At 66.4% G+C, this 112822-nt stretch carries 107 protein-coding genes and 3 riboswitches (1 of these 110 cut by a window edge); of the genes, 45 read left to right on the top strand and 62 right to left on the bottom strand.

Going from position 1 to position 112822, the window contains the following annotated elements; genetic code table 11:
• The 5 genes from G6N77_RS05055 to gcvP all read right to left on the bottom strand — a co-directional run.
• Nucleotides 1-109: serine dehydratase beta chain (locus tag G6N77_RS05055; protein ID WP_165180937.1), on the bottom strand; the 109-nt coding region annotated here is incomplete at its 3' end.
• 136 nt (nucleotides 110-245) lie between these two features.
• Nucleotides 246-1559, bottom strand: coding sequence for a serine hydroxymethyltransferase (gene glyA, locus G6N77_RS05060; RefSeq protein WP_306987120.1), 1314 nt, complete (start codon nucleotides 1557-1559; stop codon nucleotides 246-248).
• On the bottom strand, nucleotides 1556-1939 hold the full coding sequence (gene gcvH / locus G6N77_RS05065; RefSeq protein ID WP_165180938.1) for a glycine cleavage system protein GcvH: 384 nt from the start codon (nucleotides 1937-1939) through the stop codon (nucleotides 1556-1558). The genes glyA and gcvH overlap by 4 nt, the downstream gene beginning before the upstream one ends.
• A gap of 41 nt (nucleotides 1940-1980) precedes the next feature.
• Nucleotides 1981-3114: a glycine cleavage system aminomethyltransferase GcvT gene (gene gcvT / locus G6N77_RS05070; protein ID WP_165180939.1), complete on the bottom strand. Its 1134-nt coding sequence runs from the start codon at nucleotides 3112-3114 to the stop codon at nucleotides 1981-1983.
• Between the two features lie 18 nt (nucleotides 3115-3132).
• Nucleotides 3133-6012: an aminomethyl-transferring glycine dehydrogenase gene (gene gcvP, locus G6N77_RS05075; RefSeq protein WP_165180940.1), complete on the bottom strand. Its 2880-nt coding sequence runs from the start codon at nucleotides 6010-6012 to the stop codon at nucleotides 3133-3135.
• Nucleotides 6013-6160: 148 nt separating this feature from the next.
• Nucleotides 6161-6257, bottom strand: a riboswitch (glycine riboswitch).
• 188 nt (nucleotides 6258-6445) lie between these two features.
• Nucleotides 6446-6543: riboswitch (glycine riboswitch) on the top strand.
• 1 nt (nucleotide 6544) lies between these two features.
• Nucleotides 6545-6647, top strand: a riboswitch (glycine riboswitch).
• Between the two features lie 47 nt (nucleotides 6648-6694).
• Between gcvP and G6N77_RS05080 the strand changes: the two genes are divergently transcribed.
• Nucleotides 6695-8158 carry an amino acid permease gene (locus G6N77_RS05080; RefSeq protein ID WP_240901699.1) on the top strand — a complete coding sequence of 488 codons (1464 nt, stop codon included), beginning with the start codon at nucleotides 6695-6697 and terminating at the stop codon, nucleotides 8156-8158.
• On the opposite strand, the gene rox is transcribed toward G6N77_RS05080, so the two are convergent.
• Nucleotides 8142-9614: a rifampin monooxygenase gene (gene rox / locus G6N77_RS05085; RefSeq protein ID WP_165180942.1), complete on the bottom strand. Its 1473-nt coding sequence runs from the start codon at nucleotides 9612-9614 to the stop codon at nucleotides 8142-8144. The two genes, G6N77_RS05080 and rox, sit on opposite strands and share 17 nt — an antisense overlap.
• Before the next feature lie 181 nt (nucleotides 9615-9795).
• On the opposite strand from rox, the gene G6N77_RS05090 reads away from it, so the two are divergent.
• Entirely contained in the window at nucleotides 9796-10149 is a 354-nt protein-coding gene (locus G6N77_RS05090; protein ID WP_165180943.1) for an iron chaperone, read from the top strand.
• Here the strand turns inward: G6N77_RS05090 and G6N77_RS05095 are convergent.
• Entirely contained in the window at nucleotides 10146-10595 is a 450-nt protein-coding gene (locus G6N77_RS05095) for an iron chaperone (RefSeq protein ID WP_165180944.1), read from the bottom strand. The genes G6N77_RS05090 and G6N77_RS05095 overlap by 4 nt on opposite strands.
• A 119-nt stretch (nucleotides 10596-10714) precedes the next feature.
• The gene (locus tag G6N77_RS05100) at nucleotides 10715-11419 is read right to left on the bottom strand and encodes a ferritin-like fold-containing protein (protein ID WP_165180945.1); all 705 of its coding nucleotides are present in this window, start codon (nucleotides 11417-11419) and stop codon (nucleotides 10715-10717) included.
• Between the two features lie 65 nt (nucleotides 11420-11484).
• Here G6N77_RS05100 and G6N77_RS05105 point away from each other — a divergent pair, with 65 nt between their 5' ends.
• The 3 genes from G6N77_RS05105 (at nucleotide 11485) to G6N77_RS05115 (ending at nucleotide 15942) form a co-directional block, all read left to right on the top strand.
• The gene (locus tag G6N77_RS05105) at nucleotides 11485-12981 is read left to right on the top strand and encodes an RNB domain-containing ribonuclease (protein WP_306987125.1); all 1497 of its coding nucleotides are present in this window, start codon (nucleotides 11485-11487) and stop codon (nucleotides 12979-12981) included.
• Nucleotides 12982-13356: 375 nt separating this feature from the next.
• Nucleotides 13357-14967, top strand: a complete 1611-nt coding sequence (locus G6N77_RS05110; protein ID WP_370875259.1) for a DEAD/DEAH box helicase — start codon at nucleotides 13357-13359, stop codon at nucleotides 14965-14967.
• Between the two features lie 12 nt (nucleotides 14968-14979).
• Entirely contained in the window at nucleotides 14980-15942 is a 963-nt protein-coding gene (locus G6N77_RS05115; RefSeq protein ID WP_165180947.1) for a DNA-methyltransferase, read from the top strand.
• On the opposite strand, the gene G6N77_RS05120 is transcribed toward G6N77_RS05115, so the two are convergent.
• Complete coding sequence (locus G6N77_RS05120) at nucleotides 15939-16787, bottom strand: PHP domain-containing protein (RefSeq protein ID WP_165180948.1); 849 nt, start codon at nucleotides 16785-16787, stop codon at nucleotides 15939-15941. The genes G6N77_RS05115 and G6N77_RS05120 overlap by 4 nt on opposite strands.
• Nucleotides 16788-16870: 83 nt before the next feature.
• Here G6N77_RS05120 and G6N77_RS05125 point away from each other — a divergent pair, with 83 nt between their 5' ends.
• Nucleotides 16871-18445 (top strand): aminopeptidase P family protein, encoded by a 1575-nt coding sequence (locus G6N77_RS05125; protein WP_306987127.1) that lies wholly within the window; start codon nucleotides 16871-16873, stop codon nucleotides 18443-18445.
• Between the two features lie 356 nt (nucleotides 18446-18801).
• Here G6N77_RS05125 and G6N77_RS05130 read toward each other — a convergent pair whose 3' ends face one another.
• The gene (locus G6N77_RS05130) at nucleotides 18802-19629 is read right to left on the bottom strand and encodes a YflT domain-containing protein (protein WP_165180949.1); all 828 of its coding nucleotides are present in this window, start codon (nucleotides 19627-19629) and stop codon (nucleotides 18802-18804) included.
• A gap of 109 nt (nucleotides 19630-19738) precedes the next feature.
• Here G6N77_RS05130 and G6N77_RS05135 point away from each other — a divergent pair, with 109 nt between their 5' ends.
• Genes G6N77_RS05135 through G6N77_RS05145 form a run of 3 tightly spaced genes read left to right on the top strand, consistent with a single transcriptional unit; the run spans nucleotide 19739 to nucleotide 22751 of the window.
• Nucleotides 19739-21025 carry a magnesium transporter MgtE N-terminal domain-containing protein gene (locus tag G6N77_RS05135; protein ID WP_165180950.1) on the top strand — a complete coding sequence of 429 codons (1287 nt, stop codon included), beginning with the start codon at nucleotides 19739-19741 and terminating at the stop codon, nucleotides 21023-21025.
• Nucleotides 21018-21611, top strand: a complete 594-nt coding sequence (locus G6N77_RS05140; RefSeq protein WP_370875207.1) for a DUF1003 domain-containing protein — start codon at nucleotides 21018-21020, stop codon at nucleotides 21609-21611. Before G6N77_RS05135 ends, G6N77_RS05140 begins: the two co-directional genes overlap by 8 nt.
• 12 nt (nucleotides 21612-21623) lie before the next feature.
• Nucleotides 21624-22751 (top strand): Mrp/NBP35 family ATP-binding protein, encoded by a 1128-nt coding sequence (locus G6N77_RS05145; protein WP_165180951.1) that lies wholly within the window; start codon nucleotides 21624-21626, stop codon nucleotides 22749-22751.
• A 143-nt stretch (nucleotides 22752-22894) separates the two neighbouring features.
• Here the strand turns inward: G6N77_RS05145 and G6N77_RS05150 are convergent, their stop codons facing one another.
• Both G6N77_RS05150 and sigE read right to left on the bottom strand, forming a co-directional pair.
• Nucleotides 22895-23317 carry a twin-arginine translocase TatA/TatE family subunit gene (locus G6N77_RS05150; protein ID WP_165180952.1) on the bottom strand — a complete coding sequence of 141 codons (423 nt, stop codon included), beginning with the start codon at nucleotides 23315-23317 and terminating at the stop codon, nucleotides 22895-22897.
• Nucleotides 23318-23416: 99 nt separating this feature from the next.
• On the bottom strand, nucleotides 23417-24073 hold the full coding sequence (sigE, locus tag G6N77_RS05155) for an RNA polymerase sigma factor SigE (protein ID WP_165180953.1): 657 nt from the start codon (nucleotides 24071-24073) through the stop codon (nucleotides 23417-23419).
• 191 nt (nucleotides 24074-24264) lie between these two features.
• Between sigE and G6N77_RS05160 the strand changes: the two genes are divergently transcribed.
• The gene (locus tag G6N77_RS05160; protein WP_165180954.1) at nucleotides 24265-24897 is read left to right on the top strand and encodes an O-methyltransferase; all 633 of its coding nucleotides are present in this window, start codon (nucleotides 24265-24267) and stop codon (nucleotides 24895-24897) included.
• A gap of 142 nt (nucleotides 24898-25039) precedes the next feature.
• Here the strand turns inward: G6N77_RS05160 and G6N77_RS05165 are convergent, their stop codons facing one another.
• The 5 genes from G6N77_RS05165 to G6N77_RS05185 all read right to left on the bottom strand — a co-directional run bounded on the left by G6N77_RS05165 (nucleotide 25040) and on the right by G6N77_RS05185 (nucleotide 28397).
• A complete protein-coding gene (locus G6N77_RS05165) occupies nucleotides 25040-25207 on the bottom strand; it encodes a DUF3117 domain-containing protein (RefSeq protein WP_165180955.1) in 168 nt (55 codons plus the stop codon).
• 162 nt (nucleotides 25208-25369) lie between these two features.
• The gene (locus tag G6N77_RS05170) at nucleotides 25370-26644 is read right to left on the bottom strand and encodes a hypothetical protein (protein ID WP_306987132.1); all 1275 of its coding nucleotides are present in this window, start codon (nucleotides 26642-26644) and stop codon (nucleotides 25370-25372) included.
• Nucleotides 26641-27231, bottom strand: coding sequence for a DNA-3-methyladenine glycosylase I (locus tag G6N77_RS05175; protein WP_165180956.1), 591 nt, complete (start codon nucleotides 27229-27231; stop codon nucleotides 26641-26643). The genes G6N77_RS05170 and G6N77_RS05175 overlap by 4 nt, the downstream gene beginning before the upstream one ends.
• Before the next feature lie 3 nt (nucleotides 27232-27234).
• Nucleotides 27235-27600 (bottom strand): DivIVA domain-containing protein, encoded by a 366-nt coding sequence (locus G6N77_RS05180; RefSeq protein WP_306987134.1) that lies wholly within the window; start codon nucleotides 27598-27600, stop codon nucleotides 27235-27237.
• Between the two features lie 26 nt (nucleotides 27601-27626).
• Nucleotides 27627-28397, bottom strand: a complete 771-nt coding sequence (locus tag G6N77_RS05185; RefSeq protein ID WP_165180957.1) for an LOG family protein — start codon at nucleotides 28395-28397, stop codon at nucleotides 27627-27629.
• A gap of 121 nt (nucleotides 28398-28518) precedes the next feature.
• On the opposite strand from G6N77_RS05185, the gene G6N77_RS05190 reads away from it, so the two are divergent.
• The 4 genes from G6N77_RS05190 (at nucleotide 28519) to G6N77_RS05205 (ending at nucleotide 31867) form a co-directional block, all read left to right on the top strand.
• Entirely contained in the window at nucleotides 28519-29277 is a 759-nt protein-coding gene (locus tag G6N77_RS05190; RefSeq protein WP_165180958.1) for an amino acid ABC transporter ATP-binding protein, read from the top strand.
• 106 nt (nucleotides 29278-29383) lie between these two features.
• Nucleotides 29384-30283 (top strand): glutamate ABC transporter substrate-binding protein, encoded by a 900-nt coding sequence (locus G6N77_RS05195; RefSeq protein WP_165180959.1) that lies wholly within the window; start codon nucleotides 29384-29386, stop codon nucleotides 30281-30283.
• 94 nt (nucleotides 30284-30377) lie between these two features.
• A complete protein-coding gene (locus G6N77_RS05200) occupies nucleotides 30378-31028 on the top strand; it encodes an amino acid ABC transporter permease (RefSeq protein WP_165180960.1) in 651 nt (216 codons plus the stop codon).
• Nucleotides 31025-31867: an amino acid ABC transporter permease gene (locus G6N77_RS05205; protein ID WP_165180961.1), complete on the top strand. Its 843-nt coding sequence runs from the start codon at nucleotides 31025-31027 to the stop codon at nucleotides 31865-31867. Before G6N77_RS05200 ends, G6N77_RS05205 begins: the two co-directional genes overlap by 4 nt.
• 122 nt (nucleotides 31868-31989) lie before the next feature.
• Here the strand turns inward: G6N77_RS05205 and dapE are convergent, their stop codons facing one another.
• Nucleotides 31990-33102, bottom strand: coding sequence for a succinyl-diaminopimelate desuccinylase (gene dapE / locus G6N77_RS05210; protein WP_306987138.1), 1113 nt, complete (start codon nucleotides 33100-33102; stop codon nucleotides 31990-31992).
• A gap of 88 nt (nucleotides 33103-33190) precedes the next feature.
• Between dapE and dapD the strand changes: the two genes are divergently transcribed.
• Both dapD and G6N77_RS05220 read left to right on the top strand, forming a co-directional pair.
• Nucleotides 33191-34183, top strand: a complete 993-nt coding sequence (gene dapD, locus G6N77_RS05215; RefSeq protein WP_165180962.1) for a 2,3,4,5-tetrahydropyridine-2,6-dicarboxylate N-succinyltransferase — start codon at nucleotides 33191-33193, stop codon at nucleotides 34181-34183.
• A 6-nt stretch (nucleotides 34184-34189) separates the two neighbouring features.
• Nucleotides 34190-35083 (top strand): hypothetical protein, encoded by an 894-nt coding sequence (locus G6N77_RS05220; protein ID WP_165180963.1) that lies wholly within the window; start codon nucleotides 34190-34192, stop codon nucleotides 35081-35083.
• On the opposite strand, the gene G6N77_RS05225 is transcribed toward G6N77_RS05220, so the two are convergent.
• From G6N77_RS05225 to fdxA, 6 genes are all read right to left on the bottom strand, one after another.
• Entirely contained in the window at nucleotides 35080-35691 is a 612-nt protein-coding gene (locus G6N77_RS05225; RefSeq protein WP_165180964.1) for a hypothetical protein, read from the bottom strand. The two genes, G6N77_RS05220 and G6N77_RS05225, sit on opposite strands and share 4 nt — an antisense overlap.
• A gap of 93 nt (nucleotides 35692-35784) precedes the next feature.
• Nucleotides 35785-36408, bottom strand: a complete 624-nt coding sequence (locus tag G6N77_RS05230) for a TetR/AcrR family transcriptional regulator (protein WP_165180965.1) — start codon at nucleotides 36406-36408, stop codon at nucleotides 35785-35787.
• Between the two features lie 82 nt (nucleotides 36409-36490).
• Entirely contained in the window at nucleotides 36491-36673 is a 183-nt protein-coding gene (locus tag G6N77_RS05235; protein ID WP_165180966.1) for a hypothetical protein, read from the bottom strand.
• Nucleotides 36674-36697: 24 nt separating this feature from the next.
• Complete coding sequence (locus G6N77_RS05240; protein ID WP_165180967.1) at nucleotides 36698-37981, bottom strand: citrate synthase; 1284 nt, start codon at nucleotides 37979-37981, stop codon at nucleotides 36698-36700.
• Nucleotides 37982-38217: 236 nt separating this feature from the next.
• Nucleotides 38218-39363 carry a succinyldiaminopimelate transaminase gene (gene dapC, locus G6N77_RS05245; protein ID WP_306987141.1) on the bottom strand — a complete coding sequence of 382 codons (1146 nt, stop codon included), beginning with the start codon at nucleotides 39361-39363 and terminating at the stop codon, nucleotides 38218-38220.
• Between the two features lie 8 nt (nucleotides 39364-39371).
• A complete protein-coding gene (gene fdxA / locus G6N77_RS05250) occupies nucleotides 39372-39695 on the bottom strand; it encodes a ferredoxin (protein ID WP_113718865.1) in 324 nt (107 codons plus the stop codon).
• 107 nt (nucleotides 39696-39802) lie between these two features.
• Here fdxA and G6N77_RS05255 point away from each other — a divergent pair, with 107 nt between their 5' ends.
• The gene (locus tag G6N77_RS05255) at nucleotides 39803-40039 is read left to right on the top strand and encodes a putative acetyltransferase (protein WP_165180968.1); all 237 of its coding nucleotides are present in this window, start codon (nucleotides 39803-39805) and stop codon (nucleotides 40037-40039) included.
• Nucleotides 40040-40128: 89 nt separating this feature from the next.
• Here the strand turns inward: G6N77_RS05255 and G6N77_RS05260 are convergent, their stop codons facing one another.
• The 9 genes from G6N77_RS05260 to G6N77_RS05300 form a co-directional block, all read right to left on the bottom strand.
• Nucleotides 40129-40560 (bottom strand): hypothetical protein, encoded by a 432-nt coding sequence (locus G6N77_RS05260; protein ID WP_165180969.1) that lies wholly within the window; start codon nucleotides 40558-40560, stop codon nucleotides 40129-40131.
• On the bottom strand, nucleotides 40557-41618 hold the full coding sequence (locus G6N77_RS05265; protein WP_165180970.1) for a PIG-L family deacetylase: 1062 nt from the start codon (nucleotides 41616-41618) through the stop codon (nucleotides 40557-40559). Before G6N77_RS05265 ends, G6N77_RS05260 begins: the two co-directional genes overlap by 4 nt.
• Nucleotides 41619-41734: 116 nt before the next feature.
• Nucleotides 41735-43519 carry a dipeptide ABC transporter ATP-binding protein gene (locus G6N77_RS05270; protein WP_165180971.1) on the bottom strand — a complete coding sequence of 595 codons (1785 nt, stop codon included), beginning with the start codon at nucleotides 43517-43519 and terminating at the stop codon, nucleotides 41735-41737.
• Between the two features lie 5 nt (nucleotides 43520-43524).
• Complete coding sequence (locus tag G6N77_RS05275) at nucleotides 43525-44541, bottom strand: ABC transporter permease (RefSeq protein WP_165180972.1); 1017 nt, start codon at nucleotides 44539-44541, stop codon at nucleotides 43525-43527.
• Nucleotides 44534-45460, bottom strand: coding sequence for an ABC transporter permease (locus G6N77_RS05280; RefSeq protein WP_165180973.1), 927 nt, complete (start codon nucleotides 45458-45460; stop codon nucleotides 44534-44536). The genes G6N77_RS05275 and G6N77_RS05280 overlap by 8 nt, the downstream gene beginning before the upstream one ends.
• 200 nt (nucleotides 45461-45660) lie before the next feature.
• Nucleotides 45661-47298, bottom strand: a complete 1638-nt coding sequence (locus tag G6N77_RS05285) for a peptide ABC transporter substrate-binding protein (RefSeq protein ID WP_165180974.1) — start codon at nucleotides 47296-47298, stop codon at nucleotides 45661-45663.
• Between the two features lie 244 nt (nucleotides 47299-47542).
• Nucleotides 47543-49459: a translational GTPase TypA gene (typA, locus tag G6N77_RS05290; RefSeq protein ID WP_165180975.1), complete on the bottom strand. Its 1917-nt coding sequence runs from the start codon at nucleotides 49457-49459 to the stop codon at nucleotides 47543-47545.
• Between the two features lie 281 nt (nucleotides 49460-49740).
• Nucleotides 49741-51531 carry an ABC transporter family substrate-binding protein gene (locus tag G6N77_RS05295; protein ID WP_165180976.1) on the bottom strand — a complete coding sequence of 597 codons (1791 nt, stop codon included), beginning with the start codon at nucleotides 51529-51531 and terminating at the stop codon, nucleotides 49741-49743.
• Between the two features lie 142 nt (nucleotides 51532-51673).
• Nucleotides 51674-52210, bottom strand: a complete 537-nt coding sequence (locus tag G6N77_RS05300; protein ID WP_165180977.1) for a DinB family protein — start codon at nucleotides 52208-52210, stop codon at nucleotides 51674-51676.
• Nucleotides 52211-52326: 116 nt separating this feature from the next.
• Here G6N77_RS05300 and G6N77_RS05305 point away from each other — a divergent pair, with 116 nt between their 5' ends.
• On the top strand, nucleotides 52327-52704 hold the full coding sequence (locus G6N77_RS05305) for a VOC family protein (RefSeq protein ID WP_165180978.1): 378 nt from the start codon (nucleotides 52327-52329) through the stop codon (nucleotides 52702-52704).
• 60 nt (nucleotides 52705-52764) lie between these two features.
• Nucleotides 52765-53247, top strand: coding sequence for a DUF1877 family protein (locus tag G6N77_RS05310; RefSeq protein WP_165180979.1), 483 nt, complete (start codon nucleotides 52765-52767; stop codon nucleotides 53245-53247).
• A gap of 45 nt (nucleotides 53248-53292) precedes the next feature.
• Here G6N77_RS05310 and G6N77_RS05315 read toward each other — a convergent pair whose 3' ends face one another.
• The gene (locus G6N77_RS05315; RefSeq protein WP_165180980.1) at nucleotides 53293-53808 is read right to left on the bottom strand and encodes a methyltransferase family protein; all 516 of its coding nucleotides are present in this window, start codon (nucleotides 53806-53808) and stop codon (nucleotides 53293-53295) included.
• 92 nt (nucleotides 53809-53900) lie between these two features.
• Nucleotides 53901-54377 (bottom strand): NUDIX hydrolase, encoded by a 477-nt coding sequence (locus G6N77_RS05320; protein WP_165180981.1) that lies wholly within the window; start codon nucleotides 54375-54377, stop codon nucleotides 53901-53903.
• A 99-nt stretch (nucleotides 54378-54476) separates the two neighbouring features.
• Here G6N77_RS05320 and G6N77_RS05325 point away from each other — a divergent pair, with 99 nt between their 5' ends.
• The 7 genes from G6N77_RS05325 (at nucleotide 54477) to G6N77_RS05355 (ending at nucleotide 59002) form a co-directional block, all read left to right on the top strand.
• The gene (locus tag G6N77_RS05325) at nucleotides 54477-54731 is read left to right on the top strand and encodes a hypothetical protein (protein ID WP_165180983.1); all 255 of its coding nucleotides are present in this window, start codon (nucleotides 54477-54479) and stop codon (nucleotides 54729-54731) included.
• On the top strand, nucleotides 54728-54964 hold the full coding sequence (locus G6N77_RS05330) for a DUF2249 domain-containing protein (protein ID WP_165180984.1): 237 nt from the start codon (nucleotides 54728-54730) through the stop codon (nucleotides 54962-54964). The genes G6N77_RS05325 and G6N77_RS05330 overlap by 4 nt, the downstream gene beginning before the upstream one ends.
• Nucleotides 54965-55104: 140 nt before the next feature.
• Entirely contained in the window at nucleotides 55105-55797 is a 693-nt protein-coding gene (locus G6N77_RS05335) for a histidine phosphatase family protein (RefSeq protein WP_165180985.1), read from the top strand.
• Nucleotides 55798-55821: 24 nt separating this feature from the next.
• A complete protein-coding gene (locus tag G6N77_RS05340) occupies nucleotides 55822-56370 on the top strand; it encodes a DUF3090 domain-containing protein (protein WP_165180986.1) in 549 nt (182 codons plus the stop codon).
• On the top strand, nucleotides 56370-57137 hold the full coding sequence (locus G6N77_RS05345; RefSeq protein WP_165180987.1) for an SCO1664 family protein: 768 nt from the start codon (nucleotides 56370-56372) through the stop codon (nucleotides 57135-57137). The genes G6N77_RS05340 and G6N77_RS05345 overlap by 1 nt, the downstream gene beginning before the upstream one ends.
• A 318-nt stretch (nucleotides 57138-57455) precedes the next feature.
• Nucleotides 57456-57698 (top strand): hypothetical protein, encoded by a 243-nt coding sequence (locus G6N77_RS05350; protein WP_165180988.1) that lies wholly within the window; start codon nucleotides 57456-57458, stop codon nucleotides 57696-57698.
• Between the two features lie 101 nt (nucleotides 57699-57799).
• Nucleotides 57800-59002: a Fic family protein gene (locus G6N77_RS05355; RefSeq protein WP_240901700.1), complete on the top strand. Its 1203-nt coding sequence runs from the start codon at nucleotides 57800-57802 to the stop codon at nucleotides 59000-59002.
• Nucleotides 59003-59666: 664 nt separating this feature from the next.
• On the opposite strand, the gene G6N77_RS05360 is transcribed toward G6N77_RS05355, so the two are convergent.
• Together G6N77_RS05360 and ychF are read right to left on the bottom strand one after the other, a co-directional pair.
• Nucleotides 59667-60209, bottom strand: coding sequence for a type IV toxin-antitoxin system AbiEi family antitoxin domain-containing protein (locus tag G6N77_RS05360; protein WP_165180989.1), 543 nt, complete (start codon nucleotides 60207-60209; stop codon nucleotides 59667-59669).
• 274 nt (nucleotides 60210-60483) lie between these two features.
• Nucleotides 60484-61569, bottom strand: a complete 1086-nt coding sequence (ychF, locus tag G6N77_RS05365; RefSeq protein WP_165180991.1) for a redox-regulated ATPase YchF — start codon at nucleotides 61567-61569, stop codon at nucleotides 60484-60486.
• Nucleotides 61570-61641: 72 nt separating this feature from the next.
• Here ychF and G6N77_RS05370 point away from each other — a divergent pair, with 72 nt between their 5' ends.
• Entirely contained in the window at nucleotides 61642-62823 is a 1182-nt protein-coding gene (locus G6N77_RS05370; protein WP_165180992.1) for a DNA recombination protein RmuC, read from the top strand.
• A gap of 13 nt (nucleotides 62824-62836) precedes the next feature.
• Here G6N77_RS05370 and G6N77_RS05375 read toward each other — a convergent pair whose 3' ends face one another.
• Entirely contained in the window at nucleotides 62837-63922 is a 1086-nt protein-coding gene (locus G6N77_RS05375) for a 4-hydroxy-3-methylbut-2-enyl diphosphate reductase (RefSeq protein WP_165180993.1), read from the bottom strand.
• A gap of 10 nt (nucleotides 63923-63932) precedes the next feature.
• Nucleotides 63933-64835: a hypothetical protein gene (locus G6N77_RS05380; protein ID WP_165180994.1), complete on the bottom strand. Its 903-nt coding sequence runs from the start codon at nucleotides 64833-64835 to the stop codon at nucleotides 63933-63935.
• Nucleotides 64836-64978: 143 nt separating this feature from the next.
• Between G6N77_RS05380 and xseA the strand changes: the two genes are divergently transcribed.
• Both xseA and G6N77_RS05390 read left to right on the top strand, forming a co-directional pair.
• The gene (xseA, locus tag G6N77_RS05385) at nucleotides 64979-66223 is read left to right on the top strand and encodes an exodeoxyribonuclease VII large subunit (protein WP_165180995.1); all 1245 of its coding nucleotides are present in this window, start codon (nucleotides 64979-64981) and stop codon (nucleotides 66221-66223) included.
• A gap of 10 nt (nucleotides 66224-66233) precedes the next feature.
• Nucleotides 66234-66452: an exodeoxyribonuclease VII small subunit gene (locus G6N77_RS05390; protein ID WP_165180996.1), complete on the top strand. Its 219-nt coding sequence runs from the start codon at nucleotides 66234-66236 to the stop codon at nucleotides 66450-66452.
• A 96-nt stretch (nucleotides 66453-66548) separates the two neighbouring features.
• On the opposite strand, the gene G6N77_RS05395 is transcribed toward G6N77_RS05390, so the two are convergent.
• The 4 genes from G6N77_RS05395 to G6N77_RS05410 form a co-directional block, all read right to left on the bottom strand.
• Nucleotides 66549-67403 (bottom strand): PPK2 family polyphosphate kinase, encoded by an 855-nt coding sequence (locus G6N77_RS05395; RefSeq protein WP_165180998.1) that lies wholly within the window; start codon nucleotides 67401-67403, stop codon nucleotides 66549-66551.
• Between the two features lie 14 nt (nucleotides 67404-67417).
• Nucleotides 67418-68635, bottom strand: coding sequence for a pyridoxal phosphate-dependent aminotransferase (locus G6N77_RS05400; RefSeq protein ID WP_165180999.1), 1218 nt, complete (start codon nucleotides 68633-68635; stop codon nucleotides 67418-67420).
• Between the two features lie 66 nt (nucleotides 68636-68701).
• The gene (locus G6N77_RS05405; protein WP_165181001.1) at nucleotides 68702-69670 is read right to left on the bottom strand and encodes an ABC transporter substrate-binding protein; all 969 of its coding nucleotides are present in this window, start codon (nucleotides 69668-69670) and stop codon (nucleotides 68702-68704) included.
• A 93-nt stretch (nucleotides 69671-69763) separates the two neighbouring features.
• The gene (locus G6N77_RS05410; protein WP_240901701.1) at nucleotides 69764-71662 is read right to left on the bottom strand and encodes a glycoside hydrolase family 35 protein; all 1899 of its coding nucleotides are present in this window, start codon (nucleotides 71660-71662) and stop codon (nucleotides 69764-69766) included.
• A gap of 231 nt (nucleotides 71663-71893) precedes the next feature.
• On the opposite strand from G6N77_RS05410, the gene G6N77_RS05415 reads away from it, so the two are divergent.
• A complete protein-coding gene (locus tag G6N77_RS05415; RefSeq protein ID WP_165181005.1) occupies nucleotides 71894-72910 on the top strand; it encodes a LacI family DNA-binding transcriptional regulator in 1017 nt (338 codons plus the stop codon).
• Here the strand turns inward: G6N77_RS05415 and G6N77_RS05420 are convergent.
• On the bottom strand, nucleotides 72907-73851 hold the full coding sequence (locus G6N77_RS05420; protein ID WP_306987153.1) for an N-acetylglucosamine kinase: 945 nt from the start codon (nucleotides 73849-73851) through the stop codon (nucleotides 72907-72909). The genes G6N77_RS05415 and G6N77_RS05420 overlap by 4 nt on opposite strands.
• Nucleotides 73852-73868: 17 nt before the next feature.
• On the opposite strand from G6N77_RS05420, the gene G6N77_RS05425 reads away from it, so the two are divergent.
• Nucleotides 73869-74897, top strand: coding sequence for a nitronate monooxygenase (locus G6N77_RS05425; protein ID WP_165181006.1), 1029 nt, complete (start codon nucleotides 73869-73871; stop codon nucleotides 74895-74897).
• Nucleotides 74898-74977: 80 nt separating this feature from the next.
• On the opposite strand, the gene G6N77_RS05430 is transcribed toward G6N77_RS05425, so the two are convergent.
• Complete coding sequence (locus G6N77_RS05430) at nucleotides 74978-76033, bottom strand: LysR family transcriptional regulator (RefSeq protein ID WP_165181008.1); 1056 nt, start codon at nucleotides 76031-76033, stop codon at nucleotides 74978-74980.
• A gap of 129 nt (nucleotides 76034-76162) precedes the next feature.
• On the opposite strand from G6N77_RS05430, the gene G6N77_RS05435 reads away from it, so the two are divergent.
• Nucleotides 76163-77428, top strand: coding sequence for an MFS transporter (locus G6N77_RS05435; RefSeq protein ID WP_165181063.1), 1266 nt, complete (start codon nucleotides 76163-76165; stop codon nucleotides 77426-77428).
• Between the two features lie 65 nt (nucleotides 77429-77493).
• Here G6N77_RS05435 and G6N77_RS05440 read toward each other — a convergent pair whose 3' ends face one another.
• Nucleotides 77494-78657, bottom strand: a complete 1164-nt coding sequence (locus G6N77_RS05440; RefSeq protein ID WP_165181064.1) for a trans-sulfuration enzyme family protein — start codon at nucleotides 78655-78657, stop codon at nucleotides 77494-77496.
• Between the two features lie 154 nt (nucleotides 78658-78811).
• Between G6N77_RS05440 and G6N77_RS05445 the strand changes: the two genes are divergently transcribed.
• Complete coding sequence (locus G6N77_RS05445; RefSeq protein ID WP_165181010.1) at nucleotides 78812-79327, top strand: Lrp/AsnC family transcriptional regulator; 516 nt, start codon at nucleotides 78812-78814, stop codon at nucleotides 79325-79327.
• Here G6N77_RS05445 and G6N77_RS05450 read toward each other — a convergent pair.
• Complete coding sequence (locus G6N77_RS05450; RefSeq protein ID WP_306987157.1) at nucleotides 79290-80555, bottom strand: MFS transporter; 1266 nt, start codon at nucleotides 80553-80555, stop codon at nucleotides 79290-79292. The two genes, G6N77_RS05445 and G6N77_RS05450, sit on opposite strands and share 38 nt — an antisense overlap.
• 139 nt (nucleotides 80556-80694) lie before the next feature.
• On the opposite strand from G6N77_RS05450, the gene G6N77_RS05455 reads away from it, so the two are divergent.
• Complete coding sequence (locus tag G6N77_RS05455; protein WP_205678012.1) at nucleotides 80695-81165, top strand: Lrp/AsnC family transcriptional regulator; 471 nt, start codon at nucleotides 80695-80697, stop codon at nucleotides 81163-81165.
• 62 nt (nucleotides 81166-81227) lie between these two features.
• Entirely contained in the window at nucleotides 81228-82223 is a 996-nt protein-coding gene (corA, locus tag G6N77_RS05460; RefSeq protein ID WP_165181013.1) for a magnesium/cobalt transporter CorA, read from the top strand.
• 4 nt (nucleotides 82224-82227) lie between these two features.
• Here the strand turns inward: corA and G6N77_RS05465 are convergent, their stop codons facing one another.
• A complete protein-coding gene (locus G6N77_RS05465) occupies nucleotides 82228-83529 on the bottom strand; it encodes an ATP-binding protein (protein ID WP_165181015.1) in 1302 nt (433 codons plus the stop codon).
• Between the two features lie 106 nt (nucleotides 83530-83635).
• The gene (locus tag G6N77_RS05470; RefSeq protein WP_306987161.1) at nucleotides 83636-85045 is read right to left on the bottom strand and encodes an MFS transporter; all 1410 of its coding nucleotides are present in this window, start codon (nucleotides 85043-85045) and stop codon (nucleotides 83636-83638) included.
• Between the two features lie 191 nt (nucleotides 85046-85236).
• Between G6N77_RS05470 and G6N77_RS05475 the strand changes: the two genes are divergently transcribed.
• From G6N77_RS05475 to G6N77_RS05485, 3 genes are all read left to right on the top strand, one after another.
• Nucleotides 85237-85866 carry a malonic semialdehyde reductase gene (locus G6N77_RS05475; protein ID WP_165181017.1) on the top strand — a complete coding sequence of 210 codons (630 nt, stop codon included), beginning with the start codon at nucleotides 85237-85239 and terminating at the stop codon, nucleotides 85864-85866.
• A gap of 313 nt (nucleotides 85867-86179) precedes the next feature.
• Nucleotides 86180-87628, top strand: coding sequence for a SulP family inorganic anion transporter (locus G6N77_RS05480; RefSeq protein WP_306987518.1), 1449 nt, complete (start codon nucleotides 86180-86182; stop codon nucleotides 87626-87628).
• Nucleotides 87629-87679: 51 nt separating this feature from the next.
• The gene (locus G6N77_RS05485) at nucleotides 87680-88672 is read left to right on the top strand and encodes a malate dehydrogenase (protein ID WP_165181018.1); all 993 of its coding nucleotides are present in this window, start codon (nucleotides 87680-87682) and stop codon (nucleotides 88670-88672) included.
• Nucleotides 88673-88707: 35 nt separating this feature from the next.
• Here G6N77_RS05485 and G6N77_RS05490 read toward each other — a convergent pair whose 3' ends face one another.
• Entirely contained in the window at nucleotides 88708-88926 is a 219-nt protein-coding gene (locus G6N77_RS05490; RefSeq protein ID WP_165181019.1) for a hypothetical protein, read from the bottom strand.
• 72 nt (nucleotides 88927-88998) lie between these two features.
• Nucleotides 88999-89802 carry an NUDIX hydrolase gene (locus G6N77_RS05495; RefSeq protein WP_165181020.1) on the bottom strand — a complete coding sequence of 268 codons (804 nt, stop codon included), beginning with the start codon at nucleotides 89800-89802 and terminating at the stop codon, nucleotides 88999-89001.
• Between the two features lie 111 nt (nucleotides 89803-89913).
• Between G6N77_RS05495 and G6N77_RS05500 the strand changes: the two genes are divergently transcribed.
• The 5 genes from G6N77_RS05500 to G6N77_RS05520 are packed head-to-tail and all read left to right on the top strand — an operon-like array spanning nucleotide 89914 to nucleotide 94489.
• Nucleotides 89914-90588: a TetR family transcriptional regulator gene (locus G6N77_RS05500; protein WP_205678014.1), complete on the top strand. Its 675-nt coding sequence runs from the start codon at nucleotides 89914-89916 to the stop codon at nucleotides 90586-90588.
• 9 nt (nucleotides 90589-90597) lie between these two features.
• The gene (locus G6N77_RS05505; RefSeq protein WP_165181021.1) at nucleotides 90598-91560 is read left to right on the top strand and encodes an ABC transporter ATP-binding protein; all 963 of its coding nucleotides are present in this window, start codon (nucleotides 90598-90600) and stop codon (nucleotides 91558-91560) included.
• On the top strand, nucleotides 91557-93194 hold the full coding sequence (locus tag G6N77_RS05510; protein ID WP_165181022.1) for an ABC transporter permease: 1638 nt from the start codon (nucleotides 91557-91559) through the stop codon (nucleotides 93192-93194). The genes G6N77_RS05505 and G6N77_RS05510 overlap by 4 nt, the downstream gene beginning before the upstream one ends.
• Before the next feature lie 46 nt (nucleotides 93195-93240).
• Entirely contained in the window at nucleotides 93241-93705 is a 465-nt protein-coding gene (locus G6N77_RS05515; RefSeq protein WP_165181023.1) for a hemerythrin domain-containing protein, read from the top strand.
• Between the two features lie 43 nt (nucleotides 93706-93748).
• On the top strand, nucleotides 93749-94489 hold the full coding sequence (locus tag G6N77_RS05520; RefSeq protein WP_240901702.1) for a dienelactone hydrolase family protein: 741 nt from the start codon (nucleotides 93749-93751) through the stop codon (nucleotides 94487-94489).
• 34 nt (nucleotides 94490-94523) lie between these two features.
• Here the strand turns inward: G6N77_RS05520 and G6N77_RS05525 are convergent, their stop codons facing one another.
• Together G6N77_RS05525 and G6N77_RS05530 are read right to left on the bottom strand one after the other, a co-directional pair.
• On the bottom strand, nucleotides 94524-96482 hold the full coding sequence (locus G6N77_RS05525; protein ID WP_165181024.1) for a penicillin-binding transpeptidase domain-containing protein: 1959 nt from the start codon (nucleotides 96480-96482) through the stop codon (nucleotides 94524-94526).
• A 151-nt stretch (nucleotides 96483-96633) separates the two neighbouring features.
• Nucleotides 96634-99405, bottom strand: a complete 2772-nt coding sequence (locus G6N77_RS05530; RefSeq protein ID WP_165181025.1) for a glycoside hydrolase family 84 protein — start codon at nucleotides 99403-99405, stop codon at nucleotides 96634-96636.
• A 326-nt stretch (nucleotides 99406-99731) separates the two neighbouring features.
• On the opposite strand from G6N77_RS05530, the gene G6N77_RS05535 reads away from it, so the two are divergent.
• On the top strand, nucleotides 99732-100715 hold the full coding sequence (locus G6N77_RS05535; protein WP_205678015.1) for an LssY C-terminal domain-containing protein: 984 nt from the start codon (nucleotides 99732-99734) through the stop codon (nucleotides 100713-100715).
• Here the strand turns inward: G6N77_RS05535 and G6N77_RS19615 are convergent.
• From G6N77_RS19615 to G6N77_RS05550, 3 genes are all read right to left on the bottom strand, one after another.
• The gene (locus G6N77_RS19615; protein ID WP_205678016.1) at nucleotides 100699-102774 is read right to left on the bottom strand and encodes a S53 family peptidase; all 2076 of its coding nucleotides are present in this window, start codon (nucleotides 102772-102774) and stop codon (nucleotides 100699-100701) included. The genes G6N77_RS05535 and G6N77_RS19615 overlap by 17 nt on opposite strands.
• Before the next feature lie 101 nt (nucleotides 102775-102875).
• Nucleotides 102876-104462 (bottom strand): ABC-F family ATP-binding cassette domain-containing protein, encoded by a 1587-nt coding sequence (locus G6N77_RS05545; RefSeq protein ID WP_165181026.1) that lies wholly within the window; start codon nucleotides 104460-104462, stop codon nucleotides 102876-102878.
• A gap of 146 nt (nucleotides 104463-104608) precedes the next feature.
• Complete coding sequence (locus tag G6N77_RS05550) at nucleotides 104609-104986, bottom strand: VOC family protein (protein WP_165181027.1); 378 nt, start codon at nucleotides 104984-104986, stop codon at nucleotides 104609-104611.
• A 140-nt stretch (nucleotides 104987-105126) separates the two neighbouring features.
• Here G6N77_RS05550 and G6N77_RS05555 point away from each other — a divergent pair, with 140 nt between their 5' ends.
• Nucleotides 105127-105768 carry an IclR family transcriptional regulator gene (locus G6N77_RS05555; RefSeq protein ID WP_165181028.1) on the top strand — a complete coding sequence of 214 codons (642 nt, stop codon included), beginning with the start codon at nucleotides 105127-105129 and terminating at the stop codon, nucleotides 105766-105768.
• A gap of 15 nt (nucleotides 105769-105783) precedes the next feature.
• Here G6N77_RS05555 and G6N77_RS05560 read toward each other — a convergent pair whose 3' ends face one another.
• From G6N77_RS05560 to G6N77_RS05580, 6 genes are all read right to left on the bottom strand, one after another.
• The gene (locus tag G6N77_RS05560; protein WP_306987520.1) at nucleotides 105784-106914 is read right to left on the bottom strand and encodes an MFS transporter; all 1131 of its coding nucleotides are present in this window, start codon (nucleotides 106912-106914) and stop codon (nucleotides 105784-105786) included.
• Nucleotides 106915-107021: 107 nt separating this feature from the next.
• Complete coding sequence (locus tag G6N77_RS05565) at nucleotides 107022-108074, bottom strand: aromatic amino acid lyase (RefSeq protein ID WP_205678018.1); 1053 nt, start codon at nucleotides 108072-108074, stop codon at nucleotides 107022-107024.
• A complete protein-coding gene (locus G6N77_RS20100; RefSeq protein WP_205678019.1) occupies nucleotides 107999-108457 on the bottom strand; it encodes an aromatic amino acid lyase in 459 nt (152 codons plus the stop codon). Before G6N77_RS20100 ends, G6N77_RS05565 begins: the two co-directional genes overlap by 76 nt.
• 133 nt (nucleotides 108458-108590) lie before the next feature.
• Nucleotides 108591-110054, bottom strand: coding sequence for an aminopeptidase P family protein (locus G6N77_RS05570; RefSeq protein WP_240901703.1), 1464 nt, complete (start codon nucleotides 110052-110054; stop codon nucleotides 108591-108593).
• Complete coding sequence (locus tag G6N77_RS05575; RefSeq protein WP_370875208.1) at nucleotides 110051-111352, bottom strand: alpha/beta fold hydrolase; 1302 nt, start codon at nucleotides 111350-111352, stop codon at nucleotides 110051-110053. Before G6N77_RS05575 ends, G6N77_RS05570 begins: the two co-directional genes overlap by 4 nt.
• A gap of 198 nt (nucleotides 111353-111550) precedes the next feature.
• Nucleotides 111551-112822, bottom strand: the 3' portion of a protein-coding gene (locus G6N77_RS05580; RefSeq protein WP_165181029.1) for an ABC1 kinase family protein. 441 nt of this gene lie beyond the right edge of the window; only the last 1272 of its 1713 coding nucleotides appear in the window; its start codon lies off the right edge, out of view; its stop codon occupies nucleotides 111551-111553.

The following is a 112822-nucleotide window of genomic DNA, read 5'->3' on the forward strand; positions in this document are numbered from 1 at the left end:
CAGCAGCCAGCCCGCCCGCAAACGCCGCCGCCGCCCGCATCGGCCCCACCGTATGCGAACTCGACGGACCAATACCCACCGAAAACAAATCAAAAACACCAACAGACATGGCACTAACACCTTTCGGGTTTCCGGTGATGCTGCGGCCGGGAACAACGTCGACGAAAAAAGGGGAAGAGGAAAACAAGGCCCTCCGGGCGCCCCCAGGGGACACCCGGAGGGGGACGCCCGGAGGGCCCAGGCTGTCAGGACAGCGCGGCAACCCCGGGATACAGCGGATGGGCAGCGGCCAGGGCGGCCACCCGCGAGCGCAGGCCCGAGAGGTCGTCGCCGGGTGCAGCGATGAGTGCCTCGGCAATGATGTCCGCGACCTCGGTGAACGCTTCCAGGCCGAAGCCGCGCGTGGCCAGGGCGGGCGTGCCGATGCGCAGGCCGGAGGTGACCATGGGCGGCCGGGGGTCAAACGGCACGGCGTTGCGGTTGACCGTGACGTCAATCGCTGCCAGCCGGTCCTCGGCCTGCTGCCCGTCCAGCTCGCAGTTGCGCAGGTCCACCAGGACCAGGTGGACGTCGGTGCCCCCGGAGATGACGGAGATCCCCTTGGCGGCGACGTCGGGCTGGATGAGGCGCTCGGCCAGGATCCGCGCGCCGGCCAGCACCCGTTCCTGCCGCTCCCTGAACTCGGCCGAGGCGGCGATCTTGAACGCCACGGCCTTGCCGGCAATGACGTGCTCCAGGGGTCCGCCCTGCTGTCCGGGGAACACGGCAGAGTTGATCTTCTTGGCGATCTCGGCGTCGTTGGAAAGGATGATGCCGCCGCGCGGACCGGCCAGGGTCTTGTGCGTGGTGGAAGTGGTGACGTGGGCGTGCGGCACGGGGGACGGGTGCAGCCCGGCCGCGACCAGGCCGGCGAAGTGGGCCATGTCCACCATGAGGTAGGCCCCCACCAGGTCCGCAATGCGGCGGAACTCGGCGAAGTCGAGCTGGCGGGCGTAGGCGGACCAGCCGGCCACGATCAGCGCCGGCCTGTGTTCCAGGGCCAGGCGTTCGACATCGGCCATGTCAACCTGGTGCGTGTCCTCGCGGACCTGATACGGGACCACGTTGTACAGCCGGCCGGAGAAGTTGATGCGCATGCCGTGCGTCAGGTGCCCGCCGTGGGCCAGGTTCAGCCCCATGATGGTGTCGCCGGGCTTGATGAGCGCATGCATCACCGAGGCGTTGGCCTGGGCGCCGGAGTGCGGCTGCACATTCGCATACGCCGCCCCGAACAGGGCCTTGACCCGGTCAATGGCCAGCTGCTCAATGGCGTCCACGTGCTCGCAGCCGCCGTAGTAGCGCCGGCCCGGATACCCTTCGGCGTACTTGTTGGTCAGCACGGATCCTTGGGCCGCCATGACGGCCGCCGCGGTGTGGTTCTCCGAGGCGATCATTTCCAGGCCGTTGCGCTGGCGGGCCAGCTCGGCGTCGATCTGGGCGGCCACTTCCGGATCGAGGGTGGCCAGGGGCGCATCCAGGCTGGGCGAGACCACCTGGGCATAGCCGACGGCGGCGCTCACAGCGTGCCTCCGTTGGCCGCGGCGTATTCCTCAGCTGTCAGCAGCGGGCCCTCGGCGTCAACAGCCACCTTGAACAGCCAGCCTGCCCCGTAGGGGTCGGAGTTGATCACTGCCGGGTCTTCGACGGCGGCGGCATTCACTTCCGTGACCTGGCCGGTGACGGGGGCGTACAAATCGGAGACGGACTTCGTTGACTCGATCTCCCCGCAGGTCTCGCCTGCCGTGACGGTGGCACCCACCTCGGGCAGGTCCACGTACACAATGTCGCCGAGGGCTTCGGTGGCCACGGCGGTGACGCCGACAGTGGAGGGGCCGGCGCCGTCGGAGGCGAGCCACTCATGTTCGGCGGAATACTTCAGTTCAGCAACTACCTTGCTCATCATGATCCTTGTCGTTGGACGTAAATAAACGGGAGTGGGGACTACTTTTGGCGCTTGTAGAACGGCAGGGCGACAACCTCGAAGGGCTCGGCCTTGCCGCGGAGGTCCACGTCCAGCCGGGTGCCCACCGCGGAGTGCTCGACGTCGACATAGGCCAGGGCCACCGGGTAGCCGAGGGTGGGGCTGGGCTGGCCTGAGGTGACCTCGCCAACGGCGGCACCGTCCTTGAGGACCGTGTAGTGCCCGCGGGCGGCCCGGCGGCCCATGCCCTTCAGGCCCACCAGGCGGCGGCCGGAGGTGACGCCGTCGCCGGATTCCTTGATCGCGGCGAGCGCGGCCTTGCCCACAAAGTCGCTTTCCTTGGCCAGGGAGACCACGGGCCCCAGGCCGGCGGCGTAGGCGTGGCCGTCCCGGGAGAGCTCGTTGCCGTACAGCGGCATGCCCGCTTCCAGGCGCAGGGAGTCGCGCGCGGCCAGCCCGGCCGGAATGAGCCCCCGGTCCTTGCCGTTTTCGAGCAGGGCCTGCCAGAGGGCCGGCGCCGCGGCGTTGGGCAGGTAGATCTCAAAGCCGTCCTCGCCGGTGTAGCCGGTCCGGGCCACGAGCAGCTTCCCCGTGGCGCCGTTGACGGTGATGCCCACCTCCGCGGCGGAGTAGTACTTCATCTCCGTCACGAGCTGGTGCTGGTCCTCGGGCACCAGCGACAGGAGGATGGCCTCGGCGTTGGGGCCCTGCACGGCGATCAGGGAGGTTTCGCCGGAGACGTTTTCGACGGCGGCGTCAAAGCCGGCGGACCGCTCTGCCAGGAGGGCGGCCACGGTGGCGGCGTTGCCGGCGTTGGGGACCACCAGGTACCTGTCCGCGCTGCGACGGTAGGAGATCAGGTCGTCAATGATGCCGCCGTCGTCCTTGCAGATCAGGGAGTACTTGGCCTTGCCGACCGCGACGGCGGACAGCTTGCCGGCGAGCGCATAGTCCAGGAACGCTGCGGCGTCGGGGCCGGTGACCCAGACCTCGCCCATGTGGGAGAGGTCGAAGAGGCCGGCGGCGTTGCGGACGGCGTGGTGTTCGGCCAGCTCGGAGGAGTACTTCAGCGGCATCTGCCAACCGCCGAAGTCGGTGAAGGAGGCGCCGGCTTTTTCGTGTTCGCCGTAAAGGGCTGTGTGGTTCTCAGTCATGGGAATTCCTTTGCGGTGCTAGTTGGTGAAGTCTGCTGCGAAGTCTTCGATGGGCGGGCAGGAGCAGACCAGGTTCCGGTCACCCGCTGCGCCGTCGATGCGCCCCACAGGCGGGAAGTACTTGTCCTGGCGCAGGCTGTCCACCGGGAAGGCGCCCTGTTCGCGCGGGTAGCCGCGGTCCCAGTCGGAGGTGATCAGGGAGGCGGCCGTGTGGGGGGCGTTGCGCAGCGGGCTGTCCGCGAGCGTGAACGCGCCGTCGGCCACCTGGTCGATCTCCTGGCGGATGGAGACCATGGCGGTGATGAAGCGGTTGATTTCGCCCAGGTCTTCGGATTCCGTGGGCTCCACCATGAGGGTGCCGGCCACGGGGAAGGACAGGGTGGGTGCGTGGAAGCCGTAGTCGATGAGGCGCTTGGCCACGTCTTCGGCGGTGACGCCGGTTTTGGCCGTCAGCTCGCGCAGGTCCAGGATGCACTCGTGGGCCACCAGCTCCCCGGCCCCGGTGTAGAGGACGGGGAAGTGGGCGTCCAGCTGGGCGGCAATGTAGTTGGCCGCCAGGAGTGCGGACTTCGTGGCTTCGGTCAGGCCCTGCCCGCCCATCAGCTTCACGTAGGCCCAGGAGATGGGCAGCACGCCGGCTGATCCGAAGCGGGACGCGGAAATCGGCAGCATGGAACCCGTGCCGGCCGCGGCGTTGGCGTCGCCGGGCATGAACGGCGCCAGGTGGGCCTTGGCTGCCACGGGACCCACGCCGGGGCCGCCGCCGCCGTGCGGGATGCAGAAGGTCTTGTGCAGGTTCAGGTGGCTGACGTCCCCGCCGAACTTGCCGGGCTGGGCCAGGCCCACCAGGGCGTTGAGGTTGGCGCCGTCAACGTAGACCTGCCCGCCAGCGGCGTGGACCTCCTCGCAGACCTCGCGCACGTCGGCGTCGTAGACACCATGTGTGGACGGGTAGGTGATCATGATGGCGGCCAGCTGGTCCTTGTGGGCCTCGATCTTCGCGGCGAGGTCGGCCCGGTCGATGGCGCCGTCGCCGGCCGTTCCCACCACAACCACCTTCATGCCGGCCAGGACGGCGGAGGCGGCGTTGGTGCCGTGCGCGGACTGCGGGATGAGGCAGATGGTGCGCTGCACGTCTCCCCGGGAGAGGTGGTAGCCGCGGATGGCCAGCAGGCCCGCCAGTTCGCCCTGGGAGCCGGCGTTGGGCTGGAGGGACACCTGGTCGTAGCCGGTGATCTCGCACAGGTCGGCTTCGAGCCCCGCGATGAGTTCACGCCAGCCAACGGTCTGGGAGTCCGGGGCAAAGGGGTGGATGGAGGCGAAGCCGGGCCAGGAAATGGCCTCCATCTCCGCCGTGGCATTGAGCTTCATGGTGCACGAGCCCAGCGGGATCATGGTGCGGTCCAGGGCCAGGTCGCGGTCGCTGAGGCGGCGGATGTAGCGCAGCAGCTGCGTCTCCGAGCGGTGGGTGTTGAAAATCGGGTGGCTCAGGTAGTCCGAGGTGCGCAGGGTGTCCGCGGCGAGGGCGAAGGCCGCCCCGGTGCCGTGGTCGGTGCCGTCGCCTGCGGGTGCGGCGCCAAAGGCTGCGGCCACACGGGCCACGATGTCCGCCGTCGTGGTTTCATCCAGGGAGATTCCGACATGGTCGGCGTCGATGGGGCGCAGGTTGATGCCGTCCCGCTCGGCCAGTTCGACGACGGCGCCCGCGCGCCCGGGCACCCGCACCGTGAGGGTGTCGAAGAAGGAGGTGTGGAGCACCTCGATGCCGGAGGACTGCAGCGCGGCGGCGAGGGTGAGGGCGTGGCCGTGGACGGTTTCGGCAATCGCCTTCAGGCCGGCCGGGCCGTGGTAGACGGCATACATCGAGGCGACGATGGCCAGCAGGGCCTGGGCCGTGCAGATGTTGGAGGTGGCCTTTTCGCGGCGGATGTGCTGCTCGCGGGTTTGCAGCGCCAGCCGGTAGGCCGGGAGGCCGGTGGAGTCGGCGGAGACGCCCACAATGCGCCCGGGCAGGGAGCGTTCCATGCCCTTGCGCACTGCCATGTAGGCCGCGTGGGGGCCGCCGAAGAACAGCGGGACGCCGAAGCGCTGGGCGGTTCCGACGGCGATGTCGGCACCCTGCTCGCCGGGGGCCGTGATGACGGTCAGGGCCAGCAGGTCCGCGGCCACGGTGACCAGGGCGCCGCGTTCCTTGGCTGCCGCAATGACGGGGGCGTGGTTGAAAACGCGGCCCGAAACGCCGGGCTGCTGGAGGACGATGCCGTTGATGTCGCCGTCGGGCAGGCCCAGGGCGAGGTCAGCAACCTCCACCTCGAAGCCCAGCGCCTCGGCGCGCCCGCGGACCACGGCGATGGTCTGCGGCAGCAGGTCCGCGTCCAGCACGGTCTTGGCGTCCGCGGCACCCTTGGCCTTGTTGGCACGGCGCATCAGCAGCACGGCTTCAGCCACGGCGGTTGCCTCATCGAGCAGCGAGGCGTTGGCCACGGGCAGGGCGGTGAGGTCGCTGACCATGGTTTGGAAGTTCAGGAGCGCCTCGAGCCGGCCCTGGGAAATTTCCGGCTGGTAGGGCGTGTAAGCGGTGTACCAGGCCGGGGATTCCAGGATGTTGCGGCGAATCACGGCCGGCGTGACGGTGTCGTAGTAGCCCTGGCCGATGAGCTGGACGGCCGTCTTGTTCTTGGCGGCGAGCCCGCGGAGCTCGGCCAGCACCTCAACCTCGCTGAGCGCGGGCTGGAGCGCCAGTGGCGTGGCCTGGCGGATGGAATCGGGAACGGCGGTGTCCACCAGCGAGTCAACGCTGTCGTAGCCGACGGCCTTGAGCATGTGCGCAATGTCGGCGTCGCGGCGGGCGCCAATGTGCCGGTCGGCGAACACGGTGGGCTGGGACAGAATCGTCATGAGGAACTCCAAGTTACGGCCGCACCAAGGGGCGCGGCATGGGTTGGGTTCCTCCCCGCTCTGTCGTGGACCTGAGAGATTCCGCAGAAAGTATCTTCCGCTTGCACCGTCGGTGAGCCCGGTTTCCCGGGCTGCTTTCCAGAGTTGCCTCGCCGTGGCGGTACATGGGCCTGAGAGATTCCTGGGGAGGGTTTGCTCCTACGGCGCCGCCAAAATTGCTGGGAGGACTCTCCCGCCACGATTTGTTAGGCATATGAAAATGTGGGTGATTCGCAGCACACATTACAGTATTTGTCCTGGCTGGGCAAAACCACGCCGCCCGCGGCGCACCCTGGCCAGGCCCCACTTCGTGCCGCCGGAGACCCGGGTTTGCGCAAAGCCACCCGGCTGCATTACCGTGTGACTCGCGTCACCCAGCATGTTGAAGTGCCCATGATCCGCGGCGGGAGAGTCCTGCCGGTACAGTCAGCAGGCGCCGAAGGAGCAAACCCTCCCCGGGAATCTCTCAGGCCCATGTACCGCCGTGGCAAGGCAACTCTGGAAAGCAGCCCGGGAAACCGGTCTCACCGACGGTGCAAGCGCCCCTGTTCCCTCATGGACGCGGAAACTCTCAGGTCCCAGACAGAGTGGGGAGGAACCCGAAAATACGTGACACTGTGCCACAGAAACGATGGAGTTCCTTTTGACGATTCAACGAACCAAGGCCCCGCTGGCCTCCGCACCGCACCTTGAACGGCAACTCAGCAACCGGCACATCCAGCTCATCGCCATCGGCGGGGCCATCGGAACCGGCCTCTTCATGGGCTCTGGCAAGACCATTTCCGCTGCCGGGCCCTCCGTCATCTTCGTCTACATGATCATTGGCTTCATGCTCTTCTTCGTCATGCGTGCCATGGGCGAGCTGCTGCTGAGCAACCTCAGCTACAAGTCGTTCAGCGATTTCGCGGCGGACCTCCTTGGCCCCTGGGCAGGTTTTTTCACCGGCTGGACCTACTGGTTCTGCTGGGTGATCACCGGAATCGCGGACGTCATTGCCATCGCCGGATATTCGAAGGAACTCTGGCCTGCGCTGCCGCTGTGGATCCCCGGACTTGCAACAGTTGGCATCCTGCTGGTGCTCAACCTCACCACGGTCAAGGCGTTTGGCGAGACCGAATTCTGGTTTGCGCTGATCAAGATCGTAGCCATCGCCGCCCTGATCATTGTGGGCCTGTTCATGATCTTCGGCGGCTTCCGCTCCGAGGCCGGGACGGCCAGCTTCACCAATCTGTGGAGCCACGGCGGGTTTTTCCCGCACGAATTCATGGGCTTCGTTGCCGGATTCCAGATTGCCGTCTTTGCGTTCGTGGGCATTGAATTGGTGGGCACCACAGCCGCCGAGGCAAAGGACCCTGAGAAGAACCTCCCCAAGGCCATCAACTCCATCCCGGTCCGTGTGCTGCTGTTCTATGTGGGCGCCCTGATCATCCTCATGTCGGTCATCCCGTGGACCCAGTTCGCCGCCGGACACAGCCCGTTCATTGCCATGTTCTCGCTGGCCGGCTTGGGTGCAGCCGCGACGGTAGTCAACCTGGTGGTGCTGACGTCCGCGATGTCCTCGGCCAACTCCGGAATTTACTCCACCTCCCGCATGGTCTACGGCCTGGCCCACGAAGGTGACGCCCCGGGCTTCTTTGCCAAGCTCTCCGGCCGAAAGGTGCCCCGCAACGCCCTCTTCCTCTCTTGCGTGCTGCTGCTCTCGGGCGTGGTGCTGATGTACGCCGGGCAGGATGTCGGCAAGGCCTTTGAAATGGTGACCACAGTTTCGGCCGTCTGTTTCATCTTCGTCTGGTCTGTAATCCTTGCCAGCTACCTCGCCTTCCGCCGGCGCCGTCCCGAGATGCACAAGTCATCCACCTTCAAGATGCCGGGCGGCATTCCGATGGTGTTTGCAGTCTTCGCGTTCTTTGCGTTCGTCCTCTGGGCGCTGACCACCCAGGTCGACACCCTCCTGGCCCTGCTGGTCACGCCGATTTGGTTCATCGTCCTGGCAGTGGTGTGGTCCTTCCTGCGCCGGCGCCCGGGCCACCTGCTCCGCTACAAAAAGTTCCAGGATGACATCAAGGGCGAACGCACTGCCGCCGTGGCGGTCATTCCGCAGGCGTAGCGGGCGTTACATTGCGGCCGGGACGGCCGAACCAGCGCTTTAACGCTTGGTCGAGGCCGTCCTGGCCGTTGGCCCCGCCCTGGCCGTCCCCCGCCCACACGATGTGGCCGTCGGGGCGCAGGAGCACGGCTGGCGCGCCAAGTTCCCCGATGGGTCCGGCAATCACATCCACGCGGTTCTCCCAGCCGGCAACCGCGAGCCGGCCGGACTGGTCCAGGAGCAGGCCGTTGCCGGCATGCATCCTTTCGTACAACCGGCCGTGCTCCAGCCCCATGTCCCGCAGCCGCCGCCCGAGCATCCCCTGCCCTTGGCCGACGTCGTACCTCACGGAGATCGCGGTGAGCTTTTCGATCAGGAAGCGGTTGACGTCGTCGAAGTCCATGAGCTCGGAGACCAGCCTGCGGACAGCCCGGGGGCCCGGTTCCGTGTCCAGCAGCAGCATGCTGGCCCGCGTGGTCTCCAGCACGTCGGCCGCCACGGGGTGCCGCTCGGTGTGGTAGCTGTCCAGGAGTCCGTCTGGCGCCCAGCCATTGATCGTTGCGGCCAGCTTCCAGCCCAGGTTGAACGCATCCTGGACGCCCAGGTTCAGGCCCTGGCCGCCCACGGGCGGGTGGATATGGGCGGCATCGCCCGCCAGCATCACCCGGCCCACCCTGTAGTGCTCGGCAAGCCGCGTGGCGTCACCAAAGCGGGACAGCCAGCGCGGGGAATGGACGCCAAAGTCGGTTCCGGCCACCGCCAGCAGCTGCTGCCTGACCTCCCCAAAATCCGGCGGGGTCCCCCTGTCTTCCGCCACCTGGGCGGCGGGCACCACCACCCGGTAGAGGCCGCCGCCAATGGGGCCCACTCCGAACCGCTTCTGGGTCTTGCGTATGTCACCGACGACGGCGGCGACCTCCTCGGGCGCGGCCGTCACCTCCATCTCGCCCATGAGCGTGTCGACCCGGGACGGTTCTCCGGGAAACCCCACCCCCAGCAGTTTCCGCACGGTGCTGCGGCCGCCGTCGCACCCCACCACGTAGCGGGCGGCCAGCCGGGCGCCGTCCGCCAGTTTCACGTCAACGCGGCCGTCGCCTTCGGCGAGCGCCACCACCTCGCAGCCGCGGCGGATTTCGGCGCCCAGTTCCGCGGCGTGCTCCTCCAGCAGTTGGTCGGTGAGGGGCTGGGGGATGCCCAGGACGTAGCCGTGGGCCGTGTCAAGGTTTGCCGGCGCCGGTTTGGAGATGCCGGCGAAGAAGCCGTCCAGCGGGTACTTCTGCCCGCGGGCCAGGAACTTGTCAAGCAGCCCGCGCTGGTCCATTACCTCGATGCTGCGCACGTGCAGGCCCAGCGCCCTGGCGATCCCGGTGGGCTGGGTTTCCCTTTCCAGCACCAGCGTTGAGACGCCGTGCAGCCGCAGCTCCGCCGCCAGCATGGTGCCCGTGGGGCCGGCACCGACAATGATTACGTCGAACACAAGAATCTCCAGACCTGTCAGGGGATGGCCCGCCAGGGGCGTCCCGGCGGCGGCTCCGGAGGGGCCGGCCTATCATTATGCGCCCGCGCTGGGCCCTTGCGGCAAGGCCCCCCTGGGCGGATATCCTGAAGATGGCAGGACACGCGGCCCACTGCCTTTCGGCCAGGCGTACCATCACACCATGGGAACAGTCACCACGTATCTGGCCACCATCGACGGACCCGACCGTGCCGCCTTGGAGCGCGTCTATGCCATGGCACAGGAAATGGTGCCCGAGGCCGAGGAAGGCACCAGCTACGCGATGGCGGCACTCATCTATCGGGGAAAAGGGTTGATTGCCGCCGTGCAGGCCAAGAAGTTCCTGTCGATCTACCCCTACAGTGGCGCGGTCATCGCCGCCAACCTAGAGGCAATCCCCGGTTTCGAGACCACCACCGGGAGCATCCACTTTTCGGCGGTCAAACAATTGCCGGATGACGCCCTGAGACGGATCGTCACGGCACGCCGGGCGGAGATTGACGCCAAGGCCCGCTAGGAAACAGCCGCCTTGACCAACTCTTCAACCTTCTTGGCCACCACGGGGCTCCATTCCCGGAGCGCGTAGGACACCGGCCAGATCTCGCCGTCGTCGAGCCTGGCGGCCTCCTGGAATTCAATGGTGGAGTACCGGGTGCCGAACTTGCCGGCGTTCTTGAAGCAGAAGACCACCTTGCCCTCGGCATTTGCATAGGCCGGCATTCCGTACCAGGTCTTCGGCGCAAGCCCCGGGGCGTTCTCGGCAACCGCCACATGCACCCGCTCGGCAATCAGGCGGTCTTCCGGATCCATCTTGGCGATGGCATCCAGCACCGCCTGCAGGCCATCCGCCTTCTTGGCCCCCTGTTTCCCCTCGGCACGCAACTCCGCGGCGCGCTGCTTGATGGCGGCGTGCTCCGCGGCGGAAAACCCGGTGGATTCGGTCTTGGCTGACGTGCTTGGCATTTTGTGCTCCCAATGGTGGTGGGGCCGCGCTTCCCGCCGCCCTATGGAATGAGGCTATGCCACACCGCCGTCGGGCGCTTCTTCAATCCTGCTCAAACGAAGCACACCGAAGCCGGTCCTCAGGCCGTCAGCCCCAGCTGGCTCATGCGCTTGGAGTGCCCGCGGGTGAGGGCCGTCAGGATGGCGTGCACTTCGGCCGCGGCCTCCTCCTGCGTGCCGTCGGGCCGGAGCCCCACCAGGAAGCTGTGCTTGGCGCCGATTCGCTGCACCTGCGTCAGGGCCTCGCCCACCAGGCGCCGCCCCCACAGCGCCAGCCGGGATGACAGCCTGGGGTCCTCGGCAAGCATCTTTTGCAACAATCCCACCAGCAGTGCGGACTGTTCCTCGCCGGTGCGGGCCTGGGCAATCACGGCACGTGTGTCGGCGTCGAGGTGTTCGGCAATCCTGGCGTAAAAATCCTCCGTGATGGCATCCACCACATACGCCTTCATGAGCGATTCGTGCCAGTCGGCCGGGCGGGTCCGCGCGTGGAAGGCATCCACGATGAGCTGAAACGGCAGCATGGCCAGTTCCGGGTCCATGCCCATGGCCGAAAGCCGGGCGCACACCATTTCAAAGTGGCCAAACTCCGCCACCGCCATTTTCCCCAGGACGGCCCTGTCCTGCAGGGTTGGCGAATGGCGGGCGTCAGAGGAAAGGTGCTCAAAGGCGGACAGTTCGCCATAGGCAATGCCGCCGAGCAAATCAACCACGAACTTGTCATAGCGGGCGCTTAATTCCCCGGCTGAGATGGCATCGTCGGAGCCGGGGGACGGAATACTCATAGGCCCCAGCTTAACCCGTGCCGCGCCGCCCTTGTGCCTGTGGCCGAATCGTTTACGCTGAAACCGTGCCGTACTCTCACATTGGCGTCAGACAAAGCGCCGCGCAGCAGTCCCTCGCCCAGGCCCTTGACGCCCTGTCGGCGGAGTTCAAGTTGCCGGACGGCTTTGACCCGCAGGTCATGACCGAGGTGGACAAGGTGATTGCGGGCCACCAGCTTCCCACCCCCGACCTGACGGCGCTTCCGTTCATCACCATCGATCCGCCCGCCTCGCAGGACCTCGACCAGGCCATGTTCCTGGAGCGGGAGGGCGGCGGTTACGTGGTGCACTACGCCATTGCCGACGTCCCCTCCTTCGTCCCTGCCGGCGGCCCCCTGGACACCGAGACACGCCGCCGCGGCCAGACCATCTACACGCCCGGCAACCGCATTCCGCTGCACCCAATCCCCTTGAGCGAGGGCGCGGCCAGCCTGTTTGCCAACGATTCCCGCTCCGCGTTCGTGTGGGAAATCCACCTCGCCGCCGACGGCACCCAGACCACCGCCCAGGTCCGCCGCGCCACGGTCCGCAGCGTGGCCAAGCTTGGCTACGAGCAGGCCCAGCAAATGCTCGACGCCGGGAACGCACCTGCCGCTTATGCCGAAACCTTGGCGCTGTTGGCTGAGATTGGGACGAAGCGCATTGAGCTGGAGCGCGCCCGGGGCGGGGCCAGCCTGAATGTGCCCCAGCAGGAAGTGGAATTTGTGGACGGGCACTACGTGCTGGAATTCCGCCCCGCCCTGCCCATCGAGGACTGGAACGCCCAGATTTCCCTGCTGACGGGCATGGCTGCCGCCCAGGTGATGCTGGCGGGCAAGGTGGGGATACTGCGCACCATGCCGGCGCCGGACGCCGACGCCATCGCAGCGTACCGACTGCAAACTGTTGCGCTGGGCAAGCCGTGGGCCGCCGACATCGCCTACGGGGAGTACCTGCGCACCCTTGACACGGCCGACCCAAAGCAGCTTGCCCTGATGCACGGCGCCAGCACGCTGTTTCGCGGCGCCGGCTACACCCCGTTTAACGGCAGCATCCCGGAAGCCGTGACCCAGGCTGCCGTCGCCGCGCCTTACGCGCACGCCACCGCCCCACTGCGCCGGCTGGTGGACCGCTTTGTGCTGGCCATCTGCGCCGCCCTCTGTGCCGGGGAAGAGGTGCCGGGCTGGGCCGTCGAGGCGCTGGACGCCCTCCCGGAGATCATGTCCGCCTCCAACCAGCTGGCCAGCAAGGTGGACCGCGCAGCCATTGACACCGTCGAAGCGGCGCTCCTGAGCCATCGGGTCGGCGCCGAGTTCGACGCCGTCGTGCTGGCAGGGCCGCGGACCAACGGACACAACACGAAGGCCTCTGCGGCACGCAGCTCCATCCAAATCCAGGACCCGGCCGTCACCGGCTATTGCGAGGGCATCCTGGAGCCCGGCTCCGTGGTCCGCGTCAAGCTCGTCGCGGCGGACATTGCCACCCGCACCATCTCCTTTGTTCCCGCAACCGCGCCCGCAACCGCCGTCCCAACGGGCAGTTAATGGGCATGCCGGGCGCCAACACCCCCGTTATGTGCCGGTTCGCGCAAGGGAATTGGGGGGTGAGCGGCTAGACTGATGGGGTAGACATGGTTGCCCGGTCGTTGATTGATGTTATTAGTTCAACAAACCCGCCCCTGCGCGCGTCTTTTATGCTCCTCCCGCAACCGCCACTTCCCGGCGGAGGGAGGGCACGTTTTTGTTAGCCCGCGATCGGCTTCCCAAGATTGTGCTGTGCCGCCAGGCTCCGTTGGCCCCCTGAAAGCGCCCGCGTTGAGCCCACGGTCCGGCACCTGTATAGACGAATTGAACGGTAAGCATTTGAGCATTGAGACAGACACCCTGCTGCAGGCTGAAGACAACAGCGAAAACGTTGAAATTGACGGCACCCTCAGCAGCAACGAACCTCCCCGCCAGGAAGAAAAGGCAACCTTTGCCAGCTTCGGCGTACACCCCGACATTGTCCTGTCCCTGACGGACGCCGGCATCACCCACCCCTTCCCCATCCAGGCCATGACCCTGCCCATCGCCCTGGGCGGCCACGACATCATTGGCCAGGCCAAGACAGGAACGGGCAAGACCCTCGGCTTCGGCATCCCGGCACTGCAGCGCGTGGTGGGACCCAAGGATGACGGCTATGACAAGCTCCCCGTTCCCGGCGCCCCGCAGGCCCTGGTCATTGTGCCCACCCGCGAGCTGGCCGTCCAAGTGGCCGGCGACCTGACGACGGCGTCCAAGCACCGCGGCGTGCGCATCGCCACCATCTACGGCGGCCGCGCCTACGAACCCCAGATCGAATCCCTGCAAAAGGGCGTGGAAGTGGTGGTGGGAACCCCCGGGCGCCTGATCGACCTGCTCCGCCAGCGCCACCTGAACCTGAAGAACGTCAAGATCGTCATTCTCGACGAAGCCGACGAAATGCTGGACCTGGGGTTCCTGCCGGACGTGGAAACCCTCATTGCCGGCACCCCGGCCGTGCGCCAGACCATGCTGTTCTCCGCCACCATGCCCGGCCCGGTGGTGGCCATGGCCCGCCGCTACATGACGCAGCCCACCCACATCCGCGCCGCCGACCCCAATGACGAGGGCCTGACCAAGCGCGACATCCGCCAGCTGATTTACCGCTGCCACAATTTGGACAAGATCGAGGTCCTGGCCCGGATCCTGCAGGCCAGGGGCCGCGGCCGCTCCATCATCTTCACCAAGACCAAGCGCACCGCCGCCAAAGTCTCCGAGGAACTGGTGGACCGCGGCTTCGCCGCCGCCGCCATCCACGGCGACCTGGGCCAGGGGGCCCGCGAGCAGGCCCTGCGGGCATTCCGCAACAACAAGGTGGACGTGCTGGTGGCCACCGACGTGGCTGCCCGCGGCATCGACGTGGACGACGTCACCCACGTGGTCAACTACCAGTGTGTCGAGGACGAGAAGATCTACCTGCACCGCGTGGGCCGCACGGGCCGTGCCGGCAACAAGGGCACGGCAGTGACGTTTGTGGACTGGGACGACATGCCCCGCTGGGCGCTCATCAACAAAGCGCTGGGCCTGAGCGTGCCCGAGCCCATCGAAACCTACTCCTCCTCCCCGCACCTGTTCACGGACCTGGACATTCCCGCGGGCACCAAGGGCCGCCTGCCGCGCAACATGCGCACGCATGCCGGCATTGAAGCCGAAACCCTTGAGGACCTGGGCGAGACGGGGAAGCGCCACGGGTCCGGTTCGGGCAGCCACGACGGCGGCCACGACGGCGCTCGGGGCGGCAACCGCGGTGGCAACCGCTCCGGTGCACACCATGGCGAGCGCCGCACGGGTGAGAGGAACGACGGCGGCCGCAGCCGGCGTCGTCCGTCTTCAGAAAGCCCCGCCAGCGCTGAGGCCAACGGCCCTGCGGAAACTGCCGGCGAGGCCGCTCCCCGGGCCCGCCGGACCCGCAGCCGCACCCGCCGCCGCAACGGCGAGGTCGTGGGCGCCCCGGAAACGTCCGGCGAGTAGCGTCCTCGCCCCATGACTGCAACCGCCTGGCAACCGGATGGACTGGGCCCGAACTTGGTGGTCCATGCGGACAATTCCGAGTTTCTGCCCACCCTGCCGGACGGCGCCTTCACCATGATCTACGTGGACCCGCCCTTCAACACGGGGCGGGTGCAGAGCCGCCAGCAAACCACCACGGTGCGCAATGCGGACGGTGGCGGCGACCGCGTGGGCTTTGGCGGGCGCAGTTACGACACCATCAAGGGCGCGCTGCACAGCTACGACGACGCTTTCACCGACTACTGGTCGTTTTTGGAGCCGCGGCTGGCGGAGGCGTGGCGGCTGCTGGCGGAGGACGGCACACTGTACCTGCACCTGGACTACCGCGAGGTGCACTATGCCAAGGTGATGCTGGATGCCATCTTCGGCCGCGAATGCTTCCTGAACGAGATCATTTGGGCCTACGACTACGGCGCGCGGGCCAAGAGCCGCTGGCCGGCCAAGCACGACAACATCCTGGTGTACGTGAAAAACCCGAAGAAGTACCACTTCGACAGCGCCGAGGTGGACCGCGAGCCGTACATGGCACCGGGGCTGGTGACGGCGGAAAAGCGTGAACGCGGCAAGCTGCCCACCGACGTGTGGTGGCACACCATCGTCTCCCCCACGGGCAAGGAAAAGACGGGCTACCCCACCCAAAAGCCCGAGGGGCTGCTGCGCCGGGCCGTGACGGCGTCCTCCCGCGAGGGCGACTGGGTGCTGGACTTCTTCGCCGGCTCCGGCACGCTCGGCGCGGTGGCGGCGAAGCTGGGGCGCCGTTTTGTGTGCGTGGACCAAAACCCGCAGGCCATCGACATCATGGCGACGCGCCTGGGGCATGTGGCGACGGTGGTCGGGCGCCCGGCGGCCGGGCCCGTCGAGACCCCGGTGGTCGAGCCTGTCGAGACCCCGGCGGTCGAGCTTGTCGAGACCCCGGCCCCGCTGTTCGACAGCTAGGGCAGGAACGCCTTTGCGCCTGTCGCCGTTGCGATGATCCGCTCCAGCACGTCTTGTGCCGTGGTGTTTTCGCCCAGCAGGTTCGGCTTCCCGGCGCCGTGGTAGTCCGATGACCCCGTGACCATGAGCCCTTCCTCGCGGGCCAGGGCGCGGAGCCACTCACGGCCTTCGGGAGGATTGTCCCGGTGGTCGACCTCCAAACCCAGCAGGCCGGCGTCGATCATGTCATGGAAGATGTGCGGAGCCACCACCCGGCCCCGGGAGGACGCCACGGGGTGGGCAAAAACGGGCACCCCGCCGGCCGCCCGGACCAGTTGCACGGCCAGGACGGGGTCCGGGGCGTAGTGGCTGACGAAGTAGCGCGAGTGTGAGGTGAGGATGCTGGCGAAGGCTTCATTCCTGTCGGCGGCAATGCCCGCGGCCACCAGGGCGTCGGCAATGTGGGGCCGGCCCACGGTGGCCCCGGGTGCGACGTGGGCACTGACGTCGTCCCAGTTCAGGGGGTAGTCCTCCGCCAGCCGCTCCACCATGCGTTCGGCACGGGTCAGCCGGGCGTCCTTGGACTTGGTGATTTCCTCCAGGAGCCCGGGATGGGCCGGATCGTGGAGGTAGCTGAGCAGGTGGACGCTGATGCCCTCCGGCGTCTTGCAGGAAATCTCCATGCCGGGCACCAGCCCCACGCCGAGTTCCCGGGCGGCGGAGAGCGCCTGTGCCCAGCCCGCCGTGGAATCGTGGTCAGTCAGCGCCACAATATCGAGGCGGGCAGCCGACGCCGCGGCCACCAGTGCGGCGGGCGGCTGCGTGCCGTCGGAGACGTTGGAATGCGCATGCAGGTCGATCCTCACGCACCAAGCCTACGTCCCTTCCTCCCCGGACGGCGCAGGCGGCCTGCTTTGTGCCCCCGCATGGCCGGTGAGAGACTTAAGGGGTGAACCAGACAGAGCAATCCTCCGTGCACCCCGACCCCTCCAACCAGCAGCCGCTTGAGGAGCGCGTGAACAACCGTTCGCACCGCCCCGACTCCGATGCTTTCCGGTCCTTCATGGCCGCCAACTGGGCCCCGGCCTCCACCGCGCTGCCTGCCCGGGCGGACGTCGCGGACCATGCCGCGCGCCGCCGTCGTGCCATTTCCGTGCAATTCACGGGTGAGCGCCTGGTGATCCCGGCCGGTGCCCTGAAGGTGCGCTCGAATGACTGCGACTACCGCTTCCGCCCGCACTCCGCCTTTGCCCACCTGACGGGGCTGGGCGTGGACCACGAGCCCGATGCCGTGCTGGTCCTGGAGCCGGTGGCCGACGGCGAGGGGGACGACGGCGGCAACCACCGTGCGTCGCTGTACTTCCGCCCGCTGGCCGGACGGGACACGAAGCAGTTCTACGCCGATTCGCGCAGCGGCGAGTTCTGGATCGGCCCGCGGCCCACCCTGGCCGAGTTCAAGGCCCTGCTGGGCCTGGACACAGAGGACATTTCCGAGTTGGAGGTGGCCATCACCAAGAACGTGGGCGAGCCGTCCGTGGGCGGCATTTCCGTGCGCCTGGTCCGCAAGGTGGATGAAAACATTGACGCGCTCGTGGACACGGCCCGCTACAACACGGCCAAGGACCCGGACAACATGGACTTCGGGGCACTCGACGCCCTTGACGCCAAGCTGGCCGAGGCCCTCTCCGAACTGCGCCTCCTCAAGGACCCCTGGGAAATCGAGCAGATGAAGGTGGCCGTCGCCGCCACCGCCGCCGGCTTTGAGGAAATCATCAAGGCGCTGCCCCGCGCCGTGGCCCACCGCCGCGGCGAGCGCGTGGTGGAAGGGGCGTTCTTCGCCCGGGCCCGCGAGGAAGGCAACGAGCTCGGCTACGACACCATCGCCGCCGGCGGCAACAACGCCACCATCCTGCACTGGACGCACAACACCGGCACCGTGAATGAGGGCGAAATGCTGCTGGTCGACGCCGGCGTCGAGGCCGACTCCCTCTACACGGCGGACATCACCCGCACGCTGCCCGTCAACGGCAAGTACTCCGAGGTCCAGCGCAAGATCTACCAGGCCGTGCTGGACGCCGCCGACGCCGCCTTCGCCGTGGCCGTCCCCGGACGGAAGTTCCGCGACGTGCACAACGCCGCCATGGAGGTCCTCGCGGCGCGCCTGGAGGACTGGGGGCTGCTGCCGGTCTCCGCCGCCGTCGCGCTTTCACCCGAGGGCCAGCAGCACCGGCGGTGGATGCCGCACGGCACCAGCCACCACCTGGGCCTGGACGTGCACGACTGCGCCCAGGCCCGTGCCGAACTGTACCTGGACGGCACCATCACCGAGGGCATGGTCTTTACGATCGAGCCGGGCCTGTACTTCAAGGACGAGGACCTGGCCATCCCGGCCGAGTACCGCGGCAACGGCGTGCGCATCGAGGACGACATCCTGATCACCGCCAACGGGCCCGTCAACCTCAGCGCCGCCCTCCCCCGCACCCCGGACGACGTCGAGGCCTGGATGGCCCGCCTGTCGGCCTAAGCAGCCAAGCAAGGGGCCAAGACACGAGCAAGGGGCAATGCACGGTCAAAGGGCAAGGCACGACGGCGGGAGGTCACCTTCATCAGGTGGCCTCCCGCCGTCGTCCTCCGACCCTCGGTTCCAATCGGGGCGCTTTTCCCCGACCCTCGGTCCCAATCGGGGCGTTTTTCCCCAACGCTCGGTTCCAATCGGGGCGTTTTTCCCCAACGCTCGGTCCCAATCGGGGCGTTTTTCCCCAACGCTCCCGCAGCACGTGAGGGAACGTCCCCTCAAACAACCCGAAAGATGAGGGAGGACCGGCCAAAACACCTCAAAAGGTGAGGGAGCGTCTTATTGGGCGTGGCCGGGTTGTTGGGTCAGTGCTGCCCTGGGACGTCCTTGCCGGGCTCCGTGGGCGCCTGCTGCGGCGCGTCGTCGACGCGGATGCCGTACTGCGGGCGGCCGTCGGGCAGGTCGGGGAACTGGCCGCGGCGGGGTCCGCTCAGCGGAGCCTGGCCGGGGCGCTCACTGCCTTCGGCCGCGGGGCCCTGCCCGACGGGCTGGTCAACGGGCTGGGCGGGGGCGCCGTAGGGATCGTGCCACCCCTCGGGCCGTGCGGGAGGCTGCTGTCCCGGCTGCTGCACGGGCGGCTGGGCCGGCGGACGGTAACCCTGGCCCTGGGAAGGCTTCGCCGCGGTGGAGTTCATCGGCAGGTTTGCCAGCAGGCGGCGCGCATCCATGGCCACGTCGGGGGTGACAATCACGTCGTAGCTGCTGGCCAGGACCTGGTTGGTGGAAGTGAAGTCACGCTTTCCGCGCTGGGCGGCGTAACCGATGATGGCGAACAGCATCCAAAAGGCAGCACCCATCAGCACCGCCGTCATGACATTGAGGTATGGTCCGCCGGACGCGCCGGAATTGCTGTCAAAGAAGGAAAGCATGACGCCAATGAACAGGCCGAACCAGGCACCGGTCATGGCCCCGTTCAGGGCCACCCTGGGGTAGCTGAGCTTGCCCGTAACCCGCTCCACCATCTTCAGGTCATTGCCCACAATGGATACATGCTGCACAGGGAATTTTTCGTCAGCGAGGTAGTCAACCGCCTTTTGGGCATCCAAATATGAGATGTAGGAACCGATTGTCTCGCCTGTGGGGACAATGCGGGCCTCATCCATCGGTCGGGTGCGTCCAAAGAGGTTAGCCATATCCCCATTGTTCACCATCATCCTGCAGGTTGGCTGGAGTATCGCTGGCAGTGAAACCCAAGGCCTTGAAAGTTCGGGTAATTCCGGGGCAGGGAAGTAGCCTGTAAGAGTGAGCACACAACCCACGCGCATCTTTGTTGCGCGACTCCTTGGCCTGGACGTCTTTGACCCGCTGGGCGACCGGCTGGGCAAATTGCGCGACGTCGTCGTGCTGGGCCGCGGCCCCGCCCGCACGGCCCCCCACGCCGTCGGCATCGTGGTTGAAGTGCCGGGCAAGAAACGGGTGTTTGTGCCCATGACCCGGCTGACGTCCATGGACCAGTCCCAGATCATCTGCACCGGCCTGGTCAACCTGCGCCGTTTTGAGCAGCGCGGCGCCGAGCAACTGGTGGTGGGCGGCATTTTTGACCGCAGAGTCACGCTGGTGGATGGCAGCGGCGACGCCGTCATTGAAGACATTGCCATGGACCAGCAGCGCAACGGCGACTGGCTGGTCACGAAGCTCTTTGTCCGGCGCGGCAGCAGCACCTCACGGCTGCGCGGGCTGCGCCGCGGGCACACCCTGCTGATCGACTGGGAAGAGGCGCACCCGGAGGACGCCGCCGAGCCGCAGGGCGCCCTCCAGTTTGTGGCCACCCATGAGGACTTGAAGCCCGCCGACTTCGCCGACGCCCTGCAGGAAATGAGCGACAAGCGCCGGGTTGAGGTGGCCAGCGAACTCCAGGATGAACGCCTGGCGGACATCATGTCGGAGCTGCCTGAGGAAGACCAGGTCACCCTGCTCTCCGCCCTGGACAACGAACGCGCCGCGGATGTCCTGGAGGAAATGGACCCCGACGACGCCGCCGACCTCCTGGCGGACCTGCCCCAGGCCAAGGCCGAGGAACTGCTGCTGCTCATGGAGCCCGAGGAAGCCAAGGATGTCCGCCGGCTGCTCCAATATGAGGAGGGAACAGCGGGCGCGCTCATGACCCCGGTCCCCGTCATCCTGCCGCCGGAAGCCACGGTTGCGGAGGCGCTGGCCCATGTGCGCAGCGAAGATCTCTCGCCCGCCCTGGCCTCCGCCATTTTCATCTGCCGCCCTCCCCTGGAAACCCCCACGGGACGCTTCCTGGGCCTGGTCCACATCCAGCAGCTGCTGCGCAGTGCGCCGCCCGAGCAGCTGGGCACCTTGGTGGACAAGAACCTGGAGCCCGTTTCGGACCACGACACGATCTCGGTGGTCAGCCACACCATGGCCTCGTACAACCTGAATTCGCTTCCAGTGGTCAACAAGGAAGGCCGCCTGGTGGGTGCGGTCACGGTGGATGACCTGTTGGACCACCTGCTGCCGGAAGACTGGCGGACACACGAGGACGGCGCGCCGATCCGCAAGCTAGGAGGACGCATTGGCTGAACGGCACCATTCCAAGGGCGGCGGCCTCGACACGCCCATGGAGCTCAAGTCCCGGCTCCTGCCCAACCTTGCCGGCGACCCCGACCTTTTTGGCCGCTTCGCCGAACGCTTTGCCCGCTACATGGGCACTGCCAACTTCCTGCTGTACATGACCATTTTCGTGGTGGTCTGGATTGCACTGAACGTCATCGGGCTGTTCGGGCTCAAGTGGGACCCGTACCCGTTCATCCTGCTCAACCTGTTTTTCTCCACCCAGGCGTCGTATGCAGCCCCGCTCATCCTGCTCGCCCAGAACCGCCAGGATGACAGGGACAGGGTCCAGATTGAACAGGATCGGACCCGCAATGAGCGCAACCTGGCGGACACGGAGTACCTGACCCGCGAGGTGGCGGCACTGCGCATCTCACTGCGCGAGGTTGCCACGAGGGACTTCATCCGCTCGGAACTGCGCAGCCTGCTCGAAGAGCTCTCCACCCTGTCCGACGACGACGCCCCCGAGCCCAGCGAGCGCCGCGACTCCCGGGCCCAGCACCCCGCCACCACCTCCCTGAAAACCGTTTCCCCCAAGCGCACCACCAACCCCTAAGGCAAGCTCCACATGTCCTCTCCATCACCCGAGGCCCTCCAAGCCGCCCTCGCCACGGTCATCGACCCTGAACTGCGCCGGCCCATCACGGAGCTGGGCATGGTGGAGTCCGTGGAGGCGTCCGACGGCGGCCGGGTACACGCCGTCGTCCGCCTCACCATCGCAGGCTGCCCGCTGCGCGGCACCATCACCAAGGACGCCACGGCAGCCCTGATGAAGCTCGACGGCGTCACGGACGTCTCCGTGGAACTCACCGTCATGACGGCGGAGCAGCGTGTGGAGCTCAAGGAAAGGCTGAAGGGCTCCACGCCGGAGCGCGGCATCCCGTTCAACGCCGAATCCTCCCTGACCAGGGTTTACGCGGTGGCCAGCGGCAAGGGCGGCGTCGGCAAGTCGAGCGTCACGGTGAACCTGGCGTGCGCCCTGGCGGCCAAGGGCCTGAGGGTGGGCATTGTGGATGCGGACATTTACGGTTTTTCCGTCCCAGCCCTGATGGGCATCACGCAGGCGCCCACGCGGGTGGACGAGATGATCCTGCCACCAGTGGCCCACGACGTGAAGGTCATCTCGATCGGCATGTTTGTGACCGGCAACCAGCCCGTGGCGTGGCGCGGCCCCATGCTGCACCGGGCTCTGGAGCAGTTCCTGACGGACGTGTATTTTGGCGACCTCGACGCCCTGTTCCTTGACCTGCCCCCTGGCACGGGGGACGTTGCGATTTCCGTGGCGCAGCTGCTGCCGAAGGCGGAGATCCTGGTGGTGACCACCCCCCAGGTGGCCGCGGCCGATGTGGCGGAGCGGGCCGGCGCGATTGCCGTGCAGACCGGGCAGAAGGTGGCCGGCGTCATTGAAAACATGTCCTTCCTGACGCTGCCGGACGGCAGCACCATGGAGTTGTTTGGCTCCGGCGGCGGCCAGGTCCTGGCCAAGCGGCTGAGCCAGACGGTCAACTCAAACGTGGAGCTGCTGGGACAGATTCCCCTGGATGTGGCCTTGCGGGAGGGCGGGGACATTGGCGCCCCGATTGTGCTGGCCAATCCGGAGTCGCCCGCTGCGGCGGCCCTGCTGGGCATTGCCGACAAGCTGGCCGTCCGCCCGCGCGGATTGTCCGGGCTGCACCTGGGCGTCACCCCGCGCTGACCCAGACGCAAACCCTCGCGAGCTGACACCCGACGCGAACACCGACGCTCGGTTGCAATCGGGGCACTTTTGGACAACGCTCCCGCAGCTGCTGCGGGAGCGTTTGCGAAAACACCCCCGATTGCAACCGAGCGTCGAAGGGGTTAGGTGGCCTCGACGTCGAAGGGGGCCCGCTGGCCTTCGGCGAGGCGTTCAATCTCGGGCGCCGCAGGAGTGGCTGCCTCAATGGCGTTTTCGTTGCTGTCCTTGCCCATCATTGAGGCAATGGCGGCGCCGGGGGCGGCTTTCAGGGAGTTGAGCGCCGCAACGTCGTCGTCGTCCATGAGCGCTTCGCGAATGATGCGCCGGGGATCGTATTGGCGGGGGTCCAGCTTCTTCCAGTCGATGTCATCAATATCCAGCCCGGACTCTTCCTTGATGGTTTCGCGCGCGCCGGAAGCCATCTTGCGCACCTCGCGGATGAGGTTCTTGAGCATCTCCACATAGCCGGGGAGCCGCTTGGGGCCGATCACCAGGACTGCCACAACGACAATCACGATCAGCTCAGGGGTATTGATACCAAACACGTTAGGAAGATTACCCTCTCAAGGCTAAAAGCAACGATTCCGCAGGGGCAATGGTCCAAATTCTGGCCGTTGTCGCGGTCTTGCCCGCTGAATCGAATGCTACAGGGCGGCTGATGCGCCCACAATCCGGGGCAGGGACAGCCGGGGCTTCTTGGGCCCGCGCCCGTCGCGGCTGCGGGCAGGGTTCCGGTCGGCCAGCGACTCGCGCAACATCGCACGCCCGCGGTGGATCCGGGAGCGAACGGTCCCCAGCTTGATGTCCAGCGTGTGGGCCACCTCGTCATAGGACAGGCCCTCCATGTCGCACAGGACCACGGCGGCACGGAAATCCGGCGGCAAGGCCTCCAGGGCGGCGGCAATGTCGACGTCGAGGTTGTTGAATTCAAAGGTGCGTTCCGGGCCGGGGTCCGAACCCGCAAGCCGGGACTCGGCGTCGTCCGCCAGCGGGTCAAAGCGGATCCGCTGCTTGCGGCGTGCCTGGTCAAGGAAAAGATTGGTGGTGATGCGGTGCAGCCAGCCGTCCAGGGTGCCCGGCTTGAAGTTTGCGAGGGCGCGGAAAGCCCGGACAAAAACTTCCTGGGTGAGGTCCTCGGCGTCGTATTTGTTGCCTGTCAGCCGGTAGGCCAGGCGGAAGACCTTGGCGGAATGGTTGGTGACCACCTCATCCCACGACGGCGCAACCCAGTCCTGCACGGACCGCGGGGGCATGGTGTCGGAATCCGCGGTGATGGCTGCGGAGCTGGCGGCGGAACTCATGGCGGCACCTCGTCTCTTGCGGCTCCCGGCCGGACGGCTTGTGGCCCCGGACCGGCCCGGGCATGTCATCCCCGGGTCCCAACATTGTGCCAAGGAAAGCTGACATTTTGCTGGGCAATCGGGTAAATTCAGCCCACGGCGCAGGCAGTAGGCTAGAGGAAATCATTGCGACAGTTTAGGAACCGGCACCCATGAGCGCTGACAAGTCCACCAGTTGGTCATATGCGGAAGGCCTTCCCGTGGAGGATGACGTCCTCCGCCGGGCCCGTGAGCGCTCCCACGAGTTGGGCCTGTTCCCCGTCAGCCATGGCGTTGCGGCCGCCCTGACCGTCCTGGCGGCGGCTTCGAAGGCGCAAACCGCAGTGGAGGTGGGTACCGGGGCCGGGGTCTCCGGGGTTGCCCTGCTGCGCGGTCTGGGTCCGACGGCGGTGCTGACCACCATTGATCCCGACGTGGACCACCTCCGCGCCGCCCGCGAGGCGTTCATTGAGTCCGGTTCCCGCGCCAACCGCACGCGCACCATCTCCGGGCGCGGGCAGAATGTGCTGCCTCGCCTCACGGATGCCGCCTACGACCTGGTGTTCATCGATGCCGACAAGCCCAGCTTCCCTGACTATGTGGAGCAGGGCATCAGGCTGCTGAAGTCCGGCGGGCTGCTGGTCATCAACGACGCCCTGGACAAGGACAGGGTTTCCGATCCTGCCATCCGCGAAGCCAGCACCGTGGTGCTGCGCCGGGTGGGCAAGGTGATCCGGGACAACGACTCCCTCATGTCGGCCATGCTGCCCACGGGGGACGGCCTGCTGCTCGCCGTCAAGCGCTGAGCGCAGCCCCCAAGCGCTGATCGGTTCCCCCCAAGCGCTGAACGCAGCCAAGCGCTGAGCGCGGCCCCATGCGGCTTAAACGCCAAGCGGGACAGCAGCAGCTGCCCCGCAGGTACATCAGCGGTGGAAATGGAGGTGCTTGCTACTCAGTCACGCCCACCAGGCAGTCCTTGAGACTGCTTGCCTCGTCGGCATTCATTTCCACCACAAGCCGGCCGCCGCCTTCAAGCGGGAGCCGCAAGATCAGGCTGCGCCCCTCCTTGGTCACTTCCATTGGACCGTCGCCGGTTCTGGGTTTCATGGCCGCCATCAGGACTTCCCCTTTTCATAGTACGAACCCACACGGTATGTGGGCTTTCCCCACATGAGGATTCGTGTTGTATCCCTCACAATCCATTATTCCGCACTTGGGCCACCGGGTGCTAATCGGGGGCTCCCGCCGGCACCTGAGGACACACCCCGCACGCACCCGTCACGGCGGCCACGCCTGCCCGGTACTGACGGCGGAGAACTGCCACAGCCACACCACCCATACAATCTGCAGCAGCGTAAACATGACCACCACGGCCCACCGGTAGGCCCTGTCGGCCGAAAGGAAGGCCGAGGCAAGCGCCAGCGGGAACAGCGGGAGCATCATCCGGAAGGTGCTCGACTGCGGGTCCAGCACAGCGAACAGGTACGCCATGTACAGGGCGCACCACAGGCGCAGCTCAGTGCCCATCCGCCGCACGGACTGCGAGCCAAGGTACAGTGCAGCAACAACCACCAACAGCACGGGCAGCAGCGGACCAAAGAACGGCCCTGCCAGCTGGACTCCGGCGTCGAACCAGGGCTTGAACAGGACCAGGCCGGTGCCGCGCCAGGCCGTTTCGGTGTCCGTATAGGCGGTGCGCTCCCCCGTCACAGCCCAGGCAATGCCCATCCAGGCAAACGCCATGACCCCGCTGGCAGCAAACAGCACAAGTCCCCCTGCCGCTGAGCGGCTCCCCAACGGCTCGCTCCGCCGGCTGCGCCACCGCAGGAGCAGGTGAATGCCGACGACGGCGGCAAACGGCACCCCGGCCGGCCGCGAAAGGCACATGAGCACCATGACGGGAACGGCCGCCCAGTACCGGCGCCGGACCAGCAGCAACAGGGACGCAGCCAGCAGGAAGGTGCTCAGCGACTCGGCATACCCCACCTGCAAAATGGGCGAGATGGGAAAGGTGGCAAAGAAGGCGGTGCCCCACAAGGCCGTACCCGGAGGTGCGGCGTGGGCAACCACCGCAAACAGGCGGTAGATCACCAGCGCGGCCGCCAGCCCGGCCAGCCCGGCCACCAGCGGCGCCACCTCCGCCCACGGCAGGCCCGTGACGGCGTTGAACCCGCGGGCCAGCAGTGGAAACAGCGGGTAAAACGCCCATTGGTTGGGCTGTGCCGTCCCGTTGGGGTTGCGGGGAATGGTGTCCGGGTAGCCGCCGTTGAAGATGCGTTCGTACCAGCCTGCGTCCCAGCGGTTGATGAACGTGAGGTAGTCGGGCCGGGCCCCGCTCCACGGCGATTCGCCCGCATGGTAGGCCGCCACGGCCAGGATGATGAAGGAGACCCCGCGTGCACCGAGGTACACCAAAACCACCTTGAGCCACCACGGCGCCGTCCGGAGGGCGCCGCGCACAGGAACCACAACGGGGGCCAGCCAGGACGCCAGCACCGTGCCAGCCCAGCCGGACTTTTCCACACTGGACGGGAGCCGGGCCGGCGGCCTCACACCGGGTCCGCGGCCAGGGTCTCCGCCACCCAGCAGCCGGGCTGGTGGTCGTTCGCCAGCCCCACAGCCTGCATCATGGCGTAGGCGGTGGTGGGCCCGACGAAGGCAAATCCGCGCTTCTTCAGCTCCTTTGCAAGGGCCGTGGATTCGGCTGTTTTCGCCGGCACGGGGCTCCCGGCGGGGCGCGGCGCGGGGGCGTGCCCGTGCAGCAGCGAGCCCAGCGTCACGCCGTCGGGCAGTGCCAGGATGGCCTTGGCGTTGCCGATCGTGGCGTTGATTTTCATCAGGTTCCGGACAATCCCGGCATTGGCCATCAGCCGGTCAACGTCCGCCGGGCCGAAGCGTGCCACGGCGGCGGGCTCAAAGTTGGCGAACGCCTCCCGGAACGCCTCACGTTTGCGCAGGATGGTGATCCAGCTCAGCCCGGACTGGAACGCCTCAAGGCTCAGCCGCTCAAAAAGCTCCCGCTCCCCCGCCACGGGACGGCCCCACTCCTCATCGTGGTAGCGCTGGTAGAGCAGGTCCGATTCAATCCCGGCCCAGGCGCAGCGGGGTTTTCCATCGGAACCGACGACGACGTTTTCCATGCTTTAGCCTTCCCCGTCCGGTTGGGTGCCGCTCGCGTCCGGTGACGGCGCAGCGTCGTCCGGGCCCCCGGCCGCCAGGGCGGCCTCAAGCTCTGCGATGCGGCTGTCCTTGGCGGCCAACTCGTCACGCAGGCGGTCCAGCACCTCGTCGACCTGGTCCATGCGGTAGCCGCGCAGGCCCAGGGCAAAACGGAGCCTGTCAATGTCGGCGGGCACGGCCCCTGCGGGGAGCAGCACGGGAGGGAGCCCGTCCACGGGGGCGGCCAGGCCGTCGTCGTACACGGCGCCGGCCGGCTTTTTCAGGCCAACCACATACATCGCCACCGCGGCGGCCAGCATGACGGCCAGGAAAATCAGGAAGTAGCTCACCCCACCAATGGTGCCAGATGATCGGCTCAGCCGGCGGCGACCTTGTTCCCGGCCTCGCCTGCCATGACCAGGGCCACCGCCTCCTCGGGGGTGTCGGCCAGGGCGATGATGTCCAGGTCCCCGGGAGAAACCAGCCCCTGCTCCACCATGGTGTCCTTGATCCAGGCCACCAGCGGGCTCCAGAACGCGGAGTCAACCAGGACAATGGGGAACTGCGTGACCTTGCTGGTCTGCACCAGCACCATGGCCTCAAAAAGTTCATCGAGCGTGCCGAGCCCGCCGGGGAGCACCACGAAGCCCTGTGCGTACTTGACGAACATGGTCTTGCGGGCGAAGAAGTAGCGGAAGTCCACGCCGAGTCCCACCCACTGGTTCATGCCCTGCTCAAAAGGCAGTTCAATGCCCAGGCCGATCGAGAGGCCGTCGGCCTCGAAGGCACCTTTGTTGGCGGCCTCCATGGAGCCGGGCCCGCCGCCGGTGATGACGGCCACGCCTGCTTCCACCAGCCGCCGGCCCACCTCAACGCCCATCTCATAGTGCCGGGTGCCGGGCTTGGTGCGGGCGGAGCCAAACACGCTGATGGCGGGGCCAATTTCGGCGAGGGAGTCAAAGCCCTGCACAAACTCGCTTTGGATCCGCATGACCCGCCACGGGTCCGTGTGCGTGAAGTCGCTGCTGGGCGGGGTATCCAGGAGGCGGGAGTCGGCAGTTGACCCCACGGCCGCGCCTTTCCGCCAGCTGCCGAAACGCGGCTTTTTGGAACGGAGGGGGCTGCTGGAACCGGTGGGTGCACTCATGCCTCCAAGCGTACGTGAAAGCGGCCCCAAGCATTCCAGCAGAGGTATCGAACACGCAACGATCGGTGGCGAATCGTGAAACTCATTTACCGTAAGTGGAAATGTTCGATAGATTCGCTTCATGACTATTCCCGTACAGGCAACTGCCCTCGTGGAGCTCAAGGCCGTCAACAAGCACTACGGCCCCCTCCACGTGTTGCAGGACATCAACTTGCAGGTCAAAAAGGGTGAGGTGGTGGTGGTCATCGGGCCTTCGGGCTCCGGCAAGTCCACGCTGTGCCGCACCATCAACCGCCTCGAGACCATTGATGACGGCTCCATCACCATTGAAGGTGCCGAGCTGCCCAAGGAAGGCAAGGGGCTCGCAGCGTTGCGCGCCGACGTCGGCATGGTCTTCCAGTCCTTCAACCTGTTCGCCCACAAGACCATCCTGGAAAACGTCACGCTTGGCCCCATCAAGGTCAAGGGCGCTTCCAAGGCCGACGCCGACAAGCAGGCACTTGCGCTGCTGGAACGTGTTGGCGTGGGCCACCAGGCTGCCAAGCTGCCGGCCCAGCTCTCCGGCGGGCAGCAGCAGCGCGTGGCCATTGCCCGCGCGCTGGCCATGAAGCCGAAGGTCATGCTCTTTGATGAGCCCACCAGCGCCCTGGACCCTGAAATGATCAATGAGGTCCTGGACGTCATGGTGGAACTGGCCAAGGAGGGCATGACCATGGTGGTGGTCACGCATGAGATGGGATTTGCCCGGAAGGCTGCAGACAGGGTTGTCTTCATGGCCGACGGACAGATCGTGGAGGAAGCCACCCCGGATGAATTCTTCACCAACCCGCAGAGCGACCGCGCCAAGGACTTCCTCTCGAAGATCCTGACCAACGGCTGACCAGCCGCTGGCAAGCCGAATTTTCAGTCCCATCCGTTGAGTCCCATCACGCTCAAATTTTTTCACCCGCACCGGCGGCCGCACAGGCCGTTTATGAAAGGAAACCATGAAGAACTTCTTTAGCCGAAAGAGCCTCAGTGTTGCGGCGATCGTCGCTGCCGCAGGCCTGGCACTGTCCGGTTGCGGCGGGGGTGGCACCGCAGGGGGCGGTTCCTCCGACGCGGCAGGGCCCGCCTTTGACGTCGCCAAGACCGTTGCCCTGACCGGCAGCCCCACGTACGACAAGGTCAAGTCCGCCGGCGCCATCCGCATCGGTGTCAAGGAAGACCAGCCCGGCCTGGGCTACCTCGACGCCGCTACGGGCGAGCGCACCGGCTTTGACATCGAGATTGCCACCTGGATGGCGGCTTCCCTGGGCATTGCCAAGGACAAGATCCAGTTCAAGGCCATCCCGTCCGCCAACCGTGAAACGGCCCTCGCCAACGGCGACGTGGACCTCTACGTGGGCACCTACTCCATCACGGACAAGCGCAAGAAGATCGTGGACTTCGCCGGCCCCTACTTCATCACGGGCCAGGGCCTGTTGGTGCAGAAGGCGAACACCACCATCAACAGCGAGAAGGACCTGGACGGCAAGAAGGTTTGCTCGGCCACGGGTTCCACGCCCATCCAAAACATCCGCCAAAACTTCCCGAAGGCCATTCCCGTCGAATTCGACCTCTACTCGAAATGTGTGGAGAACCTCAAGAACGGTTCTGTGGACGCGGTGACGACCGACCAGGCCATCCTGTTGGGCTTCGCTTCGTCTCAGGATGGTCTCAAGGTAGTGGGCCAGCCGTTCACTGTTGAAAAGTACGGGGTCGGCCTGGCCAAGGGCGACACCGCGCTGCGCACCTTCCTGAACAAGACCCTGACCGACGGCGGCGCCACGTGGACCAAGATCTACAAGGACACGCTGGGCAAGTCGGGCACCACGGTGGAACAGCCGAAGGTCGACCAGTACTAACAGTCCAACGCCGCAGGTGGTGTGCCGGCATTGGGGACCGGCACACCGCCTTGCGGCTTCGTCCTCTCGACATCACTGAAAGCGACACTGCACTGTGAACGTACTCATTGACAACAGCGAGCTCTTTGTCACCGGCTTCAAGAACACCGGCATCTTGTTTGTCATCTCGGCGTTCTTTGCCCTGATCCTGGGCACCATCGTGGCCGGCATGCGCGTGTCCCCGGCCCCCGCCATGCGAGCGGCCGGCACCCTGTATGTCAACGCCGTCCGCAACACCCCGTTGACGCTGATCCTGGCATTCTTTGCCCTGGGCTACCCGAAGCTGGGACTGCCGGAAATCAGCTTCATGACCGCTGCGATCGTGGGCCTCTCGCTCTACACGGCCACCTATGTTTCCGAGGCCATCCGCTCAGGCATCAACACTGTTGCCGTGGGCCAGTCCGAGGCCGCCCGGGCCATCGGCCTCCCCTTCATGCAAACCCTGACGTTGATCGTCCTGCCCCAGGCGTTCCGCTCCGTGCTGCCGCCGCTGTTCAGCGTCTTCATCGCGCTGCTGAAGAACACCACGGTTGCGGCCGGCTTCTCCGTCTTCGAGGCCGGCGCCATTCGCGCCTACCTCAGCGAACGCGGCGAACCTCTGCTGCCGGGCCTGCTGTGGGTGGCCCTGATTTTTGTGCTGCTGGTATTGGGCATCCTGACACCGCTGCAACGCTACCTTGAGAAGAAGTGGAGGGTGGCCCGATGAGCTCGGTACTCTTTGACGTTCCCGGCCCCAAGGCCCGTACCCGCAACGTTTTCCTGAACGTTTTCACTGTCCTTGTGGTGGTCGGCATCATTGCCTTCATCCTCTATAGGTTCAATGAATCGGGCCAGTTCACGGCAAAAAAGTGGGAGATCTTCACCTTCCCGCGGGTCCAGCAAATGTTCCTGACTGTCATCGGTGCCACGCTGAAGGCGTTCGCGGCGTCAGCCGTCGGCAGTTTGGTGCTGGGCATCCTCCTGGCCTTCGGCCGCCTGGCCGACTCCAAGTGGGTTCGGGTGCCCTGCTACTGGTTCACCGAATTGTTCCGCGCCATCCCGGTACTCGTGCTCATGATGATCGTGTACTACGGCCTGCCGTCCGCCGGGGTTAAGGGCATTACGCCGTTCATCGCCGTCGTCGTCGGCTTGATCCTGTACAACGGCTCGGTCCTGGCCGAGGTGTTCCGTGCCGGCATCGAGTCGCTGCCCAAGGGGCAGCGCGAGGCCGGGCTGGCCGTGGGCCTGAGCAAGGGCCAGGTGCAGCGGATCATCCTGCTGCCGCAGGCCGTCCGCTCCATGCTGCCCGTCATCATCTCGCAGCTGGTGGTCATCCTCAAGGACACCGCGCTGGGCTTCCTGATCACATACAACGAGGTCCTGTACTACGCCGACTTCCTCGGTTCCCAGGGCCAATACGGCTCCCCCGTGGTCCCGGCGCTCATGGTCACGGCCGTCATCTACGTGGGCCTGTGCCTGATCCTCTCCGGCATTGCCAAGCTGGTGGAGTCGAAGATGTCCTCCCGAGTCAAGGTCGTCAAGACCCGCGTGGGCCTGGCAGGCTAACCCCTCCAACTGTGTGTCAGAAGTTGCATCGCGAAATCGTTTTCTACGCGGTTTTCGTGCAGCTTCTGGCACACAGTTGGGGTTTAAGGGGCGACGGCGGCGCTTGGGCTTGGGCTTGGGTATCAGCCGAGCCAGCGGGTCAGGGCGGCCAGGCACTCCCGGATCGCATCCGCGTCCACGTGCTCGTTGTCGCTGTGGGCCAGGAGGGGATCGCCCGGACCGAAATTCACGGCCGGGATGCCCATCTCGCTCAGCCGTGCCACATCCGTCCAGCCGTACTTGGGCAGGGGCTCGCGGCCCACGGCCGCCACGAACGAAGCTGCCGCGGGAGCGTTGAGGCCAGGCCGGGCTCCCGCCGAAGAATCCGTGCACACCAGCTCAAAGCCGGAAAGCAGCTCCCGGACATGGGCCTCGGCCTGGGCGGGCGATTTGTCCGGGGCGAAGCGGTAGTTGATCTCCACCACGCACTGGTCCGGAATCACGTTTCCGGCCGTGCCGCCGTGGATTTTCACAGCATTGAGGGATTCGCGGTAGTCCAACCCGTCAACTGTGACAGTGGCCGGCTCATACTCTGCCAGCCGCGCCAGGATGGGCGCGGCCTTGTGGATGGCGTTCTCCCCCATCCAGGCGCGGGCCGAGTGGGCCGCCAGGCCGCTGGTGGTGGCCTCAAAGCGGATGGTGCCGTTGCAGCCCCCCTCCACCGTGCCGTTGGTGGGTTCGAGCAAAATGCCGAAGTCTGCGTCCAGCAATTCCCGGTTCTCGCGGGCCAGCCGTCCCAGCCCGCTCTTGACGGCCGCCACTTCCTCATTGTCATAGAAGATGAAGGTGATGTCCTTGCTGGGCTCGGGCACCGTGGCCGCAATGGCCAGCTGGACGGCCACGCCGCCCTTCATGTCCGTGGCCCCGCGGCCGTACAGCACCTTCCCGTCCCATGAGACAGGCACCGTCCCGCGCGAGCCGGCCACGGTGGGCAGCGGCACGGTGTCCAGGTGCCCCGCCAGAATGATCCTCTCGGCCCGGCCCAGCATGGTCCGGGCGACGACGGCGTCCCCGTTGCGGGTGACCTCCAGCCGGCCCAGCCCCCGCAAGGCGGACTCCACGGCATCGGCCAGCGCAGCCTCGTTGCCGGAGACGCTCTCGATGTCCATCACGGCAGCGGTCAAAAGTGCCACATCGGCAAACAGGTCAAGCGAGGGTGCGGGGCGGTCTGCGGGGGCGTCGTCGTCGTAAGTCACCGCCCAAGTTTACCGGGCGCGGTGTTGGCGGCGGCGCAAGGCGGCGAGAACTTTTCGATCCGGGCCGGCAAGTCGATAGACTGCATGCATGACGCAGAACCCAGCAACGCCCGCCGAACGCACCGCACACGGACACGGCCTGGCCTCCATTGCCGATGACGGCTCAGTCCTCGATGTGTGGTTCCCCAGCCCCGCGCTGGGCACCTCCGTCAACTCACTTGGCACGGTCCGCGAGGCCGGACCGGAGCTGACGGCGCTTGCCGTTGCCGGGCGTGACGACGACCGCGGCGTCACGCCCACCGTGGTCTTCGCCCAAATCGACCTTGATGAAGCTCCCGCCGACGCCGTCGACACCTACCTGCGCCTGCACCTGCTCTCCCACCGCCTGGTGGCCCCGAACACCATCAACCTGGACGGGATCTTCGGCAAGCTCAACAACGTGGTGTGGACCAATTTCGGCCCGGCCCCCGTGGAGGGCTTTGAACTCACCCGGGCCAGGCTGCGCCGCCGCGGTCCGGTCACGGTGTATGGCGTGGACAAGTTCCCGCGCATGGTGGACTACGTGGTCCCCTCCGGTGTCCGCATTGCCGACGCCGACCGCGTCCGCCTCGGCGCCCACCTGGCCGACGGCACCACAGTCATGCACGAAGGCTTCGTCAACTACAACGCCGGCACACTGGGAGCCTCCATGGTGGAAGGCCGCATTTCCGCCGGCGTGGTGGTCGGTGAAGGCACCGACGTGGGCGGCGGCGCCTCCATCATGGGCACCCTCTCCGGCGGCGGCAAGGAGCGGATCACCCTGGGCGAGCGGGTGCTCCTGGGTGCCAATTCCGGCGTCGGCATCAGCATTGGCGACGACTCCGTGGTGGAGGCCGGCCTCTATGTCACGGCGGGAACCCGGGTGCGTGTCCAGGGCCCCAAGGACGACGACGGCGAAGACACCGCCGTCATCGTCAAGGCCAGCGAGCTTTCCGGCAAGGCCAACCTGCTCTTCCGCCGCAATTCCAGCACGGGCGAGGTGGAGGTGCTCCCCCGGCACGGCTCCACCGTCTCCCTCAACGACTCGCTGCACAGCAACTAGGGCCGCTTGCGCAACACCAAGCGACGCCGGCGCGGCCGGGCATTTGCAGTACTGCTGACCGTCACCCTGGTCGCCGCCGGCCTGTTGGTGGGCGGCGGCATCTGGGTGGCAAGCTACCTGCGCGGCGCCCTGGCTCCCGGGCTCAGCGTGGGCTGCACGGCCACGGTGGGCGGCACGCCCTACACGCTGGCCGTTGACCAGACGAGCTACGCGGCGCTGATCTCCGGCATCTCCATTCAGCGCGGCATGCCGGCGCGGGCCGCCTCGATTGCACTCGCCACTGCCCTGCAGGAGTCCAAGCTGCGCAACATTGACTACGGCGACCTGGATTCCGTGGGACTGTTCCAGCAGCGGCCCTCCCAGGACTGGGGCACGGTGGCGCAAATCATGGACCCCGTCTACTCCACGAACGCGTTTTACAGCGCCCTGGACAAGGTGCCCGGCTACGTTGACATGCCCCTGAACGACGCCGCCCAAATCGTCCAGCGCTCCGCCTTTCCGCACGCCTACGCCCAACACGAGAGCCTGTCCCGCGCCTTTGCCTCCGCCTTGACGGGCCAGTCGCCGGGGGCGCTGAGCTGCACCCTTCCCCCGGCAACGGCGGCGGGCTCCCCCACCGCCGTTGAGGCTGCGCTGAAGCAGGCGCTGGGCACCCTGCCTGTCGCCACCACGCCGGGGCAGTCCGCCACCACCCTCGAGGTAGCGGCATCCGGCAACATGGGGTGGGCCGTGGCGCACTGGGCCGTTGCCAATGCTTCCCAACTTGGCCTGACCCATGTCAGCTACGGCGGCCTGGCCTGGGACCGCAACACGAACGACGCCGGCACAAACGTTGGGTGGAAGGGCACCGGGAACGCCGGGGGCAATGTGGTCATCACGATGGCCGCGGCCGGTTCCTAGACGAGCAGCTCCACGACGGGCTGGACGTAGCTAAGGAAGTTTTGCTGGTCATCGAGCAGGTGTTCGCTCATGATGAGCCTGTCCGGTTCAATGAACCAGGCCCGCTGTTCGGCCAGCGGCATCTCCACAATGGTCAGGGTGAAGTCGCGGGCGCTGCGGCCCAGTTCCATTTCCCGGTTCTGCACCAGGTCCGCCAGGATCTTGTGCCCGCCCAGCGTCTCTCGTTCAGCCGCCATGAGCGAGTATGCGCGGCTTTGTTCCCGGGACCACGTCAGGGCCGCCCCGAAGTGTGCCTGGACCACCCGTTGCAGCGCAGGCATCGCATTGAACTCGGGGAACGACGGCGGAGTCATGGCCGGCTCCGTCCCGTCCGGCTGCACCAACAGGGTGCCCCACCAGGCTTCCCACTGCCCGCGCAGCGCCTTTTCGCCGCCCACATGGGCCGTGAGCCTGCTGTGGTCGGCCGCGCGGACGTGCGGTGCCACGTGGGACAGGGAGGGGCTGCCGGCCCCCGTCAGGCCCGCCACATCCCGAATGTACAGTGCAATCAACATGGGGCCTGACGTGTCCATGGTGATCCGCCAGCCCGGCCCGCCCGTATGATGCATGGTTCTCGCCTCCAGCGGCCGCAGACTGCGGCCTCCCACGTCCAAGATTACCCTTTTGCACGGTGGAGCGGCAGGGGCGGGCAGCCGGGGCGCCTAGGGTGCCAGCAGCGATTCCAGGTGGCGGCGGAGCGTGGTCCGGCCTTGTTCCGGGGTTGCCCAGGCGGGCTGCAGCACCAGGCGCAGGCCCAGCCCGTCCAGCACGGCAATGAGCCTCTCGGCCTCGTCAACGGGTTCGGGCGATCCGGCCATGAGTCCGCTGCCCAGCAGTGCCAGCACCACCCGGCCCACCACTGCCCCGGTGGCACGGTAGTCGTCCCGGGCCGCGTTCTGAAGATTGTTGTCGGTGCGGGCGGCCAGCATGAATTCCATGTGCACCACGGCCTCGCCGCGGCGCAAGTCATCCAGCGGCAGCAGTTCCTCGAGCACGCTTGCGCATTTGTCCACGACGGCGGCGGGGTCCCGGGGCAGGGCGTGTTGTTCCAGGAGTTCCAGGGCGTCCAGGGCGCGCAGGTGGATGCGCTCGGAATTCACCCGGAAGGCAAATTCCATGAGCTCGGCCTGGTTGTCAAAGTAGTGGCGCACCGACCCCAGCGCCAGCCCGGCCTGGGCAGCCACGTTGCGTAGCGACGCTTGTGCCAGGCCCTGCTGGAGAATGACGGCGAAGACGGCATCGGCTACGAGTTCGCGGCGGTCATCCGCGTCAACAATTTTCGGCACAAGTCTTTTTTAGCACAGATGTTTCACCTGTTTCCCCATTACGGCGCCCGTGGCGGAAATCCGCGCGGACTTCAGTGCACGGCTACTTGCCGGCGGCCCGGCGCTGCCTGTCCACCAGGACCACGGCCACCAGCGCCAGCGTGATGACGGCGGCAACAATGGCCACCGGCCAAAGCTCCGGGTGCCCGGCCAGCGCCACCACGACCACCACCACGGTGACCAGGCCCAATGCCAGGGCGGACGCCTGGCCAATCATTTTCAACATCTTCTTCTCCGGTGGTGCCGAGGGTCAGCGCGAGGGATACATGCGCTCCGGTTCGCCTGTGTACAGCTGGCGCGGGCGGCCGATCTTGGTCTGGGGGTCCTTCATCATTTCGCGCCACTGGGCAATCCAGCCCGGGAGGCGGCCAATGGCGAAGAGCACCGTGAACATCTTTTCCGGGAAGCCCATGGCCTTGTAGATCAGGCCGGTGTAGAAATCGACGTTCGGGTAGAGCTTGCGGGAAATGAAGTATTCGTCCGTCAGGGCTACTTCTTCCAGGCGCATGGCGATGTCGAGGAGTTCGTCATTTCCGCCCAGCTTGGCCAGAATTTCATGGGCCGTGGCCTTGACTATTTTTGCGCGCGGATCGTAGTTCTTGTAGACGCGGTGCCCGAAGCCCATGAGCTTGACGCCGGCTTCCTTGTTCTTCACGCGCTCCACGAACTTCTCAACCGGCTCGCCGCTGGCCTGGATCTGGCGGAGCATGTTCAGCACGGCCTCATTCGCGCCGCCGTGCAGCGGGCCGAAGAGTGCGTTGATGCCGGCGGAAACGGAGGCGAACATGTTGGCGTTGGCGCTGCCCACCAGCCGCACGGTGGACGTGGAACAGTTTTGCTCGTGGTCGGCGTGCAGGATCAGCAGCAGGTCCAGTGCCTTGACCACCACGGGGTCCATCTCGTAGGGCTCCGCGGGCAGGCCGAAGCTCAGGCGGAGGAAGTTTTCCACCAGGCCCATGGAGTTGTCCGGATACAGCATGGGCTGGCCAATGGACTTCTTGTGCGCGTAGGCGGCGATGACGGGCATCTTGGCCATGAGGCGGATGGTGGCCATCTCCACCTGCTCGTCGTCGAACGGGTCCAGGGAGTCCTGGTAAAAAGTGGAGAGCGCCGACACTGCGGAGGAAAGCACCGGCATGGGGTGAGCATCACGGGGGAAGCCGCCGAAGAAACCCTTCAAGTCCTCGTGCAGCATGGTGTGGCGGCGGATCCGCTGGTCGAACTTTTCCAGCTCGGAGGCGGAGGGCAGGTTGCCGTAAATGAGCAGGTAGGACACTTCCAGGAAGCTGGAGTGCTCAGCCAGTTCTTCAATGGGGTAGCCGCGGTAGCGCAGGATTCCCTTGTCGCCGTCGATGTACGTGATGGCGGAAGACGTGGCCGCAGTGTTGACGAAGCCGGGGTCGTAGGTGACCGCGCCGGTGTCCTTGAGGAGCTTGGATACGTCGAAACCGGCGTTGCCTTCTACCGCTTCGATGCGCGGGAGAATAAGTTCCCCGCCGTCGTAGCGCAGTGTTGCGCTCGTGGAGTCAGTCATGGAGTCCCCTTCATGAGGTAGCCCTTGTCGGGCTGTGCTTGGATCTATGCAGCTGTCCAGCCCGCAGGGTTGACCTGCGCACCGTGTGGCCCCAAAGTGCCCGCCGGGCGGGGGCCCAGGCTGGCGTCAAGGCGCGCGGCGGCATAAACGTCTAAGTACGAAACTACCGCTTGGGTGCCCTTCTACACTAATCCTGCCCCGTTTTGTGTCTCCGCCATGGGCCGTGCCGGGCCGGTTCAGCCCTTGAGCCGCCGGACAGCGGCATCGATGCGCTCATCGGTCCCGGTGAGCGCCACCCGGACAAATCCGTTGCCGGCGGCTCCGTAGAAAACACCTGGGCCGGCCACAATGCCCAGCTCCGCGAGCCGGCCGATGGTGGTCCAGGTGTCCTCCCCGGCCGTGCACCACAGGTACAGTCCGGCCTCGGAGTGGTGGATGGCCAGGCCAAAGGATTCCAGCGCGGGCACCAGCTTGGCCCGGCGGTTGCGGTAGAGGGCCTTTTGGGCGCTGACGTGGGAGTCATCCCCCAGCGCCACGCGCATGGCTTCCTGGACGGGGCGGGGAACAATCATGCCTGCGTGCTTGCGGCTGTTGACGAGGTTCGCGATGATGGCGGCGTCTCCTGCCGCGAAGGCGGCCCGATAGCCGGCCACATTGGACTGCTTGCTGAGGGAGTAGACGGCCAGGAGGCCGTCGTTGCTGCCGCCGGACACGCGCGGGTCCAGCACGCTGGGGACCGGTTCCCCGCCGTTTTCCGGGTCCCAGGCACCCCAGCCCAGCTCCCCGTAGCATTCGTCGGAGGCGACGACTGCGCCAACGGCCCGGGCCTGCCCCACCAGTTCCCGCAGGGACTCGACGCCGCGGACAATGCCGGTGGGGTTCCCCGGGGAGTTCACCCACACCAGGCGCACGCGGGCCCGCGTGCCGGCGTCGAGCTCGTCAAGGGAGTCCGCGGCAACTGCGGTGGCGCCGGCAAACTCGGCGCCCATGTCGTAGGTGGGATAGGCCACGGTGGGGCGGACCACCACATCCCCGGCACCGAGGCCCAGCAACAGCGGCAGCCAGGCCACCAGTTCCTTTGAACCCACTGTGGGCAGGACATCATTCGGGTCCAGGCCGGGCACGTTCCGGCGCCGGGCAAACCAGTCCACAACGGCCTGGCGCAAGGCCGTGGTGCCGTGCGTGGTGGGGTAGCCATGGGCGTCCGAGGCAGCCTGCAGGGCCCCCTGGATCAGCGTGGGCGTCGGGTCAACGGGCGTGCCGATGGACAGGTCCACCACGCCGTCGGGGTGCAAGGCGGCCGTGGCCCGGTAGGGCGCCATGGCCTCCCAAGGGTATTCGGGCAGCTGCAGGCCAAAGGGCTTTGCCTGGGGCGGGGTCACAGCAGCGCTCAGCCCTGGTTCTGCGGCGGCAGCGCTGCAATGAGGGGGTGGTCGGTGTGGGTGTTGCCGATCTTGGCGGCTCCGCCCGGGGACCCCAGGACGTCAAAAAACTCCACATTGGCCTTGTAGTATTCGGCCCACTCTTCGGGGGTGTCGTCCTCGTAGTAGATGGCCTCCACGGGGCAGACAGGTTCGCAGGCACCGCAGTCAACGCATTCGTCGGGGTGGATGTAGAGCGAGCGTTCACCCTCGTAGATACAGTCAACAGGGCACTCCTCAACACATGCCTTGTCCTTGACATCCACGCACGGCTGCGCAATTACATACGTCACGTCCCCAACCTTCCTCATTTGCGGCTCGACCCCGGCCGGGAGCCGGGTATGTTCATTATCCCCCACGGGGGACGGCCATGCATCCTGGCGAGACTTAGTATGAAGTGGTGAGCCATCCACTCCAGCTTTTGTCCAGCGTTCCCCTCGGCACCCGCGTGGTGGTCCGGTACCGGATTCCCGGCGGCACCACCGATGCCCTGGGCACGCTCGAGGCCCGCGACTCCGCCAGTTGCACCGTGGCCACGCGTACCGGCAGCGTAATGGTGAAGCTCGACGACGTCCAGCTCGCCAAGGCTGTCCCCCCGCCGCCACCGCGGCGCGAACGGCGCGCAACGCCGGCGTAGCGCCCGCTCCCCGCGCCGAAAGGACACTTGGGGCGGCCCGGATCAGCGCCGACCCGCCGCATCCGTACTCTCGGCGGGCACTGCGGCAGCTATTTTCCGCGCGTGGTGTTGCCCGGCCTCAGGATCAGCACAGCAATCCACGCCATGACAGGCGTCAGCACGGCAATGCCGTACAGCCACAAGTTGCCCTGGAGGTTGGCCGAGATCATGCCAAACGCGCCGAGCCGCAGCGACAGCAGGCCGGCGCACAGGTAGGCAGCACCGCCGCACAGCACCACCACCCAGGCGCTTCTGCCCCACAGGCCAACGAAGAGTTCCACGGCGGCCAGCATGACCAGCGCCGCCACGGCGCCCAGCGGCACAATGTAGCCGGTCCCATACAAGGCGTGGCCGTGCAGCGAAGTGCCCAGCAGGCCCGTTCCGATCCCGGCCCCGAATGCCGCAGCAACCACCGCCCAGCGCCGCGGCGTGGGCATCCGGGCACCGGGTTCGTGGCGGTCCGCCAGCTCCGGACCGCTCATTGGCACACCGTGGCGCCCACGGGCCCTTCAACTGCAACTTGGCCGGGTTCGTCCCCGCCCGCCCCACTTGAGGCGGCACCACCTGATGCGATGCTGCCTGATGCGATGCTGCCTGATGCGATGCCTCCCGCTGGCGCCCGGAGGACTTCAATGAACTCCTCGGTCCCGGAGATGTCCTTCCAGACACCGTCGGAGAGCGCGTAACGGCTGCCCTCCACCGTTATCTGGGTTCGGTGCGCCCGCATCGCTGCGGTCTTCGCGGCCACGTTGCCGTCCACGGCAATGCGCGGCACACCCTCCCCCAGGGGGCGCTCGGGCCGGTCGCTGACAATCGCGAAGACGCGTGGCACCCGCCAGCCGTCCGCACGGGTCCCGTCACTGAGGGTCCCGCTGCCGGCACCTCCGGGCTGCGCCGCCAGCTCCAATGCCGCCATGGACAGCTGGTGCGCACGCACGTGGTCGGGGTGGCCGTAGCCGCCGTCGGGCGCATAGGTGACGAGTGCATCCGGGCGCAGCGCACGGATCAGCTGGGCCGCCAGCGCGGCAAGCTCGGACAGCGGGGTGCGTGAAAGCGAACCGTCCAGGACGGTGTCCGCGGCCATGGCGCGGCCATCCGGACCCCACTGCATCCCTGAGTCCCGGAAAACCACGGGCCCTGCCGCCGGCGCAGTGGCACCCTGTCCCAGCCACACGTGTTCCTTGACGCCCAATGCCACAAGGGCGGCAGCCAGTTCACGTTCCCGCTCCCGGGCCAGCCCCGTGCCATCCGCCGCGGCCCGCGGACCCGGCCCGCCGGCGTCGTGCATCCCAGGCTCATCGGGGAGGCGGAGCTCACGCCCAATTTCCAGGTGGCCCAGCTCCGGCGGGATGACCTCGCCCAGCTCGCCGCGTGTGCACGTCAGCAGCACCACGCGCGCCCCGGCGGCGGCGTAGGCGGCCATGGTGGCTCCCGTGGCGATGGACTCATCGTCCGGGTGGGCGTGCACAAAGAGGAGGGTGGCATCGGGGCCGAGCCCAGGCAGGAGCTGCGGCGTGGGCGTGTCGGGGCTGATGTCCATGGCAACCAATCTACTCGCCGCGGGCCGCCGGGCGTGAACGGGGGAACGGCAAAAGGCCGGCACGCCCACGTAAAATTCATGGGCGTGCCGGCCTTGTGGCACCAGCCGGGGCTTCGCTAAACCAGCAACGTGGCTCCCGGAATGGCGTTGAGCAGCTCCTGCGTGTAGACCTGCTTCGGGTTGCTGAAGACCTCATCCGTGGAGGAGGCCTCAACGACGCGGCCCTTTTGCATGACAGTGACGTGGTCTGCAATCTGGCGGACCACGGCAAGGTCGTGCGTGATGAACAGGTACGTCAGGCCCAGGTCCTCCTGCAGCTCGTTGAGCAGGTTCAGCACCTGCGCCTGCACCAGCACGTCCAGGGCGGACACTGCCTCGTCACAGATGATCACATCTGGGTTGAGGGCCAGGGCACGCGCAATGGCGATGCGCTGGCGCTGGCCGCCGGAGAGCTCATTCGGGTAGCGGTGCATGGTGCTGGCAGGCATGGAAACCTGGTCCAGCAGCTCTCGGACCTTCTTCTCCCGGGACTTTGAATCGCCGATCTTGTGGATCTTCAGCGGCTCCTCAATGGTCCGGTAGATGTTGAACATCGGGTCCAGCGATCCATACGGGTCCTGGAAGATGGGCTGCACGCGGCGGCGGAAGTCAAAGAGCGCCCTCCCCTTCAGCGTGTTGACCTCAACACCGTCGAACAGGATGCTGCCCTCGGTCGGGGCCAGCAGGCTCAGCGCCATTTGCGCCACCGTGGACTTGCCCGAGCCGGACTCGCCCACAATGGCCATGGTGGTGCCGCGCGGAACCGAGAAGGACACGTCGTCCACAGCCTTGAAGTCCGTGGACTTGCCGAGCGCGCCGCGGAGCTTGAACACCTTGGTGAGGTTCTTGATCTCCAGGATGGTGTCGCCGGCCTGCGCGTGCTGGCGGCCGTCGGCACTCACCGGCTTGGCTGCCGCGGGGACTGTCCTCGGCGCGACGGGAGCCGGGTGCTCGCCGTCAACGGGCGTGTCCAGGTCCGCGACGGCCGCGGCCAGCGCATCCTTGGCCTTCTGCGACTGCAGCCGGCGGGATGCCAGCGACGGCGCGGAGTTGACCAGGCGCTGCGTGTAGGGGTGCTGCGGGTTGCGCAGGATCTCCAGCGCCGGACCCGATTCCACCACCTGCCCCTTGTACATGACCACCAGCTTCTCGGCACGTTCCGCGGCCAGGCCGAGGTCGTGGGTGATCAGCAGCACGGCCGTGCCGAGCTCGGTGGTCATCTTGTCGAGGTGGTCCAGGATCTGCCGCTGCACTGTCACGTCCAGGGCGGACGTGGGCTCATCGGCGATCAGCAGGCGCGGCCGGCAGGCCAGGCCGATGGCGATCAGCGCGCGCTGGCGCATGCCGCCGGAGAACTCGTGCGGGTACTGCTTGGCGCGTGCGGCGGCGTCCGGGAGACCTGCCTCGGATAGCACTTCCGCGACCCGTTCCTTGGAATTGGCGCCGTCCAGGCCGTTGGCCCTGAGCGTCTCCTTGACCTGGAAACCGATTTTCCATACGGGGTTCAGGTTCGACATGGGGTCCTGGGGGACCATGCCGATGGAGTTTCCGCGCAGTTCGACGATCCGCTTGCTGCTGACGTTGGTGATGTCCTCGCCGTCGAAAATGATCTTGCCGCCGCTGACCCGCCCGTTGGACGGGAGCAGGCCGATGGCGGCCAGGGCCGTGGTGGACTTGCCCGAACCGGACTCCCCCACAATGGCCACTGTCTCTCCGGGCATGATGGTCAGGTGTGCGTTGCGCACTGCCTCGACCGGACCGTTGGAGGTTTCGAAGGTGATGGCCAGGTCCTGGATGTCCAGAAGTGGCTGGTCGCTTGACCGGAGGGCGCGGGCGCCCTGTCCCGTTGCATGGTTGGACATGGTGGTCACCGCTTCCTTGCTTTGGGGTCGAGGGCGTCACGGAGTGCGTCACCGAGCATGATGAAGCTCAGGACGGTGACGGACAGCGCGGCTGCTGGCCACAGCAGCACGCCCGGGTTGTTGCGCACCTGCGGCTGCGCGGCCGCAATGTCATTGCCCCAGGACATGACGGTGTCCGGCAGGCCGATGCCCAGGAAGGACAGCGTGGCCTCGGCCACGATGAACGTGCCAAGCGAGATGCTGGCCACCACAATGATGGGGGCCAGCGAGTTCGGCAGCACGTGGCGCACCAGTGCATTGAAACGGGACAGCCCCAGCGCCTTGGCAGCAGTGACGAAATCAGCGTTGCGGTTTTCAATGACCGCACCGCGGGTGATGCGCGCAATCTGCGGCCACCCGAAGATCACCAGCGTCAGCACAACTGTCCACACGCTGCGGTTGTCGCGGAAGGCAGGCAGCTGCATCATGACAATGGCGCCCAGGATCAGCGGCAGGGCGAAGAAGACGTCGCCCAGGCGGGCCAGGATGGCGTCGACCCAGCCGCCGTAGTAGCCGGCCAGGGCACCCATGATGCCGCCAAAAACCAGCACCCCGAGGGTGGTGAAAACGCCAACCATGAGGGACGCGCGCGTGCCGTAGATCATGCGGGAGTACACATCACAGCCTTGGAGGGTGAAGCCCATGGGATGCCCGCCACGCGGGCCAGCAGAGGAATCGTTGAGGGTGCAGCTGGTGGGATCGACATTCGCAAACAGCTGGGGCAGGAAAGCCACTACGAGCACCAGCACGATCAGAATGGCGGAAATGATGAACAGGGGCTGGCGGCGCAGGTTACGCCAGGCGTCTGCCCACAGGCTCAGCGGCGCTTCACTCTCATCCACATTGTCGATCGCGGCGAGGGGTGTTTCCTCCAGCGGAGCCACGAAATGAACAATTGCGCGGCTGGACGTTTTTCCTTGACGCGCGGCTGCCGGGATCACCGGCTTGGTCAGGTCAGTTTCAGGTGTCAGGTTCTCAGACATAGCGAATCCTTGGGTCGAGCCAGGCGTACAAGAGGTCCACCACGAGGTTGGCGACCACGAAGACAATGACCAGAATGCCGACGACGGCCACCACGGTGGCGCTCTCGCCCTTCAGGATGGCCTTGTAGAGCAGGTTGCCGACGCCGGGGACGTTGAAGATGCCTTCGGTGACAATGGCGCCACCCATGAGGGAGCCAAGGTCGGCACCCAGAAAGGTCACCACAGGGATCAGTGAGTTGCGCAGGATGTGCACCAATACCACGCGTCCTCGGCTCAGGCCCTTGGCCGTGGCGGTGCGTACGTAGTCGGCATTCATGTTTTCACTGATGGAGGCGCGGGTGAGCCGGATGACGTAGGCCAGGGACACCAGTCCCAGCACCAGGGCCGGCAAAATCAGTTCGTTCCACGGCGCGGCCCCGCTGACGGTGGGGCGGGCCCAGCCAAGCTGAACGCCGATGACCAGCTGCAGGACGAAGCCCAGGACGAAGGTGGGAACGGCGATGACGACCAGGGAGGCCACCAGGACCGTGGCGTCGAACAGCTTGCCCTTGCGCAGGCCGGCGATGACGCCGAACAGGACGCCGAAGATGGCTTCAATGGCCAGCGCCATGAAGGCCAGCCGGGCGGTGACGGGGTAGGCGCGCCCAATGACGGCCGACACGTCCTGTCCGGAGAACGTCTGGCCCAGATTGAGGGTCACCAGGTTCTTCAGGTACAGGCCGTACTGGATCCAGAAGGGCTGGTCCAGGTTGTACTGGGCCCGGAGGGCGGCCTGCACGGCGGGCGCCATCGGCTTGCCGCCGGACAGGGCAGCGATGGGATCGCCGGGGGTTGCAAAGACGAGGAAGTACACCAGTAGCGTGGCCCCGAAAAAAACGGGAATCAGCTGCAGGAAGCGGCGGAGCGTGAACATGACCATTATGGCGTCTCCTCCCCCGGTGTTCCTGTTGGCAAATCGTTCATGAAATTACCTGTTCAAATAGTGGACGGTACTGGACAACATGCGGGATCGCCGCATTGTCCCTGTACGGAAAGTAACACAAAGACATGTGATTTAGACAATGAAAGGGGACCCGGCACCTAGTCCGGGTCCCCCTTCATGCGTCAGTGCTACTGATATTACTTAGCGGTGATGTTGTAGTACAGCGGAACGCCGTTCCAGCCGAACTCCACGTTGGTGACGTTGTTGCTCCACACGCCCTGGACAGCCTGGTACCACAGCGGGATGACCGGCAGGTCCTTCAGCAGGATTTCCTGGGCCTGGTTGAAGATCTTGTTGCCTTCGTCAACGCTCTTGGCGGCAAGGCCTTCCTTCAGCTTGGCGTCAAACGCCGGACTGGAGTAGTCGCCGTCGTTGGAGCCTGCCCCGGTGCCGTACAGCGGGCCGAGGAAGTCCTGCAGCGACGGGTAGTCCGCCTGCCAGCCGGCGCGTGAGGCACCGGTGAGCTTCTTGGAGTTGATCAGGTTGCGGGATTCCTTGAACGTGGCAATCGGGTTCAGCTGAGCCTTGATCCCCAGGGTGGTGGCGATCTGGTTGGCCATGGCCGTGATGTATTCCTTGTTGCCGGCACCATCGATGTTGGACGTGATGGTAAAGACCTTGCCTGCGGGCCACGGGCTGATCTTGTCAGCAGCCGCCCAGAGTTCCTTGGCCTTCGTGGGGTTGTACTTCAGCACATCGCTGCCGGGCAGGTTGGCGTCGTAGCCGTCCAGCACGGGTGACGTGAACTCGGTGGCGACCTTCTTGTTGCCGTAGAAGATCTTGTCAATGATCTGCTGGCGGTCGATCGACATCGAGATGGCCTGGCGGCGCATCTGGCCGGCCTCGCCCTTGAACTCGGGCAGGTAGCTCGGGATCGTCATGGTGGCGTTGCCCGCGTAGGCCTGGTTGACGAAGCGTCCCTTGAAGTCTGTCTTGAAGTTCTGCAGGCCGCTCGGGGGCACCTGGTCCAGGACGTCAAGGTTGTCAGACTGCACATCCGTGTAGGCGGCGTCCGGGCTCGAGTAGAGCGTGAAGGTCACGCCGCCGTTCTTCGGCTTGTTCGGACCCTGGTACTTGTCGTTCGGAATGAGCGTGATGGAGGTGTCGTGCTTCCAGCCACCGGGAGCCAGCTTGTACGGGCCGTCGCCGACCGGGTTCTGGCCGTATGCCTTGATGTCCTTGTAGGCGGACTCGGGCATCGGGTAGAACGCCGTGTAGCCGAGTGCCAGCGGGAAGTCGGATTCCGGAGCTGTCAGGTCAACCGTGAAGGTGGTGTCGTCGACAACCTTCAGGCCTTCCATGGTGTCCAGGGTGGACTTGTCGGCGCTTACCTTGTCGTAGCCCTTGATGGGTGCGAAGAAGTAGCTGTTCAGCTGGGCGTTCTTGGCTGCCGCACCGTAGTTCCAGGCATCCACGAAGTTCTTTGCCGTGATGGGGGTGCCGTCACTGAACGTCTGGCCGGACTTGATCTTGATGGTGTAGTGCTGGGAATCCGTGGTCGTGATGGACTGCGCCAGTTCGTTGACGGTTTTGCCGTGGACGTCGTAGCTGACAAGGCCGGAGAAGATGAGGTCCATGACACGGCCGCCACCAACTTCGTTGGTGTTTGCCGGCAGCAGCGGGTTTTGTGGTTCGGTGCCGTTGGCCGTAATTGCCTTGCTGGTGTTGGCAGCTGCGCTGGTGTTGTTCCCACCCGAAGTGCCGCCACATGCGGTGATGGACATGGCGAGAACTGCCGCCAGGCCCAGTGCTTTGGAAGTGCGCGAGTAACGCATTCCGCCTCCTTGACTAATTAATGGATTCGAGTAGAAGCACTCAAGTGCAGATTCACCGTTGAATCTTGATGTGTTTCAGCTCATACCCGTCAAGGCTACAGACAAACACCTACTTGTGAGTAATCCAGCGCACAGTTCGAACAGATCTTTATCGAGATGAAACCTTAAACGAAGCAGCCCGCCCCCGGTTTTGACCGGGGACGGGCTGGATTCAAGGCGTGGAAGCCGCCTGTGGCGCTGGGGATCAGGCCTTGGCGCGGCTGCGGAACGCCTTGGCGCGGTCGCCGGCGTTCAGGATGACCTTGCGGATGCGGATGGACTCCGGGGTGACCTCAACGCACTCGTCCTCGCGGGCGAATTCCAGGGACTCTTCCAGGGTCAGGGTGCGCGGCGGGGTCATGTTTTCGAAGGTGTCGGAAGAAGCTGCGCGCATGTTGGTGAGCTGCTTTTCCCTGGTGATGTTGACATCCATGTCATCGGAGCGTGAATTCTCGCCAACAATCATGCCCTCGTAGACCTCGGAGGTGGGCTGCACGAAGAAGTTCATGCGTTCCTGGAGCTTGATCATCGCGAACGGGGTGACCACGCCGGAGCGGTCAGCCACGATGGAACCGTTGGTGCGGTACTCGATGGGGCCGGCCCACGGCTCGTAACCTTCAGCGATGGACGAAGCAATGCCGGCGCCGCGGGTGTCGGTCAGGAAGCGTGTACGGAAACCGATCAGGCCACGGGCCGGAACGATGAATTCCATGCGGCACCAGCCGGTGCCGTGGTTGGCCATGTTGATCATGCGTCCCTTGCGGGCCGCCATCAGCTGGGTGACGCCGCCCAAGTATTCCTCGGGTACGTCGATGGTCATGTGGTCCATGGGCTCGTGCGTCTTGCCGTCGACCTGCTTGGTCACAACCTGGGGCTTGCCCACTGTCAGCTCGAAGCCTTCACGGCGCATCTGCTCCACCAGGATGGACAGGGCCAGCTCGCCGCGGCCCTGGACTTCCCAGGCGTCGGGACGCTCCGTGGGAAGAACTCTCAGGGATACATTGCCCACCAGTTCCTTGTCAAGGCGGTCCTTGACCTGGCGTGCGGTGACCTTGTGGCCCTTGACGCGGCCGGCGATCGGGGAGGTGTTGATACCGATGGTCATGGAGATGGCCGGCGGGTCAACGGTGATCAGCGGCAGGGGCTGCGGATCCTCAAGGTCGGTGAGGGTTTCACCAATGGTGATGTCCTCAATGCCCGCAACAGCCACAATCTCGCCGGGGCCGGCGGATTCGGCGGGAACACGGGTCAGGGCCTGGGTGGCCAGCAGTTCGGTGATCTTCACCGGCTTGATGGTGCCGTCATGGCGGTACCAGGCAACGGTCTGGCCCTTGCGCAGGGTGCCGTTGAAGATGCGCAGCAGGGCAAGGCGGCCCAGGAACGGTGAGGCATCCAGGTTGGTGACGTGCGCCTGCAGGACACCCTCCGGGTTGTAGCGGGGGGCCGGGATGTGCTCGAGGATCGTCTTGAACAGCGGCTCAAGGTCCTCGTTGTCCGGGGCTTCACCATTGGCAGGCTGGGTCAGCGAAGCGCGGCCCAACTTGCCGGAGGCGTATACGACGGGCACGTTCAGAACGGCGTCGAGGTCCAGGTCGGGAACTTCGTCGGACATGTCGGAGGCCAGGCCCAGGAGCAGGTCCATGGATTCGGCGACAACCTCGTCGATGCGGGCATCGGGGCGGTCGGTCTTGTTGACCAGCAGGATCACGGGCAGCTTGGCGGCCAGGGCCTTGCGCAGCACAAAGCGGGTCTGCGGCAGCGGGCCTTCGGAAGCGTCAACGAGGAGCACCACGCCGTCCACCATGGACAGGCCGCGCTCCACCTCGCCGCCGAAGTCGGCGTGGCCCGGGGTGTCAATGACGTTGATGGTCATGACGGTGCCGTCAGCTGACGGACCGTTGTAGGCCACGGTGGTGTTCTTGGCCAAAATGGTGATGCCCTTTTCACGCTCCAGGTCACCGGAGTCCATGACGCGCTCAGCAACATTGCCGTGCTCGGCAAATGAGTGCGTCTGCTTGAGCATGGCGTCCACCAGGGTGGTCTTGCCATGGTCAACGTGCGCCACAATGGCGACGTTGCGCAGGTCATTGCGCGAGGCAGTGTTGAGGGAAGTATCGCTCATGCGTGAAGACTCGTTTCAGTTGGGCCCGGCTGCAGGCCCTAAGGGGCGACGGCAGAAAGTCACATTTATGTTTGGCCGCGATTATCGGCAGATAACACCATTCTAGACGTAGTGCCAAATACGGCCTAGTCACTTTATCGCATGACGGCCATGTTTTGCGCCACGCTGGCGCTGAATTCACCGCTTGGGGCGGGTTTTTCCGCCCAAAGTACGACGGCGGCAGGCGGCTTGCGTGACCAAGCTCACCCGCCGCCGTCGTGCTTCAGGGGCCGCTGCCGGCGCTACTTGACGTAGCTCCAGTCCCAGACGTTCCACCACACACCAACCGGCACGGGCGAGTAGGCGACGCCGGCCACGTGCGGGCCGGTGGCGGCCAGCCCCAGGCGCTGAAACAGGGGAAGCCCGTACCCGGCGTCGACAACGAGCTTGTCAATCTGCATCTTGAGGGCATTTTGCTTGGCGTCGTCGGGTTCGCCGGCCAGCTGCCCGGCCAGCTGGTCCACCACGGTGTTGGAGAAGTTGTTGAGGTTTGATTCGGCGCCGGTCTTGAAAATCTGCGGGACCTGCACGGATCCCGTGGCGTTGCTGGTCCAACCGTAAAGCGCCACGTCAAAGGCGCCTTCCTTGAGTGCCTGCTGCCACTGGCCGGCGGGCTTGCCGGCATCCGTGACCGTGAACCCGGCCAGCTGGGCCGAGGCCGAAATCAGGGAATATTCCTCCGCGCGGACAGGATCGTCCTTGTTGTAGAGGATCCGGATGGTGGGCTTGGCCCCCGCCAGCAGGGTCTTGGCCGCGTCGATGTCCGCCTTCGCATAGCCGGAAGTGCCGTTGCTGCGCGCGGACTCCTTGTAGGGGGTTTGCGCAGGGCGGAACACAAAGGAGTCCAGCGTGCCGGCGTTGCTTTCCAGCGGCTGGGCCAGCTGGTCGACGATGTCCTGGCGGGGCACCGTTTTGAGGAAGGCCGTGCGAAGGTCCGCTTTGGCAAAGACGCCTTTGAAATTCAACACAGCTTGGTCAAATCCGAGGCCCTGGCCCTGCAGGATCGCGATCTTCGCCGTCTTCATCGCTTCCAGTTGGGCATGGACGTCCGCGGTGTCGGGAGGCGAGATCACATCCGCAGTCTTGTCGGTGAGGGCCGCAACCTGCGCCTGGGAATCAGCTGCGTAGTGCACCGTCAGCGTGTCCAGCTTCGGGGTGGGACCCCACGTGTAGTCAACGTTGCGGGTCAGCACCAGCTCGTGGCCTGCCGTGACGCTCTTGACCAGGTAGGGGCCATTGGACAGCGCCAGTGAGGGATCCGGCATGGACTTGGTGTCAAAGCCCGTGTTCCAAAAGTCGGCCACCTTTTTGAGTTCCGCGTTGGGCCGCACCGGCACGGCGGCGTCGCCCTTGGGGACGGTTTGCAGGAGGGCCGTGAGTGCGTCGGCGTCCTTCAGGCCGGCGCGGACTGCCACAATGTGTGCCGGGATGCTCACGGTTGAACCCAGCGCGGTTTCCCAGTCGGAGAAGGGCTTGGTGTAGCTAAGGGTCAGGGACATGCCGTTGTCGCCGATGACGGGCAGTGCCGTGTGGGAAAGGCCCGTGGTGTCCCCCGTGGCATGGAAGTATGAGGTCCCCTTGACCACCTTGAACGTTGCATCCAGCGTGGCGTCGTTGTAGTAGCCGGAATCCGCTGCCCACTGCAGCAACAGATCCGCCGCCGTGACGGGCGCGCCGTCGGACCACTGGACGCCGTTGTTGATGGTGTACTTGACCACCAGCGGGTTGTCCGAGATTTTTTCGTATTTGCCGAACTTGTCATTCTTGACAATCTTCAGCCCGGGATCCACGTAGTTGAACCCTGAGTGGGTGGCATAGTCAACCCTGGCGTTCGTGGCCGATGATCCTGTGACGCTTCCTGCGTTAAAGGAGGTGAAGGGAGTGGATTCGAGCACGGTGACGTTGCCCCCTGCCACGGCGGTGGCCGTGGAGGTGGGGTTGTTGGGGGCGGGCGGCGTGCCTGTGCAGGCACCCAGTGCCAGCACTGTGGCCACGGCCACCGTTAGTGCCTTGGAAATGCGACCGGCGCGCATTCCACCTCCATTGTCTCTTTGCGTGTTGGGGGGGTTCCCATGGATCGCGGCGGCACAGCCGCAGCGGGGTTCAGCCTGTCTGAAAGACTACCGCAGCGCCAGTCCGCGGCCGACGGCGGCAGGCGGGGACCGGCGTCGAGCGTCAGTAGCCGGTACTGCCGTCGAGGCATTCGCGCAACAGGTCCACGTGTCCCAGGTGGCGTGCGTATTCCTCGATCATGTGCGTGTAGACCCAGCGCAAGTTCATCTCGCGGCCGCGCCAGGGCCCGGGCAGGGGTGCGCTGAGGTCGGCAACCGACGCTGCATGCGCGCAGACGCGTTCGAGTTCCGCCGAGTAGGCGGCCACGTCCGCCAGGGCAGCCTCCTCGCTGTAGCCGTTGAAGTCGGCGCTGCGGTCAGCCTCCCGGTAAAGGGCTTTTTCCCCCGTCCCGGCTGCCACGTTGGAAAACCAAAAGCGCTCGACGTCGGTCAGGTGTCGGACTATCCCCACGATGGTCAGGGCGGACGGCGGGATGGCGGCGCGGCACAACTGTTTCGCGCTGAGCCCGCCAACCTTCCAGGGCAGCGTTTGCCGGTAAAACTCCAGCCACGCCTCCAGCGATTCCCGTTCCCCTGCCGCAATCACGGGCATGGTGCGGGGGTCCGGGATGTCCGGCGTGCGTTCCTCGGGGGTGTCCATGGGACCACTGTTCCACAGGCTGGTGGTGCCCGTCTTGGAAGGGCCTGTGCAATTACTGTGGTTATTGCACAGCTCCGGTGCTGGCCAAGCGCCGGCGGGCACGGCAGAATGTCGGCATGGGATTCCGCATCGAAAACATTTCCATTGACTCCACCTCGCCGGCTGAAACCGCCCAATTTTGGGCAGAGGTGCTGGGCTGGGTGATTGTTGAGGACGACGACGACGAAATCGCCCTGCAGCCGCCCGCGGGGAGCCCGGAAGCCGGGGTGGTGCCGGACATCTTGTTTCTGAGGGTCCCGGAGGACAAGGCGGCCAAGAACCGGCTGCACCTGGACCTGCGCCCCGACAACCAGGCCGCGGAGGTGGCCCGCCTGGAGGCATTGGGCGCCACCCGGGTTGACATTGGGCAGGGCGGGGACGTCACGTGGGTGGTCATGGCCGATCCGGAGGGCAATGAGTTTTGCGTGCTGCGGGCGGTGCCTGCGGCGTCGTAGTGCCTTTGGGCCTGTGGATAACTTCAAGCAGGATTTCCGTTTCGCTGGAAAAATTGCTCCATGGGAATCAAATACTTTGCACTTCCGGTGCCGGCTCCACTGGTCAATATCGCGCGCATCAATCCGCGCGCGTTCCTCTCCGACCCGCACTTCTGGGAATCCTGGTCCGATCCCCCTGACCGGCCCGAATGCCTCTACCTGGACAAGCCGTGGAAGGATCTAAGGGACCTGCTGGGCCAGCCGGGTGCCGAACCGGCCAGGCCTGCCTATGAATTGCTCAGGGGCGAGGTGAAACCATACGGGTACGGCTGGATTCCATACTGCCGGGTGCTCGGGGCGGAAGAAGTTGCCGCCGTCGCGGAGGACCTGGCGCGGGTGGACCTGCCGCCGCTCTACCAGCGCTGGAGCGCCCACGTTTCACCTGACTGGGCCGCCATTGTGAACGGACGCCGGGACATGGTGGAGTCCTACCTCAAGGACGCCAGGCGATTTACCACCGAACTGGCAGGCCAGGGCCTGGGCCTGGTGTATTCAATCGGCTGAGTGCTGCAGACTCAGCTGAGCGCTACTCATTCCGCTAAGCGCTGCTTATTCCGCTGACCCGCGGCGGGCCGCCGTGGTCCAGATGTCCCGCACTGCGTCGAGGGAACGCCTGTCCAGCCATCGCGGAGTCCGCGCGCAGTACTCGAGGTACGCCTCTGCGAACCGGCCGCGCAGCGCTTCCTCCTCGCGGACCACCTGGAGCCGGTCGAGAGCCACCACAAACCCGGCCACGGGCAGCAGTGCCTGCCAGGAGCCCCTTTTCACGGCAAGGGAAAGCAGCAGGCCCGCCAGGCCCACATACATGGGGTTGCGCGAGATGCTGTTGCTGCCGCCCGTCACCAGCACCGAGGCGGTCCCCGGGGCGTTCGGGTTGAGAGTGGTGCCGCGCCTGGCGAAGTCGGCGAGGGTGGCAAGAACCAGCGTTCCGGAAGCTGCCGCCAGGACCACTGCGGCCACGCGGCGGAGCTTCCGCACCTTGCGTCCCCGCGGCGTAAACCGTTGCGTCAGTGCTGCCACGGCCATGGCCACCGGTGGAACGGGTATGCCTTCATGCTTCTTCATGGTGCTCCTCCACGTTGGTGTGTCCGCCCCCTCCTCCAAGAGTAGGACCTTGGCTGGCCGGAAGGCACGGACCCGTATCCGGGAATCCTCTTTTAGGGATTGGAAAAGCCAAAACTGACCATGGGCGGCAGTCCGGCTGTGAGCCGATCCAAGACGTACCGTTCGTGGGGAACCACTGTCTTGGGAAGACCGTTGAGGCTGTACCACTGCAATCCGGCCGCCTTGCTGGCTTCCATGATGTGCGGGTTGCCAGCCCAGGATTCGCAGATGAAGAAGAAATCCACGCGGCCAGCCTTGTCCGGGTCCGTCGGTTGGCCGCGATGCATCGTGGTGAGCGGAACCAGCTCCTTGGGGTCAATTACCACACCGAGTTCCTCATGGGCCTCGCGGACAGCAGCCTCAATTGCGGACTCCCGGGGCTCAACATGGCCCGCCGCTGCCGTGGCCCAATGGCCGTCCATGTACCCGGTGCCCTGGCGCAGTTGCAGCAGGACGGAGTCGTCTCGCCGGAAGATGACGTAGGCAACAGGGACCAACGGATTTCGACAAGCCGCTTCTTTACAGTTCATTGGTGGTTCCGTTCGTGATGCCATTCAGCGATGGTAGCAAGGGAGTAGGATGACAATTACCACGGAAAATGCCGTAGTAATTACAGGAGCGTGTCATAGATGGCAACCGAAAGTCCCGGCGACGATGCACTCGTTGCGACGGTCGGCCACCTCATCAAGGCCTTGCGCGCGTTGGGACTCTCAGGCGACCCGGACGCTGCCAATCGAATCGCCGCAAGGGCATGGCTCGCCCTTCGTGACGGGCAGCCCCGGCAGGCTGAGCGGCTCAACGGCGCGATGCACTATTTGGTCCGCCTGCCCCAGGGACCCGGCACAGACTCCACCAGTCCACCCACCAAACAGGAGGAAAGATGAGCAACGATCCAAAGCTCGACGTACGCAATGACCCGCCACAGCGGCGCCACGAGTTGATTCTGCAGAACTACCACGACCTGGGGTCAGGCAAGGGATTCGAACTGGTCAACGACCACGACCCGAAACCGCTCTGGTACCAGTTCGACGCCGAGTTCAAGAACCAGTTCACGTGGGACTACCTTGAGGAAGGCCCCACCGTATGGCGGGTGCGGATCGGGAAGCCGGAGTCCTGACGACAGCCGTTTGACCATCCCGGGTGTCCCTCTGACGGGGCGCCCGGGATGTCGCGTCCTACGCCCTCATCAATGGACGTCGTTCCATCCATGGGCCCGCCGTGCTGGGTTCGTCCGCGGCGGGTGGTTAGGCTGGGTGGATGGCGACAGTAATCCTCGTGCGGCACGGCCGCTCCACAGCCAATGCCACAGGGCTGCTGGCCGGCCGGGCTGGCGGCGTCGTCCTGGACCAAATCGGGCGGGACCAGGCAGCCATTGCCGGAGACCGGCTGGCGCCCGTGCCTTTGGCCGGGGTGGTGTCCAGCCCTCTTGAGCGTTGCCGGCAAACTGCCCGGCTCATCCTTGATCGCCAGGCTGGAGCGCCGTACGCGCCCGTCGATCCAGATCTCACCGAGTGCGATTACGGCCAGTGGCAGGGCCGCACACTCATTGATCTCGCAACCGAGGATTTGTGGCGGGTTGTCCAGTCGCAACCGTCCGCCGTCGTTTTTCCGGGCGGCGAGTCCATGGCAGCGATGCAGGCTCGGTCAGTGGCCGCGATCCGGCGCCACGATGCGGCCTTCGAAGCCGAGTTCGGGCCAGGGGCTGTATGGGCGGCAGTGAGCCACGGCGACATCATCAAGTCCATTCTCGCCGACGCACTCGGCATGCACCTTGACCTGTTCCAACGCATTAACGTGGGCCCCGCCTCCATATCGATCGTGCACTATGGCGCCAGCCGGCCGACCGTCTATGCGAGCAACACGGATGGGGGCGATCTGTCGTGGCTGGCGAACGGCATCAACTCGGGCGATGCGCCGGTGGGCGGCGGTGCGGGGCAAAAGGTGCCATGAACCTCATTGGCCTAGAATACTGACATGCCTACACGTGTTCACGAGTTTGCCTGGCCTGATCGGGTCGTTGTTGGCACCATCGGCGTTCCGGGAGCGCGCACCTTTTACCTGCAGGTGCGCGCCGGGAAACAAGTTGTGAGTATTTCCATGGAGAAGCAGCAGTCGGCGCTGCTCGCGGAGAGCATCGATGAAATTCTCGATGAGCTGATCACGGTCAAGGGCAACCCCTTCAGCGTTCCCACGGGTACTCCCATAGAGCTTGTCGACAATGACCCGCTCGAAGCCGTCCAGGAGCAGTTTCGCACTGGGGCCATGAGCTTGGGGTGGGACCCAACCACTGCCCAGATCGTCATAGAGGCCCACCCCCTCACCGAGGACGATGCTGATGACGAATCGCTTCATGAGGAAGCGGCTGACGAGCCCGAAATGCTGCGCGTAAGAATGCCGGTCGGCACCGCCCGAGCATTCACCAAGCGCACCCGCGAGATCGTGGGTGCAGGGCGCCCAATTTGCCCGCTCTGCGGTTATCCCATGGACGCTGACGGACACATCTGCACCATTCCCGAGGTCTGATGGCAACACGTGACCTCGTGACCGCCGAGCTGACTCTCACCGGCCGCATCACGACGGCTTCAAACGCCACATTTTTGGGCAGCATCGGTGACGCGACCGTTGTCTACAAGCCGATTGCCGGCGAGAGTCCGCTGTGGGATTTTCCCCAGGGAACGCTGGCCCACCGGGAGGTGGCCGCCTACCTTGTCTCGCAGGCCTTTGGCTGGGACGTGGTGCCGCACACCTGGCTGCGCGATGGCCCGCTGGGTGAAGGAATGGTGCAGCTCTGGCAGGAGCAGGATCCCTCCCAAGACGCCGTGGACCTGGTGGCCGCGGACCATGTGCCGGAGAAGGGTTGGAAACAGATTCTGACGGGGCAGGATCAGAACGGAAGGAACGTCGCCCTCATTCACGAAGACTCGCCGGCGCTCAGACACATGGCGGTGTTCGACGTCGTCGTCAATAACGCCGACCGCAAAGGCGACCACATCCTTGCCATGCCTGACGGACGAAGGCACGGCGTGGACCACGGGCTCACCTTTCACCGCGACCACAAGCTGCGCACAGTGCTGTGGGGATGGCAGGGACAGGCGCTGTCCGCCGAGGAAGAAGACGGCCTGGACCGTATCAGCGAAGGACTGCGCGGCGGGCTGAGCCTGGACCTGGCGAACCTGCTCAGCGCAGCAGAAATCGAATCCCTCGCCGCGCGCTGCGCCTGGTTGCGCCGGTCAGGGCGGTTTCCGGCTCCCAGAGGTGAGATGCCGGCCATACCCTGGCCGCTGTTCTGAGGGGATTGCGGCTGGCTGCCGCCACTCGTGCGTCTAGCAGTCCAGCACTTCTCCACGCCAAACGGAACGCCACCACGTCGCCACAAAGTAGCCTCTGGACGTGCGGCGGACGTCACGGCTCAAAAGTGGCTAACTTCCTTTTCGCTCCCCACAGAGTTCGTCGAACTTAGACCTTGCATCTGGTATCGCTTCAATGAGTCTTGCCAATACTTGAGTCGAGGATTCCAGGACCACATCCAGATTCGTGTCGCGTCGGTCTCGGTAGAGCTCCTGCCGGCTGTTCCCTCCGTTTCTCCACTCCTTGGTCGTAATGCACGCATGCAGTCGCCACACGCCGTTTGGCATCACCTGGAACGCGATTGCCGCAACCCATGTGAAGCTGTACTGCGGCCGGTGTTCACCCACCACCATCAATCCGGCCTCATAGGCTATGACTTCTCCCGGAAGGCCCGGCCGATTGCGGTCCCCGACGCGCCGGCACACATTCTGCACGAGGTAGATCCGATGAAAGGCGTCCGGGACGTGATCGCCGAGGCAAAGGTATTCGCCAACATCGGCTGACACGTCCCGAGCCAGAAACCAGTCCTGAGCTGGAGATAGAAGACCGGCGGCAATGTCGCCATACCAAAGGCTAAGTGAGTAGCCTTTGGTACACTTGGTGGATGATGTCGGATAGACGACAGCCCGAAGCCTGGCCAGCGACCGGTTACGAAGCGCACCCCTGGGTGCGCGTCGGCGACGAAGTCGGGTCCCGGCGAGCTTTACTCCAAGCCCGCGGCGACTACCAAGCCGCCGTCCCGCCGTTCATCGCCGCTGCACAACTTGTACTGCCCGCAGAGACGATTGCCTTGGCCGATGATGCCAGCCAGGAGCTCGCCCGATTCGACGCCGAGGCTGGAATGATCGCTGCCCCGTTCGCGTCGATCCTGTTGCGCAGCGAGTCTGCCTCCAGCTCGGAGGTGGAGAACCTGACCTCCAGCGCCAAACAGGTGGCTCTGGCGGAGATAGGCGAGTCGAAGTCCGGGAACGCGCGCCTGGTGGTCGCAAACGTGCGCGCCATGACCGCGTCCATCGCACTGTCAGACCAACTGGACGAGAACTCGATCATCGCGATGAACGACGCATTGCTGCGGGACACTGCACCGGAATACGCCGGCCAGTGGCGCAACGAACAAGTATGGATCGGCGGCGACAGCATCTCGCCACACGCCGCGTCGTTCGTACCACCGCACCACTCACGCGTTCCCAGCCTCATGGCTGACGTTGTAGCATTCGCCGAGCGCACGGACGTCCCTGTGCTAATTCAGGCAGCGATCGCACACGCGCAGTTTGAGACCATCCACCCCTTCCCTGACGGCAACGGCCGGACAGGGCGGGCACTCCTCCAAGGCATGCTTCGCCACGGCGGCTTAACACGCAACGTCACTGTTCCCGTGTCAGCTGGACTCTTGCACGACACCGATGCTTACTTTCGCGCGCTGACTGATTATCGAGCGGGCAGGGCCGAAGCCATAGTCACTGCCGTTGCTGAAGCTTCCTTCGCTGCGATCCGGAACGGGCGCCGGCTGGTCGACGACATCCAGGCTGCGGCTGCGCGCTGGGACAGCCGGGTGATCGGACGAAGCGACTCCTCCGTGCACCGGGTCAAGAGCTACCTACTCGGACAGCCGGTTGTGAACGCCAGGACCATCGCCAGTGAGCTGAGCATCAGCGACGTTGCCGCGCAGAAGGCAATTGACCGGCTGGTCGACGCCGAGGTCCTCACGCAAAGCAGCACCGGCCGAAGGAACCGCATCTGGCAGGCGCCGGAGATTCTCGCTGCGCTCGATGCTTTCGGTGCACGGGCCAGACGCCGCCGCGGCTGAGGGCGTTCCCCATCGGCTAGGTGCTGGCCAACACGGCACCGGGCGCTCGAAACGGACTCAGCTGCCAGGCCGACCTCATACTCCTCCAACCATCGGCAACCGATCAGTCGGCTGCTGCGATGCGTCGCACGAAGTCGTTGGTCCAGGCGAGCGCCTCGTCGACGGTAGGCAAGAGATCGCGGCCTTCTAGTGCTTCCGCATACAACGTGTCTCAATGCCCGCCCACGATGATAGATGGCGGCCAGGCCTGTTGCCGCCGCTAATCGAAGAGTCGGACGCATGTCGCGGCTGCCTCGATAGTCGAGCTTCACATCGAAGGGTTGCATGACGTAGGCCCTCGGAACGGCTGGCGGCCGGGGTGCGTCTTTCTCCACCAAGCGCCCGGAGAACCCAGCCCAACCTTTTGCCAGAGCCGTCTCGAAGTCGCTGCGGAATCGGGCCAGTGTCGGGTTCCGTGCGGCGTCGAGGTCCTGGGTGAACCGCGTCCCTCGCCCGTAGCGCAGCGCCATGGCGCTGCCACCCTTGATTGCTCCTCCGGGGAGCAGTTGGCCAACGACGACCAAGGCCATGCTGACGCTGCGCCGTTGGGCCAACCCGTCGTCACCTTCAAGGTTGCGGATGCGCTGCTCCAAGGAGCGCACATTGGTCGGTGCGTCCGAGTACGTCATGTCCGGAATCCTTTTCTCACTCGCTGCAACTCAGCGGCGGTCAACAGTCCTTCCGACCGGGCCTGTTTTGCTGCGGCCAGCAGCCGCTCGTTCTCGATGCGCCCCCGACACTCAAGGAGAGCATCGGCAACGGGTTGTGCAACGAGTCCCTCGTAGATGGTCGTACGCACGCCATCTCTTACCTGTGTCAGTTCAACGAACGCTGGCAGCTTCGGGCGCGCGCGCCGAGGAACGGCCACCTTGATCCGGCGGGGGTTAACATCGGCGAGCCCGAAGAGGGCCAGCACCGACTCACCGTGGAGGAATGCGCCCTCACCGGCGCGCAAGAGAGCTTCGGCAAATTGGTCATACCGGGTAAGAGGAATGTACGGCACCCGATACAGTCCGTAAGCGACATTCTCCAGACCGCCCCGGGCGGCCAGCTTTGGGAGCTCAACGGCGGGAACGCCTGCCTCGACGGCTTCTCTTGTGGTGACGTACCCGTAGTGATCGAGCGCTATCTCTCGCACAATGTCCCGGTACTTCGCGCCTGCAACCATGTCACAACCATACCGAAAACGGTAGTGTTGTGACAAAATTCCAGTATCCAGCTTCGGACACCGAAGCGGAATTCAATCACGCTATTTCACGGAGAAGCAGTTGGCGACGACGAATCCCGTTGACAGTCCCTGCTTATCACTGGACAGTTTGGCCTTGTTCTAACCACCCGGCCACCTAGAGCCAGCAGGTCCCGCACACCTCCTTGCCGCCGGACACAGAAACGCCCGGAATGCTTGAAGCATCCCGGGCGTCACTAAAAGCAGTCCAGCGGCACTAAACGTTGAAGCGGAACTCCACCACGTCGCCGTCGTGCATGACATAGTCCTTGCCTTCGATGCGGACCTTGCCCTTGGCCTTGGCCTCGTGCATGGAGCCGGCCTCGATCAGGTCCTCGAAGTGGACCACCTCTGCCTTGATGAAGCCACGCTGGAAGTCGGAGTGGATCACCCCGGCAGCCATCGGGGCGGTGTCGCCCTGGTGGATGGTCCAGGCCCGGGTTTCCTTGGGACCGGCCGTCAGGTACGTCTGCAGTCCCAGGGTGTGGAAGCCGACGCGTGCCAGCTGATCCAGGCCGGACTCCTCCTGGCCGCTCATCTCCAGCATTTCGCGGGCCTCGTCCTCGTCCAGCTCAACGAGGTCCGATTCCAGCTTGGCGTCCAGGAAGATGGCGTCAGCAGGCTCCACCAGCGCGCGCAACTCAGCCTGGCGCTCCGGGTTGCCCAGCACTGCGTCGTCAACATTGAAGACGTAAATGAAGGGCTTGGCCGTGAGCAGGCCCAGTTCCTTCAGGTGCTCCATCTCCAGCTTGTCGCTCTTGATGGAGGCAAAAATGGTGTCCCCGCGCTCCAGCACCTTCTGTGCGGCCAGGACGGCGTTGAGCTCGGCGGCCTCGCGCTGCTTGAGCTTTACTGCCTTTTCAAGGCGCGGAACGGCCTTCTCAATGGTCTGCAGGTCGGCCAGGATCAGCTCGGTGTTGATGGTTTCCATGTCGGAGCCCGGATCAACCTTGCCGTCCACGTGGACCACGTCGGGATCGTCAAAGACGCGGATCACCTGGGCAATGGCCTCGGCCTCGCGGATGTTCGCCAGGAACTTGTTGCCCAGCCCTTCACCCTCCGAGGCGCCCTTGACGATGCCGGCAATGTCCACGAAGGACACGGTGGCCGGCAGCAGGCGCTGGGAGCCGAACACCTCGGCCAGCTTGGCCAGGCGCGGATCGGGCAGGCTGACCATGCCAACGTTGGGCTCGATGGTGGCGAACGGGTAGTTCGCCGCGAGCACGTTGTTGCGCGTCAGTGCGTTGAAAAGGGTTGATTTGCCGACGTTGGGCAGTCCGACGATGCCAATAGTTAGAGCCACCCGTCAATCGTACCGGCTGCCCCGGGTTCGGGCTAAAGCAAAAATGTCAGAGCCCCGTGGGAAGGTGGTGCCATGACTGGAATTGGATGGCTTGTTGCGTTTTTGATGCTGGTGGTGGGGCTGCTGGGCGGGGCTGCCGCGGTGGGGTGGCTGCTGCGCGGCCGCCTGCTCGCCTCGGAGGAACAGGAGAATGCCGCGCTGGAGCGGGCCGGCGCCCTTGCTGCGGACTTCGCAGCCGCCGACGCCGAACGCCGGCTCCTTTTCAACCAGAACCAGGCCTTGTCCCAGCGGCAGGGCTCGGACGCCTCGGTGCTGCAGGCCCTGGGCCCCGTGTCCGAAAAGCTCAACGCCGTCCAGCGCCAGGTTGCCCTCCTGGAGCGAGACCGCGTGGAGCAGTACGGCCAGCTCGCCGAGCAGTTGCGGGACGCCAAGGACGCCGACGCGCGCCTGCTGGCCACCACCCGTTCACTCGAGTCCGCGCTGCGTTCCAACAGCGCTCGGGGCAAGTGGGGCGAGGTCCAGCTGCGCCGGGTGGTGGAGGCGGCCGGCATGCTGGCCCACGTTGACTTTAACGAGCAGGTACACCTGGTCACCGGCGACGGCGCCCACCGCCCCGACATGGTGGTGCGCCTGCCGGGCGGCAAGGAGCTGGTCCTTGATGCCAAGGTGCCGCTGTCCTCCTACCTTCAGGCGCACGACGCCGGCACCCCGGCAGGTGCCACGGCTAGCGAACACTTGTCCCGCCACGCGAAGGCGGTGAAGGCCCACGTTGACGCCCTGGCCGGCAAGAAGTACTGGGAAAGCGCCCAGAATTCGCCGGAGCTGGTGATTTGCTTTGTCCCCGTCGAGTCAATCCTGTCCGCCGCCCTCATGGCGGACCCCGGACTGCTGGACTACGCCATGGCGCGCAACGTGGTGCTGGCCTCCCCCATGTCGCTGCTGGCCATACTGAAGGCGGTTGCTTTCAGCTGGCGCCAGGACGTGCTGACCGAAAACGCCAAGGAGCTCTTTGACCTCTCGGCCCAGCTGTATACCCGCTTGGGTGCGATGGGCGAGGCCGTTTCCGGCGTGGGCGCTTCGCTGAAAACGTCCGTGGACCGCTACAACAAGCTGGTCGGCACACTTGAAGCCAGGGTGTTGCCCACGGCACGCAAGCTCAATGCCCTCGACGCGGGCACCATTGCCGCGCCCGCCGCCGTCGAGCTTTCACCGCGGTCCCTGACCGCACCGGAGTTTGGCGACAAGGCCTCATAGGCCACGGCAGCCGCTAGCCGACGGGGCGCTGGCCGTGCCCGCCCAGGCCGCGGGAGGTGTCGCCGGCTTCTTTGAGCGTGGCACGCAGCTCCTTAGGGAGGGAAAAGAGGATGTCTTCCTGGGCCGTGACCACTTCCTCCACCTCGCCGTAGCCGTATTCAGCCAGGAGCGCCAGCACGTCCTGCACCAGGATTTCCGGCACGGAAGCGCCGCTGGTGACGCCTACTGTGGCCACGCCCTCAAACCAGGACTCGTCTATTTCGTTGGCAAAGTCCACGCGGTGGGAGGCGAGGGCGCCATATTCCAGGGCAACCTCCATCAGCCGGACGGAGTTGGAGGAGTTGGCCGAGCCCACCACGATGACCAGCTGGGCTTGCGGCGCAATTTTCTTGATGGCCACCTGGCGGTTGGTGGTGGCGTAGCAAATGTCGTCGCTGGGCGGGTTCTGCAGTTTCGGGAAGCGCTCGCGCAGGATCTCGACAATTTCCATGGTTTCATCCACCGACAAAGTGGTCTGCGACAGCCAGATCAGGTGGTCCGGATCCTCAACCTGGACAGTGCGCGCCTCCGCCGGGTTGTTGACGATGGTGGTGCTTTCGGGCGCCTCGCCGTAGGTCCCCTCGACCTCCTCGTGGCCCTTGTGGCCGATGAGCAGGATGTGGTTTTTGGCCTTGGCGAAGCGAACTGCCTCGCGGTGGACCTTGGTGACGAGCGGGCAGGTGGCGTCAATGGTGCGCAGGTGCCTGTCCTCGGCGGACTGCACCACGGCGGGGCTCACCCCGTGCGCGGAGAAGACCACCAGGGCGCCTTCCGGGACCTCGTCGGTTTCCTCGACAAAAATGGCGCCCTTGGCCTCGAGGGAGGAGACCACATGGACGTTGTGCACAATCTGCTTGCGCACATAGACGGGTGCGCCGTAGTGTTCCAGCGCCTTTTCCACGGCGATCACGGCCCGGTCGACGCCTGCGCAATAGCCCCGGGGGGCGGCCAGCAGCACACTCTTTTTGCCCACCACCGGCGCGGCCGCCGCCACCTCTTCGGGCGATTTGCGGCGACGCGGAACGACGGGCATGGGGACGGAAACGGCGGAGGCACTCATGCCCACCATCTTACGTGGTGCGCCTGCGTCCCACCACGAGCCCCAGCACACCTGCCGCCGCCAGGACGGCCGCCGCAACAAACCCGGCCGTGATCCCCGACTGCCAGCTGCCCTGGGCCAGGGCACCCAGCTGCCGCCCAAAATCACCCACCAGGGCATTGGCCGTGCCGTTGCTCCCGCCGCCAAAATCGGCAAACCTTCCGGCCAGATAGCCCGACCCGGCCAGCCAGGCCAGTGCCACGCAGCCCAGCCCCGCACCGGCAAGGATCAAGGCCACAGCCCGCCTGCGGGCCATAATGAGTGCCAGGACAAGCACGACGGCGGCAATGACCGCCAGCCAGCTGCCCGCTCCGGCCAGCGTGGCCAGCAGCGGGACAGCCCGGGCCAATGCTGGCTGGTCCACGTTGACCAGCACCGAGGCCGGTGCCGGCACTGTGATTCCAAGGGTGGCACCCATCCTGTGGGCCACGAGGTCAACCAGCGGCGTCACGTCCAGCGTCAGTCCCGTGGGCCCGTCCGGTGTTGCGGACGTGGCTGCGTCCGGCTTGCCGGGCGATCCTGACGTGCCATGCGATCCTGACGTGCCGGCGAACGCCAGGGCGTGGCTGCGCCGCAGCGTTTCCTCCCACGCCTTCGGGTACCCCGGATCGGACTGGAGTGACTTTGCGGCCTGTGAGATGGCACCGGCGGCCAATGCCTGAAGCTGGGGTGGCAGCTTCACCTTCGCGGCCGCCCGGGAGGCCACCAGGGTGGAGAGTCCCTGCTGGAACTGCGCATCGGAGCCCAGGGGTGCCGCGAGGGCAACAAAGCCGTCCTCGCTGGCCAAATTGCGTTCCGCCCACAACGCGGGCCCGGCCACGGCCGCCAGCAAAAGCGCCACAATGACCATCAACGCCGAGCCAAAAGTGCGCACGGAACCATCCTTGCCTTGGTGTGGGTGTGAGGAATCAACTTTAGGCCATGCAGCCCCCTGTGGATGACGGCGCCGTCGTGTCAGTGCCGAAAGCTAGAGTTGTTCCAAGAGATGCAGGCCAATGAGGACGGAGAGCGCTGCCCATGCAGGATGTCACCCCTGAACGCAAAGTCATCCCCCTGACGGCGGGAGAGACCACACCGGAGAACCCCTGGCCGCTGGCCCTGCTAAGCCAAAAACTCAAGGCGCACATTGAGAAAGCCCCGCCCGCTTGGGTGGAGGGCCAAATCATCGAACTGAACAAGCGGGCCAACGTCAGTTACTTGACCATCCGCGACATTGATGCCGAGGTGTCCCTGAGCGTCACGGTCTGGGGTTCGGTCATGGCCCAGCTCGCCACGCCGCTGGAACGCGGGGCCCGAGTGGTGGCCCAGCTCAAGCCCGACTTCTGGCTGAAAACCGGCCGGCTCTCCATGCAGGGGCGCGACATCCGCCCCGTGGGGCTGGGCGACCTCCTGGCCCGGATCGAGCAGTTGCGGCAGGCCCTGGCGGCCGAAGGCCTGTTTGACGCCCGCCGCAAGAAGCCGCTGCCGCTGCTCCCCCACCGCATCGGCCTCATCACGGGCCGCAATTCCGACGCCATGAAGGACGTCCTGCGCAACGCCGCCCTGCGCTGGCCCGCCGTCGAATTTGAGGTCCGCGAGGTGGCTGTCCAGGGCGTCAACGCCGTCACCGCCGTCATCGGCGCCCTCCAGGAGCTCGACGCCGATCCCGCCGTCGACGTCATTGTCATCGCCCGCGGCGGAGGGTCGCTGGAAGACCTGCTCCCGTTCAGCCATGAATCCCTGGTTCGTGCCGTCTCCGCCGCCGCCACCCCTGTGGTGAGCGCAATCGGACACGAGGCCGACCGCCCCCTGCTGGATGACGTTGCGGACCTGCGCGCCTCCACGCCCACGGATGCGGCCAAGCGGATTGTGCCGGATGTGGCGGAGGAACTGCGCCGGGTGGACGCCGCACGCCTCCAGCTGAACCGGCGCATCAACCAACTGCTGGAACGGGAGGGCGACCGCCTGGCCCAGCTGCGCTCCAGGCCCTCGCTGGCCCACCCCGAGTCCATGCTCACGGCCCGGCACGACGACGTCGTCCGGCTGGGCGGGCGCGCCCTGACCGCAGTTCGCACCCAGGTGGGCAGGCATGCCGACCAGCTGGTGCACCTGCGCGCGCAGGTCCGCGCGCTGTCGCCCCAAAAAACCCTGGACCGCGGCTATGCCGTGGTCCAGCTGGAGGACCGCAGCATTGTTCGCCAGCCCGGGCAGGCACCGTCCGGCACCCCGCTGAACATCCGCGTGGCCGGCGGCGACTTCACCGCCACCGCCTCGACCAAGTAAAGGAAGCCCCATGAACACTCCCGACCCCAACGCAGATGTTGCCACCCTCAGCTATGAGCAGGCGCGCGAACAGCTCGTCGCCGTCGTCAACCAGCTTGAGGCCGGCAGCTCCAGCCTTGAGGACTCGCTGGCCCTTTGGGAACGAGGCGAGGCCCTGGCCAAGAAGTGCGAGGAATGGCTTGAAGGCGCCAAGGCCCGCCTCGACGCCGCCCGTGCGACTGCCGAATAGCCACAAATTGCTTCCGGATGCCGGTTCGGACTTTTGATCCCGGCATATCAGGATCAAAAGTCCGAACCGGCATCCCTGGCGCTTTCGGCCACCGGCTCAGGCGTCCTTGAGGCGGGCCCGTTCGTGCTGGAGGTCGAAGTTTCCGGCCGGCCACTGCAGGTTCATGGCGCCGAGCGTCTCGATCAGGATTTCCTGGACGGCCAGGCGGGCGTACCATTTTTTGTCGGCCGGCACCACATACCAGGGCGCTGAGGCGGTGCTGGTGCGCTCAAACGCTTTTTGGTAGGCGTCCATGTAGGCGGGCCAGAAGGCGCGCTCGTCGAGGTCGCCGGAACTGTACTTCCAGAACTTGGTGGGGTCGTGGAGCCTGGCGCCGAGCCGTTTGAGTTGTTCGTCCGGCCCCAGGTGGAGCATGACCTTGACCACGGTGGTGCCGGCGGCGGCCAGTTCCGCTTCAAAGCCGTTGATGGCTTCGTAGCGCCGGTCCAGTTCCGCTTCGCCGGCCCAGCCGTGGACGCGGTGAATGAGCACGTCCTCGTAGTGGGAGCGGTCAAAGACGCCGAACATGCCCGGTTCCGGCGCGGCGGGGCGGACGCGCCACAGGAAGTCGTGGGCCTTTTCCTCCTCGGTGGGCGCCTTGAAGGCCTTCAGCTTCACGCCTTGCGGATCGACGGCACCCACCACATGCCCCACGATGCCGCCCTTGCCGGCCGTGTCCATGGCCTGCAGCACCAGCAGGACTGAGCGTTGGCCGCCAAAACGGCTCTCCGCGAACAGCTGCTCCTGGAGCTGGGCCAAAACCGGCGCCCGGGCTGCCAAGGCTGCGGCGCCGTCGTGCTTCTTGCCGGAAAAGCCGGGAGCCGCATTGGTGGGCCGGGCCGCCAGGGAAAACCCCGGGCCAACCTTGAGCACGCCGGCCGGGGAAGCGGTAAATCCAAGGGGAAGTGACACGGTGGGGCCTTTCCTTAGGGTTTGTAGGTGCTGAGGAACTCCCCGATCCGGCCCACTGCCTCTTCCAGGTCCAGGACGCTGGGCAGGGTGACGAGGCGGAAGTGGTCGGGCCGGATCCAGTTGAATGCGGTGCCGTGGGAGATGAGGATTTTCTGCTGTTGCAGGAGGTCAAGGGCAAATTTTTCGTCGCTCTTGATGGGGTAGATCTCCGGATCCAGCCTGGGGAAAAGGTACAGCGCCCCCTTGGCCTGGTTGACCGAGACGCCCGGGATGTCGTTGAGCATGCGGTAGGCGAGGTCGCGCTGTTCGCGGAGCCGGCCGCCGGGCAGGATCAGGTCCTCGATGCTTTGGTGCCCGCCCAGGGCCGTCTGGATGGCGTGCTGGCCGGGAACGTTGGCGCACATGCGCATGTTGGCGAGGAGGTTGATGCCTTCCAGGTAGTCCGCGGCGGCGGCCTTGGGGCCGGAGATGGCCAGCCAGCCGGAGCGGTAGCCGCAGATGCGGTAGGCCTTGGACAGGCCGCTGAACGTCATGCACAGCACGTCGTCGCCCGTGATGGCGGCCGTGTTGGTGAACTCGGTGCCGTCGTAGAGGATTTTCTCGTAAATCTCGTCGGAGAACACGATCAGCCCGTGCTTGCGGGCCAGGTCCACCATGCCCGCAATGATGTGCGGCGGGTAGACGGCGCCGGTGGGGTTGTTCGGGTTGATGATGACCAGGCCCTTGGTGCGGGGCGTGATTTTCGCCGCCAGGTCCTCCAAATCGGGCCACCACTCGTTTTCCTCGTCGCACAGGTAATGCACGGGGCGGCCGCCGGCCAGGCTGACGGAGGCAGTCCACAGCGGGTAGTCCGGCGTGGGGACCAACACCTCGTCCCCCGTGTCCAGCAGCGCCATGAGGGACAGGGTGATGAGTTCGCTGACCCCGTTGCCGAGGTAGACATCATCAACGTGGATGGTGTGGATGCCTCGTGTTTGGTAGTACTGCACCACGGCCGTGCGCGCCGAGAAGATGCCGCGCGAATCGCTGTAGCCCTGTGCGTGGGGCAGGTGGCGGATCATGTCCACGAGAATGGCATCCGGGGCTTCAAAGCCAAATGGCGCCGGGTTGCCGATGTTCAGCTTGAGGATCCGGTGGCCCTCGGACTCCATCTTCTGCGCCTGCTCCAGCACCGGGCCGCGGATGTCATAGAGCACATTGTGAAGCTTGGTGGACTGCTTGAATTCTGCCATTTACCAAATATGGCACAACAGCTGAGCCAGCGCTGGCTGGACATGGGGCCTGCTGCGGGCCAATGGCTAATTAGTGGCCTTGACCAGACCCTTTTGCACCAGCCAGGAACGGGCGACGGCGTCAAGTGACGTTTTGTTGCTGCCCGCGGCAAGCCTGTTCAGGTTGACGAGTTCGTCGGTGCTCAGGGCCCCGGAAACCTTGTTCAGCACGCCCTGGACATCGGCCGGGACCTTGGCAGCCAAAACCACCGGCACCACGTTTTGGGGCAGGAACAGGTGCTTGGGGTCAGTGAGGACCACCAGCGCGTTGTCCGGGATGGCCGGGGAGGAACTGTGGATGTCGGCCACCTGGACGTCATCGCGGATCAGCGCCAGCAGGAGCTCATTTTTGGTGTTGGGCAGCTGCACATAGGACTTCGGCACACAGTTGTAGTCGGAGCCCAGTGCCGACAGGCCGCGCTCGGCAAGGCGAAACTCTGCGGAGCCGCCGAACGCGAGTTTGTCACACACCTTCGCCAGGTCTGCGATGGTCTTGAGCTGGTACTTTTCGGCCGTCACGGTGGTGACGGCGATGCTGTCGCTGTCTTCGGCCTTGGCCGCGTCCAGCACGGCCAGGGACTGCGGCAGCTCCTTCTTGAGCGCATCCAGCACTTGCGCCGTGGTGGCGGCGTCCGGGACCGCGGTGGAGCCCTTGGCGGCCGCAGCGGCCAGCAGCACGCGCGAATAGCCGGGGGCAATGTCCACCGTGCCGGCCTCCAGCTTGTCCAGCAAGGTGCCGTCGGCCGGATCTGCCGGGCTGACGACGGCGTTGACGCCTGCGGCATTGAGGGCTGCCGCGTACACATGGGCCAGCAGGGCACCCTCGGTCGGGTTGGTGCCGTCGGGGGCTGCCGGCGTGCCCACCACCAGCGGTGCAACACCCACGGAACGGGTCACACTGGGGATCACCACGATGGGCTCGGGCGAGCAGGCCGGGACACCGGTGAGCAGGAGCGCCGCGGCAAGGACGACGGCGGCGGATCGGCGAAGGCGCATGCTCTCCCTTGGCGGCAGGTGGGCGGGGGCCCATGGGGCCGGTCCGGGCGATGGACGCACGACGCGCCCCGCACCCACCAGCTTACCGGTGGGCTACCCCAGGTCCTCCACGTGGGTGGCATGCGTCGATCCCAGTTGGGCCGCTGCCAGCAGCTGCGCCCCCTCCCCGCCGTGTTCCAGCTCCAGGACCGTGAGGGCGTTGGGCCCCTCGCGCAGCAGCGGAGCTGGAACATACAGGCTGTGCTGCGGGCCGATCTCCCAATAGCGGCCCAGCAGGAAGCCGTTGACCCAGACCATGCCCTTGCCAAAGCCGGGCAGGGCCAGGTGCGTGTCGGCAGGCCTGTCGACGTGGAATTCACCGTGGAAGAAGCCGGAGGCGCCGGCGCCCGTGGCCGTGCCGGCGCCGGTGCCCGCGCCGGTGCCCGCGCCGGTATCCTGGGCCAGCAGCCGCTCCAGTGGCAGCTCAAGGTTGACGGCGCGCTGTTCCCAGTGGAAAACGTAACGCTGGTTGACCAGCACGCCGTCCAGGATTCCCTTGCCCTGGCCAAACAGCGGGCCGTAGTTGATGCGGCCCTGGTTTTCCACAAGGATTTCCAGCGCCGCCGGGGCACCCGTGCCCTGGACCGTGAGGCCGTCGGCACCCGTCGCGTCCGTCAGCACCCCGACGAACGTTCCGTCCACCCAGACATAGGCCCGGTCGTGGAGCCCCCTCAGCTTGATGGTTCCGTCCCCGCGGGGCAGCACGGCCGTGGCGCTGTAGTGGACCAGTCCGCGGTCCAGGCCCAGGTTCTCAAAGCTCAATGGCTTGACGCTGCGCACCCGTTCCACGGCGCGGACAAAGTCCAGCAGCCCCATGCCAGCCTCCAGGGCGACGGCGGCCTCCGGCAGCACCGCAGCCGGCTCAAGGAGAGCGGCCGGAACGGGCTCCGGCTCGCGGCCCTGTGCGGCCAGAAAGACCTCCCGCATGGCATGGAACTTGGCGGTCAGGGCGCCGTCTTCGGCTATGGGGGCGTCGGAGTCGTAGCTGGTGACCGTAGGCTGGAGGGCGCCGTCGTGGTTGGCTCCGGAGGCCAGGCCGAAGTTGGTGCCGCCGTGGGCCATGTAAAGGCAGATGGAGCCGCCCACGTCCAGGATCTTGGCGGCTTCCGCGGCTGCTTCGGTGCTGCTGCGGGTGTGGTGGTCCTCGCCCCAGTGGTCAAACCAGCCGTTCCAAAACTCGACGGTGAAGAAGGGCTCGCCTGGGCGGCGGCGCTCCCAGACGGCGTCGGACTCGTCGCCGCGGGAGCCCAGCGTGGCCGCGGCCCAGGTGTCCGGCAGGGCGCCGCCGTCCAGGAAGTAGTCGGTGCCGCCGTCGGCCGTGAACAGCATTTCCGTGATGCCGCGGGCCCGCAGGGCCGCGCGGTTCCAGCGCAGGTACTCCTGGTCGTCGCCGTAGCTGCCGTATTCGTTCTCCACCTGCACGGCCACCACGGGCCCGCCGTTGGCTGCCTGGAGGGGTGCGATGACGGGCAGCAGGGCGTCAAACCACCGTTCCACGACGGCGGTGAAGCGGGGGTCGGAGGAGCGCAGCGCCATGTCTCTGCCGGAGATCGCCCAGGCCGGGAAGCCGCCGTTGTCCCATTCGGCGCAGATGTAGGGCCCCGGCCGGACGATGACGTCCAGCCCGGCGTCGCCCGCCATCGTGATGAACCGGGCCAGGTCGCGCCAGCCCGTGAAGTCGGGTGCAACCCCCTGCTCCGGCTGGTGGAAGTTCCAGGCCACGTACGTGTCCAGGGTGTTCACGCCGAGGGCAACCAAGCGGTCGATCCTGTCCTGCCACTGCTCCGGGTGGACACGGAAATAGTGGATGGCACCAGCAATGATTTGGTGCTGGCGGCCGTTTCTGAACAGCGTGCGCCCGGCGTAGGACAGCGCCGGCGCTGCGGGCTCCTGGCCTGCGGGCGCTGCGACTGCGGACGTCGGGACGGCAGGCGTGGCGGCTTGGGTGGACAAGTAATCTCCTGGCGCTGGATTCAAGGGAACGGACATTGGCTGGCGGCACGCCGCCAGGTACATTCTGTTATGGATAACAATCATAAGCTCATTCCGCGCCCCCATGAGTTTCGCGGTCCCGGCGGGACCAACGGCGTTCGGTGTTGTTACACGAAACAATTAGACTGGGCACACATCCAACTTTGGCCTGCACGCGGTTATGCAGCCCTCCACAGCAAGGGAAAACGCACCATGGAGCGCAAATTCAACAGGGGGCCGGCCATGCGCGATGTGGCCCGGGCTGCCGGGGTCTCGGCGCAGACGGTCTCGCGGGTCCTGAGCAACCACCCCAACGTCCAGGAAAGCACCCGGCAACGGGTCATGGCGGCGGCCGACGAGCTCGACTACCGCCGCAACAACATGGCGCGGGCACTCGTGACGGGTCGGTCAAAAACCCTGGGCGTGCTGACGCTGGCCACCAACAACTATTCACGGTCCTCGCTGGCCCTGGGTGTGGAGCTGGGCGCCCGGGAGGCCGGCTACACGGTCAACTCGGTCACCTCGGGCCTCAGCGCGGAAGCCCTCACGGGTGCCGTGTCCCGGCTGGTCAACCAAGGCGTGGACGGCATCATCATCGCCGCCCCGCTGCGGGACGCCGCCTCCACGGTGCGCCGGTTGACAATGCGCGTGCCCACGGTCAACACCGATGGATCGTCCGGGATCTCCGACGGGCTGGTGGGCGTGGACCAGGACCTGGCGGCCGTGCTGGCCACCCGGCACCTGCTGGAGCTTGGCCACGCAACCGTGTGGCATGTGGCCGGGCCGGAGGACTGGTCCGACTCTGCCGCCCGGCTGGGCAGCTGGCGCCGCACGTTGGAGGAGGCCGGGCGTGAGGTGCCGCCGGAACTCCATGGCGACTGGAGCCCTGAGTCCGGGTACCGCAACGGGCTGGTCCTGGGCCGCATGCCGGAGGTGACGGCCATTCTGGTGGCGAGTGACGAAATGGCTTTTGGCGTGATCCGGGCCCTGAGCGAGCTGGGCCGGCGCATCCCCGAGGACGTCTCCGTGGTGGGCATCGACGACATTGACCTGGCTGCCTATTCCAACCCGCCCCTGACCACCGTGCGGCAGTCGTTTGAGGACACCGGCCGGCGCGCCGTGACGCACCTGGTGGAGCTCATCGCCAACCCGGGCATGGACAACCCGCCGGACCTGGCGGCGCCGGTGCTGGTGGTGCGGGGAAGCACGGCCCCGCCCCCGGCAGCCTAGCTTTTCGCTGTTGGCCGTGCTGCGGCGGCCGATGCCTGCGCCTCCACCAGCAGGGGAACGCCAAAGATGGGGTCCTGGTCCAGGATCCGCACGTCGTCGAGGCCCTTGGCCGCCAGGTGCTTCCTGAACGACTCCTGCAGCGCCGGGACATTGCTGCCCAGTCCGCTGCCGAGGACCACCGGCCCGGGCACGCCCAGCTGGGTGGCCACCTGGTGTGCCATGGCGGCCAGGTCTGACCCGGCCTGGTCCACCATCCGCAGCGCCTCGGCGTGCCCCTGGGCGGCCGCGGCAAAAATAACGGGGGAAGCGGCGGCCCAGTAGCGCCGCGTGGTGCCCGCATGGAAATGGCCGATCAATTCACCGGGATCGCTGAGCTTGCAGTAGTCCAGCAGGCCGCGGGTGAGCAGGTCGGGTTCGGCGCCAAGGTCCATCTGGTGCAGGCTGTGGCGGACAGCCTCACGGCCCAGCCAGTAGCCGCTGCCCTCGTCGCCGAGCAGGTAGCCCCAGCCGCCCGCCCGGGCCTCGTCGCCGGCGTCATTGGCGCCCCAGGCAGCGGAGCCGGTCCCGGCAATGACGGCCACGCCTGTGGACGCCCCGCCCGCGGCCAGGAGCAGGCGCGTGTCATGGACCACCGTGATCCTGGCGCCCGGCACAAACGGAGCGATGAGCGCGCTCAAGGCGGCGGCGTCGTCGTCCGTGTCAACTCCCCCGGCTCCGGCGAAAACCACCTTCGCGGCGGGGTGCCCCAACGCGGCAAAGAGCTCGGCCAGATGTTTCCGTGCATCCGCCACGCTCACGTTTTGCACGTTGGCGCTGCCGGCGCTGGCATCGGCCACCACCTGCCCGCCCGACCAGACCATGCCGCGTGTCTTGGAACCGCCGATGTCCAGGCCCAGCACCGGGTCTGGGGAGGATGTTGGGTTAAAAGTGTTGTTTGCCACCCACCTAGACTAATGGCATGTTCCCTTCACCCATCATTGCCGCTCCGATGGCTGGCGGAACCACGACGACGGAACTCGCCTTGGCCGCCCAGCTCGCCGGAGCCTTCCCTTTCGCAGCCGGCGGCTACAAGTCCGCGGAGGCGCTTGCCGCCCACATTGCGCCGCTGCGCGCCGCAGGCGGCGACTTCGGCGTCAACCTGTTTGTGCCCCGGACCGGCCCCCTCCCGTCCGGGGATGCCGCTGCACTTGAACGGTACCGCCGCGAACTGTCCGCCGATGCCGAAGCGCTCGGGGCCGTGGTCCCGGCCGTGTCTCCGCCGCAGGAGGATCCCCGTTCCACGGATTATTGGGAAGAGAAGGTCGAGCTGCTGCTCAACGAGCCCGTGCCGCTGCTCAGCTTTACCTTCGGCCTGGGTCCGGCAGCCCTGGTGGCGCGGCTGCACAAGGCGGGCACCCGGGTGGTTGCCTCGGTGACCAGCGTGCCCGAGGCCCTGGCCGCGGCGGAAACCGGCGTTGACGCGCTGGTGGTCCAGCACTCCAACGCGGGCGGGCATTCAGCCGCCTTCCTGCCGCCCTCCGGAGCCGGCGCGCCAAGTGTCCTGGAGCTGGTCGCTGCGGTGCGCGCCGCCGTCGGGCTTCCACTGGCCGGGGCCGGCGGGATCGGCACGGCCGCCACGGCACGGGCCGTGCTTGCGGCCGGCGCTGAAGCCGTGCAGCTGGGTACGGCGCTGCTGCGCACGGACGAAAGCGGAGCGCGGGCACTGCACAAGGACGCACTCGCGGACCCGCAGTTCAGCGAAACCGCGGTGACGCGGGCCTTTACCGGCAAGCCGGCGCGGGCCCTGGTGAACGGTTTTGTCCGGCGGCATTCGGCCACGGCCCCCAATGCCTACCCCGAGGTGCATTTCGCCACGGCGCCCCTGCGGGCCGCCGCTGCTGCAGCCGGCGACAGGGAAATGCTGAACCTGTGGGCAGGCACCGCGTGGCAATCCGCGCAGTCCGGGCCAGTGGCGGACGTGGTCAAGGGTTTCCTGGCGGGACTTTAGCCGGCCGATTGAAGCAAAGCGGGCACGCCGCCCACACGGCACCCGGCTCCCGGCTCCCGGCACCCGGCTCCCGGCACACTTCAGCGCTGCGCGGCAGTCAGCAATTCCTTCCCCTCGGCCAGCACCATGTCGCGAAACCGGACGGCCTGAGGCGGGCCGTCCGGGCGGTTGCGCCAGACCAGCCCGATGTCGCGGCTTGCTGCAGGCCAGGTGATGTCCACCTCGCGCCAGCCCAGCGCCGCGGAGCCCGCGATTCCCTGACCCTGCCGGGATGCCGGCAGTCCCGCCGCCGGCAGTCCCGCCGCCGGCACTCGCACCGCCGGCATCCCGGGCGGCACCGGCGGACCGGTCGGCACCGACCCCGCCACCCGGGGCCGGGACGGCGGGGCCACGGCCACGCCCAGGCCGGCGGAGACCAGCCCGCGGATGGTGTGCAGGTCCTGGCCCTGGAAGGCCACGCGGGGGCGGAAGCCGGCTGCCTGGCACAGGGCCTCCACAATGGAGCGCATGCCGTAGCCGGACTCCAGCATGATGAACCCTTCGTCCCGCACGGCGTCGAGCCTGGCGCCGGACGCACCCGCCAGGGGATGGCCCTCCGGCACCACGAGCTTCAGCGGCTCCGAATACAGCACCTCGGCGCCGATGGTGCGGCTGGGCGCGGGCGGGGGCGCCACCAGGGCCAGGTCCGCCCCGCCTGCGGCCAGCAGCTCCAGGCAAAACTGCCGGCTGCCCTGCTGGAGGTCAAAGGACACGTCCGGGTTGTCCCGTGCGAATGCCCTGACCAGCAACGGCAGGGCTGCCTCGCCAAAGGTGTGCTGGAAGGCCACCCGGATCCGCCCGAAGGACTTCCCGGACTCCTGGCGGGCCGCGGCGAGGCCCAAACGAACCTGCTCCACAGCCTCGGCGGCGTGCGGGACAAGGGCCAGGGCGGCCGGCGTCAATTCCACGCCCCGGCCGCGGCGGATCACCAAGGAGGTCCCGACGACGGCGGCTGCCCGCGCAAGTGCCCGGCTCACCGTGGACTGCGGGATGCCCAGCGCCTCGGCAGTGGCCGTCACGTGGCGGCTGGCCCCCAGCTCCACCAGGATGGGCAGCACGGCCAGTAGTCGGGTCAGGCTCCCCTGTTCGTTATCCATCCCTCATGGAACCATGCGGGCCGGCGAGCTGTCATCCAAATATGGATCTATTTATCGATTTCCATGCATTGGACGCATGGGTTTGTGCGCCCTACCGTGGTTCTTGTGACTAACGCAGACCACGCAGGGATGGCACCGCCGGCCGGGACACGGACCGAAACCGCTGCACAGGCCGGAACGGCTGCACAGCAGACCCCCTGGACCGGACACGTGCACGGCAGCGCCGGCTACGGCAGGGTGCTGGCTGCCCTGGCATGTTCCGGTGTGGCAACATTTGCCCAGCTGTATTCGGTCCAGGGCCTGCTGCCGCTCATGTCCTCCGAGCTGGGTGTCAGTGCGGCCCAGGCGTCCCTGTCGATTTCCGCAGCGACCATGGGGCTCGCGTTCGCCGTCCTGCCGTGGTCGTTTGTGGCGGACCGCTTTGGCCGGGTCCGCACCATGGGGCTGGCCCTGGTCCTGGCCACCGCTTTCGGCCTGCTGGTCCCGGCAACGCCCACCTTTGGCATGCTGCTGGCGCTGCGTGCACTGGAGGGGGCGGCCCTGGGAGGGGTTCCCGCACTTGCCATCGCCTACCTCACCGAAGAGATCAGCACACGTCATGCAGCAGCAGCGGCCGGCGCGTACGTGGCCGGCACCACCCTGGGCGGGCTCTTCGGCCGGCTGCTGGCAGGGCCCGTGGCGGACCTGGCCGGCTGGCGCATGGGGACCCTGGCTGTTTCGGCCTGCGCCGCCGTGGCCGCCGTCGGATTTTTGCTGCTGGCACCGGCGCCCCGAGGTTTCCAGCCGGCAGCCGGCGGCGGTTTCGGCGCCATGCTGGCCAGGCTGCGCCCTCCCTTGCGGAGCAGGCCGTTGCTGGCCCTGTACGCCCAGGCGTTCCTGCTCATGGGCGTGTTTGTCAGCGTGTACAACTACCTCGGGTTCCGGCTTGAAGCGCCACCCTACCTGTTTCCTGCCACCGCGGTGGCCCTGCTGTTCCTGGCGTACCTGGCAGGCACCGTTTCCTCGCGGGCCGTGGCCGGGCTGGCCGCCCGGTTTGGCCGGCGCAGCGTGCTTTTGGCCTCCACGGCGGCCATGGTGGCGGGCCTTGCCGTGACCATGGCCGCGCCCCTGCCGCTGATCCTGGCGGGGCTGGTGGTCTTTACTGCGGGGTTCTTTGGCGCCCACAGCATTGCCTCCGGCTGGACAGGGGCCATCGCCACCACCGGCCGCGCGCAGGCGTCCTCACTGTACAACCTCAGCTACTACTCCGGTTCCAGCGTGGTGGGCTGGAGTGCCGGCCTGGTGTTCCAGCAGTTTGGCTGGGCGGCACTGGCAGGCGTCCTGGCGCTGCTGGCAGCACTTGCCGCTGCCGCCGCCGTCGTGCTGTTGCCGGCCGGGCGCCCCGCGGGACGCTGACGGCCGCCCAGGCAGGCCAGCCAACCTTCCCAGCCAACCGCACGGCGGACTGGTCAGCGGCCGGATCAGCAGACAGCCTCGATCGCCTGGGCCAGGTCTGCCACAATGTCCTCCGGATCCTCCAGCCCTATGGACACGCGCAGCATGGTTGCATGGGGCTTGGCCGCAGCCGCAACCGGGCGGTGCGTGAGGCCTGCGGGGTGCTGGATCAAAGTGTCGACCCCGCCCAGCGACACGGCATGGGTCATCATCCGCACCCGGGACGGAATGGCTTCGGCGTGCTCGGCAGTGTCCACCTCAAAGGACAGCATGGAGCCGGGGCCGGACATTTGCGTGCCCACCAGGCCCAGGGGGTCGCACTCGGCAAGCCCGGGGTACAGCACGCGGGCCACGGCCTCGTGGCTGGCCAGCGCCACGGCCACCTTGTGGGCGGATTCCTGCTGGGCGCGAACGCGCACGGGCAGGGTGGCGAGCCCTCGGTGCAGCAGGTAGGCCGGCCAGGGCGTGAGGAGCCCGCCCGTGATGGCCCGGACCTGTCGCAGGCGCACGGCCCACTCCGTGTCGGTGGCCACCACCCCGCCCATCGCGTCGCCGTGCCCGCCCAGGAACTTCGTCGCGCTGTGCAGCACCAGCGCGGCGCCCAGTTCCAGCGGGCGCTGGAGCACCGGCGTGGCAAAGGTGTTGTCGATCATGACCGGCACGCCGTCCGCCTCGGACACCAGGGACTTGATGTCCAGCAGGCGCAGGTCCGGGTTGGCAGGGGTTTCGGCGATGACAAGGCCCGTGTCGGGGCGCAGCGCTGCGCGCACCCCGCCAGGGTGGACAAAGGTCACGCGGGTGCCGAGCAGGCCCGTGGCCAGGACGTGGTCCGATCCCCCGTAGAGCGGCCGGACGGCCACCACATGCGGTTTCCCACCGGCGACGGCGGCCAGCAGCACCGCTGCCAGCGCCGCCATGCCGGTGGCGAAGGACACGGACGCCGCGGAGCCTTCCAGCGTGGACACGCCGTCTTCAAAACGGGCCACGGTGGGGTTCCACAGCCGCTGGTACACGGTGGTCTGGCCCGGTGCCGGAACACCCCCGGTGGCCATCAATTCGTACGCTTCCCCGCCGGTGGCCACGTCGGCCAGCGGTGCCGTGGTGGACATGTCCAGGGGTATGGCGTGGACGCCCAGCCCGGCCAAATCTTCCCGCCCCGCGTGGACTGCCCGTGAATCCCAACCCAACATCTCTTCCTTGCCTTCCCGTGGCACCTTTGCCACGAACCCAAGCGTCTCCGTTGCAAGCCAGTATGGACCCGGATGTTGGATATTTGGTAGAGTTGCGAACTATTATCTAATTCATTGGCAAAGGCTGATTTTATATACCATTTTGGAGGGTGTTATGGCGTCATTGGCGAAGAACGTTCGGCGGGAAAACCAGGGTGCCGGGCTGGCGGCCGAGCCGCTGGACGCCGTCGACCGCCAGATCATTGACGCCCTGGTGGCCGACGCCCGGATCACCAACCGGGACCTGGCGGACGCCGTCGGCATCGCACCGTCCACGGCCCTGATGCGCACCCGGTCCCTGGTGGAGCGGGGCGCCATCGAGGGCTTCTCCGCCAAGCTGAACCTGGCCGTGATTGGCCGCGCCGTGCAGGCCCTCATTGCTGTCCGCCTGCGCGCCCATGACCGCGACCAGATTGACGCCTTCACCTCACGGGTGCCGCGCCTGCCGGAGGTGCTCTCCACTTTCCACACCTCCGGCTCGGTGGACTACCTGCTGCACATTGCCGTCCGGGACACCGACGCGCTGCGCGACTGGGTCCTGGACAACCTGACCACCGACCCCGTGGTGGGGCACACGGAGACCACGCTGGTGTTCAAGCACATGCCGGGGCACCAGGGCCCGCTGGACTGACCCGGCCGCGGCGCTGCGCCACGAGTGCCAGCACGGCGCAGGCTGCGGCAATGGGGATGGCGAATCCGGCCACGGAAGCTTGCAGCCCCCACAGCTTGACGGCCACCCCCAGTCCCAGGACGGGGATGGCGCTGCCCAGGTAGGTCACGATGTAGACAGCTGAAATGACCTGCGCATGGCGGTCCGGCTCCACGGCTTCTGCCACGTCGTTGAACACCACGCGGAAGGCGGCGCCCTGGCCCAGCCCGGCGCTGATGCTTGCCAACACCAGCAGCAGCGGGGAATGCACGGCCCCGGCGGCTGCGATCAGCAGCACGGACACGCCCAGCAGCAGCAGGCCCGCCGGCACCAGGTACCGGCCCCGGAGGGACAGGAGTTGGCTGAGGGCCGAGCAGGCCAGCGTCACGGCGGCCAGCAGCCCAATCAGCGGGCGGGAATCGGCGTGCATGATCTGGGCAAAGTAGCCGGGTGCCAGGGACAGGCAAAAGCCGAAGACGGCAAAGCTGACAAAGCCGGTCACGGCGGCGAGCCAAAACGTGCCGCGGGCGTTCCTGGCCAGCGACGGCACGCGGGGGCGCAGGTAGTTCCGGCCCTGTCCTGCCGGGGCGGGATTGAGCGCGGGGCGGGCGTCCAGGAGGAGCAGCGGCACCAGCAGCATCAGCAGCACCACGGAGTGGACCAGGAACGGGGCCCGTGTGTGGTGCGGCAACAGCGAGAGCAGCCCGCCCATGACCGGCCCGGCCGCCACTCCGCCGGAGGAGGAAAGCAGCGTGAACCGGGACGCCCATTCGGGCCTGCTGGGCATCAGGTCGCGCAGTGCGGCGGCGCTGGCCCCGGTGCCTATCGCCACGGCAAGGCCCTGCAGGGACCGGCCGGCCACCAGCTGGGGCAGGGAATCGGCTGTGCCGAAGACAGCGCCGCCCGCCAGGCCCACGACGACGGCGAGAACCAGGGCAGCCCGCCGCCCGATGTGATCGGACCAGTGGCCAAACAGCACCAGCCCGCCAATGAGCGCTCCCACGTAGGCGGTGAATGCGACGGTGACGCCTACCGTGTCGAATCCGATTTGGGCCTGCAGCAGCGGGTACAGCGGGGTGGCCAGGTTGGCCCCCACCAGCAGGGTGAAAATGACGGTTCCGGCAAGGGCAAGGCGCACGGCCACGGACGGGTCCCAGCCACGGCCGGCCACGGAGGGGCGGCGCATGGCCAATTCCTGCAGCACGCTCACAAAAAACTCACTCTCACCACTACGCTGAATCAAATACCTCTATAGAATGAGTCAGCACCGTCACTAAATATGAGTTTTCATCTCGATATGCTTCAAAATAGTCAAAAGTATCCGTTGCCACGATCCCGGAGTGATCCCCATGAGCATTTTGGACCCCCTTGACGTCCGCCTGGTGTTGGCCCTCATCGCCGAGCCCCGCGCCCAAATTGGCGAACTCTCCGACACCTTGGGAGTGGCCCGCAACACCATCCAGTCACACCTGCGCCAGCTGTCCCGTTCAGGGGCACTGCGGCGCGGCGGCCGCGAAGTCGACCTGGCAGCCATCGGCTACGACGTGGTGGCGTTCATTACGATCGAGGTCAACCACCGGGACCTGGACGGCGTCATTGCCGCCATGCGGGCCGTGCCCCAGGTGCTGGAAGTCTACGAAATCTCCGGCCGCGGCGATGTCTGGTGCCGCCTTGCAGCACGCGACGTCCACCACCTCCAGGCGGCGCTGCGCCAGCTGCTGCGGATCAAGGGGGTCATCCGCACGGAAACGTCGCTGGCCCTGCACGAGCACATCCCGTACCGGATCCAGCCGCTGCTCAACGGCATGAGCCACGGCTGAACCACGGCATCATGACGGCGGGGCTGCGCGCAGCGAATGCCCGCGGCGGCCATAATGGGCAGGTGACCATCATTGACAATGCCGTGTATGTCAGCGGCCGCCGCCACGCAGACCCCAAGTCCCTGGACCAGACCTACGACGTCATGGCCGCGTGCGGCGGCATGGCCTGGATCGGCATGTTCCGGCCCACTGCCGAGGAAATGGCGTCGCTGGCGGACGAATTTTCCCTCCACCAGCTGGCGGTCGAGGACACCATCAAGGCACACCAGCGGCCCAAGGTGGAACAGTACGACGACGTGCTGTTCACCGTGCTGCGCCCCGCCCGCTATCTGGATGACAGGGAAGCAGTGGAATTTGGCGAGCTGCACATTTTTACGGGCAAGAACTTCGTCATCACCATCCGGCACGCTGAAACGCCGGGGTTGGCTTCCACGCGCCACCGCCTCGAAGCCGATCCGGAACTGCTGGCCAAGGGGCCGGAGGCCGTGCTGTACGCCATTCTGGACCAGGTGGTGGACGACTACACGCCCGTGGTCAACGGCCTGGAAAACGACATTGACGAGATCGAGGACCAGCTCTTTGCCGGAGATCCCAACGTCTCGCGGCGCATCTACCAGCTGTCGCGGGAGGTCATCGCCTTCCAGCGTGCCATCCATCCGCTGCACGACATCATGGCCCAGCTGCGGGGCGGCCTGATGAAGTACGGTGCGGACAAGGAGCTGCTGCGCTACGTCCGTGACGTGGCCGACCATGTGGAAACGGTCAAGGCGAAGGTCGATTCCTTCCGCCAGCTGCTTCAAAACGCGCTCACCGTGGACGGCACGCTGACGGCCAACCGGCAAAACGAGGCCAGCGCAGCCCAAAACGAACAGGTCAAGAAGATTTCTTCGTGGGCGGCCATCCTGTTCGCACCGTCGTTCGTGGCAGGCATTTACGGCATGAATTTCCACATCATCCCGGAACTGAGCTGGGCGTGGGGCTACCCGTATGCCATTGCCCTGATGGTCCTGGTGGCCGTTGTCATGTACCTCATCTTCAAGAAAAAGACCTGGCTGTAACGGGCTAGGTCCGCGCCAGCGCGTCAATGTCCTCCAGGAAGTCCTGGGCGACGGCGTCGCTTACGGTGGCTTTTGTCTCGGCAATGGTGTCCAGGTAGTCGGCCGTGACCGGGCCGCGCACACCGGCTCCTTCCGCCGTGGAGAAAGCGCCGCCGTCGAACATGGCCGCTTCCAACGCCCGCTGGGAGGCGCTGCGGGCGGCAAACTCAATGTCTGCCGGCGAGAAGCCGCGGCTGGCTGCAACCAGCCCCGCAACATCCACCCCTTCCACGGCGGACGCGGGGATGAAGCGGTGCCACATGGCGGTGCGGGCCTCGTCGTCCGGCAGGCCGATGGGGATCACGTAGTCGAATCGGCCGTGGCGCAGGAACGCGGAATCCAGGGAGCGGATGAAATTCGTGGCACACACCAGCAGCCGGCCGGGCTGGTCGCGGAACGCCGGGATGATCTTGAGCAGCTCATTCGTGACGCCCTGCATGGGCGACGCCGGCTTCCCCGAGCGCTGGGACGCAATTTCCTCCACCTCGTCGATGAAGACCACGGCGTGTTCCAACTCGGCAATGTCCAAAAACGTCTGCCGCAGCGCACCGGCCAGCCCGCCCGGCTCCCCCGCCAGCCGCGACGGGAACACCTCCACAAATGGCCATTCCAGGCGCGAGGCAATGGCCTTGGCGAACGTTGTCTTGCCGGTGCCGGGAGGCCCAAACAGCACCACGGCGCGCGGCGGCACCACGCCGAATTCCTCCGCGAGCTCCGACTCGGCCAGCGGCAGCACCAGCCGCCGCTCCAGCAGCTCCTTTTCCGCCGTCATGCCTGCCACCCGGTCCCAAAGGTCGCGCGGAAGCACGCGCCCGCCCAGTTCCTCCAGCGCCCCGAGTTCGGCCCGCTGAACCGGGATGCGGCGTTCAAAGTAGCGAAGGTTTTTCTTCACCACGAAGCCGCGGTTGGAGAACGCCTCCACCCGCGTCTCGGTTTCCGGCATGAGCGCCGAGAGCTTGTTGAGGCCATGGGCCGCCATGCGGTTTTCGACGGCGGCCAGCAGCGAGGTGCCGATGCCCCTGCCACGGAATGCCGGCAGCGTGGACAAGAAAACGATCCAGCCCTGGTCGTGCGCGGCCCGGGCCACGGCGGCGCCCACCAGTTTTTCGCCCTGGACGGCCACGACGGCGTGGTCCTTTTCGCAGGAGGCCAGGACTTCGGAGAGGTCATAGACGGGCTCCACTCCGTTGGCCTTCAGGGACTGCCACAAGCCCAATATTCCCTCGACGTCTTGCGAATGAAAGTCACGTATCTTCCACGTTGTCATGTTCCGCCGCTCCCTTTCCCTGCCTCTGCCTTGTCCGTGCTACGCATCATGGCACGGCGGCAGCCTCCGCGTCGACGGCTGTCCGCGCCATGGGTGCGCGGGAGGGCTACCGTGTCCGCACAACCTCCCCGGCGGAGCGGTGCATGAGCAGCGCCTCCACCACGGGGTACAGCATCAGCACGCCCAGGACGGCGAATGTCCACTGGTAGGCGGCCACGGGCGGCGCGCCGGCCAGCAGTGCGCCGGCGGCACGCAGGATCAGGGCGCCGACGGCCACGCCCAGGCCCGTGGCAATCTGGGCGATAGTGGAAGACAAGGTGTTGGCGCCGGACATTCCCGCCTGTGGCACGTCCGCAAACTGCAGCGTGTTGTAGGCGCTGAAGCCGACGGAGCGCAGCACGCCGCTGGCAAACAGGACGGCGGCAATTGCGGCAAGGGGCGTGCCCGGCCCAAGCAGCGCGCACGCCCCCAGCACCAGTGCGCCGCCCAGGTTGCTCAGCAGCAGCACGGTGCGGAAGCCAAAGCGGCGGATCAACGGCGAGGTGGCTGGCTTGATCAGCACGTTCCCGGCGAACACGGCCATGGTCATCAGCCCGGCCTCGAACGCCGTCCAGCCGAACCCCAGCATGAACATCAGCGGCAACAAGAACGGCACGGCGTTGATGACCAGCCGGTACAGCGCCCCGCCGCCGTTGCCCACGCGGAACGTGGGAATGCGCAGGGCGCGCAGGTCCAGCAGCGGGTGCCGCGACCGCTTGAACCACCACAGGGCTGCCATTCCGCTGGTCAGCGCCAGCACAAGCCACAGCACGACGGCGGCCCACGGCGTGGGTGCCGCGCCGATCTGTTCCAGCCCAATCACCAGGGCGGCGAGCGCGATCCCGCACAGCACAAAGCCGGTCCAGTCCGGCGGCGGCACCTTGTGTGCCCGGATGGACGGCACCACCTTCAGCGCCACCGCAAACGCGAGGATGCCCAGGGGCACATTGACCAGGAAGATCCAGTGCCAGCTGGCGTAGGTGGTCAGGAGCCCGCCCAGGGCCGGGGCAATCACCGGCGCAATGAGGGCCGGCCACGTCAGGTAGGCGATGGCCTCGAGGAATTCCTTCCGGTCCGCATCCCGCAGCACCACCAGCCTGCCCACGGGGACCATGAGGGCCCCGCCCAGGCCCTGCAGCATCCGGGCGCCGCAGAGAAAGGCGAGGTTGGGGCTGGCCGCGCACAGCAGCGATGCCACAGTGAAGATGGCAATGGCCGCAGTGAAGACGCGCCGTGCCCCATACCGTTCCGCCAGCCAGCCGCTGATGGGGATGCCCACGGCGAGCGTGATGAGGTACGCCGTCATGGCCAGGTTGATGTCCACGGGCCGGACGTGCAGGTCTGCGGCCATGCCGGCAGCCGCCGTGGCAATGATGGTGCCGTCGAGGATTTCCATGAAATACGTCCCGGCGACCAGCAGCGCCAGGGCACGGCTGAAGGAGGGGGTGCGGGCCGCCGCAGTGGTTCTCTGTCTCACCGGCCCAAGCCTAGCGGCCGAGGGGCCCCGCCCGAGCTTGCGAGGGTGGGGAGGGCGCGACGGCGCTAGCGGCGCTAGGAGCCGAGGGACTGCAGGCACGTGACGAACGTCATACCTCGCCGGGAAACAATTGGACGCTCCTGGGCGCTCTAACCCTGTGAAACCAATTTTCACAACAGAGAGCTGCCCCCATGAGCGTCGACATCGCCACCGAAACCATCCTGCAGGACCAACTCATCCTCGACGCCGACACCGCCGACAACCTCTTCCTGGAGGCCCGCACGGCCAACAGCTGGGCGGACGATGAGATTTCGGACGAAACGCTTGAAGCCGTCTACGCGCTGACCCGCATGGCCCCGACCGCAATGAACATCCAGCCGCTGCGCATCACCTGGGTGCGCTCCGCGGAAGCCCGCGAGCGTCTGGTGGCGCACATGGCCGACGGCAACAAGGCCAAGACCCTGACGGCGCCAGTGGTGGCCGTGCTCAGCTACGACACCGACTGGCACGAGCTCATGCCGACGACGGCGCCGCACGCCGCCGGCATGGTGCCCACCTTTGCCGCGAACGACGCCCTGCGCCAGGGCATGGCAGCCAACAACGCCCACATCCAGGCCGGCTTCTTCATCATGGCGGCCCGTGCCGCCGGACTGGCCGCCGGCCCCATGGGCGGCTTCGACGCTGCGGGGATTGACGCCGAGTTCAACGCCGGCACGCCGCGCAAGGCCTTCCTGGTGGTCAACCTGGGGAAGCCGAACGGGATCGTGGACCGCGCCCGGCTGCACCGCCTGGAGTTCGACGCCGCCACCAAAACTGTGTAGGCGCTTAATATAGCGAAACTTTGGCGTTGAAAATCAGTCTTGTACCTTAGTTGGCGCCACCCTCCGCAACTGCGGGAAGGGTGGCGCCAACTGGTGTTAACGGAGCCTTTGCGGCCCGGTTGCGGCAACTGGCCAACGCCCTGGCCGGTAAAGTTGGCACGGATCGCCTATGCGCCAGCCGTGACAGACCGCAGGCACATTGTGGCGCGCACTGGCCGAAAGGAAGGCCCCATTGCCAGAAAAACAGCGCAGCCGAAATGCCCCCGGGGCAGCATCCGGCCCCGTTGCGGACGCCGACACCTGGGCTGGCCACGTGAACATCCTGCGCACGCCGCGAGTGCTCAGCCGCGAGGTCCTGGCAGGCATGGTCACCACCCTGGCACTGGTGCCGGAGGTCATCTCCTTTTCCGTGATTGCCGGGGTTGACCCGATGATTTCCCTCCTGGCCTCCGTGGTGCTGGCCGTCAGCATGTCATTTTTGGGCGGGCGTTCGGCCATGGTGACGGCCGCCGCCGGGTCCGTGGCGCTGGTCATCGCACCCCTGGTCAGGAACCATGGGGTGGGCTATGTCCTGCCGACGGTGATTGTGGCCGGACTCATCCAAATTTCCTTCGGCTGGGCGGGCCTGGCACGGCTGATGCGGTTCATTCCCCGTTCCGTCATGATCGGCTTCGTCAACGCCCTGGGCATCCTGATTTTCACCGCCCAGGTCCCCCACCTGATCGGCGTGCCGTGGATGGTGTATCCGCTGTTCGCGCTGACCCTGGCCATCATCGCATTCCTGCCCAGGCTCACCCGTGCCGTGCCTGCGCCGCTGGTGGCCATCGTGGTGGTGACGGCACTGGTTGTCACGACAGGACTGGACGTGCCCAACGTTGCCGGCGAGGGGCCCATGAACGGCGGCCTGCCCGGGTTCACGCCGTTCCTTGTGCCATTCAACCTGGACACTTTCCGCATCATCTGGCCAACAGCGGTGAGCGTGGCGTTTGTGGGCCTCATGGAAACCCTGCTGACGGCCAAGTTGGTTGACGAGCTGACGGACACCCGTTCGCACAAGGGCCGGGAATCCTGGGCCCTTGGCGTGGCCAACATCCTGGCCGGTTTTTACGGCGGCATGGCCGGTTGCGCCATGATCGGCCAGACCGTGGTCAATGTGAAGATCGGCCGGGCCCGCAGCCGCATTTCGACGCTGGTTGCGGGGTTGTTCCTGCTGCTGCTGCTCACCTCGCTCAGCACCGTGATGGGGCGGATCCCCATGGTGGCGCTGGCCGCCGTCATGATGGTGGTGGCCGTGTCCACGGTGAACTGGCACAGTGTCAGGCCGTCCACGCTGAAGCGGATGCCGCTGCCTGAAACCGTGGTGCTGGCGGTGACAATTGCCGTGGTGGTGGCCACTGGCAACCTGGCCTTGGGTGTTGCCGTGGGCGTGGTGCTGGCCATGGTTTTGTTTGCCCGGCGTGTGGCGCACGTGATCTCCGTGGACCGCACGCCTGCTGCGGACGGCGCATCCGTGCGGTATGTGGTGACCGGTCCGCTGTTCTTTGGCAGCAGCAACGACCTGGTGGAGCAGTTCAGTTACGCACTCGACCCGCCGCAGGTCGTGGTGGATTTTGCCGCTGCACAAATCTGGGACGCGTCCTCCGTTGCCGCTGTGGATTCGGTGGTGGACAAGTTCGCCCGGCACGGCTGCACCGTGGCCATCACCGGACTCGATAGCCGGAGCCGGGCTTTCCACGGCAGGCTGACGGGCACGCTTTCCTAGCACCCAGCGTGAGCCGGCCCCGTTCCGCTCCGGCCGGTCTAGACTGGCGCCATGGCTGCACATGATCCCGTCACGGTCACCGTCACAGGGGCCGCCGGACAAATTGGTTACGCATTGTTGTTCCGCATCGCCTCCGGGGCCATGCTGGGCCCGGACGTCCCTGTCAGGCTCAGGCTCCTGGAAGTCCCTCAAGCGGTCAGGGCCGCGGAGGGGACGGCGTTGGAACTGACGGACTGCGCGTTTCCGCTGCTGGCTGGCCTGGACGTCATGGACGATCCAGCCAAGGCGTTCGACGGCGCCAACATCGCCCTGCTGGTCGGTGCGCGGCCGCGCGGCCCAGGCATGGAGCGGGCGGAGCTGCTGAGCGCAAACGCGGGCATCTTTTCCGTCCAGGGCCGCGCCATCAATGACGGCGCCGCCCCCGATTTCCGGGCCGTGGTGGTGGGCAATCCGGCCAACACAAATGCCTTGATCGCCTCCGCCCATGCCCCCGACGTGCCTGCACGGAGGTTTACGGCCATGACCCGCCTGGACCACAACCGCGCCGTGGCGCAGCTGGCGGCCAAGGCCGGGGCAGCGGTCTCAGAGGTCAGGAACGTGGCCATCTGGGGCAACCACTCGGCATCCCAGTACCCGGACATCAGCCACGCCACGGTCTCGGGGCGGGCCGCTTCCTCGCTGGTGGACCAGGAGTGGATCGAGGGGCAATTCATCCCGCGCGTGTCCCAGCGCGGGGCCGAGGTCATTGCCGTGCGCGGCGGTTCCTCGGCCGCGTCGGCCGCCAACGCCGCCATTGAGCACATGAAGTTGTGGATTCAGGGCACCCCGGCCGGCGACTGGACCAGCATGGCCGTCCCGTCCGACGGTTCCTACGGCGTTCCCGAGGGCCTGTTCGCCTCGGTTCCGGTCACCGCGGCCGGCGGCGATTATGCCGTGGTCCGGGACTTGGACATCAGCGACTTTTCGCGCAGCAGGATTGATGCCTCCGTGGCTGAGCTGGCGGCCGAACGCGACGCCGTGCGTGGGCTAGGCCTGCTCACCTGAGCTGGCGGGCGGCCTTGCTGCCGCGAAACTGCTGCCTACTTTTTCCGGCCCCGGACAAAGTAGGCGATGGGCCCGGCAAAATTAATGAACGACGCCGCCACCCAGGCTTTCTTGGGGCCGTTGACTTCCAGCGGCGTGCGCCGTGAGAGGTCATGCAGGGCCGCCAGTTGCAGCAGCAGCTGCAGCACGCCGGCCACAATGATGGCGCGCCGCTTCCCCGGGGCCAGGTCCTGCCACTTTTGCCTGCCGTCCATGGTGCCCTCCGTAGTGGCGTCCTGCCGTTGTTGTTTCCTGCCGATGTGCCCAGTCTAAGGCGCGGACTGTGGCTACAACCCCGTCCGTTCAAACACCCACGGCAGCTTCGTCATGGTCAGCCGGTGGCGCGCACCGTCCGGACCCGCCCCCGCAGCATCCGGGTAGTCCTCGTCCCCGGCCCACACCACACCGGACGGGGCCCCAGGCGCGGCGACGCCGCCGTCGCCCGTTGCTGACGGCACGCCGGGAGACATGGCGGGCGGCAGCAGGTGGCTGTTGTAGGAAAATGGGGTGGCGGCCGTGGCGGCCTCGAGTGCCTGGCCTACCGTGGCCCAGCCAGCCAACTGGTGCAGCGTCACCCAGGTGGGAGGCACCAGCTGCATCTCGCCGCGCGCATGCCTGGCAAGTGCCGCCGCCGGCGCAAGCCAGGCATGGTCGACATGCTCCCCCGGGTTCAGGCGGACCTGCGCGGACGGAGCCTCCGCGAGAAAGAACCAGGTGCGGTAACGGCGCGGCAGCCGCTGCATGGGAGTCCACTGGGACAGCGGCACCAAGCTGTCGCTGCGCAACAGCTGCCCCGTTTCCTCCAGGACCTCACGCAGCCCGGCCGTGCGCGCCGCCGCGTCCGCAGCCTGGATTGCGGACAGCCGGCCGCCGGGCAGCCGGCCGCCGGTCAGTGGCGTTCCGCCGGGCCCCTGACGATCCGCCGGATCCACCTTCCCGCCGGGAAACACCCATGCCCCTGCGAAGGAGCGGCTGGTGCCGGGCCGCTCCAGCATCAGCACCTCAAGGCCTGCGGCTCCGTCGCGCAGCAGCACCACAGTGCAGGCATCCTCCAGCGGCGCCAGCGGCGGCAGCGGTTCGCGTGTGTCCATGGGGCCAGCCTACCCGCGCCGGGACTCACCGACGGGCCCCTCACGGCCAGGCAAAAGCCAGTCCGGAAATGGTTGTTGCCAACGACTATACACGCGAGTAGTCTGCTATTCATGAGTACAGCACAGGAGGACCTGACCGGCCGGGCAAGGCTGCGAGACGCCGCCATTGAGGGCTTTGCCGCGCACGGCTTTGACGAATCGCTGCGCGCCATTGCGGCCCGGGCGGGCGTCAGCGCGGGGCTGGTCCGCCACCACTTCGGTTCAAAGGAGGAACTGCGCGCCGAGTGCGACGCCACTGTCCTGGAACGTTACCGCATCATGAAGGAGGACAGCATTAATGTGCCCGCCACGCGCGTGTTTGCCCAGCTGCCGTCCTCCCATGAGGGCGGGCTGCTGATGGTCTACATATTGCGCAGCGTCCAGGACGGCAGCGCGGCAGGGCGCACGTTCATCGAAAACATGGTGGCCGAGGCTGCGGCCTTCACGGCGGACGCCGTGGCGCGGGGCCTGGTGGTCCCCAGCCGCGATGAGGCCGCCCGGGCGCGCTACATGGTGCAGCAGTCGATCGGCAGCATGCTGGTGAACTTGGCCATGCGCCCCGACGTGCGCCTGGACGATTTCCCCGCTGTCATGGAGCAGTACATGGCCGAGACCATGCTCCCAACCCTGGAGCTGTACACAGAGGGCGTTTTCACCGACAGCAGCTACCTGGACCAGTACCTGTCCTTCCGGGCCGCCAACACCAACCCGCCCGCGGGCCGCGCGGGAGAACCTTTAGCAAGGTAAGGAAACACCATGTCCCCAAACATTCCGGCCGTTGAGGTCACGGGACTGCGCAAGCGGTTCGGGACGACCACGGCATTGGCAGGCCTGGACCTGCAGGTTGAGCAGGGCACCGTTGCGGGCTTCCTGGGCCCCAACGGTTCAGGAAAGTCCACCACCATCCGCATCCTGCTCGGCCTGTTGCGGGCCGACGGGGGAAGCGCCACTCTCCTGGGCGGCGTTCCCTGGCGCGACGCCGTCGAGCTTCACCGGCGCATCGCGTACGTTCCGGGGGACGTCAGCCTGTGGCCCAACCTCACCGGCGGCCAGGCCATCGACATCCTCGCCCGGTTGCGCGGCGGCGTGGACACGGCCCAGCGCGACGAACTGCTGGCCCGGTTTGAGCTGGACCCGAGCAAGAAGGCTCGCAGCTATTCCAAGGGCAACCGGCAGAAGGTGGCGCTGGTGGCGGGCCTGGCCTCAAGCGCCGAGCTGCTGATCCTGGATGAGCCGACGTCGGGCCTGGACCCGCTCATGGAACAGGTGTTCACCGACTGCATCAGGGAGGTCAAGGGGCAGGGCCGCAGCGTGCTGCTCTCCAGCCACATTTTCGCCGAAGTGGAAAAGCTCTGCGACACGGTGACGATCATCCGGGACGGCCGGACGGTTGAGGCGGGCCGGCTGGACGAACTCCGCCACCTGCACCGCACCACCGTTTCGGTAACCCTTGACCGCGAAGCGACCGTACTGGCCGGCGTGCCCGGCATCAACGACCTTGCCGCGGACGGCAACAGGGCCACTTTCACCGTGGGCGAGGAAGCCCTGGGCGGCGTCCTGGCCGCCATCGCAGCCTACGCGCCGCGCACCCTGGTCTCCAGCCCGCCATCCCTTGAGGAACTGTTCCTGCGCCACTACGGCGCCGCCGGGGCCCCTGCCGCAGCGGGCAAGGGCTCCGGGACTGGCACGACGGCGGCGCAGACGGCGGGTGCGCGATGAGCATCGCAGCCCCCCGCCTGCACGTTGCGGCGGCGCCGGCGGCCATGTCAACGCTGGCCGGCTTCGGCCTGTCCGTGAGGTTCATCCTGCGCCGCAACTGGCTGCGCCTGGTGATTTGGGCGGCTGTCCTGGCCATGATGATCCCCATCGTCTACACGTCCCAGCAGGCCACCTTTCCCACCCAGGCGGCCCGCGACGCCTACGCCAATGTGGCCAACACCCCCGCCATTGCGGCCATGACGGGCCTGCCCTATGCGGCCGGCAGCCTGGGCGGCATTCTGGTCATCAAGATTTGGATGACGCTCGCCGTCGCCCTGGGGTTTGCCTCCATCTTCCTGGTGACCCGCAACGGCCGCGCCGATGAGGAGGCAGGGCGCACCGAGCTGCTGCGCGGCTCCGCCCTGGGACGGCATGCCTTCAGCCTGGCCAACTACACCGTTGCCGGCAGCCTCAGCGTTGTGACAGGCCTGCTGATTTCACTGTTGGCCCTTTCGGACAAGCTGCCTGCGGCGGGGTCGTGGGTGCTGGGCGGCTCGGTCGCCGGCGTCGGGCTGGCGTTTGTGGGGGTCTCCGCGCTCTGCGGGCAGCTGGCTTCCACCAGCCGCGGCGCCAACTCCCTGGGCGTGGCGGTGCTTGCCGTGTTCTATCTCATCCGGGCCGTTGCCGACGTGGATGCCCATGACACCAACGTCACGGCACTGAGCTGGTTCTCGCCGATCGGCTGGGGGCAGAACATGCGTTCCTACGCCCAGGACACGTGGTGGCCTTTCCTGGCACTGCTGGCCCTCGCCGCCGCCGCGTGCATCCTGGCCCTGCGCATTGAAACCCGCCGCGACTTGGGCATGGGATTGCTGCCGGCACGCCCGGGGCCGGCCCGTGCCACCGCGTTCCTGGCCTCCCCCCTGGGCCTGTCCCTGAGGCTGCAGCGGGCCACGCTCATTTCCTGGCTGTTCGGCGCCATTGTGGCCGGCCTGTTCTTTGGCAGCGTGGCGAAGGCCATGACCAGCGTCCTGGACCCGTCAAACACCGTTGCCAAGGCCTTCCTGGGCGGATCCCACGACATGCTCAACGGCATCCTGGGCACCTTCGTGCTGTTCACAGGCATGCTGGCTGGCGCGTTTGCCCTGCAGAGCCTCTCCGGCGCCCGCGCCGAGGAATCCGGCGGGCGGCTCGAATCCCAGCTCGCCGGATCGCTGGCGCGGACCCGGTGGCTCGGCGCCCACATCGCCGTGGCCGCGGCAGGCTCCGCACTGATGCTGCTGCTGGGCGGCTGGCTCACGGGCGTCTCCTCCAACGGGGCGGCAAGCGGTTCCGCCATGGCATGGGCCGCGTTTGCCTACTGGCCCGCCGTGCTGCTGATGATGGGCGCCATGCTGTTCCTGCACGGGTTCCTGCCGCGGCAAAGCGTCAGCCTGAGCTGGGCAATTTACGGCGTTTCGGTGGTGGTGGCAATGTTCGGGCCCCTGTTTTCACTGTCCGAAAGCGCCATCAAGGCCACCCCGTTTGGGGCTGTTCCGAGGATGCCGGCCGTTGACTTTTCGCTGCCGCCCGTCCTGGTGCTGACGGCCATTGCCGTGGGCCTTGGGGCCCTGGGCGTTTGGCGATTCCGCACCCGCGACATCATCCCGGAGTAGCCTGAGAGAAGGAGTGAATCCAAGAAGAATCCGAAAGGGAGCAGTCGTGGAAGACGCAACGCTGGGCAAGGCACTGGAGATTGAACACCGGGACATTGACGGCGGCATCGAGGCGTATCTGGCCAGCCTGGGCGGCACGGCAGACCCTGCGCCGCTCCGGGCCGCGCTGGCCGGGCTGCGGCGGCACATCTACCTTGAAGAGCAGTTCCTGTTCCCGCCGCTGAAGGCCGCCGGGCTCATGGGTCCCATTTTCGTCATGCTGCGCGAGCACGGGGAACTCTGGCGTTCCATGGACGCCGTGGAAGCACTGCTGGCTGCGGCGGCAGACACAGCGGCAGTGCGGGATGCCTGCACGGGGCTGCTGGCATTGCTCGACGCCCACAATTCCAAGGAAGAGCCCATCATCTACACCCAGGCGGACCAGCTCCTGGACGGAGCCGCCAGCACCGAGCTGCTGGACTTTCTCGAGGGCGGCACCACCCCGGACGGCTGGGTGGCCAGCGCCGCGTAGCCCCCCTCTGGCGCCACCGCGCGAATCGTGTGAAAGTGTCACCATGGGAACCATGATTAGCTTCACCGCAGCCGGTGAAACCATCCAGGCCTATCAGGCCGAAGCTGTCGGGCCTCTGCGCGGCGCCGTGGTGGTCATCCACGAAATCTGGGGACTGACCGGGCACATCAAAAATGTGGCCGACAGGTTCGCCGCCGAGGGGTACCTGGCCCTGGCCCCTGACTTGATGGGGCTCGCCGGGCTGGATGCAACGTTGCTGGCCGAGCTGGGCGCGGACAGGAGCGATCCGGCCAAGCGGACGGCCGTCCAGCCCAAGATCAGGGCGGCCACCGGGCCCCTGCGCGACCCCGGAAAGGCCGCGCGAATCCAGGCGGGCGTCGCTGCCGCTTTCCACCACCTCGACGACGGCGTTGGGCAGGCCGTGAGAACCGCCGTCGTCGGTTACTGCTTTGGCGGAACATATGCGTTTGCGCTGGCGGTGTCCGAACCCGGGCTCGCGGCAGCAGTGCCGTTTTACGGCCAGGCGAACTACACCGTGGCGGAGCTGGCCGGGGTGAAGAGCCCCATTTTGGCGTTTTACGGCGAGGAGGACACTGCGCTGACGGACACGCTGCCGGAATTGATTTCACGCATGCGTGAGGCCGGGGTGGATTTCCGGTACACGGTCTTTTCCGGTGCCGGGCACGCGTTTTTCAATGACAGCAACCCTGTTGCCTACCGGCCGGAAGCTGCCCGGATTGCCTGGACGGAGACGCTGGAGTTCCTCGCCGAGCAATTGGGGTGAGCCACAGCCGGGACCCAGCTGGTGCAGACGCAATTCAGTTGCCGGCTGCTGCCTGCAACATTTTCCGCGCGATCGGACCGGCCGTGACCGCCCCGAGGTCCCCGTCCTCCACAAACACCGCCACGGCCACGTCGCCCTGGGCCGCAATGACCCAGGAATGCGTGTGCGGCGGCGTCGCGGTGCCAAACTCCGCGGTGCCCGTCTTGCCTATGGCGGGGGCGCCCGGCAAGTCAGCGAGGACGCCCAGGTAGCCGTCGGTCACCACGGAACGCATCATGGTGCGCAGGCCGTCTGCTTCCTTGGCGGTCAACGCGGAGCCTCCCACCTGGCCCGCCTTGCCGTCGTGGCCCTCAATCAGCTCGGGAACCACCACCGAACCCTTGACCACCGTGGCCATCATGGTGGCGAGGTCCAGCGGGGACACCAGCACCTTGCCCTGCCCGATCATGGAGGCGGCGTGCTCGGTGCCGGCTGAATCGCGCGGCACGGAACCGGTGAACGCGTCTATGCCAAGATTGTTGGTCATGCCAATGCCCAGGGCACCGGCGGCGTCCGCCAGCTTGGCCTGGGACAATTTTTCAAATTGCGACACAAACGCCGTGTTGCAGGAGTGGGCAATGGCAACTGTCATGGACACCTGGCCCGTGGCCTCCGCCGCATAACCGGGCGCGTTGAGGAATTTCTTGCCGTCCGCCGTGAATTCCGGCGTGCAGCTGAGCGTGGAGGCCGGCGTCATGCCTTCGCGGAACAGCCCCAGCGAGGTGGCGATTTTGAACGTGGAACCGGGCGCATACTGGCCAAGGAAGGCCGTGTTGTAGCCGTTGCTGTCGGGTCCGTTGGCGGCAGCCAGGATGGCGCCCGTGGAGGGCTTGATGACCACCACGGAGCTTGGCGTCTTGACGTCGGTGAGCGCACTTTCAGCATCAGTTTGCAGCTTTTGGACCAGCGTGGTCTTGACGTCCTTGCCGTCCACGGGGGCTGCGCTGAAGAGGATTTTCGCAGCTTGGCTGTTCGCGGCGGCGGGTGCCGGTGTACTCCCGTCCGTGGCCGTGGCAGTTGCCCCGGCGGAGGGCAGGGCGGCCGGCACGGCCTCCACGGTGACGCCCGGCGTTCCTTCCAACTGGGCACCCTGGGACGCCTGCAGGCCGCTGCCGCCCACTATTTCCCCGGCCACCACCTGGCCCTTGGAGTTGGCAATGTCCTCGGCCGTGGCCTGGTGCACGGAGCCCAGGATGGCCTGCGCAAAGGTGCGGGTGGGTGCCAGCGGCAGCGTCCCCGGCACGGCCAGGAACCCCTGGACCGCCTTCAGCTGCCCTGGCGGCAGTGCGGCGAAAGCGTCATCGCGCAGCGTGATTGCGTCCACAAAGGCCACGGGGCCGTAGGCCTTGACCTTGGCCACGTAGGCGGCCGGGTCAATGCCAACCACGGCGGCCAGGGCTTTCGCACCCGCCTCGGCCTGCGCCTCGTCCAGGCCGTCCTTGTTGATCCCGACGGTTTGGACAGGCCGTTCCTTGACGATGGCCTGTCCGGCCGAGTCCAGGATGGAGGCCCGCTGCGGGTACGTGGTGGAGATCTTTAGGCCCTCGCCGGGCAGCAGCCTTGGCTCCACCATGGCCGGCGTCCAGGTGATGGTCCATCCCGTGCCGTTGCGCTTCATGTCCGCCCCGGTTGCATACGTCCACGGCTTGGCCTGCTTGGGGAGGGACCAGGAGTAGTTCAGCGACACCCGGGCCGTGTCCTTCTCCCCCAGGGCCACTTGGGCAACGCTGACCTTGGGCCACACCGGGTCGATCCCCTTTGCCAGGGCGGCCAGCTCCTTTTGGACCTCGGCGGCCGGCTTGTCAAACGCCACGGCACCGACGGTGTGGCTGGTCAGGGCGGCTGCAAGCGCTGTGGCCGCTGCCGTCCCGTCGTCCTTGGGCGGGGAGCATGCAACCACGGCCGACAGGACCAGGCCAAACGAAAGCGCAAGGGCGCAAGCGCGACGAATCATGGATTTCCTCAAGGTAGATGTTTGACCAGCCTAGCCACTGTGCCTTGACAAGGCTGTCATCGACGCGGGGCGGGCACCAAACCGGCGGGTGCCGCCGTCGTGCCTTGGTTTTCAGGGCTCGACGGCGGCACCGGCCGCGCGCTGGAGGGCGTTACCGGGCTGCGCCCACGATGATCTCATTGACCACCGGTGCCGCGCCCGCGTCCAGGACAAGCCGGATGCCGGTGACGGGATTGCCGCCCACGGACACGTTCGTGTAGCCGGACTTGAGCCGGCCGGCCGCCGTCCAGGCGCCCCCGCGCTGGACCTCGACGGTCCCGGCAGCGGTGCCGACCACAGTTATTGCCGGCACCGTGCGCGGGTCAAACAACTGGGTGATGTTGTCCCCGGCCACGGCCGGGCGGGCACCGGTCCAAGCCGTGTCCACCCTGCCGTCCACGGCGGCGGAAAGCACACTGCCGTCCGCCGAGGGGATGGTGGACGTCACCCCCATGGGGACGGTGTTGACGGTGAATTCGCGGACCTTGATCCACTTCCCGCCGGGGTTGGGGGCCGTGGCAATGATCCGCACGTAGCGGGCCGTCACGGGTGTGGCGAAGGTGGCGGAAATGACGGGGGCGTTGTCGAAGGTGCCCGCGTCGGTCCAGGTGGCGCCGTCCACGGAGTACTGCAGCAACGCGTGGTACATCATGTCGGCGCTGACGGTGTCGGAGTCGGACTGCTGGATTTTGACGCCTGTGATGCTGGCGGGGCCGCCCAGGTCGGCCCCGATGGTGGAGCCGACGGCCGGGGCGCTGTTCGTCCAGAAGATGGTGCCGGTGTCGCCGTCGAACATCTTGTCGGCGGTGTTGTTGCCGTAGGGCGCGAAGCTGGTCACGGCCGTTGGTGCCGATCCTGCCGTCGGCACTGCCCCGAGCCAGGCGTCCGCAACGGACTTGGCCTTGGTGATGAACTGTCCGAAGACGCCGTCACCAACTTGGGGGACCACCAGCCCCTGGTCCAGGGTGGGCTGCGTGGCCGCACCCGCCGCGGCGACGGCGGCGTTCAGCCTGGTCCGGGCCTGGACCACGGCGGGGCCGTCGCCCTTCGTGACTGCCCGGAGCATGTCAAGGGCATAGCCGGTGGCTCCGCCCCAGTTGGCGGCCGTGTCGATCCAGTGCTTCGTGTCGGAGTAGAAGCCGGCCGAAGCCATGCCGGCCAGGTCCTGGGGCATTTGCCGGATCAGTGCCGCGCGGTCGGCGAGGGCGGAATGCACAGGGAACGTCCCGGCGTCGTACTGGGCCCAGAAGGCGGCGACGTCGGCCGAAAGCGCCGGCGCGCTCGGCGTCAGGGAGTCGTTCTGCCAGTTCTGGTTGAGGTCAGCGAAGGCAGTGAGGGATTCCAGCGCACCCTTCCCGGTGCCGGCAAGCAGTTTGAGGGCGGCGTCCATGGACTGCCGCGGCTGGTAGGCGGGGCCGTTCCAGGTGAAGTCTGCGAAGTTGAACAGGGTGGGGAGGGAAGCGTAGGACTCGATCATCGGGTTGGCGGTGATGCCCGCAGTGGAGGTGTAGAGGTCGGCATCGCGGCCGATCAGCGGGGCCAAAAACAGCTTGTTTTGGGCGAAGTCGTTGACCGGGTAGTTGTCCCAGATGAACAGGCCGCGGGGATCGGACGCCGTGCCGTAGGTGACTTGGGCGGCCTTGGTGCTGGCCGTGGTGATCCTGTGCGAGACCACCTGTTCGCCGGTCCACTGGAGCAGGATGTCCTTGTCCATGGCCAGGCCCAGTTCGCCCTTGTAGGGATCCGCGGCGGAGCCGGCATAGTTGGTGGGGACCATCTGCAGGGCGCCGGCGTCGGGGTGTGTCTTGATGAACTGGGCATTGACAGCGTTAAGGTAGTAGGCCTGGGCATCGGCGAGTCCCTTGAAGTTCGTCTTGGGGAACATGGCCTTGTCAGCGGCGCACTGCAGGTACGGGGCAATGTCGTCCAGGGCGATGTAGAAGTCGCGGACGCCCAGCGAGTAGAGGGAGTCAAACTTGGCAACTGTCGAGTCCAGGTCCGCCTTGTTCGAGTAGCAGATGTCGTTGCCCGGTGAGAGCGCATACGTGAATTTCACGTGGTTTGCGGCGGCAGTGTCGATGAGTTCCTTCAGCTGCTGCTGTTCGGTCCCGGTGTACAGCTCACGCCACTGGGCACGGAGGAGGGGATCGTCTTTGGGCGAGTAGATGTAGGTGTTCATCTTCTGCTGGCCGTAAAAGGCGAACTGGTCCAGCCGGGCCTGGTGAGACCACGGGGTGCCGTAAAAGCCTTCCACCGTCCCGCGCACGCTCATGAGCGGCCAGTCCAGGACCCGGACCGGCGCGATCGCCTTTTTGTTGATGACCTGGCGGAGCGTTTGAACGGCGTAGAAGGTGCCGTTGTTGTCCGCACCGGCCAGCACCGCCGTGTCCAGGCCGTCGATGGAGCCGGTGGCCAGGACATAGCCTTCGGCGTGCGCCAGCGTCGGAGCGGCGTCGATGCCAAGCTTGCCCAGTGCGTCCTTCACGGTGGGGTTGTCCTGGGGCGTACCGAGGTAGATGACGCTGCCGTTCTTGATGTCCTGCGCGCCGGTCACGACATTGACGTTGTTGCCCTCGCCGCTTAGCAGCGTGGTTGCGGCCGTCACGGCCGCCTTGTCGGTGGTGCGCCCGACCACCAGAGTGACCCTGCCGTTCAGGGGTACTTCCCGGCCCTGTGCCGCCACGGATTGCGGCACCGGGTAGATGGCCGGCACCGCGGATGAGCCCGCGCTGCCCGCAGCCGTGGTGCCCGCAGCCTGGCCGTCCTCGGCCTGCCCGCCGGCCAGGGCCCCCGGAGCGGCGGTGAGGATGAGGGCGCCGGCCACCAGGGCCGCAGCCCCGGCCCCGGCAATGCGTTTGATGATTGGTGAATTCTCGAGTGTCATTGGATGTCCTTGGCTTTTGATTTCGCGCCAGTCGCGTGACCCGCGCCACTCAACCCAACCATGAGACATCGGATGAATCCAGCTCTATTCTCCGTTACTTGACAGATGTGACAACGCACGGCGCTGCCTGCCATGACTCATTTTCAGGCCCGGACATACCACCGGTGGCAGGTTGCCTTTAAAACGCGTGGCGCGCGGCTGACATCTTTTCACCTTCGTCGCTGCACCGCGCCGGAGACCCGTGCAGAAGTGTGTCACGGCCGGCAGCCGATATTACGCGCGGCTGGAGGGAGGACGAACAGCCGCCACGCGGCCATACTGGAGTGATGGATGCCAATTCCACCAGTGAACCCGACCGCAGAACTGGTGCCCGGGCCGGCGACAACACCGCACCGGTTGGCAGGGGCGCGCCGGGCGTCGGAGGTCCGGGGGCAGGCGCGCCGGGGGCCGGAGTGTCAGCCCCGGTTGTCCGCCGCCGTCGCCTGGAGAGCACGGCCCGTCTCTGGTTTCAAAGGGCCGTGTTCCTGCTCATCATTGTGGGAGCCGGCTGGCTGATCTACTTTCTCGTTGCCACGGAGGTTCGCGACCGGTTGCGCCAGCCGTGGCTTTTCATTGTCGTGTGGGTGTTGGCCGCCTATGTACTCCTGCCGCGCCTGAACCGCGTCCTGTCCGGACTGTATGTCCCCGACTATTTCATTGGCCGCACGCGCACCGTTGACGGCCTGCTCGGCGACCCGGTCAACCTGGCAGTGGTTGGCAGCACCGGGGAGCTTCGCCGGGCCATGCTGGCCGCCGGCTGGACCGAGCCGGATCCCGTCACGCTGCGCAGCAGCTGGCGGATCGCCAGGGATTCCGTGATGCGCCGCAGCTACCCCGCGGCGCCCGTGAGCCCGCTCTTTGTCTTCAGCCGCAAGCAAACCCTCGCCTTCGAGCTGGAAGTCGACGGCAGCCCGGCGCAGCGGCACCATGTCAGGTTCTGGTCCTGCCCCGAGGGCTGGAAGCTGCCCGGCGGCTTCGACGTCGACCTGGTGGGTGCAGCCACCTTTGACCGCCGGGTGGGCCTGTCCCTGTTTACCTTTCAAATCACTCACAAGATTGCCGAAAACACCGACCAGGAACGTGACCTGGTGGTGGCGGCCCTGGCCCGCGGCGGGGCTTCCGTCCACACCATCCGGCACTTCTCCACCGGCTACCACAGCCGCAACGGCGGCGGCGACGCCATTGAGACGGACGGGGACCTGCCCGTTGTCGTCGTCAGCCCCGCTCGCCAGGCTGGTGCGGCCGGCGCGGACGTCAATCTGCCAGGGTGAGTTTCTGCCAATTGCCTGACAAGGCAATGCGCGGACCCCAGTACCCCGTGTACACCGGGTAGTAATAGCGCGTACCGGTCGAGATGTTACGGGCGACCAAGCCCCTGCTGCCGGATCTTGCGAATCCGAAAACCGGGCTCAGTGCGTCATACCCCTGCCACCCTGAGCCAATCACCCGGCGGGTCTCATAGACGATCTGCCCGGTGCCGTTGCCGCGATAGAGGAGCATCGCGCCGCTCGTTTGACGGACCAGGAGGTCGGGGCGGCCGTCGGCATCAAAGTCGAGCTGCGTAATCTTTAGGCCTGTCCAGCCATTTCCGATCTTCACGGCGGTCTGCACCGTTGTCCCGCGGGTGTTGGCCCAGTAATACAATCCCCCTGCACTGTTGGTGCCCACAAGCCACGGATAGGGTGCTTTCGTGGACCACTTGCCCACGGTGAGTGTTACGCCCTGCCACCCCTGGGAAGCGATGACTGGGCCGTACGCCAGTCCCCCGCCGGCTCCCAGGTAAACGTTCACCCTGCCGCTGTTCCATTGGACAAGCAGGTCGAGGACACCGTCGCTGTTCCAGTCCGTGACGTGCATGTCGCGGATGTTGGTGAAGCCATGGCCGATCTGTTTGGCAGGGCCGGACTTTCCGGCTCCGGCGGCCGGCACATCAAAGAGCAGGCCGGACGAATTAGCGTAGACGGTGTCTGCGGGCGAGGTAATGGCGTGGACTGTCGGAGTCGGCACGGGTGTTGGCGTTGGCACGGGTGTTGGCGTGGGCGACGGCGTTGGAGTGGGCGACGGCGTTGGAGTGGGCGACGGCGTTGGAGTGGGCGTGGGTTGGGCCGCGCCGCCGGCAAACGCCGCCACCCCTGCCGGAGTCCCCAGCCCGGTGGGCCCGTCGTATCCGACGGTGCTGGAGCACAGGTAGGCGGCGGAGCAGCTGCCGTTGCTTCCTGTCACAACGTCATTGAGCTGCGCGGCATGGAGGTACGGGAATTGCGCCGGATTGCTGCCCGACGCCGGCACCCCCGCCATGGCGTACACGGCGGCAATCAAGGGTGCGGATGCACTGGTTCCCCCGACGACAGTCCAACCCGTGGCGGCGCTGTAAACGGCCAGCCCCGTTCCCGGGTCCGCCACGGCCGAAACGTCGGTGACGGTGCGGGTGGTGCAGCCGGCGTCAGACTGCCACGCCGGCTTGGTGGAAGCAAAGGAACAGCCACTGCCGGAGCCGGACCAGGCGCTTTCCGCCCACCCCCGGGCACTCGCATCCCGGCTCAGGCTCGTCCCGCCCACGGCCGTTACGTACGCGGACGCTGCTGGATATTCGGCGCCGTAGCCAGTGTCGCCGGCGCTCGCGGTCACGGCGACGCCGGGGTGGTTGTAATAACCATCAAAAGAGGAATCGAGGCTGCTGGACGGGGTTCCGTAGCTGTTGGAAACAGCCACTGCGCCCTTGGCGGCTGCCATGTTCACGGCGGCGCCCAGGTCGGCAATCGAGGTTGTGTCGGCCTCCACCAGCAGGATGTTGCACAGCGGACACGCAGCAGAAACCATGTCCAGGTCCAGGCTGATTTCAGTGGACCAGCCCGCGTCGGCGCGCGGATAGGCCGCGCCGCCGCGCTGGTCAACCTTCGCAAAGCATCCGTTGGATGCCGTGCACCCAGGGAGTCCGAACTTGGCCCGGTAGGCCGCAAGGTCCGATTCCGCCGTTGGGTCATCGTAGGCGTCCACCACCGCCACCGTCACTCCGGCTCCAGCCGTTGCGGCCGGGAGTTTGTAGGCGGCCTGCAGGTCCGACGGCGCATAGCCGTACGGCACGGTGGAAGCTGATGCGAGGGGGCCACTGACATCCAGGTCCTTGACGGCGTCGCAGCTGGCATGGCCCAGTGTGGCGGGCGCACATACCGCCTGGTGCCGGTGGCCGGCCAGGGAGCGCGTGACGTTGCGGTGGCTGTCCGGGTGGACTGCCACCGACGGCGCGGAGGGGCCCGGCGGGGCGGGCGTTTGGGCACCGGCTGCAGTCCAGGCATACCCGGACAACACGATGGCAACAAGGGCGGCCATTGCCCTGGTCCGGGGTTTCCAGCGATGCGTTCCCCAGATATTCACTAATTTGTCCTCTCAACGGGTCGGCAAGGCGGCACTCCTTGGGGCCGAGCTCCAGATTACCCCTGCCGGACCTCAATTTCGCCCGGGGCGTCGGGATTGAACACCAGCCGGCGGTTGGCAATTTTGTCCGTGAAGAAGCGGTCGTGGCTGACCACCACCACGGCCCCGGGGAAGTGCAGCAAGGCGCGCTCCATGACCTGCGTGCTGGACATGTCCAGGTGGTTGGTGGGTTCGTCAAGCACCAGCACCGAGGCACCCGAGAGCAGGCACTGCGCCATGGCAACACGGGCCCGCTGCCCGCCGGAAAGCGCCCCGATGCGCTGCTTGAGGTCCGCCTCGGAGAACTGGAACATGGCCAGGAAGCGGTTCACGGACTTCTTCGTGGCGGTCAGGGCCAGGCTGTCCGGCATCGCGTTGACGGCGTGCGTGACGGTGTCCTCGGGATCCAGCTCATCCAAAACCTGGTTGTAGGAGACCAGCCCGCCGCCCTTGGCCCACATGACGTGGCCTGAATCGGCAGGCTCCTCCCCCGTGAGGGCCCGCAAAAGTGTTGACTTGCCGGAACCGTTGGCGCCCAGGACCACAATCCTGTTGCCGCGGCGGATCTCAAAGCTGAGGTCGCTGAACAAGGTCCGGCCGGCATACGCCTTCGACAGCGACTCCACCCGGCACAGCACATCCTTGACGTGCAGCCCGCCGTAGATCTCGGTGATGATCTTGTCCACGGGCCGCGGCGCATGCGATTTCTTGATCTTGGAGAGCTTGGAATCGAGCCCCTTGGACGCCGCCTTTGCCGCCGCCCGGCGGTCCGAAATCCCTTCCGCCTCAAACGCCAGCAGCTCGGATTCATGCACAAACTGGCTCTCCAGCGTCTTGAGCCGGAATTGCTTGGCCACCACGTACTCGCCAAAATTGCCGGGGTATTCGTGGAGGTGGAAGTTCTCCAGCTCGATGATCCGCGTGACCACCGAGTCCAGGAACTTCCGGTCGTGGGAGACAATGACGGCCGCCCCCTTGAAATTCTTGAACCAGCCTTCCAGCCATTCCACGCCGGCCACGTCCAGGTAGTTGGTGGGCTCGTCCAGCAGCAGCACGTCCGGCGCCTCAAGCAGGATTTTCGCGAGGGCGGCCCGGTTGCGCCAGCCGCCGGAGAGCTCGTCGATGGCGCAGGAACGGTGGGCCTCGGCGAAGCCAAGCGTGGTGAGGACCTTGTCGATGGTGCGTTGGTAGTCCCAGCCGTCCAGCCTGTCCATGTCGGCGAACAGCTCCGCCTGGCGGTGGATGAGCCGGTCCAGCTCATCGGCGGGCTGGTCTGCCGCGAGGGCCGCGTCAATGCCGGCCAGCTCAGCTTCGACCTCCACCACGTGGGCAAAGACGTCCTGGAGCACCTCGAGGATGGTGGAGGCGCCGTTGAGCTCGGAGAACTGCGAAAAGTAGCCAATCTTTGTGCCCAGTTCCACGGCCACGGTGCCGGCATCCGGTTCCACCTGGTCCATGACCAGCTTGAGCAGCGTGGACTTTCCCGAGCCGTTTCGGCCAATCAGGCCCACCCGGTCGCCGCCGTCGAGCTTGAAAAACGCTTCCCGCAGCACCTGCACGTTGTCAAAGCGGACGGAGACATCATTGAGGCGGATCAAGCTCATGGGTGTGGTCCTTGCGAGTGGGTTGGTGGCGGGCCCTGGAAATTCACCCGCCCCCACTTTACCGGCAGACGCCACTGCCCAACGCACGACGGCGGCAGGCGCGTTGGGCGCCCAACCCGCCTGCCGCCGTCGTGCTTGAGGCGGATTTAGCCGTTGGGACGGCTGGGGATGTACTGCAGCGCCCACTTGTTGCCGTCGGGATCGGCAAAGTAGACAAAGTGGCCCCAGGCCTGGACGTCGATGTCGCTGACGTCCACACCGTTTGCCTTGAGTTGGCTGTGGGCGGCCTGGATGTCGCTGACAACGATCTGCATGTTCGGGGCTGTCCCGGCGGGCGCATCGGTGAGGCCCTCGCCGATGCAGATGGAACACGCCGAGCCCGGCGGGGTCAGCTGCACAAAGCGGATGCCCTCGGTGGGGCGTTCGTCAAAGTCGGCGTTGAAGCCCACCTTGTTCACATAGAAATCCTTGGCCCGGTCCACGTCGGAGACAGGCACAAACACCAATTCAAGTTTCCAGTCCATGGGTTTACGTTATTCCAGCTGCGGTCCGCTGGATAGGGCTGGGAATGGATAGCTGGAGGTGCCCGGCATTCGGAACTTCCCATTTACGTCTGTGATCACAGACGATAGGCGGCTAGCATGGTGGAGTCAACTCGCCTTCAGTGCCGCCACAGGTCCCCACCGCAAAGAACGTGCTGTCCGTGCTCCGCTATGTGGCGTCACAGGGCGGTCCGGTGGGAGCCACGGCCATTTTACGGGACACAGGGCTGCCGCGCTCCACCACCTACCACCTGCTCACGGCCGTGATTGACGACGGCTTTGTAGTGCACCTGCCCGAGGAGCGCAAGTATGCGCTCGGCGTCACGGCCCATGAACTGGGGACCGGATACTCACGCCAGGCGCCCCTGCAACGCATTGCCCGATTCCCGATGGCGCAGCTGGTGGCACGGACCAAGCGCACTGCCCACCTGGCGGTCATGCACGGACGTGAGGTCATCTACGTCATTGAGGAGCAGGCCAAGCGGCAAACGGACCTGGTCACGGACGCCGGTGTCCGCCTGCCGGCGCACCTGACAGCCAGCGGGCGGGCCATGCTTGCCGCCATGTCCGCCGCCCAGCTGGCCGCGCTCTACCCCGGGCCGGAGGCGTTTCCAACACGGTATGAAAACGGCGTGCACTCTGTCGAGGCCCTGAATGAGCTGCTGGCGCGCACCGTGCAGCTGGAGGAACTCGCCGAACGGTGGCTGCCGGAGGTCAGGCGCTGCGCCGATGAAATATCCCGGCGCCTACGCCCCAGCAGCTGAACCGGATGTCCAGGGTCAGAACAGCTGTTCGCGCTGGGTTTCCGGGGCCCACATGACCGTCACAACCAGTCCGAGCAGCAGCACACCGCCCAGCCAGAACATGGTGCCGGGGATGCCCCAGCTGTCGAGGCTGAGAGGCAGCACAAACGTTCCGATGGCCGCCGCGATGCGGCTCAAGGCATTGAGAAGCCCGACGCCGGAGGCACGCAGCTGTGTGGGGAAGAGTTCCGGCGGGTACACCTGGGTGATGTTGGATCCTCCCGACATGACGAAGGTGTAGATGACGAACGGGATCATGACCACCAGGGCGGGGAGATTGCTGACCAGGCCCAGGACCAGCAGGGAGGTGGCAAGGATGCCAAAGGTCCAGATGGTGAACGAGCGCCGGCGCATCTTTTGCAAAAACCACAGCCCGACCACGCCGCCACCCAGCAGGAAAAGGTTGAGGAGCAGGTTCTGGAGGTTGTAGTCGGAGACGTTCAGGCCGGCGAGAATCGTGGGAACGCAGGTGTAGATGGCGAAGTACGGGAGAACCAGCGCACTGTAAAAAATGGCGCCGAATGCTGTCCGCTTCCACATGTTCCTGCTGAACAATTCCCGGTAGCGTGCGGAGTTGGACTCGACCTCGAATTCGCTCGGGTCCAGTTCCACCTGCAGGTACTTCTTCACAATTGTCCGTGCTTCCTCAATCCGTCCGCGGCTGATCAGCCAACCGGGCGATTCGGGGGTGCCGATCCGGACCACCAGCACCACCAGGGCCGGGATGGCGCCGCTTGCCAGCAGCCAGCGCCAGGCATCGGGACCGAAATCGATGTAGGCGCCCATGACATTGGCGACGACGTAACCCACTGTCCACAGGACGGTGAGCGAGGCCAGAATGAAGCCGCGCTGCTTGCGGGGTGCAAACTCGGACAGGAGGGTTGGCCCCACCGCGTAGTCGGCACCGAGGCCAAACCCGATGAGCAGGCGCAGGATGAAAAGGACGTCAACGTTTGGTGCCCAGAATAGCAGGGCGGATGCCACAGCAATCAGCACAAAGTTCAGGACATAAACGCGCTCGCGGCCGATGAGGTCACCGACCCGGCCCAGGATCAGGCTGCCGAAGAACAAGCCGATGAGTGCCGAGGGCGAAGCCGTCCGAGAAATTGGCCCCGAACGTCATGGCCGTGATTTTCAGGTGAAACCGGCCAAAGGGGATTTCATCCAGGGTGGGGCCAGCGGATTGTTGCACTTGCGGATTGGTCATGGCTGCCTTAGAGGTCGAATGAAAGCTGTAGCAAACCGGCGGCGGCAGCGAGGTCGCCGCTGAGCGGACGGTCAATCACGTCAGGATTGAAGCGGTTTTGTGCTTCCAGGAAGTACTGGCCCAAACTCGTGGTGTGGTCCATGGCCGCCCCGGTGAGGGAAACGGCGCGGGTTGCCGAGATCAATTCGCAGGCCAGGGCATCCGTTGCTGCGCGCAGGGCGTCCCGGAGCTGGTCGGCGGACTGCGCGGCAAAGCTGGCGTGGTCCTCGGTTCCCCGGGAAATGACTGTGACGCCCAATGACGCCGGCTGTGCTGCGGTCCGGAGCCTGGCAAGCGCGGCGGCGGAGTTGTACTCCAGGAGCATCACGCCGCTGCTGCCCGGCTCGCCGTCGGCCAGAAAAGAGTTGAGCCCGGTCATGCCGGGGTCGGAAAGGTTGTTCAGCCTGGCGCCGGACAGGTGGGCCACGCTGGCCAGTGCCAGTTTCGTGTGGTCCATGGCCAGGGCAAGCGGGAGGGCCGTGGAAATTTGCGTTGTGGAAGACGTCGCCGCCGTCCACGCTGTACAGCGGGTTCTCCGCCGCCGCATTGATCTCAATGCCCAGCACCGAGGCCTGCCCTCCAGGCTGGCGCGGAGGGCGCCGGCCACCTGGGGCAGCGCGCGGAATCCGTAGGAGTCCTGGACCCGGGCAGCGGCCGGCGAGCTGCCCGCCAACAGTTCGCGCATCCGTTGCGCCACTTCGGCCTGGCCCGCCTGCGGGCGCGCCGCGTGGACGGCGGCGGAGAAGGGCTCCGTTGACCCCTTGACGGCAACCAGGGAAAGGGCGCTGGTCAGCAAATAGTGGTCCAACCAATTTTCGGCCTCGGCCAGGCCCAGGCATCCCTGCGCAACAGTCATGGCATTGGACTCGATGAAGGTAAGGGCATCACCGGTCACGGGCGTCCAGTAGCTGCGCACCTGGCCGTTTTCGAAGGGCACCTCCCCCATCAGCGCGAGGGCGATTTCAGCGAGCGCGGACAGGTCCGCCGTCCCAATGGCACCGTAGCCATGCACGCTCGGCACGTTGCCGTCGGCAAGGGCCCCGCAATGGCCGGGATGACATCGGGGTGGATCCCGGAGCCCCCGTTGAGCAGCTGGTTGAGCCTGACGATCATGGTGGCCCGCACCGTGCGCGTGGGGACCCCGGGACCCGAACCCGAAGCGTGGCTGCGCAGCAACCGGCGGTCCTGCTCAGTGGGGTTTCCCAGTGTCACGCTCCTGTTTGAGCCGACACCCGTGGTCCGCCCGTAAACGGGACGGCGCTGCGCGGAGGCCACAGCAAGCTCCCATGAGCGGCGGACCCTCTCCAGGGCGCCGGGAGCAATGGTGCTAGTCCACGGCGCCCCCGACAGGGAAACCAGCTCAAGGGCGCCCAGGCCGCTTCCGTCAAGAATTGCCTGGTTCATCGTCCTGCCCGCCAGTGGGTCCGTTGCGTAGTCATATATTCAATTTCCGGTGAATTCCGGCCCAACAACGGGGGTGAAGTGAATCACGCGTCTGTGATGGCAGACGTTGAGGCACAATCGGGCCGGTGCCGGCTCAGGCCCCCTGGACGCGCGCCATCCACGCCTCAATCCCGGCAGCGTCCAGCGGCAGGGCGTCGGAGATGACGTTGGAGCCCGTTTCAGTGACCACAATGTCGTCCTCCAGGCGCACGCCGATGCCGCGCAGTTCCGGCGGAAGCGTGAGGTCGTGCTCGTGGAAGTACAGGCCGGGCTCCACCGTGAGCACCATGCCGGGCACCATGGGCGAGCCCTGGTAGCTTTCGTAGCTGGACTGGGCACAATCGTGGCAGTCCAGGCCCAGGTGGTGGCCCACCCCGCACACCAGGTACCGGCGGTGGTGCTGGCCCTTGGGCGAGAGTGCCTCATCCACGGACACCGGCAGCAGGCCCCAGTCGTTGAGGCCGTTGGCGATGACTTCCATGCAGGCATCGTGGAAATCGGCAAAGTACTTCCCGGGCCCCACCTGGGCCAGGCCTGCCCGGTGCGACTTCTCCACCAGGTCGTGGACCTGGCGCTGGATGGGGCTGTACGTCCCGGAGCCCGGGAACGTGCGGGTGACGTCGGCCGTGTAGAAGCTCTTCGCTTCGACTCCCATGTCCAGCAGCAGCACCTTGTCCTCCAGGACGGGACCGTCGCACCGCACCCAGTGCAGCGTCGGGGCGTGCTTGCCGCTGCCCACGATGGTTGCGTAGCCCACGCCGTTGCCGTGCGTGCGCGCGTGCCGGTCAAAGGTGCCCTGCAGCCAGCGCTCCCCTCCCGCCTTGATGGCGGTGGGGATTTCGCGCACGACGGCGGCAAAGCCGTCCACGGTGTGATCGACAGCCTCGCGCAGCTGGGCGATTTCCCAGTCGTCCTTGACCATCCGCAGCGTGGAGAGCACCTGCCCGAGCCGGCCGCCGTCGAGCCCGTGGCGGCTGCGCACATCGGCGGCCAGGGCCCCGGCGGCAAGCGTGCCGGAGCCGGCGCGCATGGCGGAACTGATGCCGGCGTCGAGCTCGGCTAGCGGCTTGACCGGCAGGGACAGCGCCTGCGCCCAGTCGGAAAAGTCGGGGGCGGAGCCGACCCACATCTCGCCATGGGCGGCGTTGGTGAAGAACTGGGGGTCGCCGGCGTAGAAGGGGGCCGGAATGTACACAGTGGCGTCGTGGGCGGCCCCGGAGGGGGTCATGACCAGCACGGCACCTTCGACGGCGGCACCCGTCAGCCAGTAGAAATCCGAATCCGGGCGGAAGTCATAGTAGGTGTCGTTGGCCCGGACGGGGGCGCGGCCGGCGCCAATCACCAGCGCCTGTCCGGGAAATTCCGCGGAAAGACGCGCCCGGTGGTGACCGGCCGCCGCGGCCGCGCCGGCCACCACGGGAGGGGTGCGGTCAGGGGTCCCCCACCCCTGGCCCATGTACTCCGTAAAGGCCTCGACGTTGGCAAGCTTCGGCAGGCGAGGGTCCGGGGTGGCCGGGGCAGGCATGGATCGGGTGGTCACTGCATCACTTGCGGTCATTTCGATATTCCTCCGCCCAACTGGGCAATAGTGTCTTTCAAATAGGCAAAAACTTTGGCATCGCCGATGCCGTCGTGTTCAAATTCATTGGTCACCCAGGCATGCGTGTTGCCGACGACGGCCGCCGTGTCCAGTTGCAGCCCGGCATCCACGTACATGTCGTCAAAGTAGACGGCCGCGGCCACCGGGACCTCGTTGGCGGCCAGCCGTTCCACGTCATACAGCAAACTGTTGCTTTCACGGCGGGCCAGCTCGTTCACGGCAGCTGCGAAGGGGCGCAGCAGGCGGATCTCCTCAAACATCCAGGGAAACATCATCTCACCGGTGAACAGCAGTGGCCGCGCCGTCTCGGCGAAGTCCGGATGCCGCCCCAGTTCGGCCTGTGCCGCCCATCCCGTGGGACCGTTGTCGCCATGGGCGTAAATGCTCTCCTGCATGGCAGCAAACAGCGGGTTGTCGGCAAAGGAGGTGCGTGCCAGCACCTGGGCCAGGAAGCCGTCGCTGAGCCGGTCGCCGTCGTCGTCGGCAAACGCCTCATCCAACAGCCAGTGCATGCGCTCAAAGCCCGGCTTCATGCCAAAGTCGATGCCGAGCGACTGGAAGCGCCGCACGCTCAGCGTGTCGCCGTCGGGGAGCAGCACCCTGCCGGCGGCCAGGCGGTCCGCAATGCGGGACACCAGCGCCAGGTCATCCGGGTAGCGGGCGTAATACTCCCTGTTTTTGCCGCGGGTGCGCGGAAAAGTGCGCCGGTAGACTTCGGCGGCGTCCGGAGCGATGCTGGCCAAGCCGCCCGTGACGTAGCACGCGCTCAGGCCCTCGGGCGCCTGGGACAGGTAAGTCAGGGTCAGGAATCCGCCGTAGCTTTGCCCCAGCGTTGACCAGCGGCGGCCTCCATAGAGGGTTTTGCGCAGGTGTTCGGCGTCGGCCACGATCGAGTCGGCGCGGAAGTGCTGCAAGAAGTCGGCCCCGGCTGAGGCGGTGTCGAAGCGGGAGATGACGGTTCCATCCACCCGGCTGCTGCGCCCGGTGCCGCGCTGGTCCAGCAGCAGCACGCGGTGGGTTTTCAGCGCTTCATCGATCCACCCTTCCCGCCGGGGCGGGCGCGGGCCCTTGCCGCCGGGCCCGCCCTGCAGGAACACCATGACGGGCAGCTGCTCATGCCGGTGCTCGGCGTCCACCAGTTCCCGTGCAAAGACGGAAATGGTTGCGGTGTTGTTGGCATTGAACCAGTCCAAGGGAACGGTCACCCGATGGTCGGTCACCGCCATTCCAGGAATGATGTATTGGCTCACGATCACGTGTGTTGCGCCCCTTCTCGTTGTTCTTTCAGGCACTGCCATGCCTGCCGCCGTAGTCCGCAGCATGGCCGAAATGCAACTCACCAGCAGCCCGAAGTAATATATGACATGTTACACGCGGGCAGCGAGGGACAGGTGAAATTTTTTGCGCCCGCCGGGCGGCTTGGCCGGCTGGCGAACCCTCCAGCCCGCCGCCGCTCACCTGCGGCGGCGCCCCGCAGCCAGGGCGAATAGCAGCGGCACCACCGAGGCGGCCATCAGTACGTTGCCGAACACCAGATCATTGGCGCGCACTATGGAACCGGCGATCAGCAGAGCACCGAATATAAGCGCCGACGCCACTCGCTGCGCCATGCGGATCAGCCGTGCCACCTGCCGTTCCAAGCGCGGGGTGGCCACCGACAGTGACCCGTCTTCGATGCGGGTGACCAGCCCGTCCAGCCGCTTGGGGAGGCGCAGGGCAACGGACGCGGCGTCCAACGCCTGCCCCGCCACGTCCTTGGCAAGGTTCCCGCGTTCGTCGCGCAGCAGCTTGGCCGCGTAAGGCTCCACCGAGTCCCACAGGTTGAAGCCGGGGTCCAGCGAGCTGCACACGCCGGACGTCAGGGACATGGCGCGGATAATGAGCAGGAAATTCTCCGGCAGTTGAAACGGCAGCGAACGGACCACGTCGCCAAACTCCACCGCAAAATCACGGAATTCCCGCTGGTCCACCTCGCGGAGCTCGGCGAAGCCCATCCCGCCAAACCTCGCGAAAAGTTGCGTCATCGCCCGCTCCAGCCCGGCCGTGTCGGCGGACGGCACCAGCACCCCGATGTCGCTGATTGCGGCCACCAGCCCCTTGCCGTCCCGGGCGGCGGCCGCGATCAACAGCTTGCGCAGACCGCTGCGCGTTTTCGGCGGCACCTCCCCCATCATGCCGAAGTCGATGAACGTCAGCTTCCATGGATGCTCCGAGGATGCGTCGCCATTCGGGGTGATGAAGATGTTGCCCGGGTGTGGATCGGCATGGAAAAAGCCGTTGGTGAACAACTGGTCAAACATGACCGAGGCAAATACCGGGGCCACCTCCGCGGGATCGATTCCCGCCGCCCGCAGTCCTTCCGCATCAGTGATCTTGATTGCCGTGACATCTTCCAGCGTGAGTACGCGGCGGGTGGTCCGCTCCCACACCACGCCGGGGACCGCCACCCTGTTGTCGCCGTCGAACTCGGCGGCAAAGCGTTCAGCGTTGGCAGCCTCATGCAGGTAGTCGATTTCCTCGAGGCTGGTCTGCGCAAACTCCTCGACCAGGGCAGGCACATTGGCGCGATTCGCGACAAGGCGGATGCGGCTGAGCCAGCCGCCCACCTTGCGCAGTGCGGCGAGGTCGACGGCGACAATCGCGTCAATGCCCGGCCGCTGGACTTTGACAACCACGCTCTCCAGCCCGGTGTTTGCGGCGTCCCCGGAAAGGAGTTTTGCCCCGTG

This window comes from Arthrobacter silviterrae (assembly GCF_011045165.1).
GTDB lineage: Bacteria > Actinomycetota > Actinomycetes > Actinomycetales > Micrococcaceae > Specibacter > Specibacter silviterrae.

Bases quoted from the DNA above. Each gene is read 5' to 3' on its own strand.
- G6N77_RS05435 (WP_165181063.1), top strand. From the start codon at position 76,163: ATGGCACCGCCGGCCGGGACACGGACCGAAACCGCTGCACAGGCCGGA.
- G6N77_RS05345 (WP_165180987.1), top strand. From the start codon at position 56,370: ATGGCAACACGTGACCTCGTGACCGCCGAGCTGACTCTCACCGGCCGC.
- G6N77_RS05235 (WP_165180966.1), bottom strand. From the start codon at position 36,673: ATGTTGAAAATGATTGGCCAGGCGTCCGCCCTGGCATTGGGCCTGGTC.
- G6N77_RS05330 (WP_165180984.1), top strand. From the start codon at position 54,728: ATGAGCAACGATCCAAAGCTCGACGTACGCAATGACCCGCCACAGCGG.
- G6N77_RS05270 (WP_165180971.1), bottom strand. From the start codon at position 43,519: ATGTCCAACCATGCAACGGGACAGGGCGCCCGCGCCCTCCGGTCAAGC.
- G6N77_RS05315 (WP_165180980.1), bottom strand. From the start codon at position 53,808: ATGAAGAAGCATGAAGGCATACCCGTTCCACCGGTGGCCATGGCCGTG.
- gcvH (WP_165180938.1), bottom strand. From the start codon at position 1,939: ATGAGCAAGGTAGTTGCTGAACTGAAGTATTCCGCCGAACATGAGTGG.
- dapD (WP_165180962.1), top strand. From the start codon at position 33,191: ATGACGCAGAACCCAGCAACGCCCGCCGAACGCACCGCACACGGACAC.
- G6N77_RS05335 (WP_165180985.1), top strand. From the start codon at position 55,105: ATGGCGACAGTAATCCTCGTGCGGCACGGCCGCTCCACAGCCAATGCC.
- G6N77_RS05485 (WP_165181018.1), top strand. From the start codon at position 87,680: ATGGCTGCACATGATCCCGTCACGGTCACCGTCACAGGGGCCGCCGGA.
- G6N77_RS05340 (WP_165180986.1), top strand. From the start codon at position 55,822: ATGCCTACACGTGTTCACGAGTTTGCCTGGCCTGATCGGGTCGTTGTT.
- G6N77_RS05445 (WP_165181010.1), top strand. From the start codon at position 78,812: ATGGCGTCATTGGCGAAGAACGTTCGGCGGGAAAACCAGGGTGCCGGG.
- G6N77_RS05570 (WP_240901703.1), bottom strand. From the start codon at position 110,054: ATGACCGCAAGTGATGCAGTGACCACCCGATCCATGCCTGCCCCGGCC.
- gcvT (WP_165180939.1), bottom strand. From the start codon at position 3,114: ATGACTGAGAACCACACAGCCCTTTACGGCGAACACGAAAAAGCCGGC.
- G6N77_RS05265 (WP_165180970.1), bottom strand. From the start codon at position 41,618: ATGGACATCAGCCCCGACACGCCCACGCCGCAGCTCCTGCCTGGGCTC.
- G6N77_RS05440 (WP_165181064.1), bottom strand. From the start codon at position 78,657: ATGTTGGGTTGGGATTCACGGGCAGTCCACGCGGGGCGGGAAGATTTG.
- G6N77_RS05275 (WP_165180972.1), bottom strand. From the start codon at position 44,541: ATGTCTGAGAACCTGACACCTGAAACTGACCTGACCAAGCCGGTGATC.
- G6N77_RS05500 (WP_205678014.1), top strand. From the start codon at position 89,914: ATGAGTACAGCACAGGAGGACCTGACCGGCCGGGCAAGGCTGCGAGAC.
- sigE (WP_165180953.1), bottom strand. From the start codon at position 24,073: ATGAGTTCCGCCGCCAGCTCCGCAGCCATCACCGCGGATTCCGACACC.
- G6N77_RS05145 (WP_165180951.1), top strand. From the start codon at position 21,624: ATGTCCTCTCCATCACCCGAGGCCCTCCAAGCCGCCCTCGCCACGGTC.
- G6N77_RS05320 (WP_165180981.1), bottom strand. From the start codon at position 54,377: ATGAACTGTAAAGAAGCGGCTTGTCGAAATCCGTTGGTCCCTGTTGCC.
- G6N77_RS05455 (WP_205678012.1), top strand. From the start codon at position 80,695: ATGAGCATTTTGGACCCCCTTGACGTCCGCCTGGTGTTGGCCCTCATC.
- G6N77_RS05400 (WP_165180999.1), bottom strand. From the start codon at position 68,635: ATGGCAGAATTCAAGCAGTCCACCAAGCTTCACAATGTGCTCTATGAC.
- G6N77_RS05390 (WP_165180996.1), top strand. From the start codon at position 66,234: ATGAACACTCCCGACCCCAACGCAGATGTTGCCACCCTCAGCTATGAG.
- G6N77_RS20100 (WP_205678019.1), bottom strand. From the start codon at position 108,457: ATGAACCAGGCAATTCTTGACGGAAGCGGCCTGGGCGCCCTTGAGCTG.
- G6N77_RS05325 (WP_165180983.1), top strand. From the start codon at position 54,477: ATGGCAACCGAAAGTCCCGGCGACGATGCACTCGTTGCGACGGTCGGC.
- G6N77_RS05375 (WP_165180993.1), bottom strand. From the start codon at position 63,922: ATGAGTGCCTCCGCCGTTTCCGTCCCCATGCCCGTCGTTCCGCGTCGC.
- G6N77_RS05100 (WP_165180945.1), bottom strand. From the start codon at position 11,419: ATGAGTATTCCGTCCCCCGGCTCCGACGATGCCATCTCAGCCGGGGAA.
- G6N77_RS05465 (WP_165181015.1), bottom strand. From the start codon at position 83,529: ATGACAACGTGGAAGATACGTGACTTTCATTCGCAAGACGTCGAGGGA.
- G6N77_RS05295 (WP_165180976.1), bottom strand. From the start codon at position 51,531: ATGCGCGCCGGTCGCATTTCCAAGGCACTAACGGTGGCCGTGGCCACA.
- G6N77_RS05225 (WP_165180964.1), bottom strand. From the start codon at position 35,691: ATGCATCATACGGGCGGGCCGGGCTGGCGGATCACCATGGACACGTCA.
- G6N77_RS05535 (WP_205678015.1), top strand. From the start codon at position 99,732: ATGGATGCCAATTCCACCAGTGAACCCGACCGCAGAACTGGTGCCCGG.
- G6N77_RS19615 (WP_205678016.1), bottom strand. From the start codon at position 102,774: ATGGCCGCCCTTGTTGCCATCGTGTTGTCCGGGTATGCCTGGACTGCA.
- G6N77_RS05490 (WP_165181019.1), bottom strand. From the start codon at position 88,926: ATGGACGGCAGGCAAAAGTGGCAGGACCTGGCCCCGGGGAAGCGGCGC.
- G6N77_RS05300 (WP_165180977.1), bottom strand. From the start codon at position 52,210: ATGGACACCCCCGAGGAACGCACGCCGGACATCCCGGACCCCCGCACC.
- G6N77_RS05510 (WP_165181022.1), top strand. From the start codon at position 91,557: ATGAGCATCGCAGCCCCCCGCCTGCACGTTGCGGCGGCGCCGGCGGCC.
- G6N77_RS05520 (WP_240901702.1), top strand. From the start codon at position 93,749: ATGGGAACCATGATTAGCTTCACCGCAGCCGGTGAAACCATCCAGGCC.
- G6N77_RS05370 (WP_165180992.1), top strand. From the start codon at position 61,642: ATGACTGGAATTGGATGGCTTGTTGCGTTTTTGATGCTGGTGGTGGGG.
- G6N77_RS05550 (WP_165181027.1), bottom strand. From the start codon at position 104,986: ATGGACTGGAAACTTGAATTGGTGTTTGTGCCTGTCTCCGACGTGGAC.
- G6N77_RS05360 (WP_165180989.1), bottom strand. From the start codon at position 60,209: ATGGTTGCAGGCGCGAAGTACCGGGACATTGTGCGAGAGATAGCGCTC.
- gcvP (WP_165180940.1), bottom strand. From the start codon at position 6,012: ATGACGATTCTGTCCCAGCCCACCGTGTTCGCCGACCGGCACATTGGC.
- G6N77_RS05090 (WP_165180943.1), top strand. From the start codon at position 9,796: ATGGGAACAGTCACCACGTATCTGGCCACCATCGACGGACCCGACCGT.
- G6N77_RS05495 (WP_165181020.1), bottom strand. From the start codon at position 89,802: ATGGACACACGCGAACCGCTGCCGCCGCTGGCGCCGCTGGAGGATGCC.
- G6N77_RS05350 (WP_165180988.1), top strand. From the start codon at position 57,456: ATGCAGTCGCCACACGCCGTTTGGCATCACCTGGAACGCGATTGCCGC.
- G6N77_RS05355 (WP_240901700.1), top strand. From the start codon at position 57,800: ATGATGTCGGATAGACGACAGCCCGAAGCCTGGCCAGCGACCGGTTAC.
- G6N77_RS05205 (WP_165180961.1), top strand. From the start codon at position 31,025: ATGAGCTCGGTACTCTTTGACGTTCCCGGCCCCAAGGCCCGTACCCGC.
- G6N77_RS05195 (WP_165180959.1), top strand. From the start codon at position 29,384: ATGAAGAACTTCTTTAGCCGAAAGAGCCTCAGTGTTGCGGCGATCGTC.
- G6N77_RS05530 (WP_165181025.1), bottom strand. From the start codon at position 99,405: ATGACACTCGAGAATTCACCAATCATCAAACGCATTGCCGGGGCCGGG.
- G6N77_RS05310 (WP_165180979.1), top strand. From the start codon at position 52,765: ATGGGAATCAAATACTTTGCACTTCCGGTGCCGGCTCCACTGGTCAAT.
- G6N77_RS05525 (WP_165181024.1), bottom strand. From the start codon at position 96,482: ATGATTCGTCGCGCTTGCGCCCTTGCGCTTTCGTTTGGCCTGGTCCTG.
- G6N77_RS05545 (WP_165181026.1), bottom strand. From the start codon at position 104,462: ATGAGCTTGATCCGCCTCAATGATGTCTCCGTCCGCTTTGACAACGTG.
- G6N77_RS05430 (WP_165181008.1), bottom strand. From the start codon at position 76,033: ATGGATAACGAACAGGGGAGCCTGACCCGACTACTGGCCGTGCTGCCC.
- G6N77_RS05285 (WP_165180974.1), bottom strand. From the start codon at position 47,298: ATGCGTTACTCGCGCACTTCCAAAGCACTGGGCCTGGCGGCAGTTCTC.
- typA (WP_165180975.1), bottom strand. From the start codon at position 49,459: ATGAGCGATACTTCCCTCAACACTGCCTCGCGCAATGACCTGCGCAAC.
- G6N77_RS05260 (WP_165180969.1), bottom strand. From the start codon at position 40,560: ATGAGCGGTCCGGAGCTGGCGGACCGCCACGAACCCGGTGCCCGGATG.
- G6N77_RS05190 (WP_165180958.1), top strand. From the start codon at position 28,519: ATGACTATTCCCGTACAGGCAACTGCCCTCGTGGAGCTCAAGGCCGTC.
- G6N77_RS05175 (WP_165180956.1), bottom strand. From the start codon at position 27,231: ATGGAAAACGTCGTCGTCGGTTCCGATGGAAAACCCCGCTGCGCCTGG.
- G6N77_RS05505 (WP_165181021.1), top strand. From the start codon at position 90,598: ATGTCCCCAAACATTCCGGCCGTTGAGGTCACGGGACTGCGCAAGCGG.
- G6N77_RS05115 (WP_165180947.1), top strand. From the start codon at position 14,980: ATGACTGCAACCGCCTGGCAACCGGATGGACTGGGCCCGAACTTGGTG.
- G6N77_RS05165 (WP_165180955.1), bottom strand. From the start codon at position 25,207: ATGGCGGCCATGAAACCCAGAACCGGCGACGGTCCAATGGAAGTGACC.
- G6N77_RS05415 (WP_165181005.1), top strand. From the start codon at position 71,894: ATGGAGCGCAAATTCAACAGGGGGCCGGCCATGCGCGATGTGGCCCGG.
- G6N77_RS05095 (WP_165180944.1), bottom strand. From the start codon at position 10,595: ATGCCAAGCACGTCAGCCAAGACCGAATCCACCGGGTTTTCCGCCGCG.
- G6N77_RS05130 (WP_165180949.1), bottom strand. From the start codon at position 19,629: ATGGCTAACCTCTTTGGACGCACCCGACCGATGGATGAGGCCCGCATT.
- G6N77_RS05185 (WP_165180957.1), bottom strand. From the start codon at position 28,397: ATGAGTGCACCCACCGGTTCCAGCAGCCCCCTCCGTTCCAAAAAGCCG.
- xseA (WP_165180995.1), top strand. From the start codon at position 64,979: ATGCAGGATGTCACCCCTGAACGCAAAGTCATCCCCCTGACGGCGGGA.
- G6N77_RS05425 (WP_165181006.1), top strand. From the start codon at position 73,869: ATGTTCCCTTCACCCATCATTGCCGCTCCGATGGCTGGCGGAACCACG.
- G6N77_RS05475 (WP_165181017.1), top strand. From the start codon at position 85,237: ATGAGCGTCGACATCGCCACCGAAACCATCCTGCAGGACCAACTCATC.
- G6N77_RS05160 (WP_165180954.1), top strand. From the start codon at position 24,265: ATGAGCGCTGACAAGTCCACCAGTTGGTCATATGCGGAAGGCCTTCCC.
- G6N77_RS05240 (WP_165180967.1), bottom strand. From the start codon at position 37,981: ATGACTGACTCCACGAGCGCAACACTGCGCTACGACGGCGGGGAACTT.
- G6N77_RS05280 (WP_165180973.1), bottom strand. From the start codon at position 45,460: ATGGTCATGTTCACGCTCCGCCGCTTCCTGCAGCTGATTCCCGTTTTT.
- G6N77_RS05405 (WP_165181001.1), bottom strand. From the start codon at position 69,670: ATGCGCCTTCGCCGATCCGCCGCCGTCGTCCTTGCCGCGGCGCTCCTG.
- G6N77_RS05305 (WP_165180978.1), top strand. From the start codon at position 52,327: ATGGGATTCCGCATCGAAAACATTTCCATTGACTCCACCTCGCCGGCT.